The sequence below is a fragment of the Thalassobacillus cyri genome, from assembly GCF_900107755.1.
Taxonomy (GTDB): Bacteria; Bacillota; Bacilli; order Bacillales; family Halobacillaceae; genus Thalassobacillus; species Thalassobacillus cyri.
Window position 1 is genome coordinate 115,344 of sequence record NZ_FNQR01000006.1, and the last position, 98,031, is coordinate 213,374.

Consider the following 98,031-nt stretch of genomic DNA (forward strand, 5'->3'; position numbering starts at 1 on the left):
CTGTTATTCATTTTGTCATGTATTCTTTTTACGCCAGTGCAGGCTGCCGCCCCTAATACCATTCCTGAATTTTTGGACGAGTATTATGAAGCGGTCAACAAGGGCGATTTGACTCTTTCCCATAATTTACTTCGCTATAATGAGGAAAGATTGGAAAACTATATGAAGGAAAATCATCCAGATCGCATGGATCAATACAATGAGATGAAAAAGAGTGCCCTGGGAAGTCAGGCTGACATAGATTCGGTACTATATGGCCATCTGGAATTGGTTTTATGGCTTGATGCACTGGTGCATCCTGATCCTCGTTTCTTCAATAAGGAAAAGGACGAGTTGGTAAAAAGGATCGAACGTTATCATAACAGTATCGAACCGGATTCACCGGTGGCTCTGTCTGAAATCAGGCAATTTTGGGACAGTGTGCTGCCGGCAGCAGCACTGACATACGAGGATGGTTTTTTCCAACAATTCAATCATCATTATAAGCTCTTGACACAAGCAGAAAATCCCGAAGAAATCGCACGTATCTTAAGCCTTTCTATAGAAATGATGCAGGCAAGTCAGGATGAGGGTGGAATTCGCCTGGACGCTCTTCTTTGGACTATAATTATCGTTGGTGGCTGTATCATCCTGACACTTTCCTATGTTGGTTTTCGAAAGTATCAAGCAGAGAAGAAAGAAAAAACATCACGTCTTCATAAAAGAAAACCAAACAGTTGACCTTTTTCTGACAATTGACTAATATTAACCTATAGAAACATTACAACTTTGATGGAGGAATGGAAATGGGTTTAGGATCCTATTTGATTTATGTCGCCCTTTTGATGATAATTCCGCTTTGGGCACAATCACGAGTGAAAAGTACGTATAAAAAATATTCCAAAGTTGCTACTTCATCCTATATGACAGGCGCACAAGTAGCCAGGAAGATTTTAGATGATAATGGACTTTATGATGTAACAATCGAAGAGACCAGGGGCATGTTATCCGATCATTATGATCCACGTAAGAAAGTGGTTCGTCTATCCTCTGATAACTATCATGGCCATTCGATGGCTGCCTCGGCAGTTGCAGCACATGAGGTTGGACATGCCATACAGGATGCTCAGGACTATGCCTTTTTACGGTTGCGTTCAGCGTTGGTGCCTGTGGCAAGCTTCGGCTCAAATATATCCATCTTCTTGATTATTGGTGGAATTTTAATAAATATGAGCGGTCTGTTGTTATTAGGAATTGTATTCTTTGCGGCAGCTGTATTGTTCCAGCTGATCACGCTTCCAGTTGAATTCGATGCTTCCAACAGAGCCATGGCGCAGATGGTTTCAACAGGGGTTATCACAAATAATGAAGAACGCCCTACCAAGAAGGTTTTGAACGCAGCTGCCTTGACTTATGTGGCAGCAGCATTAGTTGCTTTAGCAGAATTAATTCGTTTCCTTCTGATGTTTTTCGCTATGAATGAAGACTGATTTAACTATTGAAGTACTAAACCCGGTTCCAAGGGTATTGGAACCGGGTTTTAGTATTCTATCGGTTTTTTGTTTTCATCTAAAGTGAATCCTTCCCCAAGCACGTCATGAACTGAAGTAACTGCAACGAATGCGTGTGGGTCGATTGAATCGATTACATTTTTTAAGCGGACGATTTCATTTTTACCAACAACGCAATATAAAACATCCCGCCGTTCTCCTGTAAACGAACCACGACCTTCAAGTACAGTCACTCCACGGTCCATTTCTTTCAGGATTCTCTCTGCTATCGATTCACTTTTAGAAGAAATGATAGTAGCTCCTCTTGCCGCATAGGCACCTTCCTGAATCAGGTCGATGACTCGGGCAGCTATGTAGACAGCAACTAAGGTATACATTCCTTGAATCATATTCAAATAGGTGATGATAGAAGTAAAGATGACAGCGGAGTCAAAAACAAACATGGCTCTTCCCATCGACCAACCCCAATATTTATGGATCAGCCGGGCCAGGATATCTACGCCTCCTGTTGTTCCCCCAAACTTAAAAATAATCCCTAAACCTACACCGACAAAAACACCGGCAAACAGGGCAGCTAATGTCATATCATTTAGCAGGTTGATTTGAATGGTATAGATTTGAAAGAGCCAAATGAAAATGGAGACAGCGAAAATTCCAATAAGAGAATAAAAGAAAGTATTTCTGCCCAAAATTCTCCATCCAATAATCAATACAGGTACATTTAAAAGGATATTCATCAATCCTGGGTCCCAGTTGAATAGGAAAAGTAATAAAAGCGTAATCCCCGTAAAGCCACCTTCCCCTAGGTTGTTTTGAATATTAAAATGGACAAGACCGAAGGAGAAGATAGCAGAACCGAGCAGAATGAAGAAAATATTTTTATATTTTAAGCTGAAAATCAATGGGATTTCCTCCTTTCCTGAATTCATATGCATGTCTTTCATTATAATCAAATAACAGGAAAGCGACAATAACCGGGAAGGTTCGATTAAATGATTTGTCAAAGGCTCCAGTTTTGGCTAACATTTAGAGAGATAGATGATAAAAGGGGAGGTAGGAGTTTTGAGTGATACATTAACGACTAAACAAATGCAAGAACGCGTCGATCGATACATATCCCAGTTCAAAGAAGGATACTTTTCTCCTTTAAGCATGATGGCAAGGATGTCGGAAGAAGTTGGAGAGCTTGCCAGGGAAGTCAATCATTTTTATGGTGAGAAGCCTAAAAAAAGTTCGGAAGAAGAAAAGTCGCTGGAAGAGGAATTTGGAGATGTAGTATTCGTCCTTACAAGCTTTGCAAATTCGTTGGATATCGACCTTTCGGAAGCCTTCGATCGCTCAATGAGCAAAATTGAAACGCGAGATAAAAACAGATGGACAAGAGTAACAGAAAGGAGCAATCAGGATGAAACCAATTAAGGTAATCGTAGCAGGACCAAGAGGGAAAATGGGCTCCGCAGCTTTGCGTATGATCCAACAATCAGATAACTTGCAATTAGTTGGGTGTATAGACCGTAAATTCGATGGCCAGATTGTGAAAGACTTGGATGGGCTGCCTGACTTTGAAGCAAAAATCTATGAAGATCCTGAGGTATGCTTAAATGAAGTAGAAGCAGATGTACTCATCGACCTGACAACTCCTGAATTCGGATATAAACATACGAAGCTGGCGTTAGAAAATGGCGTAAGGCCTGTTGTAGGTACTACAGGTTTTACTAAAGAACAATTAAACGAATTGACGGAGATGGCTGAAAATAAGAGAATTGGAGCAGTAATTGCCCCGAACTTTGCTATTGGAGCTGTGTTGATGATGCAATTCTCTAAATGGGCAGCAAAGCATTTTCCAGATGTAGAAATCATTGAACGACATCATGATCAAAAGCTGGATGCTCCATCTGGTACCGCGGTTAAAACTGCTGAGTTGATTCAGGAAGAAAGAGAAGCGAAACATCAAGGGCACCCGGATGAAAAAGAGACGATGAAAGGCGCACGGGGAGCTGATAGTGAAGGGTTGAAAATTCATAGTGTCCGTCTTCCTGGCTTAGTAGCACATCAGGAGGTCATGTTTGGAGGTTCAGGTGAGACATTGACAATCAAACATGATTCTATTAACCGGGATTCCTTCATGACAGGAGTCAAACTATCTGTGGAGCGTGTCATGGAAATGGACATCCTGGCGTATGGTTTGGAAAATTTATTGGATTAGGGGAGAGACTAATGAATATAGCCTTGATTGCACATGATGAAAAGAAGCCGGAGATGCTCCAGTTCGTGTTCGCTTATGAGCAAATCTTAAAAAAACATACGTTATTTGCAACTGGAACGACGGGTAAACGGATTGCAGAAGCGACTTCCTTAAAGGTTGTCCGCTTCCAATCGGGACCGTTGGGAGGCGACCAGCAAATCGGAGCTAAAATAGCAGAAAATGAAATGGATATCATCATTTTCTTCCGAGATCCATTGACAGCCCAGCCACATGAACCAGATATTAGTGCTCTATTACGCCTGTGTGATGTACATATGATTCCGCTGGCAACGAATATGGCCGGAGCTGAGATTATAATCAGGGCTTTGGATCGGGGAGATCTTGAATGGCGTGAAATTATAAAAGATAGAAAAAAGCAAGGGTGATTGTGTGAAGAAAATAGGCATTACTTGTTATCCCACCGTGGGAGGGTCCGGGGTAATCGCTACTGAACTTGGTAAACTTTTAGCTGAAGAAGGACATGAAATTCATTTCATAACCTCCCAGGTACCTTTCCGGCTTAACCGCATTTATTCGAATATATTCTATCATGAGGTAGAGGTGACCAATTATCCGGTTTTCAGCCATCCTCCTTATGATTTAGCACTTGCAAATAAAATGGCAGAAGTCATCAATAGAGAAAAGCTGGATATTCTTCATGTCCATTATGCGATGCCCCATGCCATATGCGCCATCCTTGCTAAGCAAATGGTTGAACATGATGTAAAAATCATCACTACTTTGCACGGAACAGATATAACGGTACTCGGAATTGATCCTAGTATGAAAAATATTATCAAATTCGGTATTGAGCAATCAGATCGGGTTACTGCTGTCTCCCGCAGTCTCGCTGAGCAAACCAAAGAGATGCTCTCCGTTGAAAGGGAAATGGATGTTCTCTACAATTTTGTAGACGAACGGGAGTATTACCGCCACTCGGATCAAGATTTGAAAAAACAATATCATATAGCGGATGAAGAGAAAGTCATTATTCATATCTCCAACTTCCGTAAGGTGAAAAGGGTACAGGATGTCGTTTATGCTTTCAGCAAAATTGTGAAAGAAGTACCGGCTAAATTGATGCTCGTCGGGGATGGACCTGAATTTTCCACCACGTATCAATTAGTAAAGGATCTGAACCTTCAAGATCATGTACTGTTTTTAGGAAAACAGGAAAACGTATCAGAGTTGTTGTCTATTTCGGATCTGAAGCTTTTGCTTTCTGAGAAAGAGAGCTTTGGGCTGGTGCTGCTTGAAGCGATGGCATGTGGGGTCCCGTGTATAGGTACAGAAGCTGGAGGTATACCTGAGGTAATTTTACATGGTGAAACCGGCTATATATCTGAAGTTGGTGATGTGGAGGATATCAGTGAAAAGAGTATTGAGATTTTGACGGATCAAGCCTTGTGGGAAAGATTTTCAAGGAAAAGTGAAGAAAGAGTAAAGGAAGAATTTCATTCTCAACGAATATTAAAAAAATATGAAGCTCTTTATGATAAGGTGTTGGAATCATGAATCTGAACATAAAACATATTCCGGCTTTTCAAAAAGCTTTGTCAGTCATTAAGAGGATTGAGAGTCATGGCTTTCAGGCTTTTTTTGTAGGGGGTTCCGTCCGCGACGCCTTGATTGGCAGGGAAATCGGCGATGTCGACTTGGCAAGCTCTGCTACTCCAGTCGAAATTATGAATATCTTTGATAAGGTAATCCCTGTAGGAATGGAACATGGGACCGTAATTGTACGCTACGATGGTGAATCATATGAGATTACAACATTTCGATCCGAGTCAGAATATCAGGACTACCGTCATCCGGATAAGGTGGAATTTGTTACGGATATAAAAAAGGATCTGGCCAGGAGAGATTTTACCATCAATGCGATTGCTTTAGATAAGAATGGGGATTTGATCGATCCTTTTCATGGCCAGCAAGCTATCCAAGGCAAAAAGATACAAGCCGTCGGAAATCCTTATGAACGCTTTGAAGAAGATCCATTGCGCATCATGCGGGCTGTCCGGTTTGTCAGTCAATTAGGATATTCAATCGAGGAAGAGACAAGAGCAGCGGTTCAAAAACAAGGCCCACTGCTTGAAAAAATTGCTGTAGAACGGATAGCTATCGAATTTGAAAAAATGTTTCAAGGCAATCAACTTGTCCAGGCGATCGAAATTTGCGAGGATGCCAGTTTGTTTCAGTATTTTCCAATCTTCCGCCATTACCCTGACTTGTCTAATGATGCGAAAAGAATTCCCTATCCTTTTGCTGACTTTGCGGAAATCATCAGTTTCTTTGTCCACTGTTCTCCTGAGCTCTCTGTAGATGATTGGACCCGGCAGTGGAAGCTATCGAAGCAAGTTAAGAACGATGCCAGAGCAATTCATAATGCAATTCAGTATTACCAGGATAACGGATTGGATGATTGGCTAGTGTACCAGCTACCTGAAAAACTAACCAAACCGTTTTCAAGAGTGACGGGGGTCCTTTATTCGCGGGATTCTGCCAAGTTATGTGAGGATGTAAAAATGAAAAGGGAAAAACTGGCAGCCCATAATCGGAGTGAGCTTGCTTTTCAGGCAAAAGACCTTTTTGACATATTTCCAAACAAGCCAAGAGGGCCATGGATAGGAAAGTTACTCGGCACCATTGAAGAGAAGGTAGTATCCAGAGAGCTCAAGAATGATTATAATGAAATAAAGGAGTGGGTGATCAAATGGAATCCACCCGGCAGAGACTGATAAAAATTTTAGAGAGCAACAGGGACTCTTATCTTTCAGGACAAGAGCTTTCCAATCAGCTGAACGTATCCAGAACCGCTGTTTGGAAACATATGAAGGAATTAGGAAAGGACGGTTATGAAATAGAAGCTGCTCCCCGAAAAGGCTACCGGATAGTAGCTTATCCTGATAAGGTTACGAAAAATACTTTGCAATGGGGGCTGAATACCAGCCGGGTCGGCAGAGATATCTTTCACTATGAGCAGGTTTCATCTACTCAGGATATTGCTCATCAATTAGCAAAAGAAGGTTACGGGCATGGGACTGTCGTAGTAGCAGATGAGCAAGTGAAAGGAAAAGGGCGTATGTCCCGAGCCTGGCACTCAAAAAGAAATGAAGGCATTTGGTTTAGCTTATTGCTGAAGCCCGAGCTTCCCCCTGTCCAAGCCCCCCAAATCACTTTGCTTGCCGCTGTGGTATTGGCAGAGGCGATTTCGTCAATATCTGATTTATCTCCACAAATCAAATGGCCGAATGACATATTGATTAATCATAAGAAAATTGCAGGAATATTGACAGAAATGCAGGCGGAACAGGATCAAATCCAATATATCGTGTTAGGAATAGGCATCAATGTCAATCAAGATCAATCCAGCCTGCCGGAAGATATCAGGCACAAAGCTACTTCCCTGCGGCAGGAATCCGGAAAAACCTGGGAAATTAACTGGTTGATCCAGCTGATATTGGAGACCTTCGAAAATACATATGAACAGTTTATTCAAGAAGGTTTCCTCCCCGTTAAAAACAAGTGGGAAAAGTATGGATATAGGCTAGGCCAGGAAGTTACGATCTCTACGATGCGTAAGGCATGGCAGGCGACACTAGTTGGCATCGAGGCTGATGGCGCATTATTGACTCGCACAGAAGAAGGGATTCAGGAAAAGCTTTATTCTGCCGAAATTCACTGGGGAGAGGGTGGTTACAATGCTAACCCGTAAACGTATGCTGGACATGAAGAAGAATAATGAAAAAATTGCGATGGTGACAGCCTATGATTACCCATCAGCCAAGATTGCGGAACAAGCGGGAGTTGAAATGATTTTAGTAGGTGATTCTTTAGGCATGGTCGTTTTGGGATATGATTCTACTATCCCAGTTACGGTGGATGATATGATTCACCATGGGAAAGCTGTGGTGCGCGGAGCGCAGGGTACTTATGTTGTTGTGGATATGCCTTTCATGTCTTATCATATATCTCTGGAAGATTCTCTGAAGAATGCGATGAGAATTTATCAGGAAACCCAAGCACAGGCATTGAAGCTAGAGGGAGCAGGCGGCATACTTCCAACGATTGAGCGAATGACAGAAGGCGGTATTCCAATAGTCGGACATCTCGGACTGACTCCACAATCGGTTAACGTATTAGGTGGCTATAAAGTCCAGGGCAAACAAAAGGAAGCAGCAGAACAATTATTACAGGACGCATTAGCGGTTGAAAGAAGCGGAGCAATAGCGCTGGTGCTGGAATGTGTGCCAAAGGAACTGGCTGCTTTAGTCACAGAACAACTTACCATCCCTACGATCGGAATTGGCGCCGGAGCTTCCTGTGATGGCCAGGTGTTAGTTTATCATGATATTATGAACTACGGCGTGAACCGACTGCCGAAATTTGTCCGAACCTACGAGGATGCTAATCGGACTTTTACTGGTGGGATTGAAAGATATATAAAAGAAGTTAAAACCGGGGATTTCCCTAAGGAGTCCCATACGTTTACTATGGACCCTTCAAGTCTACCGGATATTAAAGGTGATGAATCATGAAAATCATCGAATCGCCTGCGGAATTACAGAAAGAAACGAGCAAATATCGTGACCAGGGTAAAAAGATTGGATTTGTACCTACCATGGGCTTTTTACATGAAGGTCATGAACAGCTTATCAGGCAGGCTGAAAAGCAAAACGAAATTGTCGTATTAAGCATCTTTGTCAATCCGCTGCAATTTGGCGAAGGAGAAGACCTGGATCATTATCCAAGAGATGAGAAGCATGACAGGGAAGTAGCACGAAGGCTTGGTGTAGATATTATATTTTTTCCTACAGTAAAGAGCATGTATCCATCGGAACCAGCAATCAAATTATCAGTGACCAAAAGGACGAATGTACTCTGCGGAAAAAGCCGTCCTGGTCATTTTGATGGGGTGGTCACGGTGTTAGCGAAGTTATTTCACTTATGTCAGCCATCAGCAGCTTATTTTGGAATGAAAGATGCTCAACAAGTAGCTGTAGTGAAAGCGTTGGTTGATGATTTGAATTTTCCTGTGGAGATCGTTCCCGTACCAACGGTGAGAGAGAAGGATGGTTTAGCAAAAAGCAGCAGGAATGTTAATTTGAGTCCGCAAGAACGGGAGGAAGCTCCTGCTATCCAGAAGGCGTTACAAAACGGTCGAAAAATGATTAAAAATGGTGAAAAAGACTTTCAAACCGTAAAGACTGCTGTAAATACATTTATTGAAAACAATACTCATGGTAAAATAGAATATATTGAATTGTTATCTTATCCCAGTTTAGAACCTGTTGACAGACCAGCAGGGAAAATGATTCTAGCCACTGCTGTGAAGTTTGAAAAAGCCAGGTTAATTGATAATTTGGTTTTTGACAGCAAGGGTGAATTAACCATAGGATGACATAATAGGAGGAGACACCATGTACCTGACTATGATGAAAGCAAAAATCCATCGCGCCCGCGTAACGGAAGCAAACTTGAATTACGTAGGGAGCATTACGATTGATCAAGATATTATCGAGGAAGTAGGAATCCTTCCCCATGAGAAAGTTCAAATAGTCAATAACAATAATGGCGCTCGTCTCGAAACTTATGTAATTGCTGGTGAGCGGGGCAGCGGTGTTGTTTGTCTGAATGGGGCAGCGGCTCGTTTGGTACAGCCGGAGGATGTCATCATTATTGTATCGTATGCTATGCTTTCACAGGAAGAGTTAGCTGATTTCAAACCAAAAATCGCCTTGATGGATGAAGATAATCAAGTGAAACAGGTTATTGAAGAAGAACCACCGTTGACAGCAGTCACTAATTAGTATAGGACAGGTTGTTCCAAATAGCGTTACACAGGGGATTCTCGCTTACAACCAAGCGGAATCCTTTATTATTGCAGTATTCCAAAGCAGGGTATTTTTTCGACTTTTCCTTTCTAAAGACTCTGTTAAATCCCAGTGTTGACTTTCCATTTAAGCTTTCGTTTGTTGAACATTGGTTTCGTTACTTTTACTTTGAGAATATGGGTTCTTGGAAACCATGACTCAAATTATACAGGGAACAATTCCAAGAAGTCTCTGTATGGTCGATTAGGACGTTATTTCAACTAATCTTTAGGCTTAATCGCTTCAAAAAGGTTCATGTTGCAAGGAGCGTGGGGGAACGGGGAGACTCCTACGGGAAAAGAGTTCCAGATGAGACTCCGCAGAGCGTCAGCTCGAGAAGGCTCAGCGGACTCCCGTGGAAAGCGAGTCGTTCCCCCACGCCCCTAATCTCTCCCAAACACATTTCGCGGAATCAAGTGTTCCAATACGGCCAAATATCTGAATAAGCCTCATATGTTTACAGAGTATTTATAAAAAACGTTTCGAAATCTTATTTACATAAAGGCCCATGGAAAGCGAATGGGCCCCTGACCGTATATGATTCCAAGGTAGTGGAGTCGGTAATTTTTTAAAAAGAAAGAGAGCACCGCTTTCATAAGTATGGGGCTTACGAATAATAGAAATATCTATGTAAACGAATGAAAAGAGGGGTAAGGGATGGCAAGATTTACAGTCGTTGATTTAGAAACCACCGGTAATGCACCATTGAAAAACGACCGAATCATCGAAGTCGGGATCGTAATCTGGGAAGATGGAGAAGTAGTGGAAGAGTTCTCGTCGTTAGTCTATCCAGAACAAGATATTCCACCGTTTATTACAAACTTGACCGGGATTACAAATGAGCATGTGGAAAATGCCCCTCTTTTTTCAGAAATTGCCCCAGAGATTCACAAAATGTTTACAGGTGCCTATATAGTTGCGCATAACATTCAGTTTGATCTTGGCTTTTTAAATAAAGAATTTGTGAGATGTGGCCTGAATGCACTCAATAATCCCGTAATCGATACGGTGGAACTTGCACGCATCCTTCTGCCACAGTCTCCAGGCTTCAAATTGGGTCAGCTTGCAGAACAATTGCACGTTCAGCATAACGATCCCCATCGCGCTTTATCTGATGCAAAAGTGACGGTGGATTTATTAGCATACTTGTTTCAGAAATTCACGATGCTTCCACTGGTTACATTGCAGCAGCTTTTAGAAATTGAAAGTCCTCTGAAAAGCGATTTACGTAACTTACTGATGGATGAAATCAGTCGGAAAATGTACAGTGATCAAGAAAATCATGAAGTAGTAATGGTTCATGGCCTGGCTGTTAAAGCGACAGCACCTAAGTCAGAAAATGAGCACGAAGTTCCTGATTCTTTCGGTGATTATCTCGATCAATTATTTCTTTCTGGAAATGGATTAGCTTCCATCATAAATGATTACGAATACCGGGAAGGCCAGAGGACAATGGCAGAAACGGTTTATGATGCATTCACTTCCCAAGAGCATGCATTGATTGAGGCAGAAACTGGTACAGGTAAATCATTGGCTTATTTGATACCCGCCGTCTATTATGCAGTCACGAACAGAAAGAGAGTGGTCATAAGTACATTTACAACCCAACTGCAACGCCAGCTTTTGGAAAAAGAAATACCTCAGGTAAAAAAGTTGTTCAGTCATCCGTTCGAAATTGCATTATTGAAAGGTAAAGAACATTACATCAGCACTCTTCGATTCAGTAAAGAGCTTAAAGAAGGAAGCAGAGATAATTACGATATTATTTTATCTAAAGCAATGCTTCTTGTCTGGTTGACGGAAACGATTACCGGGGATATTGACGAAATACAATTACCTTCAAGTGGAAAATATCTATGGAATCGAATCTCTACGGATCAAGAAGAAGCAGAAGAAACCTGGTCAAAGGCCAACAAAGATTCCTTTTACAGGAAGGCCAGGAGTCATGCAGAGAAAGCTGATATCATTATTACCAATCATTCTTTATTATGTACCGACTTAACACTGGAACATGCGTTCATGCCTGATTTTCATCATTTGATAGTGGATGAAGCCCATCATTTAGAAACGACAGCCAGCAAATATTTCGGTCTCCATATGGATTATGGATTATGGCAAAATTACTTTAACCAGCTGGAAGCTTTATATACTGCAAAGCAGTCAGCCTGGTCAGGTAAAATGATGGAAATTGTAAATGAAAATATTCCTATCTATAAACAGTTGAAAGAAGACCTGGATAGTTTATTCCGTTATTTATTTCAGCTGGTGTTGGCTAACAATAAAAAGCGGAAAGATAGAAGTGATGTCGGCAGGGTCCAATTTACTTATCAGCATAATAAGATCAAACCAAAGCAGTTATCGACTATTCAGGAAATGGTCCAAAGAATAAGCTTTGCAGTCAATCAGCTGGATAGAGGGATGGAAGCGTTGAACGCTCATTTGGAAGCGGAGAACATTCTTACTGATTCTACCAATTCAGATTTCATAGAAATAACAGCTTTCGTCCAGAAATTAAAACAAATAAATGGTGAGCTGCATCAGTATTTACTCGATGATGAGGAAGAAGAGGTCAAATGGCTGGAAATTGACGCAATGGGAGCACATAATTCCGTGTACCTCTATAGTGAACCAATAAACGTGGCAGAACGGTTGAAGCATTCTTTATTTGAAGCGAAAGACAGTATTATTCTTACAAGTGCAACCCTCACTATGAAGCATTCGTTCCGTTATATTACCGACCGTCTGGGAATTACGGATCTCAAGCCGCTTCAAGTGAAAATTCCATCACCTTATCCTTTTGCAGACCAGGTGCAGCTAATGGTACCAAATGATTTCCCTGATATAAAAAGCGATCAAACAGAATTTATTCACGCAACCTGTGAAGCGATTTATTCCATGGCACAAATCACAGAAGGAAGAATGCTTGTTTTATTCACTTCTTATGATATGTTGAAAAAAACATATGAACTGCTGAGGGAAATAATTCTTCCGGAAGAATTCATGTTGTTTGCTCAAGGAATTACAAGCGGGAGTCGGGAACGGTTGAAGAAAAACTTCCAAGCCTTTGATCAGTCCATTTTGCTTGGAACCAGTTCCTTTTGGGAAGGCGTCGATATTCCTGGTGATGACTTATCGTGTCTTATGATTGTACGTCTGCCATTCCAGCCACCGAACCATCCAGTTTATCAAGCCAGAGCAGACCGTTTGAAGCAAAACGGAAAGAATGCGTTTATGGAACAATCTTTGCCTCATGCAGTCATCCGGTTCAAACAAGGATTCGGCCGACTCATCCGTTCCAGTACCGATAGAGGAATTGTATTTGTTTGTGATCAGCGCTTGATCCATGCACGTTATGGGAAATATTTTATCGAGTCGATTCCCGAGGTTCCATTAGAAATAGACAGTACTGCAAAACTGATGGAAAAAGCTCAAGAATGGTTATGATTTTTTCGTCTGCATATGCTAAAGATGTTAAATTCTTTGAAGATAGCAGGGATGCAGATGTTAAGATTTTTGTTTCTGTTACTGTTGAGTTTGGTCATGACAGGAGCAAGTCAGCCACAAGAATCACAATATGAACCTAAAGAAAGAAGTCAAGCGAAAATCACATTCTTTAATTTGGCTGACGGCGAAGCAACATTGCTCCAAACGGACCGTAAAAAATATTATCTCATCAATACAGGGGAACATGACAGCTATAAGCAGCTGATTGAGGAACTAGAACGTTTCGATGTTAAAACAATCGAAGGAATTATACTGACTGGTCAAACCAATGATTATTGCGGGAACATGAATAAACTTATTGAAGAATATCAAGTAGAGAGAATTTATCATACAGGAACAATACAAACCAATTGCCAGCCAGAGGCAGATGTAACGACCACTACCTGGAAAGAAGACGATGAAGTCCAATTAGATGGTATTTCCATGAAGGTTATATTTACAGATGAAGAAAAAATGTCGCTTCATTTATCCTTTTATGAAACGGGAGTCATTTTTTTCGCAAAAGGGGATATTGAGGAAGAAATTCATATTACAAAAAAATCATTGCCACCTTTTCAAATCTTAAAAATCGGAGAGTATGGGACAGGTAATGCCCCAACAGAACAATTTCTTGAAAAAACAGATCCTCATATGGCAGTGATTTTCACAAGAAATGGAAGTGCGGTGAATGATGGGCTGATTGAACGAATGCATGGCTTCTGGATGGATGTATACCGCCTCCAGCAAACCGGAACGACAACCATTGAAATGGACAAAGACCAATACAATGTACCATCAGATTAAATAAAAAAACTGTGCCCGAAGTCCGGGCACAGGATGGTTGTGGGTTAGGTTTTTTTGGTTTATGTGGAATTCACCATCAAATTTTGATAGGTGAACTGTTATAATGATAAAGGTGATGACTTTACGTTACAGTAATATTGTCCGTTAAACTGCCATTTATATAAGTAGCAAATATTGAGATGAACTGATTTTTTTGGAGGAATCAATAATGGGGAATAAAATCGAAACACTCTCAACAGTTAAAATTAAGAATAGTGATGATTTGTACAAAATTGTTGATACGTTGAATCGTACATTGAAAGAACAAAATTTAATGTTTGGATTGGCACTGGATAATGATGATCAGGACACAGCAGTCTTCACGATCTACCGTACCTGATTGGGTTAAATGGACAGTTCTTGGCTGTATCGTTATCGGATTGATTCTAACCATTGCTGCCTACTGGTTTTATACAGACATTATGGAAGATAAGCAAGAAGGATATGGGGCATCAAAGCAGATAGCCGTTGAAGAAACAGCCTTGATTGACATCGACTCCATTCAAAGGTATAACGGTAACGAGGCACTTCACATTGTTTCAGGAGCAACTGAGTCCGGGGAACACGGCTATGCTTTTATCAGTAAGAAAAACAAGCAGCTGGTTACTTATGTCAAGAAAGAAGAACTTGCTGATGCAGCCAGTCTGGAAAAAGCATGGCAGGAAAATTGTGATAAGTGCGAATGGATTGATATCAAATTAGGACTTGAAGATGACAGAACGGTTTGGGAAATGACCTACATAGATGAGCAGGGAAGATACGTAATAGCTCATTATGACGCCGAGTCAGGAGAACGGTATCAGCAATTTGCATTCAGACGATCTTAGGAGGAGTGGAGAAAATGAAACTAGCAAACCGGGTACAAGCACTGACACCATCAAGTACATTAGCGATAACAGCAAAGGCGAAAGCATTGAAAGCAGATGGACATGATGTCATCGGCTTAGGTGCAGGAGAGCCGGATTTCAACACCCCGGAATATATTTTGGATGCAGCTTCTTATGCAATGAAACAAGGTCTGACTAAATATACTCCATCCGGGGGTATTCCTGATTTGAAGCAGGCGATCATCGAGAAATTTTCAAAAGATCAAGGATTGAATTACAAAGATACACAAATTGTCGTCACTACTGGAGCCAAGCACGCCTTATACACATTGTTTCAAGTTATACTGAACCCTGAGGATGAAGTGATTGTCCCGACTCCATACTGGGTGAGTTACCCGGAACAGGTGAAGTTGGCAGAAGGGAAGCCGGTGTTTGCCGAAGCAAAAGAGGAGAATGGGTTCAAAATCACTCCAGAGCAATTGGAAGCTGCTATATCCTCCAAGACCAAAGCGGTTATTATTAATTCACCAAGCAATCCTACAGGCATGATGTATTCTCAAGAAGAGTTACAAAAACTTGGAGAAGTCTGCCTAAAGCATGACTTACTGATTGTTTCGGACGAAATTTATGAAAAACTGATTTATTCAGAAGAAGAGCATGTTTCGATTGCTTCTTTATCAGATGAATTATACAAACATACCATCGTTATCAATGGTGTCTCTAAATCACATTCCATGACGGGGTGGAGAATCGGATACGCAGCGGGTGATCCGGAAATCATCAAGGCAATGACTAGTATGGCATCCCACTCTACATCTAATCCGACTTCGATTGCACAGTACGCTGCACTTGCGGCATATACAACGGACGAACATGAAGTAAATAAAATGAAACAAGCATTCGGTGAACGTTTGGAAAAGCTTTACGATTGGATTGTCGAGATACCTGGTGTAGCGTGCGTAAAACCTAAGGGAGCCTTCTATCTATTTCCTAATGTGAAAAAAGCCAGTGAGCAGAGTGGCTTTGATACGGTTGATGCATGGGTAGAAGCATTATTGGAAGAAGAGAAAGTAGCGGTAGTGCCGGGTTCAGGATTCGGTTCCCCGGAAAATATCCGACTTTCGTATGCCACTTCTTTAGATCAACTGGAAGAAGCGGCTAAACGGATCAAACGATTTGTAGAAAAACATACATCATAGTAGTTGGAGGGAACATTGTGAAAACGACGATAGCAGAAGTACACAAACATGTAGGCGAAGAGGTGACAATTGGAGCGTGGCTTGCTAACAAAAGGTCCAGCGGAAAAATAGCTTTTTTGCAGCTTAGAGATGGAACGGGCTTTATGCAGGGAGTGGTCGTCAAGGCTGAAGTGGGTGAAGAAAAGTTCCAGGAAGCGAAAAGCCTGACTCAGGAATCATCCCTTTATGTTACCGGGACAATTGTAGAAGACACACGTTCTCCACTAGGTTTTGAAATGCAGGTGAATGATTTCGAATTAATCCATGAAGCGGTTGACTATCCGATTACGCCTAAAAATCACGGGACAGAGTTTTTGATGGACCACCGTCATTTATGGTTACGTTCCAAGAAACAGCATGCGGTAATGAAGGTTCGTAATGAAATCATCCGTGCGACCTATGAATTTTTCAATGAGCAAGGTTATGTGAAAGTCGATCCTCCGATTTTAACTGGAGCTTCTGCAGAAGGAACGACAGAATTATTCCATACGAAATACTTTGATGAAGATGCTTATCTTTCTCAATCAGGTCAATTATATATGGAAGCAGCAGCGATGGCATTTGGAAAAGTGTTTAGTTTCGGACCGACATTCCGAGCCGAAAAGTCGAAGACAAGACGTCACCTGATTGAATTCTGGATGATTGAACCGGAAATGGCTTTCATGGATCATGAAGACAGCCTTCAGGTACAGGAGCATTATGTTTCTCATGTTGTCCAATCCGTTTTGAAAAATTGCACCATAGAGTTGGCAGTACTTGATCGTGATACTTCTCAACTGGAAAAGATAAGTGCTCCTTTTCCGCGAATCACCTATGATGAAGCAATCCAGTTAGTGAAAGAAAAAGGGTTTGACGATGTCGAATGGGGCGACGATTTTGGGGCACCACATGAAACTGCAATTGCAGAAAGCTTTGACAAGCCTGTTTTCATCACCCATTGGCCTGCGGAAATCAAAGCGTTTTACATGAAACCAGATCCGAAACGCCCGGACGTTGTATTATGCGCTGATTTGATTGCTCCTGAAGGTTATGGGGAAATCATTGGAGGTTCACAACGGATCGATGATATGGAATTGATGGAACAAAGGTATGAAGAAAATGGATTGACGGGTCCTGCTTACGAATGGTACCTGCAGCTGCGCCAGTATGGCAGCGTTCCACACTCCGGCTTTGGCCTGGGGTTAGAGCGCACGGTTGCATGGATAGCAGGTGTAGAGCACGTAAGGGAAACTATTCCATTCCCTCGTTTGCTGAATCGTTTATATCCATGATGGAAGGATGAGGACCTTCATTAAGATTCTCTCATAGACCATGCTGCTTTTTAACGGGCATGGTCTGTGTTATGAAGAGCGGATTAGAATAAAAGACAGCCAGTATATATACATTTAAGGTGTGAAATCATGAGTAATTATCAGCAATATCAGGATATATTGAATGATCAAATGGTGATATCCAAACGCTTATTGAAGAACTATCAGACGTTAGGATTGACGGAATCAGAATTATTAATTTTACTTCAAATTCAACGCTTTTACTATGAGGGCAATCCTTTTCCTACGCCAGAGGAGATTGCTCAATTTTCTCCAGGCACAGAACAGGATTGTTCACGACTGCTCCGTAATATGATCAAGAAAAAGATCCTGGTAATTGAACAAAAAAGAAATGAAGATGGCATCTTGAATGAATATTATTCTTTTGAGCCGTTGTGGGAAAAACTATATACGGTTGAAAAAGAAGTTACGCCTGAAGCTAATAAAGAGGCACATGATAATTTATTTGTGTTATTCGAACAAGAATTCGGCCGTTTATTATCTCCTTTCGAAATTGAAACCATTAATATATGGCTGGATCAAGATGGACAGCAGCCAGCACTCATAAAAGCTGCTCTCAGAGAAGCTGTCTTAATGGGAAAACTGAATTTCAAGTATATCGACCGCATTCTTAGAGAATGGAGTAAGAAGGGGATACGGAGCGTAGATCAGGCAAGACAGGCAGGAAAACAATTCAGAGGCCAGCAGCAAACAGAACAGCCAGTATCTCAACGCTCCAAAAAGGATATATCTTTATATTATAATTGGCTGGAGGAAGAATAGGGGAGAGATGGACAGGTGCTCAATAAAAAACAAATTGAATACTGCCTGCAAGTTTTTGAAGAGATGTTTCCACATGCAGAATGTGAATTGAATCATTCGAATCCATTTGACTTGTTAATTGCAGTGGTGCTATCAGCTCAGTGTACGGACGCATTGGTCAATAAAGTGACCAAGGAACTTTTTCAAAAATATCGCACACCGGAAGATTATCTGGCAGTTCCCATTGAAGAATTAGAACAGGACATCCGCTCCATCGGTTTATATAGAAATAAGGCTAAAAACATTCGTAAGCTGTCTCAAACACTGTTGGATAAGTTCGATGGGGAAGTACCGCGGACTAAAAAAGAGCTTGAGAGCCTGGCAGGTGTAGGGAGAAAGACAGCTAATGTCGTGGCTTCTGTAGCATTTGATGAACCTGCCATAGCTGTTGATACCCATGTTGAACGTGTCTCGAAACGATTAGCTATCTGTAGATGGAAAGACTCTGTGCTGGAAGTAGAGAAAACGCTCATGCGGAAAATTCCAAAGGAGAAATGGAGCGAAACACACCATCGTATGATTTTCTTCGGGCGTTATCATTGCAAAGCCCAACGCCCTAACTGTGAGCAATGCAAGCTGTTGGAAATTTGCCGAGAAGGACAGAAGCGTATGAAGAGAAAGAATCATGTATAAATAGCTTTTACCAAATAGGAAAGCCAGTAGATGAGTGATACCATCTACTGGCTTTTTGTGATGTTACTTTGTTATGGCTTAAATTGGCGAATCAATGATTAGGGTAAGATGCTTCCATCATCACCGTCAGTACCACCGTCAGTACCACCGTCAGTGCCACCATCAGTACCCCCGTTAGTGCCACCATCGGTACCGCCATCAGTACCCCCGTCAGTGCCGCCACCGGTACCGCCATCAGTACCGCCGTCAGTGCCACCGTCAGTACCACCATCGGTGCCACCGTCAGTACCACCATCGGTGCCACCGTTAGTACCGCCGTCAGTGCCACCATCAGTACCGCCGTCAGTACCGCCATCGGTGCCACCGCCAGTACCATCGTCAGTACCACCACCAGTGTCTCCACCAGTGTCACCACCGGAGTCACCGCCATTTCCTTGGCCATTACCATTGTCTTTGTCTTTATCTTTGTTTTTATCTTTTTTGTCCTGATTCTCTTTAGATCCTTCTTCCGAATCTTCCTCAGAATCATCGCCACCAGGCACCGTTACCGAAGCTGATTGCGGATCACTCTTACTATCATCATTGACAGCTCTTATACTGAATTCATACGTTGAGCCTGGATTTATCTGGGTAACTTCTAAAGATTTTTCTTTCATGGTTGTAATTTGTCGGTTATCGGAACCGTCAACCGAGACATAAACCTCAAATTGGACGTCATCATCTTTATGATCCCAGGACAAATCGATCACATGTTTATCTTTATTATACTCTGCTGATAATCCTGAGACCGGATCCAGCTTGTCATATTGTTCCGAAGTTTCCGTCGGCAGGTTATCAACAACAAATAGTTCCGTTACGATTTCTGAATCTGGTGTGTAATCACTAGGCAGCTTAGCTGGATTTGAACCTTTTTCCACTTCTACTTCTTTTACCGTATCCGGTTTAACAAAGTCTTGCGTTTCTTGACCTTCAGATATGGTTGTCATCAACGATTTGAACAATTGTTTAGGAATATCCTGACCTGATTCTGGAATATGCTTATCATTTCTATCTCCATACCCCGTCCATGTAGATATCGTGTAATTGGTAGTATACCCGTTGAACCAGGCATCTGGTGTCACATCGTCTCCAAAGTTGGTCGTACCTGTTTTACCAGCTACTGGCAAACCAGGAATATTTGCTTCTCGTCCTGTACCGCTGGAGTTTGTCATAACACTTTTCAGCATGTCAGTAATCATATATGCGGTGTATTTGCTCATTGCAGCCTTTGGTTCAGGTTTCAAATCAAACTCTTCCCCGTTAGGCAATTCTACTTTAGTAACTGCATAAGGCTCATTAAAGACGCCTTCATTACCAAAAGCAGCATAAGCACCGGCGAGTTCTTTTGGTGTAGCAGTTGTCTTCCCACCGCCAATGGCATCAGAAGGGTAGAATTGGTCTTTTTTGACCTCGATTCCAAGCCCTTCAGCAAATGGGACAACTTTATCTGGACCTACTTCCTGGAACGTCTTAACTGCAGGATTGTTCAAGGACCTATAAAGGGCTTCACGCATGGAGACCCAGCCATAATATTTTTCCTTGTAGTTTTCAATTACATCCCCGTTTTCAAATTCTACCGGTCCTTCGTCGTTATATTGGTGATAGGTGGACCACTTCATATTTTCAATCGCTGGTCCATATGCCATGATCGGTTTGAATGTAGAACCGGCTTGTCTACCACCTTGAATCGCGAAATTATATCCGCCGTTTGATCCTTCTTTTGCACGGCTTCCCCCAATTGCACGGATTTCCCCAGTTTGGGTATCTACAACAGTGGAAGCTGTCTGCAGTTCATCATCTGGGAATGGAAGGGAGCTGTTTTCACTTAATAGTTCTTCCATTTTTTCTTGAACTTTCGGTTCTACCGTTGTATAAATCTTTAAGCCATCTTTGTAGATATCGGCACCATCAAGTTTTGCCTTGACCTCTCGCTGTACCTGATCTAAGAAAGCCTGATATTTGTTAGCTGTATCTTTTTTCGGGTTAAGCATATCTTCGATTTTTACTTGCTTCGCTTTCTTGGCTTCTTCTTCTGAAATCTTTCCATGGTGGACCATCAAATCTAAAACAATGTCTCTACGTTCTTTAGCGTTTTCCGGATGTTTAATCGGATTATAGGCAGCAGGGCGCTGCGGGATCCCGGCAAGCAACGCAGCCTGCGGCAATGTCAATTCACTCAAATCGGTAATCCCATAATAGGTTTCTGCAGCTTCTGCGACACCGTATGCACCAGCATCGTAATAAATTTTATTCATATACATTTCCAGAATTTCTTCTTTGGAATATTTTTGTTCCAGCTTAATCGCCAGCCATTGTTCCTGTACTTTACGCTCAAGGGTTTTATCTGGGCTTAAAAAGGAACGTTTGACGACCTGCTGGGTGATTGTACTTGCACCTTGGGACCCAAAGCCGCTGGTGATATTGCTCCATACAGCAGCACCGATACGTCGGATATCGATACCTGAATGTTCAAAAAAGCGAGCATCCTCCGTAGCTATTACTGCGTCGATCATGACATCAGGCAAATCACCGTAATTGATTTTCGTTCTATTTTCATTCCCCAACTCTGCAAAAAGCTCTCCATTCATATCATATACTCGTGAAGGAATTGGATCGGATAATTGCGATTTATCAAGTTTAGGAGATCCTGAAACATAGTAGGCGAATAAGCTTCCTACACCAATCATCAGGAAGATTCCTAATATCAGTAGTGCCAGTAGCACCTTTTTGAAATTAATTTTTTTCGTGAATTTTTGTTTTCTTCTTGCTGTTCGAGATTGGCTATCATTTGCCATAACTCATTTCCTCCATTTCTAGAAAAAAAGCTTATCAAGGACTTTGACGTAATCTACACGTGCCTGGTAAGTGAAAGGGATAAGTTTTCCATTCCGCTGAATATAGGAATAAGGAATAGATTTTCTCCCTCCTTTATATTGTTCGTCCCACCAATAAAAAAGTTTCACAGCTGATAAAAAAAATGTTTCCTGGTGCGGTGTGAAACGAATGATCATAAAACATATCCCTCCGTGTTCATGTACAGCTTTCATATGATCAATTTGATGTTGATGGATATTACTTAATGGGAAGGAAGTTTTATTTCTCGTTTCCTTTGCTTCAAAATCAATATAATTGCCTCGATAGATCCCATTATAATCAGTAGTAGATGCTTGTTTGAAATAGCCTTCTTTGATGACAGCTGCACTCCGTTTAGGGTAATCCACTCGAACAATTTGGACCGGGGTGGGCTTCTTATGGATCACCGCGGTATTTGACGCTAAATAATACTCATTGGTTACATTGATGTCCTCCTCAAGGGTCATTCCCCTGTTGCTGAAGTCTGGCTTCTTCGGGGTCTTGTCTGGTTTAGAGACAGTACTCCGTTTACCATTCGGATAATTCATCTTCATACCTCCCACCATGAGAGTATCATACCAAATTTCTTTAAAAAATGAGAACTAAAATATATCGACATGGATAATTATACTGGTGTCGATGATACATAATAAATAAAAAAGAGGGTGATGAGCGTGTCATCAATTTTTCATGGCGAGATAATCCAGCAGGTTAAATATAAATCGATTGTCCATAACTCGGATAACATTACCCGAACGCTTGCTTATCAAAACTATTATTTAAAGAATCCAGAAATTCGCTGGGCATTGCTGGCAAGTATGGTCTCCAGAAATGCAGGATGGAATATGACAGATCTGGTCATACCTCCCATTAAAAACCTGCTGAACGATAAACAGCGCCAGCAATTATTTTCCACCTATGAAAGGGCGAACTGGCTGATTTTTTCAGACGCTTATCCTCAGCTTCTCATTTACCAACTATCGAAGGAGCAGGGGAAGCCATTATTCGAATGCTTAAAAGCCTTTCATGTTTCACGTTTCATGATCCAAGAATGGCTGCGTTTTTGGGAAACCGCAGATGGCGATCGGCTTATCAAAGCTCTAATCATCAACGAACAGAATGTGATTGAAAACCCGGTAATCCAACAGCCGTACTTTCGACGTCAAATCTTTCATCATTGGCCATACTTGCTTGAGTCTTTTTTACGGTTGAATGTAGTTATATTTCCCATGAAAAGTGGCGCATTATATGGACTTCCCGTTTATAGATTCACACATATCGATCAGCGCATCGCGATAGGAAATACGTTGAATGGTCTCCTTTTTAATCCCCGGCTGTTACCACAATTTCTTGATTTTATTCGTACTGTGGAACCGGTGGGAAGCAGGGAAGAGTATGAGCAGTTCTTCACTCTTCCTACTATGACTGCTCCGCCTTTGAAGCAAGTTTATCCAATAGTCCAGCATCAAGACAATATTCGTGAGGATTGGCATCGCTTAAGGGGGTTGAAGCAAAAGTGGTGGGAGGCTGGGATTCCTTCACCAAATGGCGCCCCAAAAAGGTATTATATAAAAAAGAAAGTATTGCTCAAGGTGAGTAAGTTTTTGCCTTTATAGTAGGGGTGAGGCTGGTTATAAAATGCCAGCCTCGTTTATCACTATTTCAATTTCAGGTAGCAGGATGATTTTCTCCATCTAGTTTAGGGTTGCCTGTTTGATTTCGTTTGTTTTTACTGTTTTTCTTATTTTGGGTTTCGGAACGTTTTTGTTCTTTTCTACTCATTGGTGCATCCCTCCTTGTCATTATTCTTTGTCGAAATGCAATTTTTATGATGGATACGATAGCTGTTTTTGTAAGAATAGTTCTAGTTTTGTCAGCTGTGGAGGAGGCAAGAGGAGAAGCTAGAATTCTATATAGTAACAAAGCATAAGAGGAGGTTTGTGCATGGGAGTATCTACAAAAGCACAACAGCAAGGTGTATCCCGACGTCAGTTCGAACATTCTATCATTGAAATGATGGATGACATGCAGCGTTTGGAACAGAAGATTTCCTTAAAAGCTGATGAGGTAGTATTTACAATGGCAGTCGCCCATCGAAAAGAAATCGATCGTTTGCAAGAAGAAATCTTGACAATGCGTGCGGAAATAAAAGAGCTTAAGCGCAACCAAAAAGATCTGCACATGGAAAAGTCGTTTTCTATGGCCGGGAGGAAGACAAGGTTGATTTGATTATTCTGAATGTACCGTTTTCCCCAAGCGTGATAGGCTAGAGGGGAAGGGGTGAAATAGAATGACTGATCTTTATGAATTGACGATTCAAGTCAAAGATTTGGTTGAAGAGTTACGCATCAGATATGAAGCCCAAGAAGGGCCTGCTGATCGTAATGATCATGATTTTTTTCAAAAAGTCAAAACAGAATCAGCGCCTATGTTTCAGTTGAATGATCAATGGCTTGAAACGGCAGAGGAATTTGTGAAAGACAAACGAGTCAATGTCCATCCAAACCAGGTGAAGTCCACACATGAAAATGTGGAATTATTGATTTTGCATAGTTATTATATCGATGTAAAGAAAAAGCGTTTTAATGAGCTCAATCATTCCGTCCATTATGTGATGGATATGCTGTTAAATGATTGGAATCATATAAAAAGGGACCATTGATTGGTCCCTTTTGCTATTCCTTCATCGAAGTGCCTTCCGGAATCTTTCTTACCTGATCCCCGGACTCAGCAAAACGTTTTGCTGTCTTTGGTTTCTCGTGTTCATGGTTTTGCCTTTTCGCTTTGAATTCTTTTCCGCGTCCCATTCATTCACCCTCCTTAGTTGAATAGTATCTCCATTGAAATGAGAATTACTAAGGAAGAAAATGAAAGCTTACCTGCGTCTGATGCGGAAAAGCATCAAATAAAAAGCTGGTACAAGCAACAATGTCAGCAGGGTAGAGAATAATAATCCAGACACAATGGAAATGGCCAATGGGCGAAATAATACATCTCCTGTAAAAATTATAGGGGTAAGTGCTGCAATAGATGTCAAAGATGTCAAAATGATCGGTCTTAACCTTGCTCTTCCAGCTTGTGTTACTGCTTCCACAATCGTCTCATAACGATTACGGTTCTGCTCGATGAATTCCACGAGAATAACGGAGTTCCTTACTGCAATCCCCGATAAAGAGACGATTCCTAATACAGCGAGGAAGCTTAGCGGCTGACCGAATACGAACAGGCCAATAAACGCTCCGGTCACCGCTAAGAATACCGAACTTGTAATCAAAAGCGGCATTGTCAAAGAATTGAATTGTATAGCAATCGTTAAGTAAATCAAAAACAAAACAATTACGAACAGTTTTGCAACTTCAATGAAAAATTCCGTACGAGCATTCGATTCCCCGGTTTGAAATACCTGATAATCTTCAGGCGTATCTTTCTGTATTTCAGCAATTAAATCATTCGCTTCTTGTTCGAATTTTACGTCTTCGCCCTTTTTAGGGTAAGCCTCCAGGGTGAAGGTCCTTTTTCCATCAAGGTGAGGAATTGCCCCTGCCTGGGTAAATTCTTCTTCTGTAATGATTTCCTCGAGGGAGAAAACCGATGGCGGCTGTTCTCCTGATGGATTTTGATTGGCGGCAGATGATTGGGAAGTGACCTGTAAAGCTTCTAGGTTCACTCCATTTTCTTTCCCATCATCTACCATTGCAGTAATAGGCAGCCGTTCTTTACCGTTATCAAATATCCCAATCGGTATCCCGGTATTTGCGACTTGTAGAAGAGTAGTTACTTGTTCGTCAGTAATGTTGTTTTCAGCCAGTAAATCCTGATCGAGCTTATAACGGATAAACGGCTGTTCACTACCTGCGTTTAGGGTAGTCAATTCTAAGCTTTCCAACTGTGCAAAGCGAGATTGTATATCTTTTGACAATTGGATGAGCTGATCCAATGCTGGTCCTTGAATTTTCAACACGATAGGTGGGGAAGCAGGGGGACCAGACTCAATGGTTTCCATGAAAATTTCAGCGTTTTCAAATTCACTTCTCAATTCATTTTCCCATTCATCGATAAAAGCTGTTGCACTTGTTTTCTCGCGATCGATTCTTACCAGTAACTGCCCAGTATTTTCCCCGGACCTTCCCAGTCCTGAGCTAAATAGGTTAGGCAGACCGCTACCTGCATATACTGCAGTTTCTGTGATGGTTGTATTATTACCAAGCAGAAATTCTTCCATATTTTCACTTGACTCTTTTGTTTCCTCCAGGGTAGTCCCTTGGGGATATGTTACGGAAACGGTGACCTCTGGCCGGTCAGCACTAGGGAAAAACTCAAAAGGTATTTTAATAATCAACAGTGCTAACAAGACACAGGCTAATAAACCGAGCAAACCAGTCGTCCAGGGACGTTTCGTCACTTTCGGCAGGATCCGGTCTGCATAAAGGTTTTCCAGGCGGTTGAAAAATCCTCCAAGAAGTCCAGCTTTTCTGGATGGATTGGATGAAGCTCTTTTAAAACGTGCATATTGGATTGTCGGGATAAAAGTTAATGCCATAATCGTTGAAGCGATAATTGTTAGTATCAACACCATCGGCAGCGCCCTAATAAAATCACCATTACTTCCAGACAAGAAGGTCAAAGGAAGGAAACTGAATATGATCATCAAAGTAGAAGTGACAATAGAGAGACCGACTTCTTTCACTCCTTTAATAGTTCCTTCTAATGGAGTATCTCCCAGTTGTAAACGCCGCTGGATATTATCGTTGACTACAATTGCATCATCTACCAGGATACCGATTGCGATAATCATTCCAATAATCGAGATCTGATTCAGGTCTACGCCAGTGTATGGTAAGGGAATCAACCCGATGATAATGGATAAAGGGACCGCTAATCCTACCAGAATAGCAGAGGAGATTGGCAAGCCGATAATCATAATGAAAAATACCGCTACAAGGGAAATGGCAAAGGATGTCAGCAGGTTAGTGAACACTTCTTCTATAATAGTATTTTGCGTGTAGAACCTGTCAGTAGTAACTTCATCAGGTAAAGCGGCAGAAAGGTCCTCAATCTTAGAGGATACCTCGTCTTGTAACGAAGACATATTTACCCCTTCTTCAGCTAAAAGAGTAATCGATAAGGCTGGTTTGCCTTCAAAGGTTATCAAGTCTTCTTCCTCTACCGTTTCTGTATCGACATTCCCCACATCACGCACGTATATTGGTCCATTTTCACCCTGTGCTACCTTGATGTCAGCAAAGCTATTGATATCGGTCATGTTTTCCATGACTAATTGATAAATTTTATCGTTTTGTTGAGTAGTACCAATAGCAGCAGGAGCCAACTCTTTATTTACGGACTCAATCACCTGGAAAGGGGAGACCTGGTTGTCGATCAGGCTATCATTGTCCAGTGTCAGCTTTATTTCCCTATCAGGGAGTCCTTTAATATCCACTGCTTCAATTCCATTGATATTGGTTAGTTCCTCTTTCCAACTCTCCATTGTGTTATGAAGGTTATACAATGTCTCATAATTATCCGCTATCAAATGATAAGAAGCAGCAGCCGACATCATAAGGTCTGTTTCTATTTCCGGAGACCCCACCTCATCAGGGAAATTCCTCGAAGCATCCGAAACAGCCTGTTGTATTTTAGAGTTAACCGTGTCGTTATCTATCCCGTCGGCAAGCGTAGCAGTAATGGTTGAAAAACCAGTAGTTGAAGCAGAGGAGATTTCTTCTATCCCATTGATGGATGAAAGTTCCGATTCTAAGGGATTGGTAATTGTTCGTTCCACCTCTTCAGGTGTGGCACCGGGATAAACAGTCGAAAGAGACGTCAGGTTGACATTGATTTCTGGTATTTCTCGTTTCGGCAACTGAAAATATGTAAATATCCCAGTAAAAAGTAATAACAATATAAATACCCATACGATTTTCCGGTATCGTAAAACTGTAGCCATTGAAAAAGCTCCCCCTTTAAAAAATGTTTACAAAAGTTATACAAGTATATACCCATTTTATCATGTTTGTACCTTTTTAGAAGTAATTTTGAAATTATTGTTGCCATCCATTGTAAACGCTTTACAATTAAAAAATTATCACTTATAATTATCTTCCCACTAATAGGGGAGGGATGAAAATGACAAAGACAAACTTGATTGAAAGAGCAAAAAATATCCGCGAGCATGCCTATACCCCGTATTCAAAATTTAAAGTTGGAGCTGCGCTGATTACTAAGTCCGGGAAGACCTATGATGGATGCAATATTGAAAATGCAGCGTACCCAGTAACGTGCTGTGCAGAAAGAGTCGCTATTTTCAAAGCAATTGCCGACGGAGAAAATGAATTCCAGGAAATGGCTGTTGTGGCTGATACAGACCGTCCGGTACCTCCATGCGGATCCTGTCGACAAGTAATGAGTGAATTTTTCCCGAATGATATGAAGATTCACACCACCAATCTCAAAGGAGATGTCAAAACACTTACTATGGAAGAATTATTGCCATTCTCTTTTGCACAAAGTGATTTATCTAACGAAAAATAGTATCTTACATAAAAGCATCTGGTATATACCGGGTGCTTTTTTTAGTGTAAATTGACTTTCCCCTTTATATGACAAGTTGCTTATAAAATGGTTATTTGCCTCAGTACATGTTATTGACCCAGTACATAACCTAATAATGAAAGATGAATCTTACAGAAAGGGGAATGAAAGATGCATCACAAAAATTGTATGGGCCCTGGGCAAACTGGTCCGAGACAGCAAGTCGTCTGCCCTACAAGACACTGTGTCCAAAATAATTACTTCCAGAATGAAGTAGATTATATTCACCCTACGCATACCACCATCATGAATCATCATTTGACCAGAAACATGCACCACTTCCCGCAGACACAATCTGTAATGGATACCTTCGACTCAGAGGATGTCTTCATGCCGCCTCAGGGACCTGAAATGACGGGACCAATGGGGATGGGCCCTCAGGTTGCAGGTGCTGAGACGGGACCAAGACCGCCGATGGGAATGGGGCCTCAAGTCGCAGGGGCTCAAATGGGACCAAGACCGCCAATGGGAATGATGCCTCAGGGTATGGGTCCGCAGGTTGCAGGTGTCGGAGATAACAATATGCCACCTCAAGGAGCTCCGATGGGTCCGAGTCACATGAGTAAAGGCTGCCATCACCCTTGGTGGCGTGATTAATCATTATAAAAACGAGTATCTAACGGATGCTCGTTTTTTTATGTTTGGATGACTACATAGGTTTGAGATATACTGATATAGAAGGGAAACCGTGCAAGGAGCCGATTTTTATGAAAACGATGGTAGTTACCGGCTATAAACCCATGGAATTAGGCATTTTTAAAAATGATGATCCACGGATCTTCTACATCAAGGAAGCACTGAAAAAAAAGCTGACAGATATGTTACAAGAGGGACTGGAATGGGTATTGATATCAGGACAGATGGGAGTAGAATTATGGGCTGCAGAAGTCGTCATCGACTTAAAAGAACACTATGATGTGCAGCTTGGCTTCATTCCACCTTTCATCAATCAGGAATCACGATGGCCGGACGAAATGAAGAGCCGATATGAAGAAATGTCCATGTTGGCCGATTTTTATAAACCTGTTTATGAAAAGGAATATCAGGGCCCATATCAATTTAAAGCGAAGGATCAGTTTCTGGTAAACCATTCGGAGGGTGCTTTGATGCTTTATGATCAAGACACCCCGGGAAGTCCTGATTTTTTTCGAAAAGAAGCACTGGCTGCCGAGGAAAAAACGGGATATAAAATACTTTATATAACACCACTCGATCTCCAAGAAACAGTGGAGCAATTACAAATGGCCGACCCGGATTACTGGAGTCAATGAAGTCACAATAAAAAATTGACATTTATGCTCCGTTTTGGAAAAATAGGAGTAAGGTGTGTAAATAGAGGTGATACTGATGATCAATGATAAATTGAATTTAGATGGTAAACAGATATTAGAAAAAGATTTTAAAACATCTATGAGAGGTTATAATCAGGAAGATGTAGATGAGTTTTTGGATCTGATTATTCAGGACTATGATGTGTTTAATCAGGAAATTGAACGGCTAAGACAGGAGAATGAACGGTTGAAACGTACCCCTGCAAGAGAGGCAACGAGAAGCCGTCCAGTCCAGAATGAAACACAGACGCCTAATCATCAAGTGAATTATGATGTGTTGAAGCGCCTCTCTAATTTAGAAAAAGCTGTTTTTGGAAAGAAATACGCAGACTCATAAGTTACCAATAATTGGCGTATACAATCCTTTAACATGTATGCTATAATAGTTATTCCATTGACAGTAATCAGTCAACCAGGTAAAATAATAAAGCAGTTTTGAATACTTGGGTGATCGCTGCATGTTTAATGCAGAGGAAAGTCCATGCTCGCACAGGCTGAGATGCCTGTAGTGTTCATGCCTGACGAAACCATAAGTCAGGGTAGCCTGATGGCTAACGGCAGGGAAAATGCCTAAGTCCTTTTGGATATGGCATTCCAACCTTGAAAGTGCCACAGTGACGTAGTCAAAGTAGAAATGCTTTGAGTGGAACGAGGTAAACCCCATGAGCGAGCAACCCAAATGAAGGTAGGGGCACTCTTCGAAGGGAAATGAACCTGACAAGAGGCAAGCGTAATGCTTGCAGATAGATGATTACCACCGGAGTACGAGGTTGACCACCGCTGGCAGTACGATGGTACAGAACATGGCTTACAAAGTATTCAAAGGTCTGACTTTGAAACAATCCCTTTCTAAATGCAGTCATTGCGTTAGAAAGGGTTTTTTATTATAACTATCGATGAAAAGGAATGAAATTTCTATGCCGCAAAAAGTCACTTTGATCGCTACCGCAGCAATGGGACTCGAAGCAATTGTTGCTCAGGAAGTGAAAAATTTAGGTTACAAAGATGTAGAAGTGGAGAATGGCAGGGTAACCTTTGAGGCTGACGTATCCGCAATCCCACGTGCGAATCTTTGGCTAAGGACAGCTGATCGTATCAAACTTCAGGTAGGAAAATTCAAGGCTTACAGTTTTGATGAATTATTCGAAAAGACCAAGGCGCTTCCCTGGGAAACCTACATACCAGAAGATGGCGAGTTTCCGGTCATTGGTAAATCAGTGAAATCAAAACTATACAGTGTCCCTGATTGTCAATCAATCGTAAAAAAAGCGATTGTCGAACGGTTGAAGCAACGTCATGGAATCGCTTCATGGTTGAAAGAAGATGGGGCATTCTACCGTGTAGAAATTGCATTGCATAAGGACACCGCATTATTGACGATTGACACATCAGGCAGTGGTTTGCATAAAAGAGGGTATCGTACTGGACAAGGGGAAGCACCTTTGAAGGAGACCCTGGCTGCTGCGCTGGTGCAGCTGACAAACTGGACACCAGACAAGCCTTTTGTCGACCCCTTCTGCGGCTCAGGAACCATAGCGATTGAAGCTGCTTTAATCGGGCAGAATATCGCCCCTGGATTTAATAGAGAATTCGCTTCGGAGGAATGGGACTGGATTCCACAAAAAGTATGGGATAATGCTTTTCAGGAAGCAGAGGACCACGCCAAATACGACCAGCCCTTAGATATTACTGGTTATGATATCGATCATCGTATGATTGAAATTTCCAAAGCGAATGCCATGGAAGCTGGCCTGGGTGATTTGATCCAGTGGAAACAAATGCAGGTAAAAGATTTACGTCCAAAGCAGGAAAATGGCTACCTTGTGTCTAATCCTCCTTATGGAGAACGAATCGGGGAGCGGGAAGAAGTAGAAGCAATGTATAGAGATTTAGGCTCGATTATGCGCGATCATCCATCCTGGAGTGTCTACGTTCTTACTTCCCATTCAAATTTTGAAAAAATTTATGGACGGCAGGCATCTAAAAAGCGGAAGTTATTCAATGGTTACATTCAAACTGACTATTATCAGTTTTTTGGAAAGCGGCCGAAATAGGGGGAACCTGTGTGAGTAAAGCGTTGGAAAAGGATTTTCTCGATTTATTGAAAGAAAAGGCTTCTTATGAAGAAGCACTGGGTTTGATGTTTTGGGATATGCGAACAATGGCGCCTAAAAAAGCAATAAGCAACCGTTCTGAAGTAATTGGGATGATATCCCAGAAAGTACATCAAATCACCACATCTGATCAGATGAAAGCATATATTGAGGAATTAGAGGGCAATACAGACAATGAAATCATCAAAAAAGCAGTAGAGAAGTCGAAAGAGAGTTACGAACGCAGCGCGAAAATTCCTGCTGAAGAATATAAAGAATACGTCATGCTTCAATCGAATGCAGAGGCGGTATGGGAAGAGGCAAAAGAGAAAAATGATTTCGAAAGCTTCCAGCCTTATTTAGAAAAACTTGTGGCGTACAACCAGAAGTTTGCCCGTTATTGGGGTTACAAAAATCATATTTATGACGCTTTATTGGATAACTATGAACCTGGCGTGACGGTTGCTGTATTGGATGAAGTCTTTCCTAAGGTAAGAAAGTCATTGTCAGGACTATTGGAAAAAATTCAACGTTCATCCAGCAAACCAGATCCTTCTGTGCTGCAAGGGCACTTTCCAAAAGAGAAGCAGGAAAAATTCAGCCTGGAGATACTTGATCGCATGGGGTATGACTTTCAGGCAGGAAGGTTGGATGAAACCGTCCATCCCTTTGCGATTGGTCTGAATACCAATGATGTCCGTGTTACAACTAAATACGATGAGAAGGATTTCCGTACTGCAGTATTCGGTACCATCCATGAAGGCGGACATGCCTTATATGAACAGAATATTAATCCTGAATTGGCATTTACACCACTGGCTGATGGTACTTCAATGGGAATTCATGAGTCTCAATCGCTCTTCTGGGAAAATTTCATTGCCAGAAGTGAAGCCTTCTGGGAGAATCATTATGATTTATTCAAGTCCTATGCGCCTGATTCATTCAGCACACTTCAACTGGCACCGTTTTATAAAGCGATCAATGAAGTGAAGCCATCTTACATTCGAATTGAAGCAGATGAACTGACGTACCCATTACATATCATGGTACGGTATGAACTTGAAAAAGCATTGATTGCTGGAAACATTAAGGTGCAAGACCTGCCAGAATTATGGAATGATAAAATGGAGGAGTATGTAGGCATCCGTCCCAGAAATAACGCGGAAGGTGTGCTTCAGGATGTCCACTGGTCTGGTGGAAGCTTCGGTTATTTTCCTTCTTATGCTTTAGGGTATATGTATGCGGCACAATTCTATAGCCGGATGGAAAAAGACATTGATTTTGATAAAGTGATACGCGCCGGAGACTTTACCAGTATCAAAGAGTGGCTTACAGAAAATATCCATCAATATGGAAGTATAAAAAAACCGCTGGAAATTCTGTCTGATGTAACTGGAGAACAACTGAATCCTGACTATTTGGTGAATTATCTCAAAGAAAAATATCGAAAGATTTATCAATTCTAAATAGGAATAAGTAAGCTCACGTTTGCTAAGACACAGTTTCGAGACTTTGGGGTGCAATGATGTTGGCTGGGAAAACGGTTCGCTTTCCGTGGGCATGTGGCTTCCTCAGCTTCGCCTTGCGGAATCTCACCGATCATGTTCATCCCACAGGAGTCTCACCGTTTTCCCGGCCACCATACGATGATAAGAATCTTGAAACACCTGTTAAGAATGGCATGCTTTTAAAGCAATAAGAAAAATCAATCTGGCTTTATAATAGTATTCTTCTAACAAATTAGGGTAAGTGAATTTAAGATTGATTTCGATAATCTTATACGGCAAAGGGAGTGGGGGAAGGGTGAGACTCCTCGAAAATGCGACGCATTTCCTTCGTGCGGAGTTTCTCAAGGATGGTAATTCAAAGTCCTGCGGGAAAGGATAGACTGGCAAGACCCCACAGAGCTTTAGCTCGAGGAGCATTCCTGTAGGTTTACGATTTAAAGATATATCGTTGGAAATGAAAAATGCATAAAAAAAGCCTCCCTGGTACGATAGAGAGTGTCATGCATGACCTCTAATTTGAGTACCGAAAGGAGACTTATATTATGGATTTTACACAAAATGAGCGCCTCTCGCAAATCAGTGGCCAAACGTTGATTGTTGGGGTGGATATTGCGAAAAAGAAACACGTCGCTCGAGCGATCGATGATCGAGGCATTGACTTAGCTAAACGCTTGGTTTTCAACAATAGTTTGGAAGGATTTCAAGCACTCTATCGCTGGGCGATTGCTTTGGCGGGAAAAACCAACCGGTCTCACATTATGATCGGTACGGAACCGACAGGACACTATTGGCTCAACCTCGCTTATTATTTGAAAAATCAGGGGCTTACACCTTTGGTCGTAAATCCGATGAAAGTGAAGCGATCGAAAGAGCTGGATGATGACTCACCGACTAAAAATGACACCAAAGATGCCAAGGTGATCGCTCAAGTGATCCGTCACGGTCGGTATCATGAGCCCACGTTACCAGAAGGAGTCTATGCGGAGCTTCGCGAAGGCATGAAGCTCTACGACATCATTCAGGAAGACCTTTCCTCCATCAAAGCTCAGGTGCATAATTTCCTGGACCGGTACTTCCCTGAATTTGGTCAGGTATTTAAAGATTGGACGAAGAAAACTGCTTTTTACTTTCTGAAACAAGGTTATCTCCCGGGAGACCTTAATCAAAAGGGGGAGGAAAAGCTTCTTTATGAGCTCAAAACTAATGTTTATAAGGGAACTCCTCGTTCCAAAGTCCAAGCCATCAAAGAAATGGCTACTTCAAGTGTCGGCATGACGACAGGCCTTTCAATGGCTCGGCAAGAACTGCGTTACCTGACGGATCAATACGAGCGTATCCAGGAATGTTTGGAAGAGCTGGAAGAAAAGACGGAAGAACTTGTCCTTCAAATCCCAGGAGCCCAACTCATGATTGCGATCAAGGGAGTAGGTCCAATGGGAGTCGCCGGCTTCTTCGCTGAAGTTGGTAACTTGAATAACTATCGAGATCCACGCCAGATCATTAAGTTAGCGGGACTCAATCTAATGATGAATCAATCTGGAAAATTCAAAGGACAAACAACCCTTACCAAGCGTGGTCGACGAAGACTTCGCGCCATTTTGTATAACATGGCTCGCCCCTTGGTTCAAAACAACTCCTTCTTTCAGGTGTTGTATAACTATCTTACAAATCGATCCATCAATCCGTTGGCAGGAAAACAAGCTTATATAGCGATTGGACGTAAGCTCATTAAAATCTTTTTTATGATGGGGAAGCGCAATTGTCCTTTTGAAGGTGAACGAATGCTGCAAGATATTCCTCACTTTTCCGATCGACATGAAGCTGCTTAGAACGATTAATCTATCTATTTCTTGAACTTGGTTTTTCGACGTTTTTCCCCTTTAACAATTGAAGCATGGATAAGCTGGTCACATTCCAAGCATTAGGGCGAAGACCCACACGAGGAGCTTTTCCGGCATCCACACATGGTCAGGTTGAACGAAGGAATTTGCGCGCTAAGACGCCGAGAGAAATGGGAGGGTACACCACCATGTCTAAAGTGGAGATCCATATGCGATCATAAATAACCATTTATTGGAATAACCCCCTCCAGTTTCTTTAAACGTTCGTCCGATTCCACAATCAAACAATTATGGGATTATCTTCAATATCTGATTAGTGCTTCTCGCGATAAAGGGCGAGAAAACGGAAGAAAAATAGAGAAATCATGAGAGATAATCGTTACACTGAGGGAGGCTTGCCGGCTTCCCCGCGGAAAGCGAACCCTTCCTCTAAACTCCCTCAAATGTTTCGAAATCAAGTCTTCGACTTTACGGCCCTATAATGTCTTCCTTAAACAGATAAAGTCCAGATCCTCAGGGATCTGGACTTTTTTTGTTATTCTTCTTACTAGTTATTACTGTTAATTAATTGTTGCCGATCGGCCATTCGAATGGAGGCGATCCTGGTGGTGAATTTTGAATAATATCGACAAATGGAATTGTATAGGCAAATGCGATCAATACCACCGTAATACCAATCCATAACCGCCAGTTTTCCAGTACAATCGGCGTCGGTTCTGTTCCGGTAGGCGCTTCTGCAATCGGAAACTCTTCTACACCTTTAGGTGCTTTGAAGGTCATATAGAAAAAGTTATAGAGCATAATCAGGATACCGATGAACAATATTGAACCACCGATGGCCTGCCCGTATTGATAGCCAATCCATTCAGCGGCCTGGGCACTGCCCTGATAATCCGAAAAAGCGGATCTTCTTGGAGCACCGAGCAGTCCTGCCAAATGCATCGATCCTGACATGAAGAACATCCCGACCAGCCAGACGATCGTTTGAGTCATACCGAGTGTATTGATTTTCTTATCGATTTTTCTACCGGTAAGGACCGGTACCAGCCAGTAGCTGATGCCAAAGAATGTGAGAATGACAGTGGTTGCTAAAGTCAAATGGAAATGCCCCGTTACCCAAATGGTGTTATGGACAACCTGGTTCATCTGGTTAGATGCATTGATGATTCCGCCAGCTCCCGCTGGAATAAAAGCAACCATCCCCATAAACGGTGCAAAGAAGCGAACATCTTTCCATGGCAGGTGACGCAGCCATCCAAACAATCCGGTATATCCTTTTTGCCTTCCAGTGATTTCGAATGTCGCGAACATGGAGAAGGCAGTCAACAAGGATGGGATGATAACAGCAAATGTCAGAACAACTTGAATGTATTTCCACATTGGATCAATACCAGGTTCTAATAGCTGGTGATGGAATCCGACTGGGATTGAAAATATCAAGAATAGAATAAAGGCAAGACGTGCAAGTGAATCACTGAATATCTTACCCCCGATAATCTTCGGCAGGATTGCATACCATGCCATATAAGCAGGGAGCAGCCAGAAGTACACTAATGGATGGCCAAAATACCAGAATAACGTACGGCTGAGCAGGATATTCATACTACCTACTAATCCCAATGACCATGGAATGAATTGGATAAGCACCGTAGCAGCTACCCCAAGTGTACAAATGAACCACATCAGCATATTAATGACGACCATGAACGCAAGCAGTGGTGAATGCTCACCAGGATGTTCTTTTTTCCATTTATATAATTGACGGAAATTGACAAAGCATGCAATCCAGGATCCAATGATGACGAAGGTTAGGCCAAAGTAAAAGATTGGATGAGCTTTCAAAGGAGCATAGAATGTATAAAGGACGCTGGCCTTTCCTAATAAAATCATGATAGCGCTTGCGGTGGTACCAATCAGCATTACCCAAAAAGATGCCCAACCCCATTTGCGCTGTTTACTTGTCATCCCTACGGTTTTAGCCATTAGTGCAAACTGGAAGCCGATAATAAAAAATGTCGTGAGCACAAGGCCGAGAATGACACCGTGTACCGTCAATATTTGATAATAACCGATGCCAAACGGAAGGGTGAAGTTACCGGTACGTACTAATGTCTGCAATAACCCCATCAGTCCTCCGATCAGTAACGAAATGAACGTCACCCACATAAAAGACATGATCAACTTTGAATCTGATTTGTTTAATCCTGTTTTTTCTGCAATCATTCTTCATACACCTCCACGGTTGCTGTCATCAAGTGGTGGCCGGTACCACAATATTCATTACATATCAGAGTATAAGTTCCGGGATTATCCAATGTAGTTTCCAGTGTGGAGATATAGCCTGGTTCCAGCATCATGTTGACATTAGTACCAGCTAGTTGAAAACCGTGAATGACGTCTTTCGTTGTAGCCTGAAACATAACCTTTGATCCCGCAGGAATTCGGATAGTACGGACGGCATTACCATCTTCGTCCTTGCCGAAATCATAATTGAAAGCGGAAGCAAGCACATTCAAGGTATATTCCTTTTCCCCCAGCTTTTGCAAGCCAAGATTATCTTCTTTAAACGCTTCGTGTGCCTGGACGTTAGTTGGATCCAGCGTCACCATACAGCTTGGCGGCTGGGTTCCCTGATAGAAAGCTCCTATCCCTAAAACTATTAAGAAAATGAGTAGTGTTCCAACCCCAGATCCCATCCAGATTTTTTCGTATTTATGCAGATGCATCGTAATCCCCCTCTTTACGTATCAAAGTTATTATCTTGCTAAAAACAGGCCAAAGACGGCCAGCCAGGATAACACTAAAAATCCACCAACAATAGAAACCGACACCAATGTTCCCTTTAAGTTGGGTTCTTGGGTGCTGTGCTCAAGTTCGGTTTGTTGTTTCAGATTTGTGTTAGGCATTTTTGCCCACTCCTTTCAAATTTTTGGTGGTTTGTTAATAACTATCTTACAGCAATTTCTTGTGAAATCACCCTGTAATTCACATTTTTCACAAAGTGTTCAATAACAACTGAAAACACTGTAAATAAAGGGTTTATGTGTGATTTAAATCATTGTACATCTTGTAAATTTGTACAGATTGTGAAAAGTTAAAAATGTTTACCACAACATACAAAAAAGGGCAATCACATTACTCTATAAGAATGTGAAAAAATATAGAACTTTTTACTTATGTGTATGAGAAGATTTTAAAAATCGATCTGTTGAACTGATTTGTTCGTAACAAAAGAGGGGTTCTCTACTATTTGTTGTTCATTGATAAAAGAGCAAACCTTTAAGAAGGAATGGTATAATGACGTAAAATAACAGATAGGAGGAAATGTAATGTTTTTACCAAGTTTTGAACTGACGAATAAATTAGCTGTAGTAACAGGTGCTACCAAAGGAATCGGAAAAGCGATTGCAGTCTCATTTGCAGAAGCTGGAGCTGATGTAGTATTAATCGCCCGTTCGGAAGAGCAATTAGAAGAAGTGAAGCGTTCCATTGAAAGTCTTGGCAGCAAAGCGTTTACAATCCAAGCGGATGTGAATGATTATGATTACATCATGGAAAAGGCAGACACGATAATAGATGGACGTCAATTGGATATATGGGTTAATAACGCAGGGATGAATATACGGAGTGAGGCACTGGAAGTAACAGAAAAAGAATGGGATCAAATTGTATCTACGAATATGAAGAGTGCTTTTTTCTTGTCTCAATATGCCGCTAAAAAGATGAAGGACAACCAGGCAGGAAAGATCATCAATATATCCTCGGTAGGGGGCCATACAGCTTTAAGAACGGGTGTTGTTTACGCTATGACTAAAAGTGCTCTGATACAAATGACTAAAAATTTAGCTATGGAGTGGGGAAAGTATAATATCAATGTAAATGCTATTGGCCCGTGGTATTTCCCAACCGCTTTAACAGAAAAACTTCTGCAGGATGAAGATTATGTTCAGGATATATTAGCCCGCACACCACTTAAGCGGATCGGGAAGTTGTCTGAACTGGCAGGTGCAGCAGTATTTTTGGCATCTGAAGCCGGTGATTACATGACCGGTCAAACATTATTCGTGGATGGCGGAATGACCATTTACGGTTTTTGAAAAACTTATTGATTACATAATCCCGCACTGCGGGATTTTTTTATTTCTGTGTGTTCTTTTAGCCCACTGTCTAAACGTAACGGAGCAGATTCAGCGAGGGAGTTTAGGAAGTTGATAACACGGCGTTTGCGGCATGGAGGTGCATATTACGCTTTTTTTATCCTTGATCTACATAAATACAAACAGTAATACACAATATAAGCATAAAAAAGGAGAACACATGGCTTATATACTTTCGATCGGGAAAAGTGAACCTCCATATGAAATATCACAGACGCAGGTAAAAGGTTTAGTTGAATCGTTATTTCCATTAACCGAACGTGACAAAAAGCGATTACTTCCTGTTTTTGATAATTCGATGATAGAAAAAAGACAATTTGTCGTGGATCAGGAATGGTTTAAACAACCACACGGCATGCGTGAAAGAAATGAGATTTATATACAGGAAGCTTATCGTCATTCGCTTCGTGCGATTGATGAATGTTTGGAGAATGAGCTGTTTCTTACCGGGACCGTGTGTTTTAAAGAAATTGATATGATTATTTTTGTCTCCACTACCGGCCTAGCCACACCTTCTATGGAAGCTAGAGTAATGAATGCAAGGTCTTTCCGTGAAGATGTAAAGCGTGTTCCCTTATTCGGTTTAGGTTGTGCTGGAGGGGTCAGTGGTCTGGCAAGAGCCTATGATTGGGTGAAAGCTTATCCTGATAAGAATGTCCTTGTGATCAATGTAGAACTGTGCAGTCTGACTTTCCAAAAAACAGATTCCAAGAAAAGCAACTTCGTCGGAACCGCTTTATTTGGTGACGGCGTTAGTGCGGTGTTAGTAGCTGGTTCTCAATCCGAACTGTTGGGAAAGAAGAAGCAAACCACACCAGTGATGGGTGGCACAAGTTCAAAAACCAAAAAAGATTCGATTGATATCATGGGATGGGAAATTAAGGATAATGGATTTGAAGTTATATTTAACAAAAGTATTCCTCACCTTGTAAAAGATTTTTGGAAAACGCATGTCCAAGGTTTTCTGGTCGAATGGGGAATGCATCAGGAAGAGCTGCCGTTTTTTGTTGCTCATCCAGGTGGCAAAAAGGTACTGGAAGCTTATGAGGAAGTATTACAACTGGATCAGGAAGCTTTCAGGGAATCGTATCACGTATTAGCGAAGCATGGTAATATGTCGTCTGTTACTGTTTGCTATGTATTATACGAATACATGAAATCATTCCCCGATGCCGGGACGAAGTCATTAATGGCTGCCCTTGGGCCAGGTTTCAGTTCTGAGCTAATCAGTTTGGAGTGGTATTGATGCCAATAGCATTGATGATTCTTTTTGGAGCGATCCTATTGCAGCGGATAGTTGAATTGTTCATTGCAAAAGCTAACCAGCGTTGGGCTTTGAAGCATGGAGGGGAAGAACATGGCAAGCAGCATTATAAGTGGTTTATTTTCGTACACACTTTATTCTTTATCAGCTTGTATATTGAAGCTTCTTTATTCTTTGGTGGTTGGAGACCGAATGCCTTCATCGGGTTATTTATAGCATTTACTTTTCTACAATTATTCCGGGCATGGTGCATTCTCTCCCTGGGGAGGTATTGGAATACCAGGGTCATAGTCATACCAGGGCACGAGCTGGTATCGAAAGGTCCTTACAAGCTTATCAAACATCCGAATTATTGGGTGGTTCTGATGGAATTCATCATCATACCGTTGCTATTCCAGGCCTATATGACAGCAGTGATTTTTCCTATCCTGCATCTGTTACTTTTGAAGGTCAGAATCCCTGTTGAAGAAAAAGCGCTAAAAGAATCTTATGGGGCGCTTCAATTGTGACAATAATTCGTACAGTTTTGATTATTAATTGCAAAGCCAAAAAAGCTCTGCTATAATTCTAGTTAGAAATGAAAATCATTATCAATTGTAGAAAAGAGGTTCTGCATATGATTTTTTTGATCGGTTTGACGATAACGGTGTATACCATACTGATGGTTTATATTTTAGGTAAATTGAACTCGCCAACGGCACAACGATTTATTAACTATAAAAAACACGGTTCGGATAAAAGTATGGAACAGAGACAAAAGCAATATGAGCATATTCTATCAGCCAGGTGACCTACACCTGGCTTTCTTTTTTGTTATAATGGAATAAAACTCGAAGGGTGAAGGATCATGTCGAATGTTATAACCGTGGCGCGAGCGAAACATTGGTCTGAAGAAAAGAAAGTGGTATTTGCGGATTGTCGCTTTGATTTGAGTGATCCCGATAAAGGACAGCAAAAGTACGACGAAGGACATTTACCAGGTGCTGTTTATTTTGATTTAGAAAAATCATTGAGCGGAGAAATTAAGCAACATGGGGGAAGGCACCCCTTGCCAGAATTGGAATCTTTTAAAGAGACGCTTGCCAATGCAGGTATCGACAGAGAAACGTTCGTCATTGCTTATGATCAGAATCGGAGCGTCATGGCTGCAAGAATGTTATGGTTATTGAAGTATGTTGGCCACGGGAAGGTATACCTGCTGGATGGCGGTATAGATGCCTGGACAAAGGCAGGCTTACCTTTAGAAAAAGAAGCACCACGTTTGGAACGGGCAGCCAGTTATCCAATCGAATTACAACATGATATGGCCTGTGGAGAAGCCTATGTCAGAGCTAGACAGGACGAAGAAAATACGGTGCTTGTTGATTCCCGGAGTTTTGAACGTTATGCAGGTTGGAAAGAGCCGATAGACATAAAGAGCGGCCATATCCCTGGTGCGGTGCAATATGATTGGGTGGACGTCTACAAAGAAGATGGCACGTGGAAATCTAAAGCTGAATTACAACAGCATTTTCAAGAACTATCCGATCACAAAGAAATCATTGTTTATTGTGGTTCTGGCGTCACTGCTGCCTCCAATGTCATTGGTTTATGGGAAGCAGGGATGGATCAGGTGAAGTTATATGTCGGTAGTTTCAGCGATTGGATTTCGTATCAGGAAAATGAAGTGGCGACAATAGACAAGCAATAGTTACGAGAGAATAAAACTAGAGACCAGAGGGTGGCGGTGCATGAAACAGCAATATACTTTAGCTTATTTTCTAGAAGATTTATGGGCGAAAGGGTTCAAACTATCGGATGAAGATGTACGTTTCATTTACTTTGGTATGAACTCTACTAATGCCCCTGTATGGAAGGTGATTATAGCTCTTAAAGCTACCTTACAATTTCAACACACCTTCGACGGCAGTTTTTATATGGGTGTACTCGAACATATTTCTAAGCGGGGAATCAATTCTAAAAGGAAGGCATGGATGGTCCTGGAAGCGAAAGGATTATCGAAGCGAAAAGCATTATAATGAATAATCTTGTCGCCAATTACCTATGGCGAAAGCCTTAGTATTTTCTGGTGCTTTGCCCCTTTAACAACGGTAAACTTTCTTAAAGCACAAGAAAACCCGCTTGCTTTTCTTAAAAGAGCAGGCGGGTTATTTTTTTAAGACCCCTCGGGCAAGCATATCAGCTTTTCCGTTTTGTTTTTCTGGTATCCATTTGTAAAATACAAACGGGAAACTGGATTGCAGGTGATTGATTTTTTCTAACAGTGGGAGGAACCGGTGATTTTTGGTATAGTTTTTTTCGAGCGTTTCAACTACGATCTTTGAATCGCTCCTAAACGATAATATTTCATCAGGAAACGTATCACGACAGATTTCCAATGCTTTGATCACTGCCCAGAACTCTGCCTCATGATTGGATAATTCCCCTAATTTAAAAGCAAATTCATGATGTTCCTTCCCGTTTTTAATAAAAACTCCAGCACTGCTTGGACCAGGATCCCCGGCAGCTGCTCCGTCTGTATAAACTTCGATCATATCATCATCCTTCCCTGACTATTTGCTTCTCATGGTTGAAACGCTTGGCAATATATAAGAAAGGTGTATCAATAATGGCTACTAAGAATTTGATGAAAAAAGTGGTCAGAAATATTTCGAACCAAATATCTAAAGGGTAGAGACCATAAAAAGCAATCCCACAGAAAATGGCTGTATCCAGCAATTGACTGATCATTGTGCTACCGTTATTTCTTACCCAAAGCCAGCGATCCCCATGAAAGAGACGCTTCAATTTCGAGTAGATCCACACATCAAAATACTGACTTACGATATACGCAAGCAGGCTGCCGATGGCAATTTGCGGAACGATACCGAACAACGTGCGAAGCGCAGGCTGAGCGATATCCTCTTGTCCGGGTGTAAACAAAAGAGCAAGCTGCATCATCACCGTCATGGCTATCAAAGTAGAAAAGCCCATCCAAACGGCCTGTTTTGCTGCTTTCTTTCCATATTTTTCATTTAATATATCCGTAGCCAAAAAGGCTGTCCCATATATGATGTTTCCTAACGTGGCTGTTACGCCGAATAATTCGATTGTTTTGACCACTTGAATATTAGCGATTACGGTTGCCATCCCGATCCATACCAACAGACCGAAACGTCCGAATATACGGTACATGATGAGCAATAAGGTGAAGTTCACTAAGGCGAAAAGCACCCAAAGCCATTCATTTGCCATGTTCATTTCCTCCTTAGTTTTGGTGACGCGGGAGATTTCCGAACCGCGCGGTTTTATGATAAACCTTACTAATTATACGTTTCCCTTAATACTTGAACAAATGAAAAAGCGGCAATCATTTTGATTGCCGCTTGGTATATTTTGGTTTAAATTAGTTTTTTTCTACGTTGGCAGCTTGAGGTCCGCGGTCGCCTTCGACGATTTCGAAAGTGACAGATTGACCTTCTTCTAGAGATTTAAAGCCTTCTTCGTTGATAGCAGAGAAGTGTACGAATACATCGTCGCCACCTTCTACTTGAATGAAGCCATAACCTTTTTCTGCGTTAAACCATTTTACTGTACCGTTTTGCATGATAAAAATCCTCCTAAAATCTTGCACGTAACACGTGTTAATTACAAAATCAATGGAATCGATATTCTTAATAAATACCCATTCATCATTTTGCTTGTATCCAATATAGCTTATAAGGGCTTTTATTGTCAAGGAGGATTAAAAAATCTATTATAAATATTCTTTCGTTCTCCTTACTGCTTTGTCAGAAAATTTAATCTTTACCCCTGAATATAAACATCTCGACTTATTTAAGGTAAAATGGAAAATATACATAGAAGGGGGTTTGAATATGAAAACGGATATAGAAATTGCACAAGAAGCCAGGATAAAACCGATTGAAGAAATCACAAAAATGTTAACGCTTACAAAAGAAGATTGGGAACCATACGGTCACTATAAGGCAAAACTTTCTGATCAGTTGCTCGAAAAGCTAGAGGACAGGCCGGATGGCAAAGTCATTTTGACAACATCGATCAACCCGACACCTGCAGGAGAAGGAAAGTCCACGGTCACCGTAGGGTTAGGACAAGCATTAAATAAAATAGATAAAAAGGCGATCATTGCTTTACGTGAGCCTTCATTAGGACCAACGATGGGACTGAAAGGCGGGGCAGCCGGAGGCGGCTATTCTCAGGTCGTCCCAATGCAGGACATCAACCTGCATTTCACAGGAGACATTCATGCGATTACGACAGCGAATAATGCACTATCTGCTTTTATAGATAATCATATTCATCAAGGCAATGAGTTGAATATCGATCCGCGAAGAGTGGAGTGGAAGCGAGTATTGGATTTGAATGACCGCGCATTAAGAAATGTGGTTGTAGGGCTTGGCGGGCCTGTACAGGGAATGCCGCGGGAAGACGGCTTCAACATTACAGTAGCTTCAGAAATCATGGCTGTCTTATGTCTTGCAAAGAATATGAATGACCTGAAACAGCGTCTTGCCAAAATTTTGATCGGATATACGTATGATAAGGAACCAGTGACTGTTGGACAACTGGGATATGAAGGAGCACTGGCCCTGTTGTTAAAAGATGCGATCAAGCCTAATCTGGTGCAGACACTCGAAAATACCCCGGCTATCATACATGGCGGACCATTCGCCAATATCGCACATGGCTGTAATAGTGTTGTAGCCACAAAGATCGCTGCTAAGCTGGGTGACTACGTAGTGACTGAAGCGGGATTCGGAGCTGATTTAGGAGCGGAGAAATTCATTGATATCAAGACTCGCGCCGGTGAATTTGAACCAGATGCTGTAGTGATCGTAGCTACTATCCGTGCGTTGAAGATGCATGGTGGCAAGGATAAAAAAGACCTTGCTGAAGAAGATCTGGAAGCACTGAAAAATGGAATGGAGAACTTGAAAAAGCATATGGAAACAATCGAAGGTTTCGGTCTTCCATACGTTATCGCTATCAACAAATTCCCGACCGATACAGAAGAAGAAGTGAACTTTGTCCATCACTGGTGTGAATCAAGAAACGCACTTGTATCTTTAGTGGATGTTTTCGCTAAAGGCGGGGAAGGCGGGTTGGATCTCGCCGATAAAGTCGTTCAAGTATGTGAAACGGAAGAAACAAACCTTCAATATGTGTATGAGCTGGAGGATAATTTAGAGTTGAAAATTCGTAAAATCGCCCAAAAAGTATATGGTGCCGCTGATATTGAACTTTCTCCTAAAGCCAAAAAGCAGCTGGTGCAATATGAGAAGCTCGGTTTTGGCAACTTACCTGTCTGCATGGCGAAAACCCAATATTCTTTATCGGATGATCCGACCTTATTGGGACGGCCGAAAGGTTTTACTGTCACGATTAGAGAACTACGTGCTTCAGCAGGCGCGGGTTTCATTGTTGTTTTAACTGGTGCTATCATGACGATGCCTGGGCTTCCGAAAAAACCAGCAGCGCTGAACATGAATGTAAGCGATGACGGCACAATCACCGGATTGTTCTAACAATAAATAAGCTTTTTGTAACAAAATGAACCAGACAAAATCTCCCCAGCTGAATAGCGGGGAGATTTTTGCTACAATCAAGAGAATCATGGAGTGTATGAGGTGATAGACAATGTCCATAAAAATAGGAGTAACTGGCTGGGGAGATCATGACCTTCTTTATGATGATCGGGTCGCCTCTGGAGACAAGCTATCTGCTTACGCTTCCCATTTTCCAGTTGTAGAAGTGGATACAGCTTTTTACGCAATTCAGCCTGAAAAAAATTATCGGAAGTGGCTGAGTCAGACTCCTGAAAATTTTTCTTTCGTCATTAAAGCCTATCAAAAGCTGACAGGGCACGATCGTGACAAACTGACGATACCGGAAGCGAAAGCGTTGATGGAGGAATATCGGGAATCAATTCAGCCTGTGGTGGAGGCGGGCAAGTTAAATGCACTTTTGTTTCAGTTTCCTCCCTGGTTCGACGTCCGGAAAGCCCATATCAAAAAGCTGAAAACAATCCGGGAATGGCTGTCTGACCTTCCGTTAGCACTGGAGTTCCGTAACCAGTCCTGGTTTGACCCAAAATATAAACAGCAGACGCTCGATTTCATGAAGGAAGAAAAATGGATCCATACAATCGTCGATGAACCCCAGGCAGGAGAAAATTCAGTGCCGACGATCCTCGAACCCACCCATCCGGAAAAGACCTTGATTCGCTTTCACGGTCGGAACGTGCATGGATGGAACCGCAATGGCCGGGAGGGTAAAGACTGGCGTGCTGTCCGCTTTCTTTATCGATATAATGAGCAAGAACTGCGGGAATGGGTCGAACACCTGAAAAAATTACAACAGCAGACAAAAGAAATCACGATCTTTTTTAACAATAACTCTGGCGGTGATGCAGCGGCCAATGCCAAACAGCTGATTGACATGCTGGATATAAACTATGAAAATCTTAACCCTAGACAAATGGACTTATTCAATTTTTAGGCTTTATTTAAAATAACGCACAAATAACCGTGGTGAAGTTTAATGAATGAAAGCAATGTAATAGAAAAAATCGAATGTTATGTTAAGGAATTGTTTGAAGATGATGTAACAGGGCATGACTACTTTCATATGAGACGGGTAGCCAGACAGGCACGGGAGCTGGCTGAACAGGAAGGGGCAGATTCTTTTCTTGCCGAAGCGGCAGGCTGGCTGCATGATATTGGAGATGCTAAATTATTTAATGACCCTACGCATGCAAAAAAAGTGATGAACGACTATTTGAAAGAACTTAATGTGCCCGCTGGAAGGATCGCTGACATCGAAGCTGCTATTGAGGATGTATCTTTTTCAAAAGGAAATGTACCTGATTCACTCGAAGGCAGAATTGTACAGGATGCTGACCGTCTTGACGCAATTGGTGCAATAGGTATTGCGCGGACATTCGCTTTCGGTGGGGCAAAAGGTCAGTTGATTTACGATGAACAACAAGGAAGGACATCGATTCAGCACTTTTACGATAAATTACTAAAGCTTAAAGAAAAAATGAACACAAATGCAGCAAGGGAAATTGCATTAGAACGCCATGAATTCATGGAAAACTATTTACGGCAATTTTATCGTGAGTGGCACACAGAATAATGTTAAAATGGGAGAAAATAATTCGACAAGGAGTGACTGGACATGACAACGGGAGAACAGGCATATTTAGAAATGTGCCAGGAAGTCTTAGAGAATGGGACGAAAAAGGGAGATCGAACTGGTACAGGTACATATTCTTCGTTCGGAAAACAATTACGCTTCGACCTCTCAGAGGGTTTTCCATTACTGACAACAAAACGTGTACCTTTCCGCCTGATAGCAAGTGAGTTGCTCTGGTTCATTCAAGGGGACACCAATATTCGTTATCTTTTGCAGCATAATAATAATATCTGGAACGAATGGGCGTTTAAACAATGGGTCGAGAGTGACGAGTATGATGGCCCTGATATGACGGACTTCGGTATTCGAAGTCAACAGGATGAAGAGTTCAACGCGATATATCAGGAGCAGATGGAACGTTTCAAACAGTTGATTTTAGACGATGATCGGTTTGCTGAAGCTTTTGGTGACTTGGGTTCTGTATATGGCAAGCAATGGCGCGCCTGGAAAACATCGCAGGGAGAGACATTGGATCAGCTCCAGGAGGTAATCGAAACTATCAAAAATAACCCGGATTCCAGAAGACATATTGTTACGGCATGGAATCCTGAAGATGTCCCTTCTAATATGGCTTTACCTCCGTGTCATACGATGTTCCAATTCTATGTGGCAGATGGAAAACTTTCCTGCCAGTTGTACCAGCGGAGCGGGGATATATTCCTTGGCGTCCCGTTCAACATTGCAAGCTACGCCCTGTTGACTTACCTGGTAGCCCATACGTGCGGGCTAAAGCCGGGAGAGTTCATCCATACGCTAGGGGATGCCCATATATATACAAACCATACCGAACAAGTAAAAACTCAATTGGCTCGTGAACCAAAAGCATTCCCGACGCTGAAACTCAACCAGGAAAAGACTTCCATCTTTGATTTTGAAATGGAAGACATGAAAATAGAGGGTTATGACCCGCATCCAGGTATTAAAGCACCTGTTGCTGTTTAGAAGGGAGCACTGAAATGATATCACTACTATTTGCAATGGACCGGAATCATGTCATGGGGAAGGACAATGATCTCCCCTGGCATTTACCGAATGATTTGAAGTTCTTCAAAGAAAAAACAATCGGACACACCATAATAATGGGAAGGAAAACCTATGAATCCTTCAATCGGCCATTACCGAAAAGGGAGAATGTTATCCTGACAAGAGATGAGACCTATCAGCAGCCAGGGTGTAAAATCATCCATGATATCAGCGAAATACAGAGGTGGAATGAAGAAAACCCTGATACGGAGTGGTTCGTCATCGGTGGGAGTGTATTGTTTGAACAAATCCTTGATCAAGCGGATCGTATGTATATGACCTATATCGATGAAACTTTTCAAGGAGATACCTATTTCCCGGAGTACCAGGAAGATGAGTGGGAATTGACGCATGAAGAAAAAGGCGTCAAGGATGAAAAAAATCCGTATGATTATTATTTCCGTACGTATGATCGGGTGACCAGGTAATGCCTGACTATTGCGGTGTCTTATTAGCCGGCGGGCAGTCAAGCAGAATGGGTACCGATAAAGCGCTGCTTGAGCTCGGAGGGCTTAAGACAATCCAATGGGTAGACGAGGGTATTCGAAAGATAACAGAGCAGAGGGTTATCATCACCAATCAAAAGGAACGCTTTTCTTTTGTGGGCATTCCTTATTACCCGGATGTATTTGAGGGAGAAGGGCCGATGGCGGGTCTGCATGCCGCGATTCACTATCTTCCCTCTGATTATTATCTGCTATCTGCCTGCGATACTCCGTTCCTTTCTCCTGCTGTCTATGAAGTTTTGAAACAACAGGTGGTGGGGCATGATATAGCCATTCCTGTTTTCAATGGGAAATTCCACCCGATGTCAGGCGTTTATTCAGCCGAAGTTTATGAGAAAACCCGTGAGCTTTTAAATCAAGGTAAGCGAAGCATGAAGGCGCTTTTCAATGAAACGGATACCGTGTTTGTCGACCATTTCCCATCCATTGATACAGTAGAGCTGGAGAGGCATTTTTTTAATATGAATGACTCGAATGACTATGAGAAAGCGCAGGAAATTGTAAAAATAATCAAGAGTTGAAAGACAAGGATCGTATTCCGTGATAGAATGTAGTTGCTTGAGACAAGACTTGCTAAACAATCGAACATTTTATGACAACAGTGAAAAAACTACAGTATTTCAAGTACGGAACCGTTATAATGGGACCATGAGAAATTGTCTTGGTTATGTAATTATTTTGGGAAGGATGGTGAAAGGAATGTTAACAAGTATCGGTGTACCAGGGTTGATTTTGATTTTAGTCATTGCGTTGGTTATTTTCGGCCCATCAAAACTTCCTGAAATAGGTAAAGCTGCTGGCCAGACTTTAAGTGAATTTAAAAAGTCAGCGAAAGATATGACTGGTGATGTAGCCAGTGACGTCAAAGAAGTAAAACAAGCGTTCAAGGATGATCACCAATCATCGGGTAAATAAATAATCTCTCTTCGAGGTGATAGTTATGTTCAGCAACATCGGTGTTCCTGGTCTGATATTGATCCTGGTTATTGCATTAGTCATTTTCGGACCATCCAAGCTGCCTGAAATAGGTAAAGCGGTAGGCAGTTCCTTGAAAGAGTTCAAGAAAGCTACCAATGATATGATGTCGGATGATGATAAAAAGTCAGACGATAAAAATGAAAACAAATAATAAAGTATACGAGGAAGGTGTAAGGGGCGACCTTGCATCTTCTTTACTTGTTGGGGTAGGAAATTATATATTTGTATTTGTATTAAATTAGCTCAAGTTTGTCGGCCCCTGCAAGATGCAGGTCAGGCCAGTACACGCCGGCTTAGTCAAACGGGCATAGGTACATAGCATTTGAGCTTTAACTGGAACGGTTCAGCGGGAGGTGTTGAGGGTGAAAAAAGAGAAACAAATAGAAGACGTCGAAATGAACCTCACAGACCATTTAACGGAGCTGAGAAAGCGGATCATTTGGACGCTTGTCTCCTTTGTGGCCTTTTTTATTACTGGATTCATATTTATTAAAGATATCTATCAGTTTTTTGTCAGGGACCTGGCGTTCGATTTACATGTAACGAGTCCAGGGGAAATCATTTGGATATATTTCACAATGGCAAGTATTGTCGCTTTGATTGGTACGCTGCCAATTCTAAGCCTGCAAATCTGGTTATTTGTGAAACCGGCTTTGACACCGAAAGAGACAAAAGTTTCTCTTTCTTATATTCCAGCTATATTTTTATTGTTTTTAGCTGGGTTGACTTTTGGTTACGTCATTTTTATTCAATTGATACTTCCGTTCTTGTTATCCCTGAATGATGGAATGTTCAATGAAATTTTCACGGTCGATCGTTATTTCAAGTTTTTGTTCCGGGTGACCATCCCGTTTGCCATCTTGTTTGAAATACCTATCATCACGATGTTTTTGACAAGCCTGGGCGTTATCAACCCTGTTATGTTAGTAAAAATCAGAAAGTATGCGTATTTTGTTTTGATCATCATAGGAACCATGATTTCACCACCTGATTTCATTTTACAGCTGGTAGTAGCCGTTCCTTTAATTTTCTTATATGAAGTGAGTATCATACTATCTCGCGTGGTGTATCGCAAAAAACTGAAGCATCATCGCGAATTTATGGAGCAGGATTTTGAAGATGATGAATACGGAAGCTAATTATAAACCCGCTGTTTCTTATGACAGCGGGTTTATGATGTAAAGATGATAGCAAGTGGTCGATAGAATGCTGAGGTGCAGGGAAGAAAATGTTAGTCAAACTATTCAAAAAAAAAGACCTCGACTGCTTTTACAGTCAAGGCCAAGACACAAACAAAGGATCATCACTTGCACACCTATATAATATCAGGATACTGCAGGCCTGAAAGTGAGATTTATCACTATTTGATTGATTTTAACGAAAAACCATGATAAAACTTATACAACAGTTTGTAAGAAGTAAGGGGGAGCTTTGGGTGCGTTCATTTTACCATTATATGATGCGATTCAGGGGTAATAAGCAGCAGGATCACGAAAAACAATTGGCTGACTGGATGTTTGAGGATCATAGTTTTCCTAAGCAATCTACATCTTATCATGAAGTTAGTGACTATCTGGAATGGAATGCTCCATTCCCTGAAGCACTTCGTGTTTTTGATCGGGTATGGGAGTCCTATCAGATGGAGGAACAAGAATAGATTCGAAATCGTGCAGCCGGATGGTTGTGCGGTTTTTCATTTTCTAAGAAACTATAAAATTTCTTTTTATGGATCACTTTAGGTTGTGGGTGTCATCCAGCTCCAGCGCCTATCTCCTCAAGGTCTTAAGTCAATCCTCTCTGTGATAAGGAAAACTTGGCTTATCGCCAATGGTTTATGGCGAAAGCCTTCGTTTTACTTTTACTTTAACCCTTGATTAAACTTAATTGGAATGAAAGTACAAAGAACGTCACGGCGAGGCTTGTTAGGCTTGTCGGGGGTGAACAAGGCGCTTTTGCTTTTGTTCTTTTACCAACAGGTAACAGTTCCCTGTTGTTCGTAACGGAACCCACGTTCGTGTATAATAGGCTTATAGTCAGAACAGGAAGATTGGTATTCAAGCATGAAAGTGAGGATATTCTATGAAACTATTACATACCGCAGACTGGCATCTTGGTAAAATCGTCAACAGTGTACATATGACGGAGGACCAGCGCTATGTTTTGCAGGAATTTTTGAAGATAGTAGATGACGAGCAGCCGGATGCAATTATAATCGCTGGTGATTTATATGATCGTTCGATACCTCCAAGAGAAGCGGTTGAATTGTTAAATGACGTCCTGACGGAATTAGTCATCGATAAAAAAATTCCGGTAATAGCGATTTCGGGAAATCATGATAGTCCGGATAGACTGGAGTTCGGCAGCCAGTTATTCCGGTCCCAGCAATTATATTTAGATACTAAATTAAAAGGTGAATTTAAACCTGTCACGCTAAAGGACGACCATGGCCCTGTCCATTTTCATCTCGTTCCTTATTTGGAACCGGCGGAAGTAAGACAGTTTTTTGACGATAATAGTGTGCAATCTCATCATCAGGCTGCAGAACGGATGATTGACCATATTAAATCCAACCATGATATGTCAGAACGCCATGTGTGGGTCGGTCATTCCTTTTTAGCCGGAGGAATGGAAACGGAATCGGAGGAAAGGTTATCGATGATAGGTGGAAGTCCCTATGTCGATGCGGAACTGTTCGAGGACTTCTCTTACGTGGCATTAGGGCACTTACACCAGCCACAACGGGTAAGGTCTGAACATATTCGTTACAGTGGGTCCATCTTAAAGTATTCTTTTTCTGAAGCGAATCACCGAAAGGGTGTCACGATTGTAGAGCTGACCGGTGAAGATACAACAATCAGACAAGTACCCCTTAAGCCACGACGTGACCTTGAAGTCGTAGAAGGCTACCTGGATGACTTTTTGAATCAGGACTTGCCGGATCATCCAGAGAATTATCTTCATGTAAAATTGCTGGATGACGGTCAGTTAGTGGATCCGATGGGGAAATTACGCAGGAAGTATCCAAATATTTTGCGACTCGAGCGGAATATGCTCTCCTCACAAAAAAAGCTGCAGGACCTGACAAAAATCAAAGAACGTCAGGAAATGTCCCATACGGATTTATTTGCTTCCTTTTATGAAGAAATGAAAGGGGATGCTATCCCTGAAAAGCGGAGCAGGCACATTGAACAAGTCATCAGTAAATTAATGACTGAAGAGCGGGTGAAATGACATGAAAGCTATTACGTTAACAGTTACCGCATTCGGACCTTATCGTGGACGACAACTTATCGATTTCAGCAGACTCGGCGAAGAATCGATATTTTTAGTGACTGGTCCGACGGGGGCGGGAAAAACGACGATATTTGATGCCATGTGCTTCGCATTGTACGGAAAAGCAAGCGGCAGCGATCGGGATCAGGATACCTTACGCAGTCACTTTGCTGAGCCGGATGAACAGACAAGTGTTGAATTTGTGTTTGAGTTGAGAGGGAAAACCTATCGTGTTATCCGAACACCGAAACAGCCGAAGAGAAAAGCGAGAGGTGAGGGATTCACCGAGGATCCTGCGAAAGCAGAATTGTATCTGCTTGATGGAGATAAAGAAATATTAGTAGCCTCTCATATTAAAGAAGTGAATGAAACCCTGGAAGAGATGATCAGCCTCGATTATGAGCAATTTCGTAAGATGATCATGATTCCACAAGGAGAATTCCGGAAACTTATTTCAGAGAACAGTAAAGAACGGGAAGAGATCCTCCAACGCATTTTCCATACCCATTTTTATGAAAGAGTCACCGAGGAGCTTAAACAGCACTCCAGGCAATTAAAAGAAGAAATCAGTCAGTATCAATGGAAGATCAAACAGGAGACAAATAAAGTAGCCTGGGAGGAAGAAGAAGTCGTTGATACGTTAGAAGATCCGAAAGAGATTTTGACATTGCTGGAACAAAAGGAAAAACAGGGACAAAATTCCCTCCAGCATGTGGAGGAGCAATTGACGAAACAAAACGTCAAGTTAAAAAAAACGCAGGAGTCATTTTACCAGGCAAAGCAGCTGCAGGAAGATTTTTCGAGGTTGAAAAAATACCAGGAAGAAAAACAGGCGTTAATGCAGCAACAGCCGGAAATGGAAATAGTGAAAGACAAACTTTCCCAAGCCGAACATGCGATGGAAGTGGTACCGGTCGAGGAGCAATGGAAGAGCCGTCAGCAGGATTATGAGCGGTTGAAAGCTCAGTTAGAACAAAAGCAGACTTTTCTTACTGAAAGTCGCGAACAGTTCGCAAAGCTCCAAAAAACATATGGACTAGAATCAGAAAAAGAGCCAGAGCGAGAGCGGTTAAAGGAAGATATCAAACGGAAAAAAGAGGAACTGGAAAAGCTTAACAAACTGAAAGTCCTTCACGAAGAGAAAGAAAAGACTAGAAAGCTGCTGGAAGTAAAATCTCAAGCTATTCAAAAGCTGAAGCAGGCAGTCGAAGCGAACAAACGGGAAAGGGTAGGGCTTCAGGGTCTGCTTAAGCAGGAAAGTGAATGGAATAAAGCGTATTATCAGTGGAAGCAGGATTTTCAAGAACAAAAGACCATTCAAAATAGAATCGAAAAATTGGTCAAAGTCAATGATGACATCCTGAACATGCGAAATAGATACCGGGATTTCAAGCGCCAATACGATAAAAAGGTATCGGAAGCCGAGCATATTAAGACCGAGCTGGATGAAAAGCAAAACGAATTGAATCAGCAGCACGCTTTTTTGTTAGCGCGTTCCCTGGAAACGGGAGAACCTTGCCCAGTGTGCGGTTCTGAACATCATCCATCGCCTGCTGGAGCCTCCAGCCAGGGAAATTCATCGTTCGAGGTAGTCGAGCAGTTACAAGAAAAGTACCGACAGGCTGAAGAAACTGTTAAGAAAGAACAAGAGCAATATATACAACTGGAAGCCGAAGGAAAGTCTCAAAAACAGCTGCTCGTAGCGGTTCACGAAGAAGTGGCGGAGCATGTTCCGGACCTCCAACCCGAAACCATTAAAAGAGTACAGCAAAAACAAGCAGAAACGATTGATATGTATCAACAGAAAATAGCAGAGATAGAGGCCAAACTGAAAGAAATAGGTACTGCACACGATAAAGCGAAGCAATTGGATCATCAGCTGGAAGCCTATCAAAGCGAACTGGAAGCCGAGCAGGAACAATACAATCAGCTTGAGAACAGTATGGTAAAAACAGAAACATGGATCGAACAGTTGAGTGAAGGAATGGACACCACCCTGGACAGTTTAGGTCAAATGAAAGAAAGTATTGCCCGCATGGAACGTAATTATCAACAAGCTGTAGCAGACTGGGAAAAGGTTAAAAAACAGTTTGAAGAGACGAAAGAACAATTGCAAAAACTGGAAGTAGAAGTTTCTGAACTTACCAATTATACAGAAGAAAGTCGGCATACGGTCGCAAAATGGCAGGAGAAATTAGAGGAACAGCTAAGCAGGCACGACTTTGCCAGTTTAGAAGCCTACCAGGCGGTTAAGCTTCCTAAGTCAGACTGGGAAGAGTTAAAACATAAACTGGAACAGTACAAGCAGAAGCGGGTCACGATTGAAGAGCAGATAGCGGAACTGGAAGTACACTTGAAAGACAAGAAAGAACCTGAAATAGAAACATTACAAGCAAAGCTGGATCAGGAAGAGAAAGTGAAAGAAGCACTTGCTTCGCGTAAAAACGAAGCCGGGCTGCATCTTAAATTGATTCAGGACGTTCAAACAGCGGTAGAGTCCTTATATAAGGAGCAGGAACAATTGCTGAACGATTATTACGACATTGGTGAACTTGCGGATTTAGCAAGAGGAGAAAACCATTTACGTTTATCCTTTGAACGGTACGTTCTTTCTGCATTCTTAGATGAGATTCTTATGCAGGCAAATATCCGTTTCGATCAAATGACGGATCATCGTTACCAACTGATCAGAAGTGACCAGGTCGCAAAACGTGGAGCCCAGAGTGGGCTTGATTTGGAAGTTATGGATCATCACACAGGACTGCAGCGTTCTGTCCGTACACTTTCTGGTGGTGAGGGATTCAAAGCAGCACTGAGCCTTGCCTTAGGGATGGCTGATGTCGTTCAGGCCCATGCAGGCGGTGTCCAACTGGATACACTGTTTATCGATGAAGGCTTCGGCACGCTTGATGATTTATCATTAGAGCAAGCAATCGGATGCTTGAAAGATTTACAGGACGGCAACCGCATGCTTGGAATCATTTCCCATGTTCCACAATTAAAAGAGGAAATTAAAGCGAAGCTCCATATTTCACCAAGTCCAGAAGGCTCAACGGTACAGTTTGTATTCCATTAATTACTTTTTAAAACTATGTTTCTCTCATGTTATATTATTAATTGCACATGTTAGAAGCAGAGAGGACGTTCCACATGAAAGTTATTAATGCACCAACGACAGCTCAGGTGGAAGAGTTACATGGGCTATGGGGCCAGTTTCAAGAAGAAATATTACCATGTTATCTTTCTACCTCCTATTTAAAACAGTTAGGAAACACCGATATTTTTCACTTGCCAGACCTGGATGTAAAGGATCAGGTAGACATCATTGAAATGACGATAGCGCTGCAGACGATTATCCATCTGGTAGATGATTCCTCAAACAAGCAAGCAAAATCTGGCTATCTGTTTGAATCTAATAAAAAGATACTCACCAAACACGGAGTTTCCTTTCCTTTTGAAGCACGGTTATTCGAACTTCCTGAAAAAAATTATCGCCGCTACCACTAAGATGCTTGTAATTCTCTTTGTAATTAAATAGGATAAAAGTAAATGAGAGCGGAGGTATAGCCATGTCTACACCCTTTTCAATGGAATGGAAAATGATTACGGAAGGCCAGGAAAAACGAATCAATGCAGAAGATAATATATTTGAGATCACTTTCGATGGTTATAAAATATTTCCGATTGAGGAAATGATCGAAATTAAGCGTCATCCCGATGCAGATTTGATCGGAAGCGGAAAAGTTGTCGAATTGGTTTTCAAAAACCAGCAGACTACTTGCAAATATCAACTAATTTCGCTATATAGCGTCAATTAACGGCTCATTAGTTTGCGAAAGGCGTCTGTTTTTGCGCTTGCCCGGGAAATACTGTGCTGAATTATTTCCCCTTTGTCTCAACAAGTTTCAAAGAATTGCCACATTCCCCACGTTTTTTACAATGATATTCATCTTATACTTAAAGTAGCTACATGAATATTTTCAATAGGGGGAAGATAACATGCTCAGCAGTGTTTTGTTTGGTTTAATTCTAAGTGGTTTTGTAGGTTTGATCATTACAGCAGATTTAGTATCAGAATAAAAGTTTTTTAAGCGGAAAAGCCTATCAATTCTCCAGGTTACATTTACCTGGAGAATTTTTTTGTTAACTTGATAGGTTTTGTTATTATTTTTGTAGAGTTGCAAAGGAAGGGTGAGGATATGAAGATATTACATAACGATTGGGCTTCAATGCTTGAGCAGGAGTTTGAAAAACCATACTATCAGGAGCTTCGGAAATTTCTGAAAAAGGAATATCACCATCATACCGTTTATCCGGATATGCATGACATTTATCAAGCCCTGCACACGACACCTTATCAAGATACAAAAGTAGTCATTTTAGGACAAGATCCTTATCACGGTCCAGATCAAGCGCATGGTTTCAGCTTTTCCGTAAAGCCGGGGATTGATATCCCGCCGTCTTTAAAAAACATCTATAAAGAGCTGGAAGCGGATGTAGGGTTCGAAATTCCGAATCATGGATACTTAAAACCGTGGGCCGAGCAAGGAGTCTTATTATTAAATAATGTACTGACTGTCAGGGCTCATCAGGCACATTCCCATCAGGGAGCAGGCTGGGAAACATTCACCGATGAAGTAATTGAGGCATTGAATGAAAGAGAAAAGCCAGTAGTATTCATGCTATGGGGGAAACATGCGCAGAAAAAGGCTTCGTTTGTCGATCGCGGCCGCCACTTTGTCATTCAATCTCCACATCCCAGTCCATTATCGGCCTATCGAGGATTTTTTGGCAGTCGTCCATTTTCCAAAGCTAATCGTTTCCTGGAGGAAATAGGGGAGCAGCCAATCGATTGGCAGTTACCGCTTCAAGTAACAAAGGCTTAAGCCCATGCAAACTTAGTCGGTTCACATATACTATCCCATGACCAGAGAATGAGTACGGAGGGATAGTTATGTTTCCACCTGCAAGACCTCCGATGGGAGGAAGACCACCAGGGTTTGGCGGGCAATCGCCTTTCCAGATCGGTTCGTATGGCAATCAATTCGGAGTTGGCAATCAGTTCGGGGGGGTGCCGCAAAAGCAAGGGTTCTTATCCAAGCTTTTAGCTAAAAGAGGAGCAGGTGCTACAGCGCGTGGAGTGGGTGGTGCCGTCCAGGGGGGCGGTACTGATTTTGCTTCCATGTTGGGTAACGCACAGCAAGTACTGAAAATGGCCCAGAGTGCTGCACCTATGATCCAGCAATATGGACCGATGATGAAAAACATACCGACATTGATTAATCTATGGAAAATCATGCGGGAGCCTGATGAAGATACAGAAACACAGACAGAAAGTAATTCGGGATCTCCGGAACGAATGGAATCAAGAGTGAGCAGCAATCGGGAAAGCAATAGGAGACGCGATGAATCTCCCGGTGGGATACGTTCTAATGTAGCTTCCCGTGCCAATCAAGGCACATCACAGCCCAAATTATATATTTGAGCTGTGCATGTGACTTGATTTTTTTTCTTAAAACGGAAAGAATGAGGGAAATACGTGTTATGAACACACTTTCTTTCGGGAGGTTTTAAAATATGTCTGAACAGATTTTTAAAAAAGCGACCTTTGCTGGCGGATGTTTCTGGTGCATGGTCGAACCGTTTGATGAACGACCGGGTATAGAGAAGGTGGTTTCCGGATATACCGGCGGCCATACGGAGAACCCTTCTTATGAAGATGTTTTTACGAAAGATACCGGGCACGTGGAAGCCGTAGAAATCACGTATAATCCTGAAATTTTTTCTTACGAGCGATTGGTCGAAATATTTTGGCAGCAAATTGACCCTACAGATCCAGGCGGACAGTTCCACGACCGCGGGGAACATTATACAACTGCCATATTTTACCATGATGAAGAACAAAAGCAAATAGCTGAAAACAGTAAGCGAAATCTTGAGGGAAGTGGCAAATTCAAAAATCCGATTGTAACCAAAATACTGCCAGCTAAACCGTTCTACCCTGCTGAAGAAGCCCATCAGGACTACTACAAAAAACAATCTTTTCATTATAACCTGTATAAAAAAGGCTCAGGCCGAGCTGATTTCATCAAAGAAAACTGGGGTTATAAAAAGGACAAGGATGAACTGAAGCATCAGCTTACAGATATGCAGTATTTTGTCACCCAGGAAAATGGTACAGAACCGCCTTTCCAGAATGAATACAACGATCACGAAGAAGAGGGCATTTATGTAGATATCGTATCCGGGGAACCCTTATTTAGTTCTACGGATAAATACGATGCCGGCTGCGGATGGCCAAGCTTCACCAAACCGATTGAAAAACAACAAGTTGCCGAAAATACCGATAATTCCCACGGGATGATCCGGACAGAGGTGCGTAGTAATGAAGGAGATTCCCATCTCGGGCATGTTTTTGAAGATGGTCCAAGAGATAAAGGCGGCCTGCGGTACTGCATCAATTCGGCAGCACTCAAATTCGTTCCTAAGGAGAAGATGGAAGAAGAAGGTTATGGATATCTCCGTTATTTGTTTGATTGATGGATGCTTTTGAAAGGATCTGTTAATTGGGCAGATGCAAATAACATAAAGAAAATTACTTTTAAATGTCCTAGAAACAAACGAGAAAGCAATAACTCTTTATAAAAGTTATGTTTTAAGATTGAAGGGGTATTACAGAAAGGCAAGTTATTGTTTCGAAGTGCCAACAGGTGAAGCGCTCAAAGCCCGTCTGTCTGCCATACTTGAAGTGATTTACCTAATGTTCAATGAAGGTTATTCAGCAACATCAGTTAATGACTGGCTCCGCCCTTTACTATGGCAGGAGGCAATGAGACTGGGACGTATACTTACCGAGTTGTTCCTCATGAATCGGAAGTTCACGGACTAGTTTCCCTTATGGAGATTCAAGCTTCGCGGCTTAGAGCTCGGGTTAATCCCAAAGGAAAACCGGTTCGTCTTTTGGAACAAAACCGGGCGCAGTGGGATCAATTGTTGATTCGCCGGGGCTTAGGAGCATTGAAATGCAGCCAGAAGCTTGGAAGTACACTCGGTCCGAACGCGTTGCAGGCTACGACTTCTGCTTGTCATGCAGAAGCTCCTACGGCAGATGAGACTGAATGGGTTAGTATCGCTGCCCTTTACGAAGCATTGGCCAGGGTAACTCCATCGCCGATCGTAGAATTATTAAATAGGGCGGTTGCCATATCAATGGCATTTGGAACCTCTTTCGGGCTGCAGATTGTTGACGAGCTGAATGCCGAATCATCCTTAAAGGGATACCATCTACTGCCTAGCGTTCGTGGCGATCTTCTGATCAAGCTGGGGCGATTCGATGAAGCCCGTACAGAATTTGAACAAGCGGCGTCGATGACCCGGAATGACCGTGAGAAGGAGCTTTTATTGAACCGGGCAAATGATTGTGAGTCCTAAAGCATTTTATTAACTTTCTTCGCCTTGTCAATTACAGCGTTCCTCGTTTGTTGCTTCAAAAGTCATCTTCCATTAAGTAGGAATTAAAGGGCTACTGGCATATAACCAGCAGCCCTATTCTCCATCGCACACTCAATGACCATTATTGGCAGCGTATGGGTTTGAAAGCATTTAATTAACGTTGGAATTTTTTGAAACCGCCATATACGGAACCGTACGTAAGGTGGTGTGAGAGGACGGAGGTTAGTCACCTCCTACTACTCGATTTCCCCGCGGAAAGGGAATCGTTTCCTAGCCCCACTTTTTCGGTTTCAACAATAAGTGAAAAAGGCTGCCCCAATTAGTCTATTACAGACTATGGGACAGCCCCTTTTTGTTTAATAAGGTCTTTCAGCTGTAAAAGTAAATGGAACATCTGCACCGGAATACAGGCCGACATACACATATTTTGTTCCGCCTGGAAGGACACCTGCTTCATTGGCACCAGCAGTGGCCACTCCGCCGATTTGTTCAAAGTTTTTATCGTAGAAGTAAACGTCATAGTCGTAATTCACACTACCCTCTGTACCTTTAAGTGTGAAGTTATGAATTCCATCTCCATAAGGCTGTGGAAGTGTGATGACATAACCATCGGATCCTTGGGAAGCAGGTTCTGGGTTTTGCGTGGTTACAAACTCGTTTTCAGTGACAGCTAGCGATGCTTGAGCACCTGCTAAGTTTCCTATGCCTGTACCTGCGTTCCCTGCTTGAACTGTACCTTGAGATACAAATGGCTCCTCAGGAGTCAGTTCAATCGGCTCAACCGATGATTTCTTAGAGAAGGCTTGAACCTCAGCAATTTGCACATACCCTTTACTATTATCTTGTGTATCATGAGCAATGAGTTTCAAATACTTCGCTTTGACCGGGGTGTCTAAATCAAATTCTTTGTAATGTAAGTCAGCAATGGTTGGTCTTGGTTTTTGAGCTGTAAACTTATTTCTTACAACCGTGGTCCAGTTCTTCCCGTCCATGGAAGTTTGCACGCTGAAGTTTTTCACCGTTGCAAAACGGGATTTAGAAATATCTTTCAGGGCACTGATCTGGATATGGGAAATATTAACTGCTTCATCTTTAGCCAGATTAACCACAAATTCCGAGCCTTTGAAGCCATTCTCTTGTGTATTCGAAGCATAAACACTAGCTTCTGTATCATCAATAGCAAATTTCACAGGGTTACTGTCAGCTTCACCAGAGACTTTATCAATGGTAGCACCATTAAAGGATGAAGCGACGTTTGGTGACAGTTCAAAAGAGAGCTTTTTCGTTTTACCTGGCTTGATTTCTACGTCGCGAATAGTACGTGAACCATACCCTCTGGCTTGAATTGTAATATCATAGGTTCCTTCTACTACGTAATCTGCAAAGCTTCCTTCCTCGCCAGTAATCGATAGTGGACTTGTTCTAGCTTCGAACTCCCCAATCATAATGCGGGCATCTTTAACTGGTTCATTGGTAGCAGAGTTAATCACTTTTCCAAGAATTTGGCCATTGTTTGCACCGTCTGGGTGGTTGAAAGCTGGAGTTGGGTCTGTGTCATCTCCACCTTCTGAATAAGCATCCGCTCCAAGACCACGTTGGGCAAAAGCTTTCCAAAGAGCATTGTAATGCTTACCATCATAACGCTCAAAGTCTGCGGCGATAATCGCTGTACGCATATCTTCCATGGATGGATTCGGGACAGAGATCGGCATAGCATCAATAACGAGATGCTCTGCTATTGATTCCCCTTCTGCTTTTCCATACTCTGCTATCAAATTTTCACGCATGTGCCAAAGAATCGCTGCCCAAATATCTCCATCCGAATGCACTTCTGGTCCACCTACATCATAGCCAATGTCCCCGTAGGTGTAAGGGGCTTCATCAAGAGAATAGCTCCGGATTCCTGCTTCTTCATTTCCTGTCACATAGGCACCAACAACTGGTTTGTCTTGCAAACCATTTTTGATTAAATAATGCATCCCATACCAGTCGCCCCAGCCCTCACCCATAGATCCTGATTGATGACTGCCAAGGGCTTCTCCGCCAGATACTAAACGTGTTGATAAAGCGTGGGAATATTCGTGATAGATGATTCCTGCATCAAAGTCTCCGTCAGCATAATTCCCTTCGAATGCTCCAGGGATCGGCTCCCATAGGAACATACCGCTCCAAGAAGGAAGGCCGTCTGGTAAGGTCAACATATACGCATTGTCACGACCTGTGTAAGTCGGCGCACCACCAGAAACGGCCCCAGCTTGCACAAGACCAAGAATAGCATCTCCGCCAAGCCCCCCTTTACCGAAGTTATTATATTGCAGGTTCCCTGCAGCTTCAGTCCACCCTAAATTATAATAGTAATCATGAAAGAGGTTGTGATGATAGAATAAGTTTGTCGAAGCACTATTCAAATCGTCTACATAAGATGGGGGAGTCGTTTGACCTTCTGTTTCCTGCCAAGAATTCTTAAATGTAAAGCTGAATTCGCCAAGGGGCGCTACAGGACGGGCTGCCTGATCTGCAGGTGCGAGGAAATTACTCCAGTTTGCATAGGAATTAGCATTATTCCCAAGCGTAGTCACTCCAAGCGGTGTGCCCGGCGTCAGCCAGCCTTCTGGTGAAGCATTCAGATCCCCTTTAAATGATTTGACCGTTTGCTTTCCGCCTTTAGGAGCACCTGGATAGTTTTCAAAAATTAATCCTTCTGGATCAGCTAATTCGTTCACTAGATTCCGCTTGTACAACTGTTCTCCATTAGCTGCATCGATGACAATTTCATACCCTTTGTTCAACTCTTCAATGTATAAGACGCGATACGCAGGCCGCACCCCTTGTTTAGTAACGAAAGTCGCTTTTTTCACTCGTTGGTTTGCAGGTAAAACATCTGCGCCATCAAAAACTTCCCATCCATTTTCCATTCCCGATGATTCTGGAGTATAGGAAAGGGAATGGTTTTCTAAGTCGATGACCTTATTCAATGCTTTTGCGGAACTCAATTGAAACTGATCTGCTAACTCTTGGGCCTTGCTCATGTTTCCTGTTACAGAAAGGATTTTTCCTTCTTTATTTACCGCAACTACCACACGTCCACCGTACACTGACTCAATTCCATCAAAGGTTTGCTGGAAAGTGACAGGATGTAAACCTGTTCCTTTCATAGCATAATCACGAATTACGTTCAAATCATCAATATTTTCTGGACTTAGACCGAAAAGTGCGGCATTTTCCTTTAGCCATGAACGAGCAATTGTTTCTGCGTTCTCGTTGGAAGCCCCTGTAAGGTAGCCTTGATCTTTAATAATATATGATGGGGTGCCGAACAGGGAATCCCATTTAATTTTAACCCCTGAACCTGCTTGTTCAATAAGCTTATCGGCTGCTTTTAACTGAGTGTTTGCAGGCATAACTTTGGAAGTCAAATTTCGTACATCCATATTAATTTGCGATTGTTCTTTTCCATCCTCTTCAAATATAGGTCCCGTAAATTGAGCATGAGTCCCTCCTATTGGATTGAGGAGTTGACTCGCTAAAATGCCAGCCCCTAAAACTGACAATAATTTGTGCTTTTTCATATTTGGCTTAGCCTCCCTTTAGTTTAGCGATAGGACAAGATTCTTTATAGGTTTTCAAATTCCTATCAATGGAAGGGTATTTACTGACAAACGCCTATACGGTTTATTTCTAAGTCCTATCCCCTATACAACGAAAGACGTATAACTTGGTAGTTCCAATGGCCGTTCTTCGCATTGTAGAAAAAGCACTTCAGGACTGACGAAAAATGAATGCGGTGGAGAGAAAGCGGAGCTCAACGTCGTGTGGGTGAGAAGTAGAATTAAAGGTTCTTTCTGATTTTAAGGGGGTTCGATATGTGTTTTGCAGGAGAATAGGGTTCAGTAAATAAACAATCATACAAAACAACCGTAAACGTTTATGTTTACGGTTGTTTTGTATGCCATAACCATATAACTATGAAAGCAGGATAACACGTGGAAATTCTTCTATCTTGATGGAAGAAGAAATGAACACCAGCTTAAGTGGAAGAACATGATGATCTTTATACGGTGAGGTATTGGCTACAACTATACTTGATCGACTGATTCACCATTCCACAACTTTTAACATCAAAGGGAATGCATACCGATTACGAGAAAAGAAAAAAGCTGGCATACAGCCAGCTAGTATTCGCTAATACCAGGGAATTTGATTCCGTTGAAATCAGGGAATTTCAAACCGTTGTTGACACTATCGTCTGCTTCGACTCCTGGTTCCTGTCGTTTGGTTCGTGCTTTCATTGATCCAGCTGGTTTTTCTTTCTGGACCTGAATCTTCATTTTGTGGCATATCAACATTTTCTAGTGGGTCTCTATTATGGCTTGTATCATTATTTACTATATTGTTAGGATACATAGATTTATTTTCTGTTTTGTTGGTCAGGAAGGTACGATAGACTTTTTCTTCATTCTTCTCATTTGCTTCTACTAATACAATGGTTTTTCCATCTTTTAAATATTGTTCATACTGTTTTGCTTCTGTTTCCGGCATACCGGCTCCTACCAGTGCGCCGACGATTCCTCCGCCGCCGGCACCGATGCCAGCGCCAGATAGTGCTGCTGCAATTGGGCCAGCCGCTGCAATTTGACCGATCCCTGGAATAGCCAACAGACCAAGCCCTGTTATTAAACCGGCGATACCGCCCAGGACACCACCGGAAGCAGCTCCGATTCCGGCGCCTTTACCAGCATTTTTGCCCCGGCCGCCTTTATTTGATGTAACGGTGGTATCTGTTTCATCTTCTAGCACATTCACCTTATTTTTATCTTGGGCAAAGACAGAAATGTCATTACCTCCATAGCCGTGCTTTTGTAAATCCCTGATTGCTCGTTCTGCGTCTCCAACGTGAGAGAATACGCCTCCAATGAGCTTTTTATCCATAATTAGCATCATCCTCCTTTGAAATTGTACACATTACCCCATACCCCGTTAACAGAAAATGTATGCATTGCCTTCCTTGCTGAAACCATCCATAACCGTTTCAAATACATTTTTAATAAATCTGTACGCTATTCTATAGACTATCCTTAATGTGTGTTTCATCTAAAATAGGAAGGTTGTTGTGAATTATTTTGAGTTCACCATGTTAGAAAACACCTAGTAAGTGGTATGGGAGATAAGATAATAGAAATAAGCAAGAATGACTAAGGAGAGATACGCATGTGGGCGAGGCACCCTTTCTATAAATATAGCACCGCTATTATATTAATCTTGATCGTTATATTTTTGTTAAAGATCCTTCATTTTTTTGAGCCGGTTAAAGTTATAATCGGCAGCATCTTTTACCCGATATTGATAGCTGGCTTCCTTTACTACATTCTGAAACCATTTGTCCATTACCTCGCTAAAATCAAATATATTCCGAAAGGCTTAGCTATTTTGATGGTATACGCGGGGATTGCAGGTATTATTTATGCTGCTTCTTTATTGTTAGCTGATACGATACAGAAACAGGTTTCTAAGCTCACAAAAAATTTGCCCCAGGATTTGAAAAAAACAGCTGAAAAGACAGAACAAACGATTGCTCAAAATGATATGGGTATGATTTCAATCAGCAGCCTCAGACAGAAAGCGGCCAGCTTTTCAGGAGACATGGTTAAGCAGCTCGGAGACAATGTCACTGAAATTCTTGGCACGTTGACTGGTGCTGCCACTGTTCTTATCCTGGTGCCATTCGTTTTATTCTATTTCTTAAAAGACGATCATCGCTTTGTTCCCTTTATGTTAAGGTTCATTCCAGAAAAGCATGAGGGGGAAGGGAAGAAGATATTAAGGAATATTGACCAGACTTTAGCCGCTTATATCATAGGTCAGATTACTGTGGCTGTGGTTGATGGGATATTGATGTATATAGGTTATTTGATTATTGGACTTGATTATGCTCTGGTATTGGGTATATTTGTAATTCTGACTGCTGTTGTTCCATTTTTCGGTCCGATGATTGGAGTTCTGCCAGCAATCGTGGTTGCCTTGACACAGGAGCCGATGATGGTAGTTTATGTATTGATTACATTGGGCGTAGTTCAACAGTTGGAAGGGAATCTGGTGGCCCCGGTGGTGCTCGGTAACCGCTTATCTGTCCATCCCCTGACCATCATTCTACTTTTATTAGTGGCATTTGCATTGTATGGATTCATTGGTATGCTGATTGCCATTCCAGTTTATTCCGTTTTAAAGATTACTTTAAAGAACTTATATGATTTCTACCGGCTGCGTAACAGCAACATGTAATTTGTTTTTTTCATTAGTATTTGTTTAAAGGAAGTAATAAAAAATTTGGTGAGAAGGGGTCTTTCCACTATAAAAGATCCCTTTTCTGATTTCTTCAGGAAGGAGATGAATGATATGATAAAATAATCCGGAAGGGGATTTTATCATGAATAAATTTCGATTTATAAAACTATCCATATCCTATATGATTGCAGTTATCGGCGGGGCTGCATTCCATCTTTTGCATTTTCCTCTTCCGTGGATCCTCGGTCCGGTTACCTTTTTACTTCTCTATAAAATAACCACCCAACAGCCTACTGATGCCTCGTTAAAATTAAGGAATATCAGTTTTGGATTTTTAGGAATTCAAATTGGCGGTACATTTACTGCGAATACGTTTATAAATGTAACTCCTTATTTACTTCCGTATACAATTTTTACACTCATTTTGATTGCGATCAGTCTTTTGAATGCCTATTTTCTATCAAAGGTGATAGAAGTAGATGCCAAAACAAGTATGCTGGGCAGTGTGCCAGGCGGTCTGTCTGCGATGCTTGCTTTAAGTGAATCTCTTAAAGGGAATACGGTCCTTGTCACCATCATCCAAACCATTCGTTTGGTCACGATATTATTTGTCATCCCGTTTGCGGCCACTCATTTTTTTGTAAGGGAGGCCGGGCAAGGTGTGCCTGTTTCTACTACTGCTCCACCCGGCGAGTGGTATACCCTGGTTATCTACATTGCTGCGTTCGTTTTTGGTTCTTTATTACAAAAGCGAGTGCCCGCGTCTTTGGTTATCATTCCCATGCTGATGACAGGAATCAGCCGGGCATTTGGTATCCCCTTATTAGAATTACCGGCCATGTTGTTTATTTTAGCTCAGCTCAGCTTAGGGGTATACTTAGGTAATTCCGTGTCTATCACAGATCTTGTTAAAGCTGGCCGGTATTGTTTGTATTATTTTATTCTGGCTTTATTACTGATTGGGATGTCTTTCGGATTCGGAGTTTTACTTAGTGAGTGGACAAGCATGTCATTGCCGACTGCTATTCTCAGCATCGCCCCTGGGGGACTCATTGAAATGGCTTTAACGGCTGATGAAGCGGGAGGAGATCCTTCCATCGTAAGTTCGTTGCAGATGATTCGTTTGCTGATGATTGTCTTGATTCTTCCTTTTGTATTGCAGTGTGTGTTACCTAAACTGGATAAGGAAAAGTTGGAGGCTGAGAGGTCTTAGTTGACGTTATCTTGAATGTGAGATATCATCGTCTTGATACTGAGATAAATGTATATCAAATTACAAATATAGTTAGCTTAAAGAGGAGGTAACCCGAATGAAGATGAAACATATATTCCGGGAAGGAAAAACGGAAAGTAAAAATGTATTGTTGCTGCTCCATGGTACGGGAGGAAACGAGCAAGATCTTTTGCCGATTGCGAATATGATCGACCCTGAAGCTTCGGTTCTTTCTGTCCGTGGAAATGTATCCGAAAATGGAATGCCGCGTTTTTTCAAGCGATTACGTGAAGGAGTTTTTGACGAAGGAGATTTGATTCACCGAACTAAAGAGTTGGATGAGTTTTTAGACGAAGCGGCTGAAGCTTATGGATTCAAGCGGGAAAATGTGATTGCCGCCGGCTACTCCAATGGAGCGAATATCGCTGGCAGCTTATTGTTCCACATCAAGAACAGTTTGAAAGGAGCGTTGCTCTTTCATGCGATGGTTCCAAGGAGAAATGTAGAGCTTCCAGATTTGACAGATAAGCAGCTGTTCATTGGAGCTGGGGAGAACGATCCAATTTGTCCACCTGAAGAAACGACGGAACTGAAAAAGATGTTCGAAAATGCCGGAGCTACGGTGGAAGTCTTTTGGGAGAAATATGGACACCAACTTACCGAAGCAGAAGTCAAGGAAGCAAGAAAATGGTATGATAAGACTCAGAAATGAAGTTAGGAGACTGTCTCAATTGGATGAGACAGTCTCTTTTTACTCTTTTTACGGAGAAAGGTGGCTGATATCATGCAAACAGCATTTGTTCCATTTGAACAAGATAAATTATTTGAAGCGGTTTTCCTCGAACGGCCTAATCGTTTTATTTTGCATTGTCGGTTAAAAGAAAATGATCATACCATTCGGGTACACCTTCCTGATCCAGGCAGGTTAACTGGGTTATTACGGCAGGGAGCAGCCGTTATTGTGAGATATCATGAGGATCCGAACAGGAAAACAGCCTGGTCCGCGGTAATGGTTGAAGATAACTATACACATACCCTGGTTTCTCTAAACACACAGCTTGCCAACCAATTAGTCGAAAAAACGTTACTCAATGAAATGATTCCTTCATTGAAAAACTATAAGCTACTAAAAAGAGAATATTCAATGGGACCTTCACGCTTCGATTTCCTCCTTGATAACGGAAACAGGAAGTTGATATTGGAGGTTAAAAGTGTCACCATGAGAGAAAATAATATTGGAAAGTTTCCGGATGCTGTTACCAAGCGGGGCAAAAAACATGTGGAGGAACTGACGCAGATGCAGCAGGAAGGAAAAGTGGACACAGCTATATTATTTGTCGCTCAGCGGAATGACATAGTTGCAATTACAACGGCCGATGAAATTGACCCGGCCTTCAGTGCAGCTTTGAAACAAGCGGCAGTTCATGGAGTGACCGTCCTTGGCAGCAAATGCTCTGTCGACTGGTCAGGGATCAAATATGAAAACGAAATTCCTTTTCACTATGCAACGAATAATAGTTGAGCGTGGCGGCCTAAAACGATATCATAGAAAAATAAACTGGAAAAAGGATGGGGTAACATGATCCATAAAAACTGGGAATCAAGCAAAACGATTAAGCAAATTGAATGTGTGCACAATGATGCTGAAAAGTTCGTGGTAGATAAAGTACTCACACCAGGTAAAGTCTACGATGTAAAAAATGAAACAGAGGAATTTTATTTCATTCTTGATAATTCCGGAAGAATCGGTGGCTTCTACAAAGATTATTTTAAGGAAATCAGCTAAGTAATTTTTATAAGACTGCTGTAACATGATGTAGTTGTTAAGACACTCCTGTCCTGACCGCCGCGGCGATTGAGGAATATAATGAGCGAGTGGCTGTACTGCTCTTTTTATATCAACGACAACTAAGCTGAATGATACCTATAAAAAAGCTAGGCAGCACCTGCTGTCTAGCTTTTTGGTTTGATATTTTTCCAGACATTAATCGTGAATAATACCACACTGATCATCACCAGGCTTGCCCCTATAGCAGTACCTGCTCCTAAAGCTTCATTCTGTGTGACAATCAGGAGTGCGAGTGATCCCATCATGATCGGCAAGCCGATATTATGAAGCCAGAAGTGCCATTTACCTAGCCTGGAAGACTCAGCTGAAGGAAATAAATAATATACAATACCAGCTAATGTCAATGCTGTCCAACCAAGTAAATTGATATGGACATGAACAGGCGCAAGCGCATAATCATGGGAAATCGACATACCATAACCAAGTGCTGCCCCCAGCAAAAAATATAAAGTCGAAAGCTTAATTAATTTCACACCCATTTGTATCCCTCCTTTACACCTATATGTATGAGTCTATGGTTGCGTTTAGTAGCATTTCTAACTTAAGCGGGAAATGTTTTATAGGCTGTGGTTATGGGTAATTTTAACGGGATAGCAAAAAGGGAGGATGAGAAGATGATCGTTGATAATATTCAATTTTATCGTCCGTATAGTAATGACGAAGCTATTTATCATATGGAAATTGAGGACGGAACAATTACTTCCATAACACCCGGTCGTTATCAGGGAAATGAAGAGGATGTTCATGATGGCAAAGGTGGTATAGTAGCGGCCGGCTTTAATGACAGCCACATGCATTTACTTCGCTATGGTCTTCTGAAAAAAGAACTGGACTTGACCGAAGTCGCCAGCTGGCAGGAAATGAAAGAGGCTGTACAGAACCACTATAAAGAAATGGAAGAATATGATTGGATATTTGGGAAAGGGTTTGATGATGGATCGTTCGAAGATATTGACAAGCTGCTGACAGCAGATGATTTGGAAGAGATTTTTCCTGATAAATACATGTATTTCATGCATCAGGATGGTCATGAATGCGTCATCAGCCGGAAAGCATTAGAACTATTGAAAGAAGAAGAAGGTTTTAAGAAAGAACCTGATATGTTCAAGGAAACCGATGAACATGGTAACTGGAATGGCCGTTTCAAGGATACGGCTGTCCACTATATCAAACGCCACTTCTGGGGGCGTTCTGTCGAGGATGCCAAGCAAGCATTGAAGAAAGCCTTCCCGCACATATCAAAATATGGAATCACCTCTTTGCACACCGATGACTTGAATTTCATCGGTTCTTACGAAAAGTTGTGGCAAGCCTACACGGAACTGGAATCAGAAGAGAAATTACCTATTGATGTCCACTTGCATCATTATATCTTCGATAAAAACGATCTGGATGATTTCATAAAAGAGAATACAAGGCGTACCGGAGATGGGACAAAACAAGTGAAAGTAGGAGCGATCAAGATCTTTTTAGATGGCACGCAACGCCTGCATACTTCTGCTATGCGGAATCCCTACCCTGACAAACCGGATACAGATGGAGTGTTGATTTATAGCCAGGAACAATTGAATAGCATGATCAAGACTGCAGCTGAAAATAATATGCAGGTCGCCATGCATGCCATCGGTGACCGTGCTGTAGAACAAGCAGTCTCCGCTTTAGAAATGCCCGAAGCAAAAACGAAAGTGCTGCGCCATCGCATTATTCATGCCCAATGTAAAGCACCTGATTTGATCGAACGTATGAAAAAGATTAAGCCTTATATTGAAACACAGCCTTCTTTTCTAATGGAAGAGTGGATGGATAAGGACAAATGGACGCCGGAAGATTTACTCCCTTACTGTGATGCCTTCAATAGCCTGATTAAAAGTCACATCCCAATTACATTAAGCTCCGATTTACCGATTGGGACCATAAATCCCTTAGAAAGTATTTATGCTGCAGGGACACGTACCGATTTAGATGGCAATCCTGAGGGAGGCTGGATGCCTCAGGAAAAATTAAGCCTATCCGACAGCTTTCATAGTTTTACCGTTACTCCGGCAGAACTTGAATACCAGGAACACGCCAAGGGAAAAATAAAAGAAGGATTCCAGGCGGATTTTGTCCTGCTAAATAAGAATCCGTTAAAAGTGGGAGATAGCGAAATTAAAAATATAGAGGTTGAGGAAACGTGGTATCGTGGAAGGTGTGTCTTTCAAAAACAAGAAGGATAGCAAGCCGCCTTGTCAATATAGTCTCTATCCTCCATAATAAAGATAACCTGTAAAATGAGGAGATGGTCAGAGGTGAAAAAGTTATTTCTTATCAGGCATAGTGCCACGGAAGGACAACATCATGATTCTCCCTTAACGAAGTCAGGAATCAGGCAGTCACAAATGCTTGCTAATTTCCTAGAGAAAGCCGAGATCCAGCGAGTGATCTCCAGTCCATACTTTCGAGCGGTAGAAACCATCAGGCCCTTTGCTGCCAATAAAGGACTGACCATTGAAATTGATGACCGTCTCCAGGAACGAATTTTAAGTAAAGAACCGTTAGATGATTTCATGGATTATTTAGAAAAGACTTTTAAAGATCTTGATTTTAAAATGCCCGGCGGTGAGTCTTCGAATGAAGCAAAAACAAGGGTCCAGCAATTGCTTCAGGAAATTGAGCAAGATGAAGAACATGATGCCGTAGCTTTGGTCACGCATGGGAATCTATTGGCACTTCTGTTACAGACTTTTGATGTGGAAATTGGGTTCGAACATTGGAAGGCCATCAGTAACCCTGATGTTTTCCTTGTTCAAAAGCAAGGTGGGGACTATACAGTAGAACGGATATGGGAAGACTACCTCCCTCATCCTCAAAGTACAGAATAGCGATTTTTCTCATAAATAAGCAGGAATTAAATGAGATCGTATCAAATAGATATTATATGGAGTGATGTTCATCACACCTGTAAATAAAATAGAACTTACCAATATAAAAGGAGGGGATTCACTTGGCATTTGTCATTACTTCACCATGTAAGGATGAAAAAGCGGCTGAATGCGTAGATGTATGTCCAGTCGATTGCATAGACGAAGGAGAAGATATGTTTTATATCGATCCAGGTATCTGTATCGATTGTGGAGCTTGCGAGGCGGTCTGCCCGGTTGAAGCGATCTACATGGAAGATGAAGTACCAGAAGAAGAAAAAGAATATATCGAAATCAATCGTAAATTCTTCGAAGAGTAATGGATTCATAACACATTATAAAAAAGCTGCGTTAGGACAACGCAGCTTTTTTATTTTTGTTCTGTTTTAAGTCTTTAAAAAGCTCTCTCTATTAAACGTTATTGTTGATTTTTTATATGAAGCTTATTCAACAATAGAAGCAGTTATATGAAAGGTTTGAATTCGAGATAAAGATAAATGAAGATTGAATTAACCGAGGTATTTTGAAATGATTAGTGTGGAAATAAATTGAAAATACAGGAGGATTTTATGAAAGAAAGGATTAATTTTTCGTCCTTACTTGAAAAAGAGTAAGATTTACAGGGCGTTGCCACGTTATATTGTAGTACCTTTATAGGGAAAAGCTTTTCAAGTGAAGAGCTAGAATCCGTAGTCGAAAATATACATAAGCATACTACATAGGATTTATAGGTTTAAAAGCAACCGATCAAAAGGGAGGGTTAGTAGGTTTTTCTTATGGTTATAGAAGTTTACCTGGCTTATTTTATCGAGAAAAATTAGAAAAACAAATGACACAAGAACAAGCTGACCATTGGTTAAAGGATTGTTTTGAATTTGTAGAGTTAGCTGTTGATCCATCACATAAAAGGCTGGGAGTCGGAAGTGCATTGCACGATAAGACACTTGATGAAGTTCTAAATACTACTTCTGTCTTAACTACTTCAATAGCTAATAATCCAGCTATAACTCTATATAAAAGCAAGGGTTGGAAACCCATTAAAGAAGTTGCCCCGGTTATTTCATCAGAAAATCTTCAAGTTATTCTGGGTAAAGAATTATTAACAAATTTTCGCTTTACTAAATGATTTAATTTTTACTATAACTGAAAGGATGTATTTAATTTGGAAATTATCACAGGTAATAAAAGCTTTGATCTAGATGAATTTCTGAAAAAACCACTATTTGCTCACCTTTCTACATTATCTAAGGAAGGACCGAGAGAGTCACCTGTTTGGTTTTATTGGGAAGATGAACACATTTATATCATTGGAACGCCTTCTTCGGACAGTTTTCCAGGGAGAATCGAAGAAAACCCAGCGTGTGCTATCGGTATTGTAGATCTTGATCATACAACAGGAAAAGTATTGCATGCTGGATTCAGAGGTCATGCTACAGTTGAGCCTTTTGATAAAAAGATTGCAACTCAATTACTTGAGCGTTATCTAGGGACAGATGAAGAAAGTTGGGATCCAAGGTTCCAAGGGCTAGGTAATAGCAATGTTTTAATAAAATTTGTACCAGAAACAGTAGTGGTGAGAGACCAATCTTTTATACCGAGTATATAAGTCTTTAAGTTCCTCCTAATCCAATTCATCTTGAATTCAAGCATTCAATAAAGGGGGCAATAGATACATAGTGGCTTTTGCTTATTGTGCTGACGGAGCAGGAATGTTTAAAATGTGGAAGAAATTTATTACAGAAATAATAGGGAGTTGTTGGGATGGAACAAACATTATTAGATGAATTTAAGGGGTTTTTAGTGGAGTATAGAGCATCTTGGAATAGTTCAAATGCAGAGTGGATGTCAGCACATCAATCAAAGGATTTAAAAGTTAGATGGGCTACCCCTGATGTAATTGTCTCAGATTGGGGTAATGAAGAGGCTAAACAAGGTTGGGTTCAAGCGTACAAGCAGTATCAAGGAAGAAACCCTAAATGGATATTTGAAGATGTCCTAATAGAAATTAATAAGCAAAAAGAAGGTGTAGCTATATTTTGGGTAAGTTTTAAAGTTGACGGAGAAATGACTGATGTAAAATTACTTTTTGTAGAGACTTTCCGTAAAGAAAATAATGAATGGAAGAAGATTAGAGAGTACGTTGAAAATAGCTTTACTAATTAGTCATTTTATTGTAGTCCCTAATTATAAAAAGAGTTTTATTAAGCTAACGGGTGTGTTAGTTGAAGATCTGCTTCAATATCTCGAAATCAAGTCTTCTGTTAAAGGGGGCTATTCTAGAAACTATTATTTACAGAAATTCAGAAAGGATTAACCATGACTACAGTAATAAGTTACTTAATATACATTGTCATATTAATTAGTGCTTCAGTAATCCTATTTTTAACGGTAACTTTAATATGGAATACCGGGGATCCAGGAATTATTTTTCTTTTATCCGTAATCTGTAGCCAATTGCTATTAAGCAATTTGGGGGAAATTGGTGAAACTGAAGACTAACCTACATAAGGAAAAATAAATTATCTTGATTTTAAGCTTTCAAGAAAAGGAGGGGCGATTGTTCCATAAGGACAACCGCTCTTCAACTACGCAGCAGTTTACGCTAAGAAACAAATTTTGATAAGGTTTGTTTATTAAATATACGAACTTGGAGGGATTTAATGGAGGGCATTGGCTTAACTATTATAATTTATCTAATCGGTCTATTTATTCTTTATATAATTATTGAAACGGCAGTCAGAAGGGGGATTAACAGTTCTATAATCGGTTTATATCTTGAAAATAAATATGGGATTCAAGATACTAGAGAAAAGAAAAATTCCTTCCTTGATGATGATTTGAATAAAGATTAACAATAAACTTGTTCTATTAACGGGTACGTTAGGTAAAGATTCACTGAAAGATTTCTCGAGATCAAGTCTTCTGTTAAAGGGGGCTAATCTGGAGTAGTCTTTTGAGGTTTATAACTAAATTTCAACCGTTAATAAGATAGTATTTGGGCGATTATCCTATAATGAGTACTCGCCTTTTCACAAAGAAGTAAGCAGGCATTAACCTGCTTACTTCTGTTGAACATCCCAATGCATTTTTGAATGTGTATTCGAATTAAGTTTCTGTACAAGCATATGTGCGGTATAAAAATCGTTAAAAGTTTTCTTCACACGGCTGTTTGATTTCTTTAAGGTTTCCGTTGCACCATTATTTTTACGGACGATAATATACATTCGGTTACCCCTTTCTTCAATTCAGCCATCCTTTAATTACTTTTTACCACATAACTAGATAAAAAACTTAAATGTTCCAAGGATTTAACTGAATTGTCATTAACTTGAAAAGTATATTACCAGCCTTCACAATAACCCCTGCGAAGGCTTCTTTGAAACAGAGTATCGCTTTTTTGAAAATCACTTTACTGAGAACAGAGTGTTAAGATTGCAGTATTGCACTTAAAAGCGAAGAAATAAGTATCAACTTAGAACGGGAAGGTAAAAAATATTAGTTTTATCTAAATGAAAGTTTTTTGCTTATTCCATAAAAGGGGGCAAATCTTAAATAATGGTTTGCTCCCTTTTATTATTCACAGATCCTCGTTTCCTTGCTGTAAAAAAGAGGTGTTATACAGCATATAAAGAACTATTAATGTAGAGCAAAGTTCTTTAGGATTTGGTTTTTTACTTGTAATGGTATATATAATAATTATGGAAAAAGTTGGTATTAGCAATTAAGCATTCGTTATAAATAAAGTTATTTTAACTATTGTTTTTTCAATATTTACAATTTAGGTATACTTTTAAATGTTAAAAGCACGGGGGGAGAGCATTGAGAAAAGTTATTTTTATCGTAATGGTATTTATTCTTAGTTTAGTAGGATGCAGTGAAGAAACCGACTCAAAGGAGCTTGTAAAATACAATAAAGAAAGAGTTATTAACTCATTAAACGATGCGTCGTTTACTCCAGAAATTCCAACTAAACTTCCATTTGGTCCAACAGAGGTAAGGGTAAACGTAGAGGATATAGGAGGAATGGAGAATAGTTTTATTAAAGTTTCATTTATAAGTGAAAACCAAAAAGAGGTCACTTTTCACGCAACAAAAAGCCAAAATGCATTAGATTTTACAGATGAACATGTAAAGATACAGGAAGACCTAGAAGGAAAATACGGGGAAAAAGAAAAGGTTAAGATTTTAAAATGGAATAAAGATGATATTTATTATGAACTATTCGTGGATAGCGACTCTACATCCAAAGAAGAAGTACTTAATATAGCCGATAATTTTAATCAAGTAAATTAGGCTAACTTTATAAAACTAACGGAGCTACGTTTTTAAATCGATATCTCGGAATCAAGTCTTTCAGTTTAGGGGGCCTTTCAAGAGTAAGATGCGTCCGACTTTCATAATAAGGGCCGTTTAATTTAAAGGTAACTTGAAATACGTTTTCTAAAACTAGTAAACTACAAAGGAGAAATTTTGTGAGCAATATTATGCTTCGAAACGTAATGGAAGATGATCTTCCGGTTTTCTTCAAACTCCAACAGGATCAGGATGCCAATCATATGGCGGCATTTACAAGTAAGGACCCGGGGGATTGGAACAGCTTCTTAACTCACTGGAATAAAATTCTGGAGAATAAAGACATCATCTAGAAAACGATCACTGTTCAAAATAATGTTGCTGGAAATATCCTGTGTTTCGAGCAGATCGGGGTACCAGGGGTTTAGCTGCTGGATGGGGAATATTGGGGCAAAGGAATCGTTACCAATGCCTTAAAGGCATTTTTAAAACGCGTTACCATTCGTCCACTTTATGCTCGTGCTGCCAAGGACAACATAAGGTCACTCAAGGTACTGGAGAAACGTTTTACAATCTTTGGTGAAGACAGAGGGTTTTCTAACGCACGTGGTGAAGAGGTAGAAGAATTTGTTCTTATACTTAACTAAAGATTATTTTATTACAGAATGTCTGTTAATTGCGTAAGTCAGGTTATAACAAATACTTGTTAAAAATTAAATTTCTATTAAGCTCGTAATTGTGAAGAAAATGGATATGGGGCCCAACAAAACTAAAATACCAAAAATCTTAAAGAAACTTGAACAATTGCCTGAAAATAAACTAGCTATCATTCTTAAAGTCTTCCAAAGAAGTTAAACTGTTTTTAGAAAGAGTTCAATGACTTTTACTCTTTCTAATGTCACAAACGTGAGTTATTCATATATTACCAATGAATTTGTAGGAACTGTGACACAAGTAACTGCAGTCTTTTTCGTTTTTTATTTACTTAGATTTAAATTTTGGTGTTTTAAACAAAGGGGAGAGTCAATATGGAAGTAGTATACTTTGCAGGTGGATGTTTATGGGGAGTACAAGCTTTTATAAAAACTTTACCTGGAGTTAAGTTTACAGAAGCGGGAAGAGCTAATGGAACCAGTCACACACTTGAGGGTGATTATGATGGCTATGCAGAATGTGTAAAAACAGGATTTGATCCAACAGTTGTAACGATCCAGGAATTAATGGAATATTTCTTTGAAATCATTGATCCATACAGTTTGAATAAACAAGGACAGGATGTTGGAGAAAAATACAGAACAGGAGTATATAGTGAAAATCCTGAACACTTAAAAGAGGCGAAGGCGTTTCTTAGTGAGAGAAAGGATTATGACCGTATAGTTGTTGAAGTATTACCTCTTACAAACTACGTGAGAAGTGCAGAAGAACATCAAGATAGGTTAGCCAGGTGTCCAAATGATTATTGTCATATTCCAGAAGAAATATTAAGTAGATATAAGTAAGGGGAAATATTGAAAGATGATTTATAAGCTCTATAGTCTTCAGGAATGCTTTACTATCTAATAACGGGAACACAGCAGTTTAATCATGTTCAACTATCAGGCGCGTATAACTCATATCGCGTCTTTTTTGTTTAAGGCGTAAATGTTGAATAAGCACGATCTGAAATGGGATATGTTTTGATGAATACCCGAGTCCAGATGAGGGTATGCGTATATGTAGATGTATTGTAATAAAGGAGGAACTTATCATGACAGGTGTCAAAAATAAAACCGCAATAGTAACTGGTGCAAGCAGTGGAATCGGAGAGGCCATCGCCATGCATCTGGCGGAAGCAGGAGCGAATATCGTGCTGGCAGCCAGGAGAAAAGAACGCTTAGAGGAAATCGCCTTAAAGATTCAGCAAAAGCATTCTGTCCATATCAAAGCTGTAGAAACGGATGTGACAAACCGAGAAAAAGTTGAACAACTGGTTGCTGAAGCCAAGGATGCATTCGGGAGTGTCGATGTCTTCGTTAATAACGCTGGTGTCATGCTGCTTTCTTTTTTAAAAAATGATCATGTAGATGAGTGGGAAAAAATGGTGGATGTCAATATAAAAGGGGTGCTGTTCGGTGTCCATGCTGCACTGCCGACGATGTTAGAGCAGGAAAGCGGGCATATCATCAATGTTTCTTCAGTAGCAGGACACGAAGTATTTCCTTCCAGTTCTGTCTACAGTGCGACAAAATATGCGGTCCGAGCCTTGTCGATGGGAATGGAAAAAGAGTTATCGAAAACCGGGGTCCGGGTGACGAATATTTCTCCAGGCGCTGTTTCCACAGAGTTGACCGAGCATATTACGGATGAAGAAGTCATTGAAAATTTCAAGAATCGAAAAATGACTCCATTAGAACCAGGTGACATAGCGCGAGCGGTTACTTACGCAGTGTCACAGCCTGATTATGTCAATGTCAATGAAGTGATTGTACGCCCATCTCAGGCTAAAAAGTAAAGAAACAAAGAATAGCCGCTGCACACGCAGCGGCTATTCTTTTATTTGAAATTTTTTATATCCTTTTTCATTCTTTTCCGTAGTGATATCGATATGATCAACTTTTGCATAAGGGCTGGGTCCCTTTTGGATATCTTCGACAAAAGCATCAAGGTCCTGTTTATCCCCTTCCGCTTCCATTTCTACAGAACCATCGGGGTTATTTTTCACCCAACCTTTAATATTATGTTCAGTTGCTACCTGCTGCGCAGTAAATCTAAATCCTACGCCTTGTACTCTCCCGTGTACAATGATATGTGCAAAAGCCATATTTTACCCCCTAAATTCAACTTTTTTATCATTTATACCATAACCTTTTCAAAATCTCTAAAAAACTGCTTAGTGAAATAACTCTTCGTAATAGTTCCTGGCATCTTGTTCAGTCTTAAATAGCACATGGTTTTCTTCTATCCTACAATATTTATTCTGTAAATAGACAGTTTTTATGTGGGGGTTTTCGGGAGACTGTATAATTTTTGCCGGCCTAATATCACAGGACGCAGGATTATGTATGCTTGCCAAAATGACATAGACATCATCGCCGCCTTTAACTTCATGGGGATCGATCAAATGATCCATGTGGTTTCCTCCAACATCAAAGTAGTTTATTTACATAGTTTGTTCCGGTAACCTGAAAATATGCTAAGGGACAAAGAGAGGTGGCTGTTAACATGGATGAGATCGATATTTCTTCTATAACTGGTTTTAGAGTGGGACATGCAGCTGATCAAGAAGCAGCAACTGGATGTTCGGTTGTAATTTGTGAACAAGGAGCGGTCGGAGGGGTAGATGTACGAGGTGGCGCACCAGGAACACGGGAAACGGATCTGTTACGGTCGGAGAACCTGGTTGAAAGCGTCCATGCCATTTTTTTAGCTGGTGGAAGTGCATTCGGACTGGCAGCCGGTTCGGGAATTATGGATTTTTTGGAGGAGAAAGGAATCGGATTTGATACCGGAGCAGGAAGAGTCCCGATTGTTCCTGGTGCAATTCTTTACGATCTTCAAGTCGGTGACAGCAAAAGGCGCCCCGATCATCTTATGGGGTATGAGGCATGCATGGATGCTTATGATTCCCATGAAATAAAAACGGGCAATTTCGGGGCAGGTACAGGTACCTCGATCGGAAAGGTTTTAGGACCCGAGCAGGCGATGAAAGGCGGTATAGGAAGCTATGCTTTACAAGCTGCCGACATACAAATCGGGGCATTAGTCGCCGTTAACAGCTTTGGGGATATCCTTGACCCTGAAACCGGTAAGCTGATAGCCGGGGTGTATGAAAAAGATAGTTTAGAATTGCTGTCTACTGAAAATATATTAATAAATCAAATAAAAACAGCTGATGCCAATCGATTTTCCGGCAATACTTCGATTGGTGTCATCATGACAAATGCCAAGTTATCAAAAGCTCAGGCAAATAAGATCGCTTCTATTGCCCATGATGGTTTTGCCAGGACGATGCGCCCTTCTCATACCTTGATCGATGGGGACAGCCTATTTTTGATGGCTACTGGTGAGGTGGAAGCGGATGTCAATACCATGGGATTGCTCGCAGCAAAAGTTGTAGAACAGGCAGTACTTAGGGGTGTCAGGGATACAACATCAGCATATAGTCTATTAAGCTATAGAGATTTGCAGAAAAGGAGGAAAGCATAATGCTTTATCATTTATTCGTTTATGGTACCTTACGCAAACATCAGCCGAACCATTTTCATCTAAACCATGCAGAACTCGTGTCAGAACAAGCAAGTACAAGAGGGAAATTGTATGAAGGGCCAAGCTATTATCCGGTGTTATTGGAGGACGATACGGTTGTCTATGGGGAATTGTATCAAGTGGATGAAGCAACCCTCGCTATCGTAGATGAACTAGAAGGTTTCCAGAAAGAAGGCAAGAACAATTTATATGATAGAAAGATAAAAGAAGTAGAGTCAGATCAGGGCAGCTATCAGGCTTATGTTTATTATTTATCACCAGAAAGAAAAGAGATGGCTGTAACTGAAATCTCATATGGAGATTGGAAAGTGCACGAATTAGTGAAAAAAGATGAAGTCACCTACTTCGCTTACGGCTCATGTATGGATGAAGAGCGATTCAAACTGGCAGGCGTCGATCATTATTTCCATCAAAAACTTGGGCGCGGGGTATTGGAAGGCTATCGTCTTCTCTTTTCCCACCATGTGCATGATGGCGGAAGAGCGGATATCATAGAAGCAGATAACCATGTTGAGGGAGTCTTATACAGGACGCCGCTGGATGCCGTCGAGTATTTGTTCAAACGTGAAGGGGTCGAAACTGGTAATTATCGTCCTACCGTAGTTGATATTAAACAAGACGATAAGCAATGGAAGGATGTGTTGACGTTTTATGTGATTGATAAGAAGCCTGATCTTTCTCCTCCTTTCCACTATGCAGAGGAAATTCACCGTGGCGCAGCATCCTACCTGTCTGATGACTATATGAACCATCTGGAAAAGTTATTTGTCGAGAAGTTCCAGGTTGATGGGTTCAGGAATTACGTTAAAAAGAGTTCAAGTAAACAAAAATAAAAGGCTTGCATTAATCTTCAGTTCAGGTATAATAATTGCTAAATATTTGAAATCGATGACGAAGAGAGTAATCAGCTGTAGACACAAAGCGAACCGGGGGTGGTGGGAGCCTGGTTGAAAGCAGATGATGAACCGGACTTCCGAGATATTGACTTGAATGACAGTAGAGTTGATCGTATCGCTGCGTTAAAGCGTCAAGGTGGAGGGGAACATTGAGCTTTCCCCTTAACAAGAGTGGTACCGCGGGAAGACTCCCGTCTCTATACGTTAGAGACGGGAGTCTTATTTTTATTCAGGGGGGATTCACATGTATGGTAAAAAGATACTGGCAACAGTAATAGCAGGAGAATTGAAAGGAGATTTATCTTATCAGGAAGTAGAAGCACTAATAGAGGTTCCTAAATTAGACACCCATGGAGACCTTTCTTTTCCTTGTTTTTCGTTAGCGAAAGTGTACCAATCACCTCCACAGAAACTAGCACAACAGCTTGCAGACAAGCTTTCTCATCCACTGTTTGCTCATGTGGAAGCCACTGGCGGCTATGTGAATATTAAAATCAATCGGGTCATGGGAAGCAAGGAAATATTAAAAAACATGATTGCTGGAGGACCTGATTATGGAAACCAGCAAAAGAATGGGCATATCACCATAGATCTTTCCTCTCCTAATATAGCGAAACCTTTTGCGATGGGACACCTCCGTTCGACGGTTATCGGTAACTCTATCGGGCTTCTTGCTGAAAAGCTGGGATATCAGGTGACCAGAATCAATCATATCGGAGACTGGGGAACCCAGTTCGGGAAACTGCTGTATGCCTATACGAAATGGGGAGATGAGCAGTCAGTAAAACAGAATCCCATTCAAGAATTATTTCGTCTTTATGTCCAATTTCATGATGAGGCAGCGAAACATCCCGAGTTAGACGAAGAAGGGAGAGCCTGGTTCAAGAAATTAGAAATGGGTGATCCCAAAGCGTTAGATTTATGGCAATGGTTCCGGGATGAGTCATTAAAAGACTTCAAGACGATTTATAATCGAATACATGTTGATTTCGATAGTTATGATGGAGAAGCTTTCTATAATGATAAGATGGAGCGGGTAATTAAACTTTTGAAGGAAAAGAATTTACTGGAAGAGTCGGAAGGAGCCATGGTTGTCCAACTGGATGAATATGATCTTCCACCTTGTTTGATTCAAAAATCAGAGGGTACTTCCCTTTATGCGACAAGAGATTTAGCGGCAGCTATTTACCGTAAAGAAACTTACAATTTTGATGCTTCGCTATATGTGGTCGGACGTGAACAGACCATCCATTTTCAGCAACTTAAAGCTGTATTGGCAAAGATGGGGTACGGCTGGGCGGAGGATATCGTCCATGTCCCTTTCGGAATGATTTTGAAAGATGGCAAGAAGATGTCGACGAGAAAAGGGAAAGTGATCCTGCTTCAAGACGTATTGGATGAAGTGAACCTGCTTGTTGCTGAACAAATGGATGCCAAAAATCCAGCTTTGAAAGACAAGGAAGCGATTAAACAGCAAATCGGGGCGGGAGCTGTCATCTTTCATGACCTAAAAAATCATCGCCTCCATGATGTGGAATTTTCAATTGAGCAAATGACCAGCTTCGAGGGGGAAACAGGGCCTTATCTACAATACTCCCATGTACGTGCTTGTTCGATACTGGAGAAAGTAAAAGAGAATCCCACACTCTGGATCCAGGGTCTAGAGGATGATGAAAGCTGGAAAGTTCTTAAACAATTAGCAGCCTTCCCGGCTATTGTTGAGAAAGCATACAATGAAAAAGCCCCTTCCATTATGGCGGATTATTTACTGAAGCTGGCACAAGCATTCAATAGACTTTATGGGAAAGTGAAAGTCATCGATCATAAAGAATATTTACCAGTCGTTTTTGGGGTCCAGAATGTATTGAGAGAAGGATTGAGATTACTCGGGATACAGGCGCCAGCTAAGATGTAGGTAACACTATTCATAGAGCCTTGCTCCTGCTACAATATATAACAAGAATAACGACAAAATAACAGAGTATCTGCCAGATATAAAGGAGTCCCAGCCATGAATGTAACTACGAAAGACAGTCAGCTTACGAAAGAAGCACTACGATTGAGTGGTTTATATCATGAATTAAATCGTCAGGATAAAGATAAGCATGCGGAAAAGGTATTGGATTTGATCGGTAAATGGGAAAAGAAACAGTTGATGATCGGTTTTGCAGGACATTTTTCTGCTGGAAAATCGACGATGATCAATACACTGTTGGAAGATGATATTCTCCCATCCAGTCCGATACCAACCAGTGCCAATGTTGTCAAACTTCATTCAGGTGACGATTACACCCGTGTTTTTTACCGGAAGGAGCGCCCGGTCCATTATCCAGGAAAGCCTGAAATGGAAACGATTCAAGCGCTTTGTAAAGACGGTGATGAAATCGTTTCATTAAATATTAGTCAGCGTGATACAAATCTTCCTGAGCATGTCACTCTGATTGATACCCCAGGCGTTGATTCTACCAATGATGCAGACAGGGTCATTACGGAGTCTTCTCTTCATTTAATGGATTACATGTACTATGTCATGGATTATAATCATGTGCAATCAGAAGTGAACCTGTCATTTTTGCAGGAAATGCAAAAGAATAGGCTTCCGTTTTCTATTATCATTAATCAGGTCGATAAACATCAGGAGGAGGAATTATCATTCCAGGACTTTAAAGACAGTGTCAGCCAGGCGCTTGAAGACTGGAACTTGAGTCCGGAAAAAATATTCTATACATCTTTGATGAAGCCCGACTTATCGATTAATGAACTGCCGCAGTTAAAAACACACCTTCAAGGTATCTATCAGCTGGAAGACGGGGAGCGGGCAGAAAGTATTTTTCGTAACGCCTCCTTAATCATCGAAGAGAGCGTCGATCAGCTTGCTGAGGAAAACGATGATGAAAAAGCTGAGTTGTTCGAGCGTATCGAAGAGTTAAAGGCAGCGATGGACGCTCAGGAAAACAGTCAAGATCTGGAAGCGGAACTTAAAGAGTTAACGACAAGGGAAGAGGAAGCAGAATCTTTTTATCAGGAACGAGTACTTTCCCTTTTTAAAAATGCTTATTTGATGCCGACAACGTTAAGAGAAGATGCCGAGCGGTATTTAGAAGCGATGCAGCCAGGTTTCAAAGTTGGTTTGATGTTTACGAAGAAAAAGACGGAAGAGGAGCGCGACCAACGGAAACAAGCTTTTTATAATCATTTGATGAAAGTAGTAGAAAAAAACTTGAAATGGCCACTGCGGGATCGGCTGTTGGAGGTTGTAGAAGCTTATCCTGTCGCTTATTCCCAAGTGACAGATAAGATACAGAAAATGGATGTCCATTATCCGGAACAGCGGTTGGAAGAACTGATTGAACCAGGAGCCAAAGTGACTGGCCAGTATATTCTGGTATATACCGATAAAGTGGCTGACGATGTTAAGCGTGTCTATAAGTCTTATGTCAAGGAATTATGGGAAACCATTAAAAAAGGATTAAATGAGGACACACGTACAAAAATGGCATCATTTGAGGATGAACGTCAATTACTGGATCAAATTCAGCAATATCGAGATGCGGTCGAAGACTTAGAGAGAGAAATTGAAAATTACCGCACCCAGTTATGGACAGCTTTCCAAAACGATTCTTTGGATGGCGAGCTGTTGCAACGGATCGAGGGAAGGCTGAAAGAGAGGGAGACTAATATTGAGGTACAGGAAACCTTCCTAACCAGCCATCAACAAAAAGAAGTTCCAGAACAAGTTGAAATAGTGCAACCGACAACGGATGAAATAAAACCGGTAAATATTGATAAGGACGCAACACTAAAAACGATCGCACAAGTTGTGGAAACGATAGAAGATACTCCAGGCTTTCAAGAGCTAGCAGCCCAGTTGACAGATAAGCGAAAACGGCTACGGGATCAGGAATTCACGGTCGCTTTATTCGGTGCCTTCAGTGCGGGTAAGTCTTCTTTTGCTAATGCTTTGATGAAAGAGAAGCTATTGCCGGTATCACCAAATCCTACGACAGCGACGATCAACAAAATTGCTCCGCCCAATGAGCAACATCCTCATGGAAGCATTTTAGTCAAAATGAAAACAGAATCGCAAATGATAGAAGACCTGCAGGCTTTTGCCAGCATTCTAGGAATAGAAGAAAACAAGTTGCCAGCCTTAGTGAATAAGTTTGCTGCTCTGGAAGAAAAGGATTTCCAGCCATTGGAGCATAAACAGCGCTCTTTTGTATATGCGGTGTTAGAAGGATACGCGGCAGCTGAGAATAAAATCGGTAAGCAGTTGACTATCGGGTTAGAAGAATTTCCGGGATATGTAGCAGATGAAAAGAAGTCTTGCTTTGTGGAATGGATGCAAGTCCATTATGATTGCCCTTTGACTCGAAAAGGAATCACTTTAGTGGACACCCCTGGTGCGGACTCCGTCAATGCCAGACATACAGATGTTGCTTTCGAATATATCCGTAACGCGGATGCGATATTATTCATCACCTATTATAACCATCCTTTCTCCAAAGCGGATGAAAGCTTCCTGACTCAGCTTGGAAGAGTCAAGGATGCCTTTAGTATGGATAAGATGTTTTTCCTTATCAATGCAGCAGACCTTGCTCATTCCGAAGAGGAACTCGATAGTGTGCTCACTTATATGGAAGAACAGTTGCTGCAATTTCAAATACGGAAAGCCCAACTGTTCCCTGTCTCCAGTCTGTTTGCGTTAAGGGAGAATGAGGAGAAGGATGCCCTTGTAAAAAAGGCAAGAGAAGGTTTTTCGGACTTTGAAAAACGATTCTACACCTTTATTGACAGGGACCTGCCTGAGGTTTTGATTCGATCTATCGAGCATGATTTCTCCCGGGCGAAAAGCAGGATGGAAACGATTATATCTGATGCAAGTCTTGATCAATCAGCTCGTAAGCAGAAGATTGAAGTGAACAATCAGGATAAGACAGAAATGCTTGAAGTCCTTAGCAGCTTCAATTATGCACCATATCATACTAGGATAGAGCAAAAAACAGAAAAACAAGTCTTTTATATCCATCAGCGCATGCTTTTGAACTTCAATGATTATTTCAAGCATCATTTTAATCCTGCTACGATAAAAGGGAGCGGTAAAGAAGCGAAAATGCAATTGGAAATGGCAGCAGAAGCATTGTTCCAGGAAGTCAGTTATGAACTGAATCAGGAACTTCGGGCTGTCTCACTTAGAATAGAAGGGTTTTTAAATGATTCATTGATACAATTAAACCAGGACTTGCAACGTCGTTTGCAAGAAATAAGAAAAAGCTTTGACCTGAGTGAACCAGAAACTCAGGAGCTACAGCATCCTGCCTTCAACTTCATTGTCAATCTTGACAGCAATGAAACGAACAAGTTATTGCAAAGTTTCAAAGGGACGAAGAAATTTTTCGAACAGAATGAAAAAGAGCTGATGAAAGAAGCCTTCAAAGCGGCGGTTGACCCAGTTATCAAGGGCCAATTGGAAGATGCTGAAAGGGAAATGAATGAACTCTATCTACCTCAATGGGAAGGAATCGTCACAGCACTTAAACAAGATAAGAACAATGAAATTAGTGACTACTATGACGGATTGAACTACAACCTCGAGCATCCGCTGGATATCGAAGGCTTAAGAAATAAAAAAGAACAGCTTAATAAACTCCATTAAACACAAAAAAGACGCCTGAAAGAGCTTCAGGCGTCTTACTTAATTAAATATTGATTTTCACTTTACTGTCATCACGAAGTTTTTCTACTAATTTGGTGATTTGTTCTTGTTCTTTTGATTTCTTCAATTGTTGTTCTACTTGTGGTTTAACCTCTTCATACTTAGGGATCTCTTGTTCTTTGCCTGATTGTTCTGCTTGCTGTTCCATTTGCTTGACCATTTTATCATATTCAGCTTTCAATTCATCTTCGGTTACTTCTGCTTGTTCTGTATTTTCTTCTACATATTTTTCAACCTGAAGACTTTCTCTGATTCTTGGTTTCAACTCATCTTTAGAAGACATATTGTTCATTTTTAGGAATTCTTGCATTTGTTCCTCGGATTCAATCTGTTTCTCTATTTCTTCGTACTGCTTTTCGACCTTTTTATCGTCGACTTTAATACCGGATTTTTTTGCATATTGGACGAGAAGTTCAGAATCCACTAAAGAGTTAACAATGCTTTTTTGCAGCTGTTCTTTATTTTCGTCTACATTCATACCCATTTGTTCATATTGTTGTTTCATTGCCTCGTATTGTTGGGTGAATCTGTCTTTTGAAATCTCTTCACCATTGACGACGGCTACTGGGTCTGGAATATCGCTGCTGCTTTCTTCGGCGTTTTTTTCTTGTTTTTCGTCTGGTTGAGCCTCTTTGCCTTCCTGGCTTTCGCCCTGGCCGGATTCTTTGTCTCCGCCGCTGCATGCCGCGAGTCCAAGAACCAATACGATCCCGAACATGATCGTCAGTAACTTTTTATTCATTTTATCTCTCCTTTAGTGAACATGATGAAGCATAAGAGGAGTGTAGCATAGCCCTATTGGCTTGTAAACAAAGAAGCTATGCAGTCAGATACATAATTTGGCATTCGCGTGAATAAGGTGATTAAAGGAAAGCAGAAGAGAGGTGGTTTCCATATGTATTATTATCAATATCCTTATTACACGTATTACTATCCTGTTCCATACCGGCAGCAGCAGCCTGGTAAGCGTGCTCATGCTAAACTGGAAGGTGGACCATTGGCTGAAGAGCTGAAAGGCGATGTTAATTTCTATGAATTACCTTATGGAGTAGAGGTGTTTGTCCAAGTCCAAGGTCTCCCGAAGTACCAGCCAGGTGGAAATGGAAAGAAACAAATCGGTCCCCATGGATTTCATATCCATGAAAAAGGATCTTGTCAAGTAGGTGATCAAAAAAGTCCTTTTGAAGCGGCAGGCGGGCATTGGAACCCAGACAATCAGCCTCATGGCAATCATGCCGGAGATTTCCCTGTCCTGTTTTCTAATGATGGTTTTGCCCAAATGATGTTCTTTACCAATCGGTTTAAAATAGACGACATCCTTAATAAAACGGTGATCATTCATGAAAGTCCGGATGACTATCAAACGCAGCCTGCGGGGGACGCTGGCAAACGACTTGCATGCGGCATTATAAAACCGACATGATTTTTTGAATAAAAAGGAAACGGATTGCATAAACTGGTAGAAGCGGAGGTGATTTGGGCCTTCATCTTGACTTATCAAGCAAATTATAGTAACATAATAATATAATTTTAATACTTTAAATATGGAAAGTTAGAAAAGTATGAATAACAAAAATCACCTATTATAAAGAGTGATCGATGATTCATCTGATACTTTTTATAATATGTGATTTTTTATGAAGTCCATATTAATTTTTATGAAACATTGGAGGACCAAAAGAATGAAAAATGGTACAGTAAAATGGTTTAACGCAGAAAAAGGCTTCGGTTTCATCGAAGTGCAAGGTGAAGACGACGTATTCGTACATTTCAGTGCAATCGAAGGCGAAGGCTTCAAGACACTTGAAGAAGGCCAGGCAGTTGAATTCGAAATCACTGAAGGCAACCGCGGACCACAAGCTGCAAATGTAGTTAAACTATAATAGTAGCACAAACATATGACAGGAAAGGGACTGGCTTTAAGAAAGTCAGTCTCTTTTACATAGGTTCCCATTTTTCAAAGGAGGTAGCATACAATGGCATTCGGTAAAAAGAATCAAGAGGAAATCATTAAAGAAGAAACTAAGATTTGGGTGTGTGACTCAGAGGACTGTAATTGTTGGATGAGGGATAATTTTAAAATTGAAGAAACACCGACTTGTCCGATATGCAAAAATGATATGAGCATCTCTACGAAGGTTCTTCAAGTGGTAGATAATAATAGTATTTATTATAAATAAAATTCGGAAGGCCACGCTAAGAAATAAGCGTGGCTTTTTTATGAATAGTAGAGTGGGTCAACCTGTTAGAAACTGGGAGGTCTGAATTTTAGGCTGGGCAAAAGTTGTTCTCCCCCTTACAGGGATATTAGACTTAAAACCCTGCTTATCAACGAATTAGATAAGCAGGGAGGAGAATTAATGCTTGAAATATATCATCTTAAGCTTAACAATGATATAATTCTTCTGATATAAATTTTGAAATATGGAGGATTTATGAATGATCAATGTACACAATGTTAGTCTTCGATTCGGTGATCAAAAGCTTTTTGAAGACGTAAATATAAAGTTCACCCCAGGTAATTGCTACGGACTTATCGGAGCCAATGGAGCCGGGAAGTCAACATTCTTAAAGATCTTAAGCGGAGAAATCGAAGCGCAGACTGGAGACGTTTCGATGAAACCAGGACAGCGTATGGCCGTCTTGAAACAGAACCATTTTGAGTACGATGAGTATGAAGTTTTACAAGTAGTCATCATGGGACACGCACGACTCTATGAAGTGATGGAAGAGAAAAATGCTATCTATATGAAGCCTGATTTCTCTGATGAAGATGGAATCAAGGCTGCTGAGCTTGAAGGGGAATTTGCAGAAATGAATGGGTGGGAAGCAGAATCAGATGCTGCCCGTCTATTGAAAGGATTAGGAATCGGTGAAGAGATGCACGGAAAGCTGTTAAAAGACCTCAGTGGTTCAGAAAAAGTGAAAGTACTGTTGGCGCAAGCACTCTTTGGCAATCCTGATGTTCTGCTATTGGATGAGCCGACCAACCACTTGGATATCAAAGCAATCCAATGGCTCGAAGACTTCCTGATCAATTTCGAGAATACAGTCATCGTCGTATCCCATGACCGGCACTTCCTGAATAACGTCTGTACCCATATTGCTGACTTGGATTTCGGTAAGATCCAAGTTTATGTCGGTAACTATGATTTTTGGTATGAATCCAGCCAACTAGCACAAAAAATGGCTGCCGAACAAAACAAGAAAAAAGAAGAAAAGATTAATGAATTAAAGGAGTTCATCGCCAGATTCAGCGCCAATGCTTCGAAATCCAAACAGGCGACTTCCAGGAAAAAGCTGCTTGAAAAGATTACATTGGATGATATCCAGCCATCATCCCGCCGATATCCTTATATCGCATTCAACGCTGACAGAGAAATCGGGAATGATTTATTAGTGGTTGATGGATTAACCAAGACAATCGACGGTGAAAAAGTATTGAATAATGTCAGTTTTACCTTGAATAAAGATGACAAGGTTGCTTTTGTTGGTGCTAATGAAATCGCTAAGACGACATTATTTCAGATACTATCTGGAGAAATGGAACCGGATGAAGGCACTTATAAGTGGGGAATTACAACTTCTCAAAGTTACTTTCCAAAAGATAACTCTAAATACTTTGAAGGATGCGATTTGACACTGGTCGAGTGGCTGCGTCAATATTCGCACGAAGACGAAACGGAAACTTTCCTGCGCGGCTTCCTTGGACGGATGTTGTTCTCTGGTGAAGAAGCATTGAAAAAAGCGAGTGTTCTTTCCGGGGGAGAAAAAGTAAGATGTATGCTGTCTAAGATGATGTTAAGCGGGGCCAATGTATTGATCCTTGATGGACCCACCAACCACTTGGATTTGGAATCTATTACGGCATTGAATAATGGGTTGATCAAGTTTAAAGGATCCATCTTATTTTCCTCCCATGACCACCAATTCATCGAAACGATCGCAAATCGTATCATTGAATTGACTCCGAACGGAATTGTAGACGAAGAAATGAGTTATGATGAATATATCCAGGATCCGAAAGTAGAACAAAAATTAAAAGCATTACAATAAAGGAATAATTCAATTTCAAAAGTAGTGTAATAGTAACTTTGCTATTACACTACTTTTTGTCGTTTTTTCTGTTGTAATCTTATTGATATATTAATGTTAATACTGAAATGTAATTGTTACTGTTTTGTTCTTCACATTTTTCCCTCATATGTTAAATTAGGGTTTGTAAGCAAATTAATCCAATTTTCTAAGGAGGTTTTCCTGTGAAGAAAACAGTAGTATCATTAGCAGCCGTAACCACAATCTCTGGTGGTCTAGCAGTACAAGCACAGGCACACGATGGGGAATATGTGGTGAACAAAGGCGACACGCTTTGGGGAATCTCCCAAGAGTATAACGTGACCGTAAATTCATTGAAAGATTGGAACAACCTTGACTCCAATCTCATCTATCCTAATGATAAATTGACAGTTTCTAACGAAGGAGCTACTCCGGCCGTTGCAAGTGCCGACTATTATACTGTTAAATCCGGTGACACACTTTGGGGTATTTCTCAAGATCATGGCGTAACTGTTAATGAACTTAAAGAATGGAACCAAATATCCGCCACTAACATCTATCCTGGCGATCAACTGAGCTTGAAAGGTGCTGTTGAACAGACAAGCAACACTGAAACAAAAGAAACAACAACAGAAACAGAGCAAGCATCTAACTCAGTGGAAGGCCAAACTATAAATGTCAGCGCGACTGCTTATACAGCTAACTGCGTAGGCTGCTCTGGTGTGACAGCAACAGGTATCGATTTGAACGCTAACCCGGACAAGAAAGTCATCGCTGTCGATCCTGATGTCATTCCGCTAGGTTCTGAAGTATATGTAGAAGGTTATGGACGAGCTGTAGCCGGAGATATCGGCGGAGCTATCCAAGGGAATAAGATTGATGTATTCATCCCGAATCGTTCTGATGCTCTAGCATGGGGTGTCCAAAACGTAGAAGTAACTATCTTAGATTAATAGAGTGAAAAAGCTGCCTCCCTGGAGGCAGCTTTTTTTTATCATAAAAGCGGCGGAAACATTTCAATAAAAGGAATTTTTAGACAAGTCAGTCAACTTTATTGATAGATTGTTACCTATAATAGTATAATTAACATGTATGTAAGCGAATACAAATAGCTTACTGTATTGAAAATGGAGGAGGGGTTATATGAGTGGTATTTGGTTAGCGCTTATCGGCGGTCTCGTTTTCTTTCTTGGCTATAGATATTATTCCAAGTTCATCGCCGAAAAGATTTACCGGTTGGATCCGAATTACACAACACCTGCCCATCAGTATAAAGATGGTGTAGATTTCGTACCGACCAACAAATTCGTTTTATGGGGACATCACTTTACATCTGTAGCTGGAGCTGCGCCGATTGTTGGACCGGCAATCGCAGTTTACTGGGGCTGGCTGCCTGCAATATTATGGGTGCTTCTCGGTACGGTATTTGCTGCCGGGGTCCATGATTTTGGAACATTGGTGTTATCCGTCAGAAACAAAGGACAGTCCGTAGGTACATTAGCAAGTAAACTTATCGGCCAGCGGGCGAAAATATTGTTCTTATTCATCATTTTACTGTTAGTACTTATGGTAAATGCGGTATTTGCCTGGGTTATCGCAAACTTGTTCATTTCCTTCCCGGCAAGTGTGCTGTCTGTATTCATCCAGATTCCTTTAGCTATCTGGATCGGCTACAGTGTATATAAGAGAAAAGGGAGCATGCTTCTGCCTTCATTGGTAGCATTAGCTGTCATGTACTTGGCGGCAATCGTTGCAAGTTACGTGCCAGCACTGCAGATAGATCTGGTGAAATATTTCGGAGGGGAAGGCGCAACAGCATTATTTGGTATGAGTGCCACTTCTGCAGCGTTTTTGGTTTGGATCATCGTGTTGATGGTTTACGTCTATATCGCATCTACATTACCAGTATGGAAACTGCTTCAACCACGTGATTATATCAATTCACATCAGTTGATCGTCGGCCTTGGAATTCTTTATTTAGGATTGTTGTTAACCAATCCGGAGATCACTGCACCTGTTACGAATGGTCAAGCCAATGATGTATCCTGGTTCCCGTTATTATTCATCACGATTGCATGTGGTGCCATTTCAGGGTTCCACGGGCTGGTATCATCCGGTACATCTTCGAAACAGTTGGATAAAGAAACGGATGCCCGTTTCGTAGGATATTTAGGTTCTGTCGGCGAAGGTGCACTTGCTTTGATCGCCATCATTGCAGTGGTTACATTTTTCCCGACGGCAGGAGAATTCACAGCTACCTATAGTGGCTTCACGGCAGCGAGCGGTGCAGGATTAGGAGTCTTTATCCAGGGTGCTGCCCAATTGGCGACAGGATTAGGTATTCCTGCGTCTGTGGCTGCTACGATCGTATCTGTTATCGTTGTCAGCTTCGCTGCGACAACACTTGACTCATCCGTACGTTTGATGCGCTATATCATTGCTGAATTAGGTACAGAATATAATGTTAAACCTATTACAAAAACACATGTTGCTACAACAATTGCTGTAGTATCCAGTGCAGCCCTTACATTGATACCGCAAGGGCCAAAAGGTTTCGGTTCAGGTGGTTACCTGTTATGGCCATTATTCGGTACTTCGAACCAATTGCTTGCAGGTATCAGTTTATTGCTGGTTTCCATCTGGCTGAAGCGAAATGGCAGAAATTATCTACCGACAATCATTCCGATGGTTTTCGTCATGTTTATGACTTTATGGGCGATGATCTCCCAGGTGTTTACACAATGGGCGCCATGGACAGAGACTAGTGATTGGCTGTTATTCAGTTTTGGTGCGATTATCCTCATATTCACCTTGTGGATTCTGCTCACCGCTTTCTCTGCAATAGCCATGAATAAAAAGGATAGTATCGAGAGAAGTGCTTAGTAAATCGAAAAGCCGCGCTGCAAATAGTGCGGCTTTTCTCTATCAAGGAGGTGTGAGAAATGGTTGATATTATAATTATCCGGGCTGAAAAAGAAATCGGGATGGGATGATGTGGTGGAATAAGTGATGACGGGCTCATCACCATGTCTGAAGAATTCAAGCATCATGACAAGGATCGAAAAGATATGGGGGAAATCTATCGTCAGACCATGATAGATTATGGGGGTAAGGTGGATATCATTTTTTTAGATCCAAGAAACCTGATATCGATTGCTGCTTACTTCCTCAAACATATAAAAGCAGGCAATATCACCTTTTGGGAAGGATTCAACCATTTTTTCCTTCATATCAAATTCAATGCCGTTTTCATCAATGGCCGATACCTTAAAGATCTCAACAATTATGATAAACTGATAAAAGAAATACTATATACCTAGGAGGCGGCAAGATGACGGATAAAAAGTTTTCGCTGAAACGTCTCTTCGAACTTTATGATGAGGTGTTAAGTCTACCGCACAAAAATGAAGTAGCTAGGGAACTGCGTGACGAAGATGACTTGTTTTTATTACTGGTCTATTCAGATATGCTGGGCATACCGAATCCTGCCTTTTATTATACATTGGAACTTTATCCTTATATCATCGAAAAGTTTCATGACTGGCACCTTAGAATGGGGATGGAAAAATCTCCTCTGGACGGCATTCGCTGCTGTTAAATATGGAGTGAAGGGGTTATTGGCTGATGAGTAATCTACATGATAAAAAAATTCTGTTTGTGGGCGGGAAAGGAGGGGTGGGTAAGTCTACGACATCCGCCGCTTTTGCCCTTGCGCTGGCTGACTCGGGACACAGCACATTGATTGTCTCCACAGACCCTGCTCATAATTTAGGGGATATCTTCCATAAAAAAGTGAGACACGAAAAGACGAAACTTGCTGAAAATCTCTGGGGGATCGAAGTTGATCCGGAACGGGAGTCGAAACGTTATATTGAAGGGGTGAAGGATAATCTGCAGGGTCTTGTCAAATCCCGGATGGTAGAAGAAGTGCACCGTCAAATCGATATGGCAAGTGCTTCTCCCGGTGCGGATGAGGCAGCTTTGTTTGACCGGTTGATTTCTATCATTCTTGAGGAATCAGGAGATTTTGACAAAATCATCTTCGATACAGCCCCTACCGGTCATACGATCCGTCTTTTGACATTACCTGAGTTGATGAGTGTCTGGATCGATGGCATGCTGGAGCGGAGACAGAAAATCAATGATAATTACACCCAGTTACTGAATGATGGCGAGCCGGTTGAAGACCCAATATATGAAATTTTGCAGAAAAGGAAGAATAAATTCGCTGCCGTTCGGGAAATCATTTTGGACGGCAGACAAACAGGGTTCCTGTTTGTCCTGAATCCGGAACGGCTCCCGATCTTAGAAACCGAGCAGGCCATCAGGCAGTTGGATAAATACCACCTGCATGTCAGGACGCTGGTCGTCAATAAAGTACTGCCTGAACATGCCGATGGTACTTTTTTAGCCAAGCGAAGAAAACAGGAACTCAATTATCTCAAACAAATCGAAAAGACTTTTCCAAAGCAGAAACTGATTAAAGTGCCATTATTCGAAGAGGATGTTTCGGATATGGAAAAGCTGCAAGTATTCGCTGACTATATACAGCAAAATTTAAAGGAGGAATCGGAGTTATGAAAGCGATCGTACACGAAGGGAAAGAAGGTCTTGATGGTTTATCTTACCGCGATATTTATGAATTGGAAACAACTCCTGGAATGGTGAAAGTGAAATTGAAGGCAGCCGGCATGAACCGCAGGGATATAGCTGTAACTTCCCGCCATAAGGCTAATCAACCGGCACTGGTTTTAGGGTCTGATGGTGCTGGAGTTGTGACGGAAGTTGGAGAAGGAGTGACAAACGTCCAAGCAGGCGATGAGGTTGTCATCAATCCCGGATTAGGCTGGAGAGAAAACAGTGATGCACCTCCGGAAGGGTTTGAAATCATGGGCTTCCCCGATCATGGAACGTTTGGAGAATATGTGGTCATACCAGGCGACCATGTAGAAGCTAAACCGGCCCATCTATCATGGGAAGAAGCAGGTGTTTTACCACTTGCGGCGCTGACTGCCTACCGCGTAATTTTCACAAGGGGAAAAGTGAAAAAGGGAGATACCGTACTGCTTCCGGGTATCGGAAGCGGAGTACTCACGTTTGCATTGAAATTCGCTAAAGCTCTGGGGGCACGTGTCATCGTGACTTCAAGAAGCGAAGAAAAATTAGAAGCAGCCAAAAAGCTGGGAGCGGATCGTGCAATTAACACCCAGTCAGACTGGAATGAAGAATTACAGAATGAAAAAGTGGACCTTGTAGTCGAAAGTATCGGCCGGGCTACCTTCAACAAATCTCTTAGTGTTGTCCGGAAGGGTGGAACCATCGTTACCTTTGGTGCTACTACAGAAGATGTAGTGGAAATCGATATCCGCAAATTCTTCTACGGACAGTACAACCTGCTCGGTTCGACAATGGGCAGCGCGGAAGAATTCAAGGAAATGCTGGAATTCATCACTGCGAACGATATTAAACCTGAGCTCGATCGTGTATTCAAGCTTTCTCAATATAAGCAAGCATTCGAATACCTTCGAGATACCAAAAACTTTGGAAAAATTGGATTTACTATAGAAGGATAGCATATCTCACCCCGTGGTACTGTTTTAACGACTGGTCAAGCCCCAAAACTGTAGACATTGAAAAAACACCGGGGTTATGCAACCGCCTGATTTCTGTATTCGACAGGAGTCAGGCGGTTTAGTTTTCGCTGAGCACGT

General features: G+C 41.3%; 100 protein-coding genes, 1 other RNA gene, 2 pseudogenes and 1 other annotated feature (1 of these 104 cut by a window edge). Of the genes and pseudogenes, 86 read left to right on the plus strand and 17 right to left on the minus strand.

Going from position 1 to position 98,031, the window contains the following annotated elements; genetic code table 11:
• Together BLV00_RS09245 and BLV00_RS09250 are read left to right on the plus strand one after the other, a co-directional pair.
• Positions 1-720, plus strand: the 3' portion of a protein-coding gene (locus BLV00_RS09245; protein ID WP_176791435.1) for a sporulation protein YpjB. Its footprint begins 27 nt before the window's first position; only the last 720 of its 747 coding nucleotides appear in the window; the start codon falls outside the window, past its left edge; it ends in the stop codon at positions 718-720.
• Between the two features lie 65 nt (positions 721-785).
• A complete protein-coding gene (locus BLV00_RS09250; protein WP_093044696.1) occupies positions 786-1,469 on the plus strand; it encodes a zinc metallopeptidase in 684 nt (227 codons plus the stop codon).
• A gap of 50 nt (positions 1,470-1,519) precedes the next feature.
• Here the strand turns inward: BLV00_RS09250 and BLV00_RS09255 are convergent, their stop codons facing one another.
• A complete protein-coding gene (locus BLV00_RS09255) occupies positions 1,520-2,425 on the minus strand; it encodes a YitT family protein (RefSeq protein ID WP_425441667.1) in 906 nt (301 codons plus the stop codon).
• 154 nt (positions 2,426-2,579) lie between these two features.
• On the opposite strand from BLV00_RS09255, the gene BLV00_RS09260 reads away from it, so the two are divergent.
• The 17 genes from BLV00_RS09260 to nth all read left to right on the plus strand — a co-directional run bounded on the left by BLV00_RS09260 (position 2,580) and on the right by nth (position 18,761).
• A complete protein-coding gene (locus BLV00_RS09260; RefSeq protein ID WP_425441668.1) occupies positions 2,580-2,909 on the plus strand; it encodes a nucleotide pyrophosphohydrolase in 330 nt (109 codons plus the stop codon).
• A complete protein-coding gene (gene dapB, locus BLV00_RS09265) occupies positions 2,896-3,696 on the plus strand; it encodes a 4-hydroxy-tetrahydrodipicolinate reductase (RefSeq protein WP_093044698.1) in 801 nt (266 codons plus the stop codon). The genes BLV00_RS09260 and dapB overlap by 14 nt, the downstream gene beginning before the upstream one ends.
• Before the next feature lie 11 nt (positions 3,697-3,707).
• Positions 3,708-4,121 (plus strand): methylglyoxal synthase, encoded by a 414-nt coding sequence (locus tag BLV00_RS09270; RefSeq protein ID WP_093044699.1) that lies wholly within the window; start codon positions 3,708-3,710, stop codon positions 4,119-4,121.
• A gap of 4 nt (positions 4,122-4,125) precedes the next feature.
• Positions 4,126-5,250, plus strand: a complete 1,125-nt coding sequence (bshA, locus tag BLV00_RS09275) for an N-acetyl-alpha-D-glucosaminyl L-malate synthase BshA (RefSeq protein ID WP_093044700.1) — start codon at positions 4,126-4,128, stop codon at positions 5,248-5,250.
• Complete coding sequence (locus BLV00_RS09280; RefSeq protein WP_093044701.1) at positions 5,247-6,470, plus strand: CCA tRNA nucleotidyltransferase; 1,224 nt, start codon at positions 5,247-5,249, stop codon at positions 6,468-6,470. Before bshA ends, BLV00_RS09280 begins: the two co-directional genes overlap by 4 nt.
• Positions 6,434-7,447, plus strand: a complete 1,014-nt coding sequence (locus BLV00_RS09285) for a biotin--[acetyl-CoA-carboxylase] ligase (RefSeq protein WP_342722394.1) — start codon at positions 6,434-6,436, stop codon at positions 7,445-7,447. Before BLV00_RS09280 ends, BLV00_RS09285 begins: the two co-directional genes overlap by 37 nt.
• On the plus strand, positions 7,434-8,270 hold the full coding sequence (panB, locus tag BLV00_RS09290; RefSeq protein ID WP_093044703.1) for a 3-methyl-2-oxobutanoate hydroxymethyltransferase: 837 nt from the start codon (positions 7,434-7,436) through the stop codon (positions 8,268-8,270). Before BLV00_RS09285 ends, panB begins: the two co-directional genes overlap by 14 nt.
• Complete coding sequence (gene panC, locus BLV00_RS09295) at positions 8,267-9,133, plus strand: pantoate--beta-alanine ligase (RefSeq protein WP_093044704.1); 867 nt, start codon at positions 8,267-8,269, stop codon at positions 9,131-9,133. Before panB ends, panC begins: the two co-directional genes overlap by 4 nt.
• A gap of 19 nt (positions 9,134-9,152) precedes the next feature.
• Positions 9,153-9,542 carry an aspartate 1-decarboxylase gene (panD, locus tag BLV00_RS09300; RefSeq protein WP_093044705.1) on the plus strand — a complete coding sequence of 130 codons (390 nt, stop codon included), beginning with the start codon at positions 9,153-9,155 and terminating at the stop codon, positions 9,540-9,542.
• A 720-nt stretch (positions 9,543-10,262) separates the two neighbouring features.
• Positions 10,263-13,049 carry an ATP-dependent DNA helicase DinG gene (gene dinG, locus BLV00_RS09305; RefSeq protein WP_093044706.1) on the plus strand — a complete coding sequence of 929 codons (2,787 nt, stop codon included), beginning with the start codon at positions 10,263-10,265 and terminating at the stop codon, positions 13,047-13,049.
• A 57-nt stretch (positions 13,050-13,106) separates the two neighbouring features.
• On the plus strand, positions 13,107-13,892 hold the full coding sequence (locus BLV00_RS09310) for a ComEC/Rec2 family competence protein (RefSeq protein WP_093044707.1): 786 nt from the start codon (positions 13,107-13,109) through the stop codon (positions 13,890-13,892).
• Positions 13,893-14,100: 208 nt separating this feature from the next.
• Complete coding sequence (locus BLV00_RS09315) at positions 14,101-14,271, plus strand: YpmA family protein (RefSeq protein ID WP_093044708.1); 171 nt, start codon at positions 14,101-14,103, stop codon at positions 14,269-14,271.
• Entirely contained in the window at positions 14,228-14,758 is a 531-nt protein-coding gene (locus BLV00_RS09320) for a cell wall elongation regulator TseB-like domain-containing protein (RefSeq protein ID WP_143030708.1), read from the plus strand. Before BLV00_RS09315 ends, BLV00_RS09320 begins: the two co-directional genes overlap by 44 nt.
• A gap of 14 nt (positions 14,759-14,772) precedes the next feature.
• Positions 14,773-15,957 (plus strand): pyridoxal phosphate-dependent aminotransferase, encoded by a 1,185-nt coding sequence (locus BLV00_RS09325; protein WP_093044710.1) that lies wholly within the window; start codon positions 14,773-14,775, stop codon positions 15,955-15,957.
• 17 nt (positions 15,958-15,974) lie between these two features.
• Positions 15,975-17,267, plus strand: coding sequence for an asparagine--tRNA ligase (gene asnS / locus BLV00_RS09330; RefSeq protein WP_093044711.1), 1,293 nt, complete (start codon positions 15,975-15,977; stop codon positions 17,265-17,267).
• Positions 17,268-17,396: 129 nt separating this feature from the next.
• Positions 17,397-18,089 carry a DnaD domain-containing protein gene (locus BLV00_RS09335; protein WP_093044712.1) on the plus strand — a complete coding sequence of 231 codons (693 nt, stop codon included), beginning with the start codon at positions 17,397-17,399 and terminating at the stop codon, positions 18,087-18,089.
• 15 nt (positions 18,090-18,104) lie between these two features.
• Positions 18,105-18,761, plus strand: coding sequence for an endonuclease III (nth, locus tag BLV00_RS09340; RefSeq protein WP_093044713.1), 657 nt, complete (start codon positions 18,105-18,107; stop codon positions 18,759-18,761).
• A gap of 98 nt (positions 18,762-18,859) precedes the next feature.
• Here nth and BLV00_RS09345 read toward each other — a convergent pair whose 3' ends face one another.
• Together BLV00_RS09345 and recU are read right to left on the minus strand one after the other, a co-directional pair.
• Entirely contained in the window at positions 18,860-21,595 is a 2,736-nt protein-coding gene (locus BLV00_RS09345) for a penicillin-binding protein 1A (RefSeq protein ID WP_176791437.1), read from the minus strand.
• A gap of 18 nt (positions 21,596-21,613) precedes the next feature.
• Positions 21,614-22,201, minus strand: coding sequence for a Holliday junction resolvase RecU (gene recU, locus BLV00_RS09350; RefSeq protein ID WP_093044714.1), 588 nt, complete (start codon positions 22,199-22,201; stop codon positions 21,614-21,616).
• Positions 22,202-22,327: 126 nt separating this feature from the next.
• On the opposite strand from recU, the gene BLV00_RS09355 reads away from it, so the two are divergent.
• The 3 genes from BLV00_RS09355 (at position 22,328) to BLV00_RS09365 (ending at position 24,315) form a co-directional block, all read left to right on the plus strand.
• A complete protein-coding gene (locus BLV00_RS09355) occupies positions 22,328-23,269 on the plus strand; it encodes a DUF2515 family protein (RefSeq protein ID WP_245728919.1) in 942 nt (313 codons plus the stop codon).
• A 328-nt stretch (positions 23,270-23,597) separates the two neighbouring features.
• Positions 23,598-23,882 carry a hypothetical protein gene (locus BLV00_RS09360; protein WP_093044716.1) on the plus strand — a complete coding sequence of 95 codons (285 nt, stop codon included), beginning with the start codon at positions 23,598-23,600 and terminating at the stop codon, positions 23,880-23,882.
• A 61-nt stretch (positions 23,883-23,943) separates the two neighbouring features.
• The gene (locus tag BLV00_RS09365) at positions 23,944-24,315 is read left to right on the plus strand and encodes a DUF1798 family protein (protein WP_093044717.1); all 372 of its coding nucleotides are present in this window, start codon (positions 23,944-23,946) and stop codon (positions 24,313-24,315) included.
• 13 nt (positions 24,316-24,328) lie between these two features.
• On the opposite strand, the gene BLV00_RS22545 is transcribed toward BLV00_RS09365, so the two are convergent.
• Together BLV00_RS22545 and BLV00_RS09370 are read right to left on the minus strand one after the other, a co-directional pair.
• Positions 24,329-24,460, minus strand: a complete 132-nt coding sequence (locus BLV00_RS22545; protein ID WP_281243004.1) for a hypothetical protein — start codon at positions 24,458-24,460, stop codon at positions 24,329-24,331.
• Between the two features lie 68 nt (positions 24,461-24,528).
• On the minus strand, positions 24,529-27,600 hold the full coding sequence (locus BLV00_RS09370) for an efflux RND transporter permease subunit (protein ID WP_093044718.1): 3,072 nt from the start codon (positions 27,598-27,600) through the stop codon (positions 24,529-24,531).
• A 179-nt stretch (positions 27,601-27,779) separates the two neighbouring features.
• Here BLV00_RS09370 and cdd point away from each other — a divergent pair, with 179 nt between their 5' ends.
• From cdd to BLV00_RS09410, 8 genes are all read left to right on the plus strand, one after another.
• Entirely contained in the window at positions 27,780-28,184 is a 405-nt protein-coding gene (gene cdd, locus BLV00_RS09375) for a cytidine deaminase (RefSeq protein WP_093044719.1), read from the plus strand.
• Between the two features lie 171 nt (positions 28,185-28,355).
• Positions 28,356-28,841 carry a CotD family spore coat protein gene (locus tag BLV00_RS09380; RefSeq protein WP_245728921.1) on the plus strand — a complete coding sequence of 162 codons (486 nt, stop codon included), beginning with the start codon at positions 28,356-28,358 and terminating at the stop codon, positions 28,839-28,841.
• 110 nt (positions 28,842-28,951) lie between these two features.
• Complete coding sequence (locus BLV00_RS09385) at positions 28,952-29,515, plus strand: SLOG family protein (protein ID WP_093044720.1); 564 nt, start codon at positions 28,952-28,954, stop codon at positions 29,513-29,515.
• A gap of 76 nt (positions 29,516-29,591) precedes the next feature.
• Positions 29,592-29,912 (plus strand): cell division regulator GpsB, encoded by a 321-nt coding sequence (gpsB, locus tag BLV00_RS09390; protein ID WP_093044721.1) that lies wholly within the window; start codon positions 29,592-29,594, stop codon positions 29,910-29,912.
• A 102-nt stretch (positions 29,913-30,014) separates the two neighbouring features.
• Positions 30,015-30,391, plus strand: an RNA gene (gene rnpB, locus BLV00_RS09395) — RNase P RNA component class B.
• A gap of 101 nt (positions 30,392-30,492) precedes the next feature.
• A complete protein-coding gene (locus tag BLV00_RS09400; protein ID WP_093044722.1) occupies positions 30,493-31,629 on the plus strand; it encodes a THUMP domain-containing class I SAM-dependent RNA methyltransferase in 1,137 nt (378 codons plus the stop codon).
• Between the two features lie 11 nt (positions 31,630-31,640).
• A complete protein-coding gene (locus BLV00_RS09405) occupies positions 31,641-33,134 on the plus strand; it encodes a carboxypeptidase M32 (protein WP_093044723.1) in 1,494 nt (497 codons plus the stop codon).
• Between the two features lie 584 nt (positions 33,135-33,718).
• Positions 33,719-35,005, plus strand: a complete 1,287-nt coding sequence (locus BLV00_RS09410; RefSeq protein ID WP_093044724.1) for an IS110 family RNA-guided transposase — start codon at positions 33,719-33,721, stop codon at positions 35,003-35,005.
• A gap of 576 nt (positions 35,006-35,581) precedes the next feature.
• On the opposite strand, the gene BLV00_RS09415 is transcribed toward BLV00_RS09410, so the two are convergent.
• Genes BLV00_RS09415 through BLV00_RS21680 form a run of 3 tightly spaced genes read right to left on the minus strand, consistent with a single transcriptional unit; the run spans position 35,582 to position 37,923 of the window.
• Complete coding sequence (locus BLV00_RS09415) at positions 35,582-37,240, minus strand: b(o/a)3-type cytochrome-c oxidase subunit 1 (RefSeq protein WP_093044725.1); 1,659 nt, start codon at positions 37,238-37,240, stop codon at positions 35,582-35,584.
• Entirely contained in the window at positions 37,237-37,743 is a 507-nt protein-coding gene (locus BLV00_RS09420; protein ID WP_093044726.1) for a cytochrome c oxidase subunit II, read from the minus strand. Before BLV00_RS09420 ends, BLV00_RS09415 begins: the two co-directional genes overlap by 4 nt.
• Before the next feature lie 30 nt (positions 37,744-37,773).
• Positions 37,774-37,923 (minus strand): cytochrome c oxidase subunit 2A, encoded by a 150-nt coding sequence (locus tag BLV00_RS21680; protein ID WP_143030710.1) that lies wholly within the window; start codon positions 37,921-37,923, stop codon positions 37,774-37,776.
• A gap of 423 nt (positions 37,924-38,346) precedes the next feature.
• Here BLV00_RS21680 and BLV00_RS09425 point away from each other — a divergent pair, with 423 nt between their 5' ends.
• The 6 genes from BLV00_RS09425 (at position 38,347) to BLV00_RS09445 (ending at position 42,456) form a co-directional block, all read left to right on the plus strand.
• Positions 38,347-39,114 (plus strand): SDR family NAD(P)-dependent oxidoreductase, encoded by a 768-nt coding sequence (locus tag BLV00_RS09425; protein WP_093044727.1) that lies wholly within the window; start codon positions 38,347-38,349, stop codon positions 39,112-39,114.
• A gap of 133 nt (positions 39,115-39,247) precedes the next feature.
• A complete protein-coding gene (locus BLV00_RS09430; protein ID WP_281243005.1) occupies positions 39,248-40,420 on the plus strand; it encodes a type III polyketide synthase in 1,173 nt (390 codons plus the stop codon).
• Positions 40,420-40,947 (plus strand): isoprenylcysteine carboxyl methyltransferase family protein, encoded by a 528-nt coding sequence (locus BLV00_RS09435; protein WP_093044728.1) that lies wholly within the window; start codon positions 40,420-40,422, stop codon positions 40,945-40,947. Before BLV00_RS09430 ends, BLV00_RS09435 begins: the two co-directional genes overlap by 1 nt.
• 107 nt (positions 40,948-41,054) lie before the next feature.
• A complete protein-coding gene (locus BLV00_RS21960) occupies positions 41,055-41,228 on the plus strand; it encodes a hypothetical protein (protein WP_176791439.1) in 174 nt (57 codons plus the stop codon).
• Between the two features lie 57 nt (positions 41,229-41,285).
• Complete coding sequence (locus BLV00_RS09440) at positions 41,286-42,128, plus strand: sulfurtransferase (RefSeq protein WP_093044729.1); 843 nt, start codon at positions 41,286-41,288, stop codon at positions 42,126-42,128.
• 40 nt (positions 42,129-42,168) lie between these two features.
• Complete coding sequence (locus tag BLV00_RS09445) at positions 42,169-42,456, plus strand: DUF6123 family protein (protein WP_093044730.1); 288 nt, start codon at positions 42,169-42,171, stop codon at positions 42,454-42,456.
• Between the two features lie 129 nt (positions 42,457-42,585).
• Here BLV00_RS09445 and BLV00_RS09450 read toward each other — a convergent pair whose 3' ends face one another.
• From BLV00_RS09450 to BLV00_RS09460, 3 genes are all read right to left on the minus strand, one after another.
• Positions 42,586-42,972, minus strand: coding sequence for a ribonuclease HI family protein (locus BLV00_RS09450; protein ID WP_093044731.1), 387 nt, complete (start codon positions 42,970-42,972; stop codon positions 42,586-42,588).
• A gap of 4 nt (positions 42,973-42,976) precedes the next feature.
• Positions 42,977-43,672 (minus strand): queuosine precursor transporter, encoded by a 696-nt coding sequence (locus tag BLV00_RS09455; protein WP_093044732.1) that lies wholly within the window; start codon positions 43,670-43,672, stop codon positions 42,977-42,979.
• A gap of 151 nt (positions 43,673-43,823) precedes the next feature.
• Entirely contained in the window at positions 43,824-44,024 is a 201-nt protein-coding gene (locus BLV00_RS09460) for a cold-shock protein (RefSeq protein ID WP_028782982.1), read from the minus strand.
• A 271-nt stretch (positions 44,025-44,295) separates the two neighbouring features.
• Here BLV00_RS09460 and BLV00_RS09465 point away from each other — a divergent pair, with 271 nt between their 5' ends.
• From BLV00_RS09465 to BLV00_RS09550, 18 genes and pseudogenes are all read left to right on the plus strand, one after another.
• Entirely contained in the window at positions 44,296-45,966 is a 1,671-nt protein-coding gene (locus tag BLV00_RS09465) for a formate--tetrahydrofolate ligase (protein ID WP_093044733.1), read from the plus strand.
• 112 nt (positions 45,967-46,078) lie between these two features.
• Complete coding sequence (locus BLV00_RS09470; protein ID WP_093044734.1) at positions 46,079-46,939, plus strand: DUF72 domain-containing protein; 861 nt, start codon at positions 46,079-46,081, stop codon at positions 46,937-46,939.
• A 42-nt stretch (positions 46,940-46,981) separates the two neighbouring features.
• Complete coding sequence (locus tag BLV00_RS09475) at positions 46,982-47,578, plus strand: HD domain-containing protein (protein ID WP_093044735.1); 597 nt, start codon at positions 46,982-46,984, stop codon at positions 47,576-47,578.
• A 42-nt stretch (positions 47,579-47,620) separates the two neighbouring features.
• Positions 47,621-48,580 (plus strand): thymidylate synthase, encoded by a 960-nt coding sequence (locus tag BLV00_RS09480; RefSeq protein WP_093044736.1) that lies wholly within the window; start codon positions 47,621-47,623, stop codon positions 48,578-48,580.
• 14 nt (positions 48,581-48,594) lie between these two features.
• Positions 48,595-49,089 carry a dihydrofolate reductase gene (locus BLV00_RS09485; protein WP_093044737.1) on the plus strand — a complete coding sequence of 165 codons (495 nt, stop codon included), beginning with the start codon at positions 48,595-48,597 and terminating at the stop codon, positions 49,087-49,089.
• Entirely contained in the window at positions 49,089-49,688 is a 600-nt protein-coding gene (gene mobA / locus BLV00_RS09490) for a molybdenum cofactor guanylyltransferase (protein WP_093044738.1), read from the plus strand. Before BLV00_RS09485 ends, mobA begins: the two co-directional genes overlap by 1 nt.
• A gap of 178 nt (positions 49,689-49,866) precedes the next feature.
• Positions 49,867-50,082, plus strand: coding sequence for a twin-arginine translocase TatA/TatE family subunit (locus BLV00_RS09495; protein ID WP_093044739.1), 216 nt, complete (start codon positions 49,867-49,869; stop codon positions 50,080-50,082).
• Between the two features lie 25 nt (positions 50,083-50,107).
• Positions 50,108-50,296, plus strand: coding sequence for a twin-arginine translocase TatA/TatE family subunit (locus tag BLV00_RS09500; protein ID WP_028782974.1), 189 nt, complete (start codon positions 50,108-50,110; stop codon positions 50,294-50,296).
• Positions 50,297-50,540: 244 nt separating this feature from the next.
• Positions 50,541-51,284, plus strand: coding sequence for a twin-arginine translocase subunit TatC (tatC, locus tag BLV00_RS09505; protein ID WP_093044792.1), 744 nt, complete (start codon positions 50,541-50,543; stop codon positions 51,282-51,284).
• Between the two features lie 296 nt (positions 51,285-51,580).
• Positions 51,581-51,802 (plus strand): YozE family protein, encoded by a 222-nt coding sequence (locus BLV00_RS09510; protein WP_093044740.1) that lies wholly within the window; start codon positions 51,581-51,583, stop codon positions 51,800-51,802.
• Positions 51,803-52,224: 422 nt separating this feature from the next.
• Entirely contained in the window at positions 52,225-53,376 is a 1,152-nt protein-coding gene (locus BLV00_RS09515; protein ID WP_093044741.1) for an exonuclease SbcCD subunit D, read from the plus strand.
• 1 nt (position 53,377) lies between these two features.
• Positions 53,378-56,494, plus strand: coding sequence for an AAA family ATPase (locus BLV00_RS09520; RefSeq protein ID WP_093044742.1), 3,117 nt, complete (start codon positions 53,378-53,380; stop codon positions 56,492-56,494).
• Between the two features lie 74 nt (positions 56,495-56,568).
• Positions 56,569-56,925, plus strand: a complete 357-nt coding sequence (locus tag BLV00_RS09525; protein WP_093044743.1) for a DUF5365 family protein — start codon at positions 56,569-56,571, stop codon at positions 56,923-56,925.
• 62 nt (positions 56,926-56,987) lie between these two features.
• Positions 56,988-57,236 carry a DUF2584 family protein gene (locus tag BLV00_RS09530; RefSeq protein WP_093044744.1) on the plus strand — a complete coding sequence of 83 codons (249 nt, stop codon included), beginning with the start codon at positions 56,988-56,990 and terminating at the stop codon, positions 57,234-57,236.
• 381 nt (positions 57,237-57,617) lie between these two features.
• Positions 57,618-58,304, plus strand: coding sequence for a uracil-DNA glycosylase (locus BLV00_RS09535; RefSeq protein WP_093044745.1), 687 nt, complete (start codon positions 57,618-57,620; stop codon positions 58,302-58,304).
• A 68-nt stretch (positions 58,305-58,372) separates the two neighbouring features.
• Positions 58,373-58,903 carry a VrrA/YqfQ family protein gene (gene vrrA / locus BLV00_RS09540; protein WP_093044746.1) on the plus strand — a complete coding sequence of 177 codons (531 nt, stop codon included), beginning with the start codon at positions 58,373-58,375 and terminating at the stop codon, positions 58,901-58,903.
• A 92-nt stretch (positions 58,904-58,995) separates the two neighbouring features.
• A complete protein-coding gene (gene msrB / locus BLV00_RS09545; protein WP_093044747.1) occupies positions 58,996-59,958 on the plus strand; it encodes a peptide-methionine (R)-S-oxide reductase MsrB in 963 nt (320 codons plus the stop codon).
• A 151-nt stretch (positions 59,959-60,109) separates the two neighbouring features.
• Positions 60,110-60,849, plus strand: a pseudogene (locus BLV00_RS09550) (RNA polymerase sigma factor); the annotation flags it as partial.
• Positions 60,850-61,226: 377 nt separating this feature from the next.
• Here BLV00_RS09550 and BLV00_RS09555 read toward each other — a convergent pair.
• On the minus strand, positions 61,227-64,439 hold the full coding sequence (locus tag BLV00_RS09555) for a M36 family metallopeptidase (protein ID WP_093044748.1): 3,213 nt from the start codon (positions 64,437-64,439) through the stop codon (positions 61,227-61,229).
• Between the two features lie 482 nt (positions 64,440-64,921).
• On the opposite strand from BLV00_RS09555, the pseudogene BLV00_RS21685 reads away from it, so the two are divergent.
• Positions 64,922-65,056, plus strand: a pseudogene (locus BLV00_RS21685) (ATP-binding protein); the annotation flags it as partial.
• A 53-nt stretch (positions 65,057-65,109) separates the two neighbouring features.
• Here BLV00_RS21685 and BLV00_RS09560 read toward each other — a convergent pair.
• Entirely contained in the window at positions 65,110-65,799 is a 690-nt protein-coding gene (locus tag BLV00_RS09560; protein ID WP_093044749.1) for a general stress protein, read from the minus strand.
• A 279-nt stretch (positions 65,800-66,078) separates the two neighbouring features.
• Here BLV00_RS09560 and BLV00_RS09565 point away from each other — a divergent pair, with 279 nt between their 5' ends.
• The 5 genes from BLV00_RS09565 (at position 66,079) to BLV00_RS09585 (ending at position 70,151) form a co-directional block, all read left to right on the plus strand.
• Complete coding sequence (locus tag BLV00_RS09565; RefSeq protein ID WP_093044750.1) at positions 66,079-67,149, plus strand: AI-2E family transporter; 1,071 nt, start codon at positions 66,079-66,081, stop codon at positions 67,147-67,149.
• A gap of 145 nt (positions 67,150-67,294) precedes the next feature.
• Positions 67,295-68,365, plus strand: a complete 1,071-nt coding sequence (locus BLV00_RS09570) for an AbrB family transcriptional regulator (protein WP_093044751.1) — start codon at positions 67,295-67,297, stop codon at positions 68,363-68,365.
• Between the two features lie 103 nt (positions 68,366-68,468).
• Positions 68,469-69,077, plus strand: a complete 609-nt coding sequence (locus tag BLV00_RS09575) for an alpha/beta hydrolase (protein WP_093044793.1) — start codon at positions 68,469-68,471, stop codon at positions 69,075-69,077.
• A 72-nt stretch (positions 69,078-69,149) separates the two neighbouring features.
• On the plus strand, positions 69,150-69,887 hold the full coding sequence (gene sfsA, locus BLV00_RS09580; protein ID WP_093044752.1) for a DNA/RNA nuclease SfsA: 738 nt from the start codon (positions 69,150-69,152) through the stop codon (positions 69,885-69,887).
• Positions 69,888-69,944: 57 nt separating this feature from the next.
• Positions 69,945-70,151: a DUF6501 family protein gene (locus BLV00_RS09585; RefSeq protein ID WP_093044753.1), complete on the plus strand. Its 207-nt coding sequence runs from the start codon at positions 69,945-69,947 to the stop codon at positions 70,149-70,151.
• Positions 70,152-70,318: 167 nt separating this feature from the next.
• Here BLV00_RS09585 and BLV00_RS09590 read toward each other — a convergent pair whose 3' ends face one another.
• Positions 70,319-70,693: a cbb3-type cytochrome c oxidase subunit I gene (locus BLV00_RS09590; protein WP_093044754.1), complete on the minus strand. Its 375-nt coding sequence runs from the start codon at positions 70,691-70,693 to the stop codon at positions 70,319-70,321.
• Between the two features lie 93 nt (positions 70,694-70,786).
• Between BLV00_RS09590 and BLV00_RS09595 the strand changes: the two genes are divergently transcribed.
• From BLV00_RS09595 to BLV00_RS09645, 12 genes are all read left to right on the plus strand, one after another.
• Positions 70,787-72,430: an amidohydrolase gene (locus tag BLV00_RS09595; RefSeq protein WP_245728925.1), complete on the plus strand. Its 1,644-nt coding sequence runs from the start codon at positions 70,787-70,789 to the stop codon at positions 72,428-72,430.
• A gap of 72 nt (positions 72,431-72,502) precedes the next feature.
• The gene (locus tag BLV00_RS09600) at positions 72,503-73,075 is read left to right on the plus strand and encodes a histidine phosphatase family protein (protein WP_093044756.1); all 573 of its coding nucleotides are present in this window, start codon (positions 72,503-72,505) and stop codon (positions 73,073-73,075) included.
• Positions 73,076-73,197: 122 nt separating this feature from the next.
• Complete coding sequence (locus BLV00_RS09605) at positions 73,198-73,434, plus strand: ferredoxin family protein (protein ID WP_093044757.1); 237 nt, start codon at positions 73,198-73,200, stop codon at positions 73,432-73,434.
• Between the two features lie 509 nt (positions 73,435-73,943).
• Positions 73,944-74,240, plus strand: coding sequence for a GNAT family N-acetyltransferase (locus BLV00_RS09610; protein ID WP_093044758.1), 297 nt, complete (start codon positions 73,944-73,946; stop codon positions 74,238-74,240).
• A gap of 36 nt (positions 74,241-74,276) precedes the next feature.
• Entirely contained in the window at positions 74,277-74,720 is a 444-nt protein-coding gene (locus tag BLV00_RS09615) for a pyridoxamine 5'-phosphate oxidase family protein (protein WP_093044759.1), read from the plus strand.
• Between the two features lie 155 nt (positions 74,721-74,875).
• Positions 74,876-75,277 (plus strand): hypothetical protein, encoded by a 402-nt coding sequence (locus BLV00_RS09620; protein ID WP_093044760.1) that lies wholly within the window; start codon positions 74,876-74,878, stop codon positions 75,275-75,277.
• Between the two features lie 497 nt (positions 75,278-75,774).
• Positions 75,775-75,966 carry a hypothetical protein gene (locus BLV00_RS09625; RefSeq protein WP_093044761.1) on the plus strand — a complete coding sequence of 64 codons (192 nt, stop codon included), beginning with the start codon at positions 75,775-75,777 and terminating at the stop codon, positions 75,964-75,966.
• A 967-nt stretch (positions 75,967-76,933) separates the two neighbouring features.
• Positions 76,934-77,407 carry a DUF4367 domain-containing protein gene (locus tag BLV00_RS09630; protein ID WP_093044762.1) on the plus strand — a complete coding sequence of 158 codons (474 nt, stop codon included), beginning with the start codon at positions 76,934-76,936 and terminating at the stop codon, positions 77,405-77,407.
• A gap of 179 nt (positions 77,408-77,586) precedes the next feature.
• Positions 77,587-77,760 (plus strand): hypothetical protein, encoded by a 174-nt coding sequence (locus BLV00_RS22750; RefSeq protein ID WP_425441665.1) that lies wholly within the window; start codon positions 77,587-77,589, stop codon positions 77,758-77,760.
• A 78-nt stretch (positions 77,761-77,838) separates the two neighbouring features.
• Complete coding sequence (locus BLV00_RS22755; protein WP_425441669.1) at positions 77,839-78,054, plus strand: GNAT family N-acetyltransferase; 216 nt, start codon at positions 77,839-77,841, stop codon at positions 78,052-78,054.
• Between the two features lie 381 nt (positions 78,055-78,435).
• Positions 78,436-78,906 (plus strand): peptide-methionine (S)-S-oxide reductase, encoded by a 471-nt coding sequence (locus tag BLV00_RS09640; RefSeq protein WP_093044763.1) that lies wholly within the window; start codon positions 78,436-78,438, stop codon positions 78,904-78,906.
• A 248-nt stretch (positions 78,907-79,154) separates the two neighbouring features.
• Positions 79,155-79,898, plus strand: coding sequence for an SDR family oxidoreductase (locus BLV00_RS09645; RefSeq protein WP_093044764.1), 744 nt, complete (start codon positions 79,155-79,157; stop codon positions 79,896-79,898).
• A gap of 33 nt (positions 79,899-79,931) precedes the next feature.
• Here BLV00_RS09645 and BLV00_RS09650 read toward each other — a convergent pair whose 3' ends face one another.
• Positions 79,932-80,207 carry an acylphosphatase gene (locus BLV00_RS09650; RefSeq protein ID WP_093044765.1) on the minus strand — a complete coding sequence of 92 codons (276 nt, stop codon included), beginning with the start codon at positions 80,205-80,207 and terminating at the stop codon, positions 79,932-79,934.
• 69 nt (positions 80,208-80,276) lie between these two features.
• Positions 80,277-80,516 (minus strand): transcriptional regulator SplA domain-containing protein, encoded by a 240-nt coding sequence (locus tag BLV00_RS09655; RefSeq protein ID WP_093044766.1) that lies wholly within the window; start codon positions 80,514-80,516, stop codon positions 80,277-80,279.
• A gap of 92 nt (positions 80,517-80,608) precedes the next feature.
• On the opposite strand from BLV00_RS09655, the gene BLV00_RS09660 reads away from it, so the two are divergent.
• From BLV00_RS09660 to BLV00_RS09675, 4 genes are all read left to right on the plus strand, one after another.
• The gene (locus BLV00_RS09660) at positions 80,609-81,592 is read left to right on the plus strand and encodes a P1 family peptidase (protein WP_093044767.1); all 984 of its coding nucleotides are present in this window, start codon (positions 80,609-80,611) and stop codon (positions 81,590-81,592) included.
• A complete protein-coding gene (locus tag BLV00_RS09665; RefSeq protein ID WP_093044768.1) occupies positions 81,592-82,485 on the plus strand; it encodes a gamma-glutamylcyclotransferase family protein in 894 nt (297 codons plus the stop codon). Before BLV00_RS09660 ends, BLV00_RS09665 begins: the two co-directional genes overlap by 1 nt.
• A 46-nt stretch (positions 82,486-82,531) precedes the next feature.
• Positions 82,532-82,750: a binding site (T-box leader), on the plus strand.
• A 42-nt stretch (positions 82,751-82,792) separates the two neighbouring features.
• Positions 82,793-84,463: an arginine--tRNA ligase gene (argS, locus tag BLV00_RS09670; RefSeq protein WP_093044769.1), complete on the plus strand. Its 1,671-nt coding sequence runs from the start codon at positions 82,793-82,795 to the stop codon at positions 84,461-84,463.
• Positions 84,464-84,559: 96 nt separating this feature from the next.
• Positions 84,560-88,204, plus strand: a complete 3,645-nt coding sequence (locus tag BLV00_RS09675; protein WP_093044770.1) for a dynamin family protein — start codon at positions 84,560-84,562, stop codon at positions 88,202-88,204.
• A gap of 43 nt (positions 88,205-88,247) precedes the next feature.
• Here BLV00_RS09675 and BLV00_RS09680 read toward each other — a convergent pair whose 3' ends face one another.
• A complete protein-coding gene (locus tag BLV00_RS09680) occupies positions 88,248-89,006 on the minus strand; it encodes a SurA N-terminal domain-containing protein (protein ID WP_093044771.1) in 759 nt (252 codons plus the stop codon).
• A 153-nt stretch (positions 89,007-89,159) separates the two neighbouring features.
• Between BLV00_RS09680 and BLV00_RS09685 the strand changes: the two genes are divergently transcribed.
• From BLV00_RS09685 to BLV00_RS09730, 10 genes are all read left to right on the plus strand, one after another.
• Positions 89,160-89,687: a superoxide dismutase family protein gene (locus BLV00_RS09685; RefSeq protein WP_093044772.1), complete on the plus strand. Its 528-nt coding sequence runs from the start codon at positions 89,160-89,162 to the stop codon at positions 89,685-89,687.
• A gap of 259 nt (positions 89,688-89,946) precedes the next feature.
• On the plus strand, positions 89,947-90,147 hold the full coding sequence (cspD, locus tag BLV00_RS09690) for a cold-shock protein CspD (protein WP_028782948.1): 201 nt from the start codon (positions 89,947-89,949) through the stop codon (positions 90,145-90,147).
• A 93-nt stretch (positions 90,148-90,240) separates the two neighbouring features.
• Positions 90,241-90,444, plus strand: a complete 204-nt coding sequence (locus tag BLV00_RS09695) for a cold-shock protein (RefSeq protein ID WP_093044773.1) — start codon at positions 90,241-90,243, stop codon at positions 90,442-90,444.
• Positions 90,445-90,703: 259 nt separating this feature from the next.
• A complete protein-coding gene (locus tag BLV00_RS09700) occupies positions 90,704-92,320 on the plus strand; it encodes an ABC-F family ATP-binding cassette domain-containing protein (RefSeq protein ID WP_093044774.1) in 1,617 nt (538 codons plus the stop codon).
• Between the two features lie 203 nt (positions 92,321-92,523).
• Entirely contained in the window at positions 92,524-93,273 is a 750-nt protein-coding gene (locus BLV00_RS09705; protein ID WP_093044775.1) for a LysM peptidoglycan-binding and 3D domain-containing protein, read from the plus strand.
• 190 nt (positions 93,274-93,463) lie between these two features.
• On the plus strand, positions 93,464-95,203 hold the full coding sequence (locus BLV00_RS09710; RefSeq protein ID WP_093044776.1) for a carbon starvation CstA family protein: 1,740 nt from the start codon (positions 93,464-93,466) through the stop codon (positions 95,201-95,203).
• A gap of 143 nt (positions 95,204-95,346) precedes the next feature.
• The gene (locus BLV00_RS09715) at positions 95,347-95,640 is read left to right on the plus strand and encodes a hypothetical protein (RefSeq protein WP_093044777.1); all 294 of its coding nucleotides are present in this window, start codon (positions 95,347-95,349) and stop codon (positions 95,638-95,640) included.
• 11 nt (positions 95,641-95,651) lie between these two features.
• Complete coding sequence (locus BLV00_RS09720; protein ID WP_028782942.1) at positions 95,652-95,918, plus strand: cory-CC-star protein; 267 nt, start codon at positions 95,652-95,654, stop codon at positions 95,916-95,918.
• A gap of 26 nt (positions 95,919-95,944) precedes the next feature.
• Positions 95,945-96,901, plus strand: a complete 957-nt coding sequence (locus BLV00_RS09725; protein ID WP_093044778.1) for an ArsA family ATPase — start codon at positions 95,945-95,947, stop codon at positions 96,899-96,901.
• A complete protein-coding gene (locus tag BLV00_RS09730) occupies positions 96,898-97,893 on the plus strand; it encodes a zinc-binding dehydrogenase (RefSeq protein ID WP_093044779.1) in 996 nt (331 codons plus the stop codon). Before BLV00_RS09725 ends, BLV00_RS09730 begins: the two co-directional genes overlap by 4 nt.
• The last annotated feature ends 138 nt before the right edge of the window (positions 97,894-98,031 follow it).

Excerpts from the sequence above, each read along its gene's own strand:
- BLV00_RS09250 (WP_093044696.1), top strand. The coding sequence starts at position 786 with ATGGGTTTAGGATCCTATTTGATTTATGTCGCCCTTTTGATGATAATT.
- BLV00_RS09255 (WP_425441667.1), bottom strand. The coding sequence starts at position 2,425 with ATGCATATGAATTCAGGAAAGGAGGAAATCCCATTGATTTTCAGCTTA.
- BLV00_RS09260 (WP_425441668.1), top strand. The coding sequence starts at position 2,580 with ATGCAAGAACGCGTCGATCGATACATATCCCAGTTCAAAGAAGGATAC.
- dapB (WP_093044698.1), top strand. The coding sequence starts at position 2,896 with ATGAAACCAATTAAGGTAATCGTAGCAGGACCAAGAGGGAAAATGGGC.
- BLV00_RS09270 (WP_093044699.1), top strand. The coding sequence starts at position 3,708 with ATGAATATAGCCTTGATTGCACATGATGAAAAGAAGCCGGAGATGCTC.
- BLV00_RS09280 (WP_093044701.1), top strand. The coding sequence starts at position 5,247 with ATGAATCTGAACATAAAACATATTCCGGCTTTTCAAAAAGCTTTGTCA.
- panB (WP_093044703.1), top strand. The coding sequence starts at position 7,434 with ATGCTAACCCGTAAACGTATGCTGGACATGAAGAAGAATAATGAAAAA.
- panC (WP_093044704.1), top strand. The coding sequence starts at position 8,267 with ATGAAAATCATCGAATCGCCTGCGGAATTACAGAAAGAAACGAGCAAA.
- panD (WP_093044705.1), top strand. The coding sequence starts at position 9,153 with ATGTACCTGACTATGATGAAAGCAAAAATCCATCGCGCCCGCGTAACG.
- dinG (WP_093044706.1), top strand. The coding sequence starts at position 10,263 with ATGGCAAGATTTACAGTCGTTGATTTAGAAACCACCGGTAATGCACCA.
- BLV00_RS09310 (WP_093044707.1), top strand. The coding sequence starts at position 13,107 with ATGTTAAGATTTTTGTTTCTGTTACTGTTGAGTTTGGTCATGACAGGA.
- BLV00_RS09315 (WP_093044708.1), top strand. The coding sequence starts at position 14,101 with ATGGGGAATAAAATCGAAACACTCTCAACAGTTAAAATTAAGAATAGT.
- BLV00_RS09320 (WP_143030708.1), top strand. The coding sequence starts at position 14,228 with ATGATGATCAGGACACAGCAGTCTTCACGATCTACCGTACCTGATTGG.
- BLV00_RS09325 (WP_093044710.1), top strand. The coding sequence starts at position 14,773 with ATGAAACTAGCAAACCGGGTACAAGCACTGACACCATCAAGTACATTA.
- BLV00_RS09335 (WP_093044712.1), top strand. The coding sequence starts at position 17,397 with ATGAGTAATTATCAGCAATATCAGGATATATTGAATGATCAAATGGTG.
- BLV00_RS09345 (WP_176791437.1), bottom strand. The coding sequence starts at position 21,595 with ATGGCAAATGATAGCCAATCTCGAACAGCAAGAAGAAAACAAAAATTC.
- recU (WP_093044714.1), bottom strand. The coding sequence starts at position 22,201 with ATGAATTATCCGAATGGTAAACGGAGTACTGTCTCTAAACCAGACAAG.
- BLV00_RS09360 (WP_093044716.1), top strand. The coding sequence starts at position 23,598 with ATGGGAGTATCTACAAAAGCACAACAGCAAGGTGTATCCCGACGTCAG.
- BLV00_RS09365 (WP_093044717.1), top strand. The coding sequence starts at position 23,944 with ATGACTGATCTTTATGAATTGACGATTCAAGTCAAAGATTTGGTTGAA.
- BLV00_RS22545 (WP_281243004.1), bottom strand. The coding sequence starts at position 24,460 with ATGGGACGCGGAAAAGAATTCAAAGCGAAAAGGCAAAACCATGAACAC.
- BLV00_RS09370 (WP_093044718.1), bottom strand. The coding sequence starts at position 27,600 with ATGGCTACAGTTTTACGATACCGGAAAATCGTATGGGTATTTATATTG.
- cdd (WP_093044719.1), top strand. The coding sequence starts at position 27,780 with ATGACAAAGACAAACTTGATTGAAAGAGCAAAAAATATCCGCGAGCAT.
- BLV00_RS09380 (WP_245728921.1), top strand. The coding sequence starts at position 28,356 with ATGCATCACAAAAATTGTATGGGCCCTGGGCAAACTGGTCCGAGACAG.
- BLV00_RS09385 (WP_093044720.1), top strand. The coding sequence starts at position 28,952 with ATGAAAACGATGGTAGTTACCGGCTATAAACCCATGGAATTAGGCATT.
- gpsB (WP_093044721.1), top strand. The coding sequence starts at position 29,592 with ATGATCAATGATAAATTGAATTTAGATGGTAAACAGATATTAGAAAAA.
- BLV00_RS09400 (WP_093044722.1), top strand. The coding sequence starts at position 30,493 with ATGCCGCAAAAAGTCACTTTGATCGCTACCGCAGCAATGGGACTCGAA.
- BLV00_RS09410 (WP_093044724.1), top strand. The coding sequence starts at position 33,719 with ATGGATTTTACACAAAATGAGCGCCTCTCGCAAATCAGTGGCCAAACG.
- BLV00_RS09415 (WP_093044725.1), bottom strand. The coding sequence starts at position 37,240 with ATGATTGCAGAAAAAACAGGATTAAACAAATCAGATTCAAAGTTGATC.
- BLV00_RS09420 (WP_093044726.1), bottom strand. The coding sequence starts at position 37,743 with ATGCATCTGCATAAATACGAAAAAATCTGGATGGGATCTGGGGTTGGA.
- BLV00_RS21680 (WP_143030710.1), bottom strand. The coding sequence starts at position 37,923 with ATGCCTAACACAAATCTGAAACAACAAACCGAACTTGAGCACAGCACC.
- BLV00_RS09425 (WP_093044727.1), top strand. The coding sequence starts at position 38,347 with ATGTTTTTACCAAGTTTTGAACTGACGAATAAATTAGCTGTAGTAACA.
- BLV00_RS09430 (WP_281243005.1), top strand. The coding sequence starts at position 39,248 with ATGGAGGTGCATATTACGCTTTTTTTATCCTTGATCTACATAAATACA.
- BLV00_RS09435 (WP_093044728.1), top strand. The coding sequence starts at position 40,420 with ATGCCAATAGCATTGATGATTCTTTTTGGAGCGATCCTATTGCAGCGG.
- BLV00_RS21960 (WP_176791439.1), top strand. The coding sequence starts at position 41,055 with ATGATTTTTTTGATCGGTTTGACGATAACGGTGTATACCATACTGATG.
- BLV00_RS09440 (WP_093044729.1), top strand. The coding sequence starts at position 41,286 with ATGTCGAATGTTATAACCGTGGCGCGAGCGAAACATTGGTCTGAAGAA.
- BLV00_RS09445 (WP_093044730.1), top strand. The coding sequence starts at position 42,169 with ATGAAACAGCAATATACTTTAGCTTATTTTCTAGAAGATTTATGGGCG.
- BLV00_RS09450 (WP_093044731.1), bottom strand. The coding sequence starts at position 42,972 with ATGATCGAAGTTTATACAGACGGAGCAGCTGCCGGGGATCCTGGTCCA.
- BLV00_RS09455 (WP_093044732.1), bottom strand. The coding sequence starts at position 43,672 with ATGGCAAATGAATGGCTTTGGGTGCTTTTCGCCTTAGTGAACTTCACC.
- BLV00_RS09460 (WP_028782982.1), bottom strand. The coding sequence starts at position 44,024 with ATGCAAAACGGTACAGTAAAATGGTTTAACGCAGAAAAAGGTTATGGC.
- BLV00_RS09465 (WP_093044733.1), top strand. The coding sequence starts at position 44,296 with ATGAAAACGGATATAGAAATTGCACAAGAAGCCAGGATAAAACCGATT.
- BLV00_RS09470 (WP_093044734.1), top strand. The coding sequence starts at position 46,079 with ATGTCCATAAAAATAGGAGTAACTGGCTGGGGAGATCATGACCTTCTT.
- BLV00_RS09475 (WP_093044735.1), top strand. The coding sequence starts at position 46,982 with ATGAATGAAAGCAATGTAATAGAAAAAATCGAATGTTATGTTAAGGAA.
- BLV00_RS09480 (WP_093044736.1), top strand. The coding sequence starts at position 47,621 with ATGACAACGGGAGAACAGGCATATTTAGAAATGTGCCAGGAAGTCTTA.
- BLV00_RS09485 (WP_093044737.1), top strand. The coding sequence starts at position 48,595 with ATGATATCACTACTATTTGCAATGGACCGGAATCATGTCATGGGGAAG.
- mobA (WP_093044738.1), top strand. The coding sequence starts at position 49,089 with ATGCCTGACTATTGCGGTGTCTTATTAGCCGGCGGGCAGTCAAGCAGA.
- BLV00_RS09495 (WP_093044739.1), top strand. The coding sequence starts at position 49,867 with ATGTTAACAAGTATCGGTGTACCAGGGTTGATTTTGATTTTAGTCATT.
- BLV00_RS09500 (WP_028782974.1), top strand. The coding sequence starts at position 50,108 with ATGTTCAGCAACATCGGTGTTCCTGGTCTGATATTGATCCTGGTTATT.
- tatC (WP_093044792.1), top strand. The coding sequence starts at position 50,541 with ATGAACCTCACAGACCATTTAACGGAGCTGAGAAAGCGGATCATTTGG.
- BLV00_RS09515 (WP_093044741.1), top strand. The coding sequence starts at position 52,225 with ATGAAACTATTACATACCGCAGACTGGCATCTTGGTAAAATCGTCAAC.
- BLV00_RS09520 (WP_093044742.1), top strand. The coding sequence starts at position 53,378 with ATGAAAGCTATTACGTTAACAGTTACCGCATTCGGACCTTATCGTGGA.
- BLV00_RS09525 (WP_093044743.1), top strand. The coding sequence starts at position 56,569 with ATGAAAGTTATTAATGCACCAACGACAGCTCAGGTGGAAGAGTTACAT.
- BLV00_RS09530 (WP_093044744.1), top strand. The coding sequence starts at position 56,988 with ATGTCTACACCCTTTTCAATGGAATGGAAAATGATTACGGAAGGCCAG.
- BLV00_RS09535 (WP_093044745.1), top strand. The coding sequence starts at position 57,618 with ATGAAGATATTACATAACGATTGGGCTTCAATGCTTGAGCAGGAGTTT.
- vrrA (WP_093044746.1), top strand. The coding sequence starts at position 58,373 with ATGTTTCCACCTGCAAGACCTCCGATGGGAGGAAGACCACCAGGGTTT.
- msrB (WP_093044747.1), top strand. The coding sequence starts at position 58,996 with ATGTCTGAACAGATTTTTAAAAAAGCGACCTTTGCTGGCGGATGTTTC.
- BLV00_RS09555 (WP_093044748.1), bottom strand. The coding sequence starts at position 64,439 with ATGAAAAAGCACAAATTATTGTCAGTTTTAGGGGCTGGCATTTTAGCG.
- BLV00_RS09560 (WP_093044749.1), bottom strand. The coding sequence starts at position 65,799 with ATGGATAAAAAGCTCATTGGAGGCGTATTCTCTCACGTTGGAGACGCA.
- BLV00_RS09565 (WP_093044750.1), top strand. The coding sequence starts at position 66,079 with ATGTGGGCGAGGCACCCTTTCTATAAATATAGCACCGCTATTATATTA.
- BLV00_RS09570 (WP_093044751.1), top strand. The coding sequence starts at position 67,295 with ATGAATAAATTTCGATTTATAAAACTATCCATATCCTATATGATTGCA.
- BLV00_RS09575 (WP_093044793.1), top strand. The coding sequence starts at position 68,469 with ATGAAACATATATTCCGGGAAGGAAAAACGGAAAGTAAAAATGTATTG.
- sfsA (WP_093044752.1), top strand. The coding sequence starts at position 69,150 with ATGCAAACAGCATTTGTTCCATTTGAACAAGATAAATTATTTGAAGCG.
- BLV00_RS09585 (WP_093044753.1), top strand. The coding sequence starts at position 69,945 with ATGATCCATAAAAACTGGGAATCAAGCAAAACGATTAAGCAAATTGAA.
- BLV00_RS09590 (WP_093044754.1), bottom strand. The coding sequence starts at position 70,693 with ATGGGTGTGAAATTAATTAAGCTTTCGACTTTATATTTTTTGCTGGGG.
- BLV00_RS09595 (WP_245728925.1), top strand. The coding sequence starts at position 70,787 with ATGGGTAATTTTAACGGGATAGCAAAAAGGGAGGATGAGAAGATGATC.
- BLV00_RS09610 (WP_093044758.1), top strand. The coding sequence starts at position 73,944 with ATGACACAAGAACAAGCTGACCATTGGTTAAAGGATTGTTTTGAATTT.
- BLV00_RS09620 (WP_093044760.1), top strand. The coding sequence starts at position 74,876 with ATGGAACAAACATTATTAGATGAATTTAAGGGGTTTTTAGTGGAGTAT.
- BLV00_RS09625 (WP_093044761.1), top strand. The coding sequence starts at position 75,775 with ATGGAGGGCATTGGCTTAACTATTATAATTTATCTAATCGGTCTATTT.
- BLV00_RS09640 (WP_093044763.1), top strand. The coding sequence starts at position 78,436 with ATGGAAGTAGTATACTTTGCAGGTGGATGTTTATGGGGAGTACAAGCT.
- BLV00_RS09645 (WP_093044764.1), top strand. The coding sequence starts at position 79,155 with ATGACAGGTGTCAAAAATAAAACCGCAATAGTAACTGGTGCAAGCAGT.
- BLV00_RS09650 (WP_093044765.1), bottom strand. The coding sequence starts at position 80,207 with ATGGCTTTTGCACATATCATTGTACACGGGAGAGTACAAGGCGTAGGA.
- BLV00_RS09655 (WP_093044766.1), bottom strand. The coding sequence starts at position 80,516 with ATGGATCATTTGATCGATCCCCATGAAGTTAAAGGCGGCGATGATGTC.
- BLV00_RS09660 (WP_093044767.1), top strand. The coding sequence starts at position 80,609 with ATGGATGAGATCGATATTTCTTCTATAACTGGTTTTAGAGTGGGACAT.
- BLV00_RS09665 (WP_093044768.1), top strand. The coding sequence starts at position 81,592 with ATGCTTTATCATTTATTCGTTTATGGTACCTTACGCAAACATCAGCCG.
- argS (WP_093044769.1), top strand. The coding sequence starts at position 82,793 with ATGTATGGTAAAAAGATACTGGCAACAGTAATAGCAGGAGAATTGAAA.
- BLV00_RS09675 (WP_093044770.1), top strand. The coding sequence starts at position 84,560 with ATGAATGTAACTACGAAAGACAGTCAGCTTACGAAAGAAGCACTACGA.
- BLV00_RS09680 (WP_093044771.1), bottom strand. The coding sequence starts at position 89,006 with ATGAATAAAAAGTTACTGACGATCATGTTCGGGATCGTATTGGTTCTT.
- BLV00_RS09685 (WP_093044772.1), top strand. The coding sequence starts at position 89,160 with ATGTATTATTATCAATATCCTTATTACACGTATTACTATCCTGTTCCA.
- cspD (WP_028782948.1), top strand. The coding sequence starts at position 89,947 with ATGAAAAATGGTACAGTAAAATGGTTTAACGCAGAAAAAGGCTTCGGT.
- BLV00_RS09695 (WP_093044773.1), top strand. The coding sequence starts at position 90,241 with ATGGCATTCGGTAAAAAGAATCAAGAGGAAATCATTAAAGAAGAAACT.
- BLV00_RS09700 (WP_093044774.1), top strand. The coding sequence starts at position 90,704 with ATGATCAATGTACACAATGTTAGTCTTCGATTCGGTGATCAAAAGCTT.
- BLV00_RS09710 (WP_093044776.1), top strand. The coding sequence starts at position 93,464 with ATGAGTGGTATTTGGTTAGCGCTTATCGGCGGTCTCGTTTTCTTTCTT.
- BLV00_RS09715 (WP_093044777.1), top strand. The coding sequence starts at position 95,347 with ATGTCTGAAGAATTCAAGCATCATGACAAGGATCGAAAAGATATGGGG.
- BLV00_RS09720 (WP_028782942.1), top strand. The coding sequence starts at position 95,652 with ATGACGGATAAAAAGTTTTCGCTGAAACGTCTCTTCGAACTTTATGAT.
- BLV00_RS09725 (WP_093044778.1), top strand. The coding sequence starts at position 95,945 with ATGAGTAATCTACATGATAAAAAAATTCTGTTTGTGGGCGGGAAAGGA.
- BLV00_RS09730 (WP_093044779.1), top strand. The coding sequence starts at position 96,898 with ATGAAAGCGATCGTACACGAAGGGAAAGAAGGTCTTGATGGTTTATCT.